At 72.5% G+C, this 114,694-nt stretch carries 100 protein-coding genes, 1 tRNA gene and 3 pseudogenes (1 of these 104 running past the window's edge); 65 read left to right on the forward strand and 39 right to left on the reverse strand.

Annotated elements, in window-relative coordinates:
* Nucleotides 1-34: 34 nt before the first annotated feature.
* The gene (locus C7M71_RS20345) at nt 35-949 is read right to left on the reverse strand and encodes an ABC transporter substrate-binding protein (RefSeq protein ID WP_111491565.1); all 915 of its coding nucleotides are present in this window, start codon (nt 947-949) and stop codon (nt 35-37) included.
* Nucleotides 950-1,543: 594 nt separating this feature from the next.
* Between C7M71_RS20345 and C7M71_RS20350 the strand changes: the two genes are divergently transcribed.
* Nucleotides 1,544-2,740 carry an NAD(P)-dependent malic enzyme gene (locus tag C7M71_RS20350; protein WP_111491563.1) on the forward strand — a complete coding sequence of 399 codons (1,197 nt, stop codon included), beginning with the start codon at nt 1,544-1,546 and terminating at the stop codon, nt 2,738-2,740.
* A 97-nt stretch (nt 2,741-2,837) separates the two neighbouring features.
* Nucleotides 2,838-3,800: a zinc-binding dehydrogenase gene (locus tag C7M71_RS20355; RefSeq protein WP_111491561.1), complete on the forward strand. Its 963-nt coding sequence runs from the start codon at nt 2,838-2,840 to the stop codon at nt 3,798-3,800.
* Nucleotides 3,801-3,861: 61 nt separating this feature from the next.
* On the opposite strand, the gene C7M71_RS20360 is transcribed toward C7M71_RS20355, so the two are convergent.
* The gene (locus C7M71_RS20360; protein WP_111491559.1) at nt 3,862-4,731 is read right to left on the reverse strand and encodes a GNAT family N-acetyltransferase; all 870 of its coding nucleotides are present in this window, start codon (nt 4,729-4,731) and stop codon (nt 3,862-3,864) included.
* Between the two features lie 174 nt (nt 4,732-4,905).
* Here C7M71_RS20360 and C7M71_RS20365 point away from each other — a divergent pair.
* Nucleotides 4,906-5,295 (forward strand): annotated as a pseudogene (locus tag C7M71_RS20365) (hypothetical protein); the annotation flags it as partial.
* 77 nt (nt 5,296-5,372) lie between these two features.
* Here C7M71_RS20365 and C7M71_RS20370 read toward each other — a convergent pair.
* From C7M71_RS20370 to C7M71_RS20400, 7 genes are all read right to left on the reverse strand, one after another.
* Nucleotides 5,373-6,296, reverse strand: a complete 924-nt coding sequence (locus tag C7M71_RS20370; RefSeq protein WP_229758819.1) for a PadR family transcriptional regulator — start codon at nt 6,294-6,296, stop codon at nt 5,373-5,375.
* On the reverse strand, nt 6,293-7,222 hold the full coding sequence (locus tag C7M71_RS20375) for a DUF4097 family beta strand repeat-containing protein (protein ID WP_111494533.1): 930 nt from the start codon (nt 7,220-7,222) through the stop codon (nt 6,293-6,295). Before C7M71_RS20375 ends, C7M71_RS20370 begins: the two co-directional genes overlap by 4 nt.
* A 107-nt stretch (nt 7,223-7,329) precedes the next feature.
* Nucleotides 7,330-7,509: a DUF6104 family protein gene (locus C7M71_RS20380; protein ID WP_111494531.1), complete on the reverse strand. Its 180-nt coding sequence runs from the start codon at nt 7,507-7,509 to the stop codon at nt 7,330-7,332.
* A gap of 129 nt (nt 7,510-7,638) precedes the next feature.
* A complete protein-coding gene (locus C7M71_RS20385; protein WP_114914458.1) occupies nt 7,639-11,442 on the reverse strand; it encodes a multifunctional oxoglutarate decarboxylase/oxoglutarate dehydrogenase thiamine pyrophosphate-binding subunit/dihydrolipoyllysine-residue succinyltransferase subunit in 3,804 nt (1,267 codons plus the stop codon).
* 283 nt (nt 11,443-11,725) lie between these two features.
* Complete coding sequence (locus C7M71_RS20390) at nt 11,726-12,889, reverse strand: HAMP domain-containing sensor histidine kinase (protein ID WP_111493343.1); 1,164 nt, start codon at nt 12,887-12,889, stop codon at nt 11,726-11,728.
* Nucleotides 12,890-12,949: 60 nt separating this feature from the next.
* Entirely contained in the window at nt 12,950-13,669 is a 720-nt protein-coding gene (locus C7M71_RS20395) for a response regulator transcription factor (RefSeq protein WP_111493345.1), read from the reverse strand.
* A 292-nt stretch (nt 13,670-13,961) separates the two neighbouring features.
* Entirely contained in the window at nt 13,962-14,681 is a 720-nt protein-coding gene (locus tag C7M71_RS20400; protein ID WP_111493347.1) for a spermine/spermidine synthase domain-containing protein, read from the reverse strand.
* A gap of 191 nt (nt 14,682-14,872) precedes the next feature.
* On the opposite strand from C7M71_RS20400, the gene C7M71_RS20405 reads away from it, so the two are divergent.
* A complete protein-coding gene (locus C7M71_RS20405) occupies nt 14,873-15,640 on the forward strand; it encodes a rhomboid-like protein (protein WP_111493349.1) in 768 nt (255 codons plus the stop codon).
* Nucleotides 15,641-15,846: 206 nt separating this feature from the next.
* Here C7M71_RS20405 and C7M71_RS20410 read toward each other — a convergent pair whose 3' ends face one another.
* The 6 genes from C7M71_RS20410 to C7M71_RS20430 form a co-directional block, all read right to left on the reverse strand.
* Nucleotides 15,847-16,056: a DUF397 domain-containing protein gene (locus C7M71_RS20410; RefSeq protein ID WP_111493351.1), complete on the reverse strand. Its 210-nt coding sequence runs from the start codon at nt 16,054-16,056 to the stop codon at nt 15,847-15,849.
* Nucleotides 16,057-16,153: 97 nt separating this feature from the next.
* Entirely contained in the window at nt 16,154-16,366 is a 213-nt protein-coding gene (locus tag C7M71_RS20415) for a DUF397 domain-containing protein (protein WP_111493353.1), read from the reverse strand.
* A gap of 139 nt (nt 16,367-16,505) precedes the next feature.
* Nucleotides 16,506-16,718 carry a DUF397 domain-containing protein gene (locus C7M71_RS31970; RefSeq protein WP_229758820.1) on the reverse strand — a complete coding sequence of 71 codons (213 nt, stop codon included), beginning with the start codon at nt 16,716-16,718 and terminating at the stop codon, nt 16,506-16,508.
* Entirely contained in the window at nt 16,684-17,553 is an 870-nt protein-coding gene (locus C7M71_RS20420; protein WP_229758821.1) for a helix-turn-helix domain-containing protein, read from the reverse strand. Before C7M71_RS20420 ends, C7M71_RS31970 begins: the two co-directional genes overlap by 35 nt.
* Nucleotides 17,554-17,749: 196 nt before the next feature.
* Entirely contained in the window at nt 17,750-18,925 is a 1,176-nt protein-coding gene (locus C7M71_RS20425; RefSeq protein WP_111493355.1) for a tyrosinase family protein, read from the reverse strand.
* 149 nt (nt 18,926-19,074) lie between these two features.
* Nucleotides 19,075-19,557, reverse strand: coding sequence for an NUDIX domain-containing protein (locus C7M71_RS20430; RefSeq protein WP_111493357.1), 483 nt, complete (start codon nt 19,555-19,557; stop codon nt 19,075-19,077).
* A gap of 205 nt (nt 19,558-19,762) precedes the next feature.
* On the opposite strand from C7M71_RS20430, the gene C7M71_RS20435 reads away from it, so the two are divergent.
* Both C7M71_RS20435 and C7M71_RS20440 read left to right on the forward strand, forming a co-directional pair.
* Nucleotides 19,763-20,575 (forward strand): enoyl-CoA hydratase/isomerase family protein, encoded by an 813-nt coding sequence (locus C7M71_RS20435; protein WP_407675926.1) that lies wholly within the window; start codon nt 19,763-19,765, stop codon nt 20,573-20,575.
* 115 nt (nt 20,576-20,690) lie between these two features.
* Nucleotides 20,691-21,953: a peptidoglycan recognition protein family protein gene (locus tag C7M71_RS20440; protein ID WP_162824315.1), complete on the forward strand. Its 1,263-nt coding sequence runs from the start codon at nt 20,691-20,693 to the stop codon at nt 21,951-21,953.
* Between the two features lie 98 nt (nt 21,954-22,051).
* On the opposite strand, the gene C7M71_RS20445 is transcribed toward C7M71_RS20440, so the two are convergent.
* The 3 genes from C7M71_RS20445 to xylA form a co-directional block, all read right to left on the reverse strand.
* The gene (locus C7M71_RS20445; protein ID WP_162824316.1) at nt 22,052-22,315 is read right to left on the reverse strand and encodes a dsRBD fold-containing protein; all 264 of its coding nucleotides are present in this window, start codon (nt 22,313-22,315) and stop codon (nt 22,052-22,054) included.
* Between the two features lie 103 nt (nt 22,316-22,418).
* Nucleotides 22,419-22,790 (reverse strand): hypothetical protein, encoded by a 372-nt coding sequence (locus tag C7M71_RS32955; RefSeq protein WP_322975182.1) that lies wholly within the window; start codon nt 22,788-22,790, stop codon nt 22,419-22,421.
* Between the two features lie 100 nt (nt 22,791-22,890).
* Entirely contained in the window at nt 22,891-24,060 is a 1,170-nt protein-coding gene (gene xylA, locus C7M71_RS20455; RefSeq protein ID WP_111492931.1) for a xylose isomerase, read from the reverse strand.
* Between the two features lie 107 nt (nt 24,061-24,167).
* Between xylA and xylB the strand changes: the two genes are divergently transcribed.
* The 3 genes from xylB (at nt 24,168) to C7M71_RS20470 (ending at nt 27,488) form a co-directional block, all read left to right on the forward strand.
* On the forward strand, nt 24,168-25,595 hold the full coding sequence (xylB, locus tag C7M71_RS20460) for a xylulokinase (RefSeq protein WP_111492932.1): 1,428 nt from the start codon (nt 24,168-24,170) through the stop codon (nt 25,593-25,595).
* Nucleotides 25,596-25,682: 87 nt separating this feature from the next.
* The gene (locus C7M71_RS20465) at nt 25,683-26,903 is read left to right on the forward strand and encodes an ROK family transcriptional regulator (protein WP_111492936.1); all 1,221 of its coding nucleotides are present in this window, start codon (nt 25,683-25,685) and stop codon (nt 26,901-26,903) included.
* A 129-nt stretch (nt 26,904-27,032) separates the two neighbouring features.
* Nucleotides 27,033-27,488 (forward strand): MarR family winged helix-turn-helix transcriptional regulator, encoded by a 456-nt coding sequence (locus tag C7M71_RS20470; RefSeq protein ID WP_229758822.1) that lies wholly within the window; start codon nt 27,033-27,035, stop codon nt 27,486-27,488.
* Nucleotides 27,489-27,546: 58 nt separating this feature from the next.
* Here C7M71_RS20470 and C7M71_RS20475 read toward each other — a convergent pair whose 3' ends face one another.
* Complete coding sequence (locus C7M71_RS20475) at nt 27,547-27,804, reverse strand: hypothetical protein (RefSeq protein WP_111492933.1); 258 nt, start codon at nt 27,802-27,804, stop codon at nt 27,547-27,549.
* Between the two features lie 35 nt (nt 27,805-27,839).
* On the reverse strand, nt 27,840-29,003 hold the full coding sequence (locus tag C7M71_RS20480) for an inorganic phosphate transporter (protein ID WP_111492934.1): 1,164 nt from the start codon (nt 29,001-29,003) through the stop codon (nt 27,840-27,842).
* Nucleotides 29,004-29,471: 468 nt separating this feature from the next.
* On the opposite strand from C7M71_RS20480, the gene C7M71_RS20485 reads away from it, so the two are divergent.
* The 6 genes from C7M71_RS20485 to C7M71_RS20510 all read left to right on the forward strand — a co-directional run bounded on the left by C7M71_RS20485 (nt 29,472) and on the right by C7M71_RS20510 (nt 36,084).
* Nucleotides 29,472-31,397 (forward strand): sensor histidine kinase, encoded by a 1,926-nt coding sequence (locus C7M71_RS20485; RefSeq protein ID WP_114914459.1) that lies wholly within the window; start codon nt 29,472-29,474, stop codon nt 31,395-31,397.
* Nucleotides 31,394-31,867, forward strand: coding sequence for a roadblock/LC7 domain-containing protein (locus C7M71_RS20490; protein WP_175607716.1), 474 nt, complete (start codon nt 31,394-31,396; stop codon nt 31,865-31,867). Before C7M71_RS20485 ends, C7M71_RS20490 begins: the two co-directional genes overlap by 4 nt.
* Nucleotides 31,868-31,887: 20 nt before the next feature.
* Complete coding sequence (locus tag C7M71_RS20495; RefSeq protein ID WP_162824317.1) at nt 31,888-32,319, forward strand: DUF742 domain-containing protein; 432 nt, start codon at nt 31,888-31,890, stop codon at nt 32,317-32,319.
* 109 nt (nt 32,320-32,428) lie between these two features.
* Nucleotides 32,429-33,001, forward strand: a complete 573-nt coding sequence (locus C7M71_RS20500) for a GTP-binding protein (RefSeq protein WP_229759178.1) — start codon at nt 32,429-32,431, stop codon at nt 32,999-33,001.
* 76 nt (nt 33,002-33,077) lie between these two features.
* The gene (locus tag C7M71_RS20505; RefSeq protein ID WP_111493116.1) at nt 33,078-34,316 is read left to right on the forward strand and encodes a styrene monooxygenase/indole monooxygenase family protein; all 1,239 of its coding nucleotides are present in this window, start codon (nt 33,078-33,080) and stop codon (nt 34,314-34,316) included.
* A 190-nt stretch (nt 34,317-34,506) separates the two neighbouring features.
* Nucleotides 34,507-36,084 (forward strand): C40 family peptidase, encoded by a 1,578-nt coding sequence (locus tag C7M71_RS20510; RefSeq protein WP_111493117.1) that lies wholly within the window; start codon nt 34,507-34,509, stop codon nt 36,082-36,084.
* A gap of 70 nt (nt 36,085-36,154) precedes the next feature.
* Here the strand turns inward: C7M71_RS20510 and C7M71_RS20515 are convergent, their stop codons facing one another.
* The 4 genes from C7M71_RS20515 to C7M71_RS20530 form a co-directional block, all read right to left on the reverse strand.
* Nucleotides 36,155-37,792 carry a chitinase gene (locus C7M71_RS20515; protein WP_111493118.1) on the reverse strand — a complete coding sequence of 546 codons (1,638 nt, stop codon included), beginning with the start codon at nt 37,790-37,792 and terminating at the stop codon, nt 36,155-36,157.
* A 168-nt stretch (nt 37,793-37,960) separates the two neighbouring features.
* Nucleotides 37,961-40,264, reverse strand: coding sequence for an FdhF/YdeP family oxidoreductase (locus C7M71_RS20520; protein ID WP_111493119.1), 2,304 nt, complete (start codon nt 40,262-40,264; stop codon nt 37,961-37,963).
* A 141-nt stretch (nt 40,265-40,405) separates the two neighbouring features.
* Complete coding sequence (locus C7M71_RS20525) at nt 40,406-42,355, reverse strand: FAD/NAD(P)-binding protein (protein ID WP_114914460.1); 1,950 nt, start codon at nt 42,353-42,355, stop codon at nt 40,406-40,408.
* Nucleotides 42,352-43,356: an amino acid ABC transporter permease gene (locus C7M71_RS20530; protein ID WP_111494259.1), complete on the reverse strand. Its 1,005-nt coding sequence runs from the start codon at nt 43,354-43,356 to the stop codon at nt 42,352-42,354. Before C7M71_RS20530 ends, C7M71_RS20525 begins: the two co-directional genes overlap by 4 nt.
* A gap of 590 nt (nt 43,357-43,946) precedes the next feature.
* Between C7M71_RS20530 and C7M71_RS20535 the strand changes: the two genes are divergently transcribed.
* From C7M71_RS20535 to C7M71_RS20575, 9 genes are all read left to right on the forward strand, one after another.
* Nucleotides 43,947-45,104, forward strand: a complete 1,158-nt coding sequence (locus tag C7M71_RS20535; protein WP_111494257.1) for an LLM class flavin-dependent oxidoreductase — start codon at nt 43,947-43,949, stop codon at nt 45,102-45,104.
* Entirely contained in the window at nt 45,101-45,631 is a 531-nt protein-coding gene (locus C7M71_RS20540; RefSeq protein ID WP_111494255.1) for a GNAT family N-acetyltransferase, read from the forward strand. The genes C7M71_RS20535 and C7M71_RS20540 overlap by 4 nt, the downstream gene beginning before the upstream one ends.
* Nucleotides 45,628-46,617 (forward strand): ABC transporter substrate-binding protein, encoded by a 990-nt coding sequence (locus C7M71_RS20545; protein ID WP_111494253.1) that lies wholly within the window; start codon nt 45,628-45,630, stop codon nt 46,615-46,617. The genes C7M71_RS20540 and C7M71_RS20545 overlap by 4 nt, the downstream gene beginning before the upstream one ends.
* Nucleotides 46,614-47,606, forward strand: a complete 993-nt coding sequence (locus C7M71_RS20550) for an amino acid ABC transporter permease (protein WP_111494251.1) — start codon at nt 46,614-46,616, stop codon at nt 47,604-47,606. Before C7M71_RS20545 ends, C7M71_RS20550 begins: the two co-directional genes overlap by 4 nt.
* An 8-nt stretch (nt 47,607-47,614) precedes the next feature.
* Nucleotides 47,615-48,367 carry an amino acid ABC transporter ATP-binding protein gene (locus tag C7M71_RS20555; RefSeq protein ID WP_175607808.1) on the forward strand — a complete coding sequence of 251 codons (753 nt, stop codon included), beginning with the start codon at nt 47,615-47,617 and terminating at the stop codon, nt 48,365-48,367.
* Nucleotides 48,368-48,445: 78 nt separating this feature from the next.
* Nucleotides 48,446-49,435 (forward strand): ABC transporter substrate-binding protein, encoded by a 990-nt coding sequence (locus tag C7M71_RS20560; protein ID WP_111494209.1) that lies wholly within the window; start codon nt 48,446-48,448, stop codon nt 49,433-49,435.
* An 8-nt stretch (nt 49,436-49,443) separates the two neighbouring features.
* Nucleotides 49,444-50,643 (forward strand): LLM class flavin-dependent oxidoreductase, encoded by a 1,200-nt coding sequence (locus C7M71_RS20565; protein ID WP_111494211.1) that lies wholly within the window; start codon nt 49,444-49,446, stop codon nt 50,641-50,643.
* Entirely contained in the window at nt 50,643-52,031 is a 1,389-nt protein-coding gene (locus tag C7M71_RS20570) for an NtaA/DmoA family FMN-dependent monooxygenase (protein ID WP_111494213.1), read from the forward strand. The genes C7M71_RS20565 and C7M71_RS20570 overlap by 1 nt, the downstream gene beginning before the upstream one ends.
* Before the next feature lie 135 nt (nt 52,032-52,166).
* Nucleotides 52,167-52,751: a GNAT family N-acetyltransferase gene (locus tag C7M71_RS20575; RefSeq protein WP_111494215.1), complete on the forward strand. Its 585-nt coding sequence runs from the start codon at nt 52,167-52,169 to the stop codon at nt 52,749-52,751.
* Between the two features lie 36 nt (nt 52,752-52,787).
* Here C7M71_RS20575 and C7M71_RS20580 read toward each other — a convergent pair whose 3' ends face one another.
* Nucleotides 52,788-53,522, reverse strand: a complete 735-nt coding sequence (locus tag C7M71_RS20580) for a TetR/AcrR family transcriptional regulator (RefSeq protein ID WP_111494217.1) — start codon at nt 53,520-53,522, stop codon at nt 52,788-52,790.
* 125 nt (nt 53,523-53,647) lie between these two features.
* Here C7M71_RS20580 and C7M71_RS20585 point away from each other — a divergent pair, with 125 nt between their 5' ends.
* Together C7M71_RS20585 and C7M71_RS20590 are read left to right on the forward strand one after the other, a co-directional pair.
* On the forward strand, nt 53,648-54,646 hold the full coding sequence (locus C7M71_RS20585) for a Gfo/Idh/MocA family protein (protein ID WP_111494219.1): 999 nt from the start codon (nt 53,648-53,650) through the stop codon (nt 54,644-54,646).
* A 511-nt stretch (nt 54,647-55,157) separates the two neighbouring features.
* Nucleotides 55,158-56,858, forward strand: coding sequence for a DUF885 domain-containing protein (locus C7M71_RS20590; RefSeq protein ID WP_111494473.1), 1,701 nt, complete (start codon nt 55,158-55,160; stop codon nt 56,856-56,858).
* A 96-nt stretch (nt 56,859-56,954) separates the two neighbouring features.
* Here the strand turns inward: C7M71_RS20590 and C7M71_RS20595 are convergent, their stop codons facing one another.
* Both C7M71_RS20595 and C7M71_RS20600 read right to left on the reverse strand, forming a co-directional pair.
* A complete protein-coding gene (locus C7M71_RS20595; RefSeq protein WP_111494475.1) occupies nt 56,955-57,248 on the reverse strand; it encodes a hypothetical protein in 294 nt (97 codons plus the stop codon).
* Between the two features lie 157 nt (nt 57,249-57,405).
* Nucleotides 57,406-57,762, reverse strand: a complete 357-nt coding sequence (locus C7M71_RS20600) for a helix-turn-helix domain-containing protein (RefSeq protein ID WP_111494477.1) — start codon at nt 57,760-57,762, stop codon at nt 57,406-57,408.
* Between the two features lie 298 nt (nt 57,763-58,060).
* On the opposite strand from C7M71_RS20600, the gene C7M71_RS20605 reads away from it, so the two are divergent.
* From C7M71_RS20605 to C7M71_RS20625, 5 genes are all read left to right on the forward strand, one after another.
* The gene (locus C7M71_RS20605) at nt 58,061-58,276 is read left to right on the forward strand and encodes a hypothetical protein (protein WP_111494479.1); all 216 of its coding nucleotides are present in this window, start codon (nt 58,061-58,063) and stop codon (nt 58,274-58,276) included.
* Between the two features lie 119 nt (nt 58,277-58,395).
* Nucleotides 58,396-58,614 carry a hypothetical protein gene (locus tag C7M71_RS20610; RefSeq protein ID WP_111494481.1) on the forward strand — a complete coding sequence of 73 codons (219 nt, stop codon included), beginning with the start codon at nt 58,396-58,398 and terminating at the stop codon, nt 58,612-58,614.
* A gap of 101 nt (nt 58,615-58,715) precedes the next feature.
* Nucleotides 58,716-60,992, forward strand: coding sequence for a zinc metalloprotease (locus C7M71_RS20615; RefSeq protein ID WP_114914461.1), 2,277 nt, complete (start codon nt 58,716-58,718; stop codon nt 60,990-60,992).
* The gene (locus C7M71_RS20620) at nt 60,989-61,723 is read left to right on the forward strand and encodes a hypothetical protein (RefSeq protein WP_111492557.1); all 735 of its coding nucleotides are present in this window, start codon (nt 60,989-60,991) and stop codon (nt 61,721-61,723) included. The genes C7M71_RS20615 and C7M71_RS20620 overlap by 4 nt, the downstream gene beginning before the upstream one ends.
* A 169-nt stretch (nt 61,724-61,892) precedes the next feature.
* Nucleotides 61,893-62,135 (forward strand): DUF397 domain-containing protein, encoded by a 243-nt coding sequence (locus C7M71_RS20625; RefSeq protein ID WP_111492556.1) that lies wholly within the window; start codon nt 61,893-61,895, stop codon nt 62,133-62,135.
* Between the two features lie 68 nt (nt 62,136-62,203).
* On the opposite strand, the gene C7M71_RS20630 is transcribed toward C7M71_RS20625, so the two are convergent.
* Complete coding sequence (locus C7M71_RS20630) at nt 62,204-63,397, reverse strand: aminotransferase-like domain-containing protein (protein ID WP_111492555.1); 1,194 nt, start codon at nt 63,395-63,397, stop codon at nt 62,204-62,206.
* A 161-nt stretch (nt 63,398-63,558) separates the two neighbouring features.
* On the opposite strand from C7M71_RS20630, the pseudogene C7M71_RS20635 reads away from it, so the two are divergent.
* Nucleotides 63,559-63,738, forward strand: a pseudogene (locus tag C7M71_RS20635) (YdeI/OmpD-associated family protein); the annotation flags it as partial.
* 408 nt (nt 63,739-64,146) lie between these two features.
* Here the strand turns inward: C7M71_RS20635 and C7M71_RS20645 are convergent.
* A tRNA-Arg gene (locus C7M71_RS20645) sits at nt 64,147-64,218 on the reverse strand.
* A 275-nt stretch (nt 64,219-64,493) separates the two neighbouring features.
* Here C7M71_RS20645 and C7M71_RS20650 point away from each other — a divergent pair.
* The 27 genes from C7M71_RS20650 (at nt 64,494) to C7M71_RS20785 (ending at nt 95,201) form a co-directional block, all read left to right on the forward strand.
* Complete coding sequence (locus C7M71_RS20650) at nt 64,494-64,928, forward strand: response regulator (protein WP_229758823.1); 435 nt, start codon at nt 64,494-64,496, stop codon at nt 64,926-64,928.
* Nucleotides 64,929-65,098: 170 nt separating this feature from the next.
* Nucleotides 65,099-66,760 (forward strand): arginine--tRNA ligase, encoded by a 1,662-nt coding sequence (gene argS / locus C7M71_RS20655; protein WP_111492552.1) that lies wholly within the window; start codon nt 65,099-65,101, stop codon nt 66,758-66,760.
* 149 nt (nt 66,761-66,909) lie between these two features.
* The gene (lysA, locus tag C7M71_RS20660) at nt 66,910-68,307 is read left to right on the forward strand and encodes a diaminopimelate decarboxylase (protein ID WP_111492551.1); all 1,398 of its coding nucleotides are present in this window, start codon (nt 66,910-66,912) and stop codon (nt 68,305-68,307) included.
* 114 nt (nt 68,308-68,421) lie between these two features.
* Nucleotides 68,422-69,714, forward strand: a complete 1,293-nt coding sequence (locus C7M71_RS20665) for a homoserine dehydrogenase (RefSeq protein ID WP_111492550.1) — start codon at nt 68,422-68,424, stop codon at nt 69,712-69,714.
* A gap of 9 nt (nt 69,715-69,723) precedes the next feature.
* Nucleotides 69,724-70,815, forward strand: coding sequence for a threonine synthase (gene thrC, locus C7M71_RS20670; RefSeq protein WP_111492549.1), 1,092 nt, complete (start codon nt 69,724-69,726; stop codon nt 70,813-70,815).
* Nucleotides 70,816-71,280: 465 nt separating this feature from the next.
* Complete coding sequence (gene thrB / locus C7M71_RS20675; RefSeq protein WP_111492548.1) at nt 71,281-72,198, forward strand: homoserine kinase; 918 nt, start codon at nt 71,281-71,283, stop codon at nt 72,196-72,198.
* Nucleotides 72,199-72,816: 618 nt separating this feature from the next.
* On the forward strand, nt 72,817-75,066 hold the full coding sequence (gene rho / locus C7M71_RS20680) for a transcription termination factor Rho (RefSeq protein WP_114914462.1): 2,250 nt from the start codon (nt 72,817-72,819) through the stop codon (nt 75,064-75,066).
* Between the two features lie 237 nt (nt 75,067-75,303).
* Complete coding sequence (locus C7M71_RS20685; protein ID WP_111490807.1) at nt 75,304-77,088, forward strand: trypsin-like serine protease; 1,785 nt, start codon at nt 75,304-75,306, stop codon at nt 77,086-77,088.
* A 276-nt stretch (nt 77,089-77,364) separates the two neighbouring features.
* Nucleotides 77,365-78,720 (forward strand): LCP family protein, encoded by a 1,356-nt coding sequence (locus tag C7M71_RS20690; RefSeq protein WP_162824318.1) that lies wholly within the window; start codon nt 77,365-77,367, stop codon nt 78,718-78,720.
* Nucleotides 78,721-78,871: 151 nt separating this feature from the next.
* Nucleotides 78,872-79,093, forward strand: a complete 222-nt coding sequence (rpmE, locus tag C7M71_RS20695) for a 50S ribosomal protein L31 (protein WP_111490808.1) — start codon at nt 78,872-78,874, stop codon at nt 79,091-79,093.
* 170 nt (nt 79,094-79,263) lie between these two features.
* A complete protein-coding gene (gene prfA, locus C7M71_RS20700; protein ID WP_111490809.1) occupies nt 79,264-80,340 on the forward strand; it encodes a peptide chain release factor 1 in 1,077 nt (358 codons plus the stop codon).
* 52 nt (nt 80,341-80,392) lie between these two features.
* A complete protein-coding gene (prmC, locus tag C7M71_RS20705; RefSeq protein ID WP_111490810.1) occupies nt 80,393-81,259 on the forward strand; it encodes a peptide chain release factor N(5)-glutamine methyltransferase in 867 nt (288 codons plus the stop codon).
* Nucleotides 81,260-81,371: 112 nt separating this feature from the next.
* Nucleotides 81,372-82,019 carry an L-threonylcarbamoyladenylate synthase gene (locus C7M71_RS20715; protein WP_111490811.1) on the forward strand — a complete coding sequence of 216 codons (648 nt, stop codon included), beginning with the start codon at nt 81,372-81,374 and terminating at the stop codon, nt 82,017-82,019.
* A gap of 74 nt (nt 82,020-82,093) precedes the next feature.
* Nucleotides 82,094-82,735 (forward strand): arsenate reductase/protein-tyrosine-phosphatase family protein, encoded by a 642-nt coding sequence (locus C7M71_RS20720; RefSeq protein ID WP_111490828.1) that lies wholly within the window; start codon nt 82,094-82,096, stop codon nt 82,733-82,735.
* A gap of 179 nt (nt 82,736-82,914) precedes the next feature.
* A complete protein-coding gene (locus C7M71_RS20725) occupies nt 82,915-84,198 on the forward strand; it encodes a serine hydroxymethyltransferase (RefSeq protein WP_111490812.1) in 1,284 nt (427 codons plus the stop codon).
* Between the two features lie 176 nt (nt 84,199-84,374).
* Nucleotides 84,375-85,709, forward strand: a complete 1,335-nt coding sequence (locus C7M71_RS20730; RefSeq protein WP_111490813.1) for an MraY family glycosyltransferase — start codon at nt 84,375-84,377, stop codon at nt 85,707-85,709.
* 247 nt (nt 85,710-85,956) lie between these two features.
* A complete protein-coding gene (locus C7M71_RS20735) occupies nt 85,957-86,397 on the forward strand; it encodes a hypothetical protein (RefSeq protein ID WP_111490814.1) in 441 nt (146 codons plus the stop codon).
* Between the two features lie 256 nt (nt 86,398-86,653).
* Nucleotides 86,654-87,466 carry a F0F1 ATP synthase subunit A gene (gene atpB, locus C7M71_RS20740; RefSeq protein ID WP_111490815.1) on the forward strand — a complete coding sequence of 271 codons (813 nt, stop codon included), beginning with the start codon at nt 86,654-86,656 and terminating at the stop codon, nt 87,464-87,466.
* An 81-nt stretch (nt 87,467-87,547) separates the two neighbouring features.
* Nucleotides 87,548-87,790, forward strand: coding sequence for an ATP synthase F0 subunit C (gene atpE / locus C7M71_RS20745; RefSeq protein ID WP_111490816.1), 243 nt, complete (start codon nt 87,548-87,550; stop codon nt 87,788-87,790).
* Nucleotides 87,791-87,830: 40 nt separating this feature from the next.
* Nucleotides 87,831-88,382, forward strand: a complete 552-nt coding sequence (locus tag C7M71_RS20750; RefSeq protein WP_111490817.1) for a F0F1 ATP synthase subunit B — start codon at nt 87,831-87,833, stop codon at nt 88,380-88,382.
* Nucleotides 88,379-89,194, forward strand: a complete 816-nt coding sequence (locus C7M71_RS20755) for a F0F1 ATP synthase subunit delta (protein ID WP_111490818.1) — start codon at nt 88,379-88,381, stop codon at nt 89,192-89,194. Before C7M71_RS20750 ends, C7M71_RS20755 begins: the two co-directional genes overlap by 4 nt.
* 144 nt (nt 89,195-89,338) lie before the next feature.
* Nucleotides 89,339-90,913 carry a F0F1 ATP synthase subunit alpha gene (gene atpA, locus C7M71_RS20760; protein WP_111490819.1) on the forward strand — a complete coding sequence of 525 codons (1,575 nt, stop codon included), beginning with the start codon at nt 89,339-89,341 and terminating at the stop codon, nt 90,911-90,913.
* A gap of 27 nt (nt 90,914-90,940) precedes the next feature.
* Entirely contained in the window at nt 90,941-91,861 is a 921-nt protein-coding gene (locus tag C7M71_RS20765; RefSeq protein ID WP_111490820.1) for a F0F1 ATP synthase subunit gamma, read from the forward strand.
* 5 nt (nt 91,862-91,866) lie between these two features.
* On the forward strand, nt 91,867-93,312 hold the full coding sequence (gene atpD, locus C7M71_RS20770) for a F0F1 ATP synthase subunit beta (RefSeq protein WP_111490821.1): 1,446 nt from the start codon (nt 91,867-91,869) through the stop codon (nt 93,310-93,312).
* Between the two features lie 201 nt (nt 93,313-93,513).
* Nucleotides 93,514-93,891, forward strand: a complete 378-nt coding sequence (locus tag C7M71_RS20775) for a F0F1 ATP synthase subunit epsilon (RefSeq protein ID WP_111490822.1) — start codon at nt 93,514-93,516, stop codon at nt 93,889-93,891.
* Between the two features lie 163 nt (nt 93,892-94,054).
* Nucleotides 94,055-94,552: a DUF2550 domain-containing protein gene (locus C7M71_RS20780; RefSeq protein ID WP_162824319.1), complete on the forward strand. Its 498-nt coding sequence runs from the start codon at nt 94,055-94,057 to the stop codon at nt 94,550-94,552.
* A gap of 76 nt (nt 94,553-94,628) precedes the next feature.
* A complete protein-coding gene (locus tag C7M71_RS20785) occupies nt 94,629-95,201 on the forward strand; it encodes a cob(I)yrinic acid a,c-diamide adenosyltransferase (protein WP_111490824.1) in 573 nt (190 codons plus the stop codon).
* Nucleotides 95,202-95,412: 211 nt separating this feature from the next.
* Here C7M71_RS20785 and C7M71_RS20790 read toward each other — a convergent pair whose 3' ends face one another.
* Nucleotides 95,413-95,733 (reverse strand): hypothetical protein, encoded by a 321-nt coding sequence (locus C7M71_RS20790; protein ID WP_111490825.1) that lies wholly within the window; start codon nt 95,731-95,733, stop codon nt 95,413-95,415.
* Nucleotides 95,734-95,912: 179 nt separating this feature from the next.
* Here C7M71_RS20790 and C7M71_RS20795 point away from each other — a divergent pair, with 179 nt between their 5' ends.
* From C7M71_RS20795 to C7M71_RS20805, 3 genes are all read left to right on the forward strand, one after another.
* Nucleotides 95,913-96,770 (forward strand): 3-hydroxyacyl-CoA dehydrogenase family protein, encoded by an 858-nt coding sequence (locus C7M71_RS20795; RefSeq protein ID WP_111490826.1) that lies wholly within the window; start codon nt 95,913-95,915, stop codon nt 96,768-96,770.
* Between the two features lie 260 nt (nt 96,771-97,030).
* Nucleotides 97,031-97,450 (forward strand): STAS domain-containing protein, encoded by a 420-nt coding sequence (locus C7M71_RS20800; protein ID WP_111490827.1) that lies wholly within the window; start codon nt 97,031-97,033, stop codon nt 97,448-97,450.
* Between the two features lie 192 nt (nt 97,451-97,642).
* Entirely contained in the window at nt 97,643-100,081 is a 2,439-nt protein-coding gene (locus tag C7M71_RS20805) for an ATP-binding protein (RefSeq protein ID WP_114914463.1), read from the forward strand.
* Here C7M71_RS20805 and nucS read toward each other — a convergent pair.
* Nucleotides 100,078-100,737: an endonuclease NucS gene (gene nucS / locus C7M71_RS20810; protein WP_111492793.1), complete on the reverse strand. Its 660-nt coding sequence runs from the start codon at nt 100,735-100,737 to the stop codon at nt 100,078-100,080. The genes C7M71_RS20805 and nucS overlap by 4 nt on opposite strands.
* A 374-nt stretch (nt 100,738-101,111) precedes the next feature.
* Here nucS and C7M71_RS20815 point away from each other — a divergent pair, with 374 nt between their 5' ends.
* Nucleotides 101,112-101,504, forward strand: coding sequence for an SCO5389 family protein (locus C7M71_RS20815; RefSeq protein ID WP_111492794.1), 393 nt, complete (start codon nt 101,112-101,114; stop codon nt 101,502-101,504).
* Between the two features lie 52 nt (nt 101,505-101,556).
* Here the strand turns inward: C7M71_RS20815 and C7M71_RS20820 are convergent, their stop codons facing one another.
* Nucleotides 101,557-102,735: an LLM class flavin-dependent oxidoreductase gene (locus tag C7M71_RS20820; protein WP_111492801.1), complete on the reverse strand. Its 1,179-nt coding sequence runs from the start codon at nt 102,733-102,735 to the stop codon at nt 101,557-101,559.
* A 316-nt stretch (nt 102,736-103,051) separates the two neighbouring features.
* On the opposite strand from C7M71_RS20820, the gene C7M71_RS20825 reads away from it, so the two are divergent.
* A complete protein-coding gene (locus C7M71_RS20825; RefSeq protein WP_111492795.1) occupies nt 103,052-103,375 on the forward strand; it encodes an ATP/GTP-binding protein in 324 nt (107 codons plus the stop codon).
* Between the two features lie 38 nt (nt 103,376-103,413).
* Here the strand turns inward: C7M71_RS20825 and C7M71_RS20830 are convergent, their stop codons facing one another.
* The 7 genes and pseudogenes from C7M71_RS20830 to mce form a co-directional block, all read right to left on the reverse strand.
* Nucleotides 103,414-104,196 (reverse strand): ABC transporter permease, encoded by a 783-nt coding sequence (locus tag C7M71_RS20830; protein ID WP_111492796.1) that lies wholly within the window; start codon nt 104,194-104,196, stop codon nt 103,414-103,416.
* Between the two features lie 21 nt (nt 104,197-104,217).
* A pseudogene (locus C7M71_RS20835) lies at nt 104,218-105,174 on the reverse strand (ABC transporter ATP-binding protein); the annotation flags it as partial.
* A gap of 135 nt (nt 105,175-105,309) precedes the next feature.
* Complete coding sequence (locus C7M71_RS20840) at nt 105,310-106,077, reverse strand: ABC transporter permease subunit (RefSeq protein ID WP_111492798.1); 768 nt, start codon at nt 106,075-106,077, stop codon at nt 105,310-105,312.
* Nucleotide 106,078: 1 nt separating this feature from the next.
* Nucleotides 106,079-107,098, reverse strand: coding sequence for an ABC transporter ATP-binding protein (locus C7M71_RS20845; protein WP_111492799.1), 1,020 nt, complete (start codon nt 107,096-107,098; stop codon nt 106,079-106,081).
* A gap of 192 nt (nt 107,099-107,290) precedes the next feature.
* Nucleotides 107,291-108,226, reverse strand: a complete 936-nt coding sequence (locus C7M71_RS20850; protein ID WP_111492800.1) for a coiled-coil domain-containing protein — start codon at nt 108,224-108,226, stop codon at nt 107,291-107,293.
* 105 nt (nt 108,227-108,331) lie between these two features.
* Entirely contained in the window at nt 108,332-112,390 is a 4,059-nt protein-coding gene (locus C7M71_RS20855; RefSeq protein WP_114914464.1) for a hypothetical protein, read from the reverse strand.
* 551 nt (nt 112,391-112,941) lie between these two features.
* Nucleotides 112,942-113,400, reverse strand: a complete 459-nt coding sequence (gene mce, locus C7M71_RS20860) for a methylmalonyl-CoA epimerase (RefSeq protein WP_111491523.1) — start codon at nt 113,398-113,400, stop codon at nt 112,942-112,944.
* Nucleotides 113,401-113,820: 420 nt separating this feature from the next.
* Here mce and C7M71_RS20865 point away from each other — a divergent pair, with 420 nt between their 5' ends.
* Nucleotides 113,821-114,694: the 5' portion of an acetyl-CoA C-acetyltransferase gene (locus tag C7M71_RS20865; RefSeq protein WP_111491522.1), read on the forward strand. The gene runs 329 nt beyond the window's last position; the window shows 874 of its 1,203 coding nt (coding positions 1-874); the start codon lies at nt 113,821-113,823; its stop codon lies off the right edge, out of view.

Raw genomic sequence — 114,694 nt, forward strand, 5'->3', positions numbered from 1 at the left:
CGAAGCCCGGCCGGTGGCGCCGGAGCGCGGCGGATCAGCCGCCGTTGACCACCGCGTTCTGGACGGCGCCGCCGCTGAGGTTCCAGTCGGCGAGGATCTTGTCGTACTCGCCGCTCATGATGACGGCGTCCACGGCCTTGGCCACCGCGTCACGCAGCGCCGTGTTGTCCTTGCGTACCGCGATGCCGTACGGGGCGGGCTGCATCTGCGGACCGGCCACCTCGAAGGCGTTGCCGTTCCCGACCGTCTTGGCGTTGTACGCCGCCACCGGGAAGTCATTCAGGTCGGCCACCACATTCCCGGCCTTGAGCTGGGCGAGCGCCTGGTCGTCGGTGCCGAACTTCATCACTGTGAGTGGTTTGCCCGCACTCTTGCAGGGCACCTGCTGACGGCTCGCGATGGTGTCCTGGGTGGTCTCCTTCTGCAGGGCGATGGTCTTCCCGCAGAGGTCGTTGAGGTCGGTGATGTTCTCCGGATTGCCCTTGGCCACCAGGATCGAGGTGCCCGCGATGAAGTAGTCGACGAAGTCGACGCCCTCGTCGCCCTCCTTCCGCACTCCCAGCGAGTCGGTGCCCTCGCGGCGCTCCCGGGTGTCCGACATCGCCGACATCACCAGGTCGATGTCTCCCGCCTGGAGCTCCGGGATCAGCTTCTCGAACGCCACGTTCTGGAACTCGACCCGCACCCCGAGCTGCCTGCCCACCGCCGCCGCGATGTCGGGGTCCAGGCCGACGGCCTTGCCGTCGCTGCCCTTGGACTCGACCGGGGCGTAGTTGATGTCCGAGCCGATCTTCAGCACACCGGCCTTGAGGACGGCTTCGGGCAGCTGGTCGTGGAGCGAGAGCTTCTCGCTGCGGCCGGAGGACGCGCATCCGGTCAGCAGCAGCGCGCCTGCCACGAAGGCGGCGCAGTTCGCGGCGGTCCGCCGGCGTATCGGGCGTGCGGTCATTCAGGGGCCTCCTGCGGTAGCGGGGTCGCCATGGTTGCCGCCCGGCCGGGGCGCGATGGCGCCTCCGACGTCGTGGGGAAGGACCGCCAGGCTGCACTTCGTCGTGCAGGCGGTGCGCAACCGGCGACAAAAGTGGATCCTCCCATCCCGCTCTGCCGACCTGTGACCCGGTATGTCAAAATCGGTGAACGGGTGACCCCCGTAGCAGCAAGCAGGCCGCCGGATCGGGACCGATCCGGGGTGTACGGGACCGGAAGTCAACGACGCCGACTCTGGATCCCAGGCACCACGCACCTCTCCGCGCCCGCTCGCTCGCCCTGTTCCGCGGCGCCCTTCGCGAGTGCACGTTCCGGCCGTCGCCGCGGTACCCGCTTCCCCGGTCCCGTCCGCTGTCCCCGGTGGACGGCCCGCCCGGTGTCGGCACCGCCCGAAGGCGAGGCCGCCGCAAGGGTGACGGCCGCGCCGCCCGGGCGAACAGGCGCAGGTGCAGCGCCTTTCGCCGCTCTAGGCTCGGCTGCGACGCCGACGACGACGCCGACCCGGAAGAACCCCAGCTCAGCAACCCTCACCCCGACCGAAGACGAAGAGGTCATCGTGGCAGCGGAGATCATCCATCCCCATACGGCGGACACCGACGACCCCATCGACCCGGCCTTCGCGCTTCACCGCGGCGGCAAGATGGAGGTGCGCGCGACGGTGCCGGTGCGCGACGCGGACGAGCTGTCCCTCGCCTACACCCCCGGCGTCGCCCGGGTCTGCACCGCCATCGCCGAGCAGCCCGACCTGGTGCACGACTACACCTGGAAGTCCTCCACGGTGGCCGTGGTCACCGACGGGACCGCCGTGCTGGGCCTCGGCGACATCGGCCCCGAGGCGTCGCTGCCCGTGATGGAGGGCAAGGCGATCCTGTTCAAGCAGTTCGGCGGCGTCGACGCGGTCCCGCTGGCGCTGGACTGCACCGATGTGGACGAGCTGGTGGAGACCGTCGTCAGGCTGGCTCCCTCGTTCGGCGGTATCAACCTGGAGGACATCTCCGCGCCGCGCTGCTTCGAGGTGGAGCGGCGGTTGCAGGACCGCCTGGACATCCCGGTCTTCCACGACGACCAGCACGGCACCGCCATCGTCACCCTGGCGGCCCTGTGGAACGCCGCCAAGGTCACCGGCCGGGAGATCGGCGAGCTGCGGGCGGTGATCAGCGGCGCGGGCGCGGCCGGTGTCGCCATCGCCAAGATCCTGCTGGAGGCCGGCATCGGCGATGTCGCGGTCTGCGACCGCAAGGGCGTCGTGCACGAGGGCCGCGACGACCTCACCCCGGTCAAGCGGATGGCCGCCGAACTCACCAACAAGGCGCGGCTCACCGGAACGCTGGCGGACGCGCTGGACGGCGCCGATGTCTTCGTCGGCGTCTCCGGCGGCACCGTGCCCGAGGAGGCGGTGGCGCGGATGGCCGAAAACTGCCTGATCTTCGCGATGGCCAACCCCACCCCGGAGATCCACCCCGAGGTCGCCCACCGGTACGCCGCGGTGGTGGCCACCGGCCGCTCCGACTTCCCCAACCAGATCAACAATGTGCTGGCCTTCCCCGGCATCTTCGCGGGCGCCCTCCAGGTGCGGGCCTCCCGGATCACCGAGGGCATGAAGCTGGCGGCGGCCCAGGCGCTGGCCGCCGTGGTCGAGGACGAGCTGTCGCCCACCCGGGTGATCCCCAGCCCGTTCGACGAGCGGGTGGCCCCGGCGGTCACCCGGGCGGTCGCCGAGGCCGCGCGGCGCGAGGGCGTCGCCCGGCGCTAAGCGGGGTGGCCCGGACGGCCGGGGCGGTGGACCAGGCGGTGGATCTCACACCGTGGCGTGGTTCCCCGCCCCGGCCGCCGCGGTTAGGGTCCCGACCATGTTCGCTGCCTACGCCGCACACATCGATCCTGACGACCCGTTGAGCGGGCTGGAACTGGGCGAGCGCCCGGAGCCGGAGGCACGGCCGGGCTGGAGCGTGGTCACGGTCAAGGCCGCCACGCTCAACCACCACGACCTCTGGTCGCTGCGCGGGGTCGGCCTGCCGCAGGAGCGGCTGCCGATGATCCTGGGGTGCGACGCCGCCGGGGTCGACGAGCACGGCAACGAGGTGGTCATCCACTCGGTGGTCGGCCAGTCCGGCCACGGCGTGGGACCGGACGAGCCCCGCTCCATCCTCACCGAGCGCTACCAGGGCACCTTGGCCGAGCGGGTCGCGGTGCCCACCTGGAACCTGCTGCCCAAGCCGAAGGAACTCACCTTCGAGCAGGCCGCCTGCCTGCCCACCGCCTGGCTGACGGCCTACCGCATGCTCTTCACCAACGCCGGGGTCAAGCCCGGCGACACCGTCCTGGTCCAGGGCGCCGGCGGCGGCGTGGCAACCGCCCTGATCGTCCTGGGCAAGGCCGCCGGCCTGCGGGTCTGGGCCACCAGCCGGGACGAGGCCAAGCGGGCCCGGGCGCTCGACCTGGGCGCCGACGCCGCCTTCCCCAGCGGCGCTCGGCTGCCGGAGCGGGTGGACGCGGTACTGGAGACGGTGGGCGCCGCCACCTGGTCCCACTCGGTCAAGTCCCTGCGTCCTGGCGGCACCATCGTCATCTCCGGCGCCACCTCCGGCCCCAACCCGCCCAGCGCCGAACTCACCCGGATCTTCTTCCTGGAACTGCGCGTCGTCGGCTCCACCATGGGCACCAAAGAGGAACTGTCCGGCCTCCTCGCCCTCTGCGCCCACTCCGCCGTCCGCCCCGTCATCGACTCCGTCCTCCCCCTCTCCGACGCCCGCGCCGCCTTCACCCGCCTGGCCGAAGGCGACGTCTTCGGCAAGGTCGTCCTGACCCCCTGAAACCCGGCGTCCCCCCTTCGCCAGGTGGCCCCTGGTCGGGTCGCGGGCCCGGATCCGGCGGCTACGCCCGGGTGGTGCGGCTGAAGCCGAGGCAGGTCAGCCCTTCGGACCGGCACAGCCTGTCGGAGGGGCCGCCGACCTCGGTCTGGAGGAGCTGGTAGGCGGCGCCGTGGGACTGGCCCCAGTGCATCGCGGCCCGCCACAGGACGCGGCCCAGGCCCTGCCCTCGGGCCTCCGGCAGGACGGCGAAGTACTGGGGCAGCAGCTGGGGGCAGCCGATCGCGTCAGGGCGTACCTCCATGGGGCCGATCGCACCCACGATGCGGTCCGCGACGACGGCGGCGAGGACCGGGCCGCACCGGTCGGCCTGCATCCGGGCGTGGAGGAAGGCCAGGCCATCGGCGGCCATGGCCTCGGCGAATGGAGCGAAGGTCCCCTGGACGACGGCCGGCCAGTCGGTGACGGGGCGGACCGGGCCCTTCGGGTCGGGGCAGAGGCGGGCGGTGAAGTCCTGGAGCTGGATGCGGGTACCGCGTGGGGAACCGGTCTCGGGGCCGAGCGGGCGCACGACCCTCGCGTTGCCCGCGTCGTGCACGGCTGCGAGTTTCGCGGCCAGTTCGGCGGCTTGGTCAACGACGCCGTCACGGTGCCCGTAGGCGAAGACCTTGACGGTGCCGCGTCCGCGCCGAGTCAGGGTGGGGATGAGGGTGTGGTCGGGTCGGTGAACCACGTCGCGGCGGAGGACCGTCTCGTCCTTCTCGCTGCTCCAGCGCCGGTCCTTGTCGTAGTGAAGGAAGGACCGGTCAGTGACGGCCGCTCGCAGGGTGTCCTCGAAGAGGTCGACGGTGAGGACGTGAGGGTGGACGGGGCCGAGAGTCGGCACGATCGGCGCGGTCAGCGCGGGCCGGAGCCAGTCCCACCGGAAGAACATGAGCGGCACCCTAGCGGTCGCCCGGTCAGGGGCCAGGCCCCGCCGCGAACACGCCAGGGCCTGACCGGAATCGACCGGATTGTGTGGCCCGGCCTGCCGTCCTGGCAGCAGGAGACCGACGCCGATATCTTCGAGGCCATCCAGAAAGCCGTGAGGCGCGGCGATTGCGGAGCGGCGCGGATCGCGACGCCGGACACGGTGACGATCACGCAGGAGTTGGTGACGCAGAGGCTCGGGGATGTCTTCCCCGGCGTGGCCGATACGCGGATCGAGCGGTGGGTGCCGGCTCACGCCGATCTGACCTGGGCCAATGTGATGGGACCGGAGTTCTGCATCATCGACTGGGAGGACTGGGGCATGGCGCCCCGGGGCCTGGACGCCGCGACGCTGTGGGGCAATGCGCTGGCCGTCCCGGCGCTCGCGGACCGCGTCCGCCAGGAGAGGCGTGCGGACTTGGCCAGCCGGGACGGCAAGCTGATGGCGCTGTTCTTCCTGTCGAAGATCGCCGGACCCCACGCGTACGAGGAGGAAGCCGAGCGCCTGGTGGCCGAGCTTCAGCTGTGACGGCGGGCTCGGGCAGGGGTGGGGTCAGGGGTGGAGGAGGTGGTGGGCGGCTTGGGCTAGGACGGTGGCGGAGCGGTTCAGTTGGGCGGGGGTGACGCCGGTGTCGCGGGCGGTGTCGCGGATGTGGTCGCGGAAGCGGTCGAGGAGGCGTTCCAGTTCGCGGGCCGGGTCGGCGGTCGGGTCGGTGCGGGCCCAGTCGGGGAGGGGGGCGGTGTCCTCGGTGGGTGGCGGCGGGGGGGTCGGGGTCGGGGGACGCCCCAGGTGGTGGGGTCGGCCAGGCCGGCGAGGCCCTTGGTGAGTTCGGCCAGGCCCTCGGCGAGCCCGGTCGGCCAGTCCCCGTGTGCGGTGTGCTCGCGGACCTGCTGCTCCACCCGCCGCTGGAGGCGGCGGGCCTCGGCCTGGGCGGCGGCGCGCATGGCGTGGGCGTTCTCGCGGGCCCGGCGGGTCTCCTCGTGGGCCTGCTTCAGCTGCTCCTTGGCCTGCTTGGCCTGCTCCTTGGCCTGCCGCGCCTGGTCCTTGGCCTGGGTGCGGTACTTGGCGTACTCCGTCTTGGCCCGCTGCCAGGAGTCCTTGTCCCCGAGGACGTCCTCCCAGGAGTCCGACGGGCCGCGCTGCTGGGACTCCCGGGCGGCCCGCCGCATCTCCTCGCGCAGGTCCTTGGCGGAGTCCCGGACGTCCTCCCGGATGGCCTCGGCCAGTTGGGAGACCGAGTCGCGGATCTCCACCTCCAGCTCGGCCAACTCGCCCTGCCGGGAGAGCAGTTCGGTGCGGCCCGCGTCGGTGATCCGGTAGACCTTCCGGCCGCCCTCGGTGCTGTGGGTGACCAGGCCCTCCTTCTCCAGTTTGGCGAGCCGGGGGTACACGGTGCCTGCGGAGGGCGCGTACAGGCCGTGGAAGCGCTCCTCCAGCAGCCGGATCACCTCGTAGCCGTGCCGGGGGGCCTCCTCCAGCAGCTTCAGCAGGTAGAGCCGCAGGCGGCCGTGGGCGAAGACCGGGCTCATGCCTCGTCACCGTCCTTGGTGAGGTCCAGCCGGGGAGCGGTGCCCTCCGGAGCGGTGCCTTCCGGGGCGGTGGCCTCCGGGGCGGTGCCTTCCGGGGCGGTGTCCTCGGCGATGGGCGGGCGGCGCAGCAGGGCGACGGAGCCGGAGACGGTGGTGACCTGGAGGGTGCCGGTACCGGCGCCGAGGCGGCCGGAGAGCCGCTTGGCGCCCCAGGTGGAGCCCATCCGCAGCTCGTCGAAGGCGCTGGAGACCCGGCCGCTGCTGGTGCCCGCCTCGACCTTGGTGTCGGCCGGGTCCGGGACCTGTACGGCGACCTCGCCGGAGACGGTCTTGAGGTGGACGTCGGCCGGTCCCTGGCCGTTGAGGTCGATGGTGATGGCGCCGCTCACCGAGTTGGCGTGCAGCCGGGGGGCGCTGCTCTCGACCACGGTCAGTTCGCCGGAGACGGTCTGCGCCCGGAGGTTTCCGGAGACCGACTGGGCGTCGATGCCGCCGGAGACCGAGTGGGCCTCCACCGGGCCGGAGACCCGGACCAGGGTGGTGTCGCCGCTGGCGCCCCGCACGGTGACCCGTCCGGCGATGCCGGAGACCACGGAGTCGGCGGAGACGGTGCCCAACTCCACCCGGGCGTCGGCGGGGACGGCCAGCGAGACCACCGCGTGGCGCTTGCGGCGCCAGGAGTCGATGTAGGAGGCGACGTTCTTCCAGGAGAAGTCCCGCCAGGCCAGGTCCTCGTAGGTGACGGTGAGGGTGCCGTCCTCCAGGGTCACCACCAGGGGCGGCCCGGCGATCTCGGAGACCTCCAGGCGGGCCGGGCCGTCGGTGGCGACGACATGGACGGCGCCGGCGACGGTACGCACCTGGAGGGCGCTCACCGGCTCATCGAAGGTGATCTTCTCGGGTCCGCTGACGGTCCACTGCGGCATGGCTGTCCCTCCCGTTGGACGTGCGACATATCGCGTCGCTCTGATAGACACGATATATCGCGTCACAGGGAAGTCAAGCGCCTTGTCCGCACCGTCGGCAGGTACCGTCAGTCCTCGTCCTCGTCGTCCAGCCGGGCCAGCCAGGTGGCCAGCCGCTCCACGGGGATCTCGAACTCGGGGTTGAGGTCGACGAACTCGCGCAGGCGCTCGGAGAGCCACTCGAAGGTGACCTCCTCGTCGCCGCGCCGGCTCTCCAGTTCCTCGATGCCTCGGTCGGTGAAGTACACGGTGCGCTCCGGCTGGACGGTGGGGGGTAGGGGCTGGGGGGTGGAAATCCACGCCAGGATAGTCCGCCCGGAGACGCCGCCGGGCCCGGCCGCCGCATCGCTGCGACGTCCGGGCCCGGGGCCTGCCGGTCAGAGGGAGAAGACGTCCTCCATCAGCTGCGCCTGCTCCTCGCGGTGCCGGTTGGCCGACCCCACCGCCGGGGCGGAGGAGGCCGGGCGGGCGACCCGGCGGAGCCGGGAGCCGCCCGCGTTCCGCCCGACGACCACGTCGAGGTGGTCGATCAGGTTGAGCGCGATGAACGGCCAGGCGCCCTGGTTGGCCGGCTCCTCCTGCGCCCAGACGAACTGGACGTTCTCGCCGTACTTGCCCAACTCCTCCTGGAGCTCGGCGACCGGCAGCGGGTAGAGCCGCTCGACCCGGATGATCGCGGTGTCGGTGATGCCGCGCTCGGTACGGGCCGCAGCCAGGTCGTAGTAGACCTTGCCGGCGGTGATGACGACCTTGCGGACATCGGCGGGGGCCACCGAGTCGTCGCCGATCACCGGGCGGAAGGAGCCGCTGAGGAACTCCTCCGTCCTGGACGCCGCCGCCTTGAGCCGGAGCATCGACTTCGGGGTGAAGACGACCAGCGGCTTGTGGTGCGGGTTGTGGACCTGCCAGCGCAGCAGGTGGAAGTAGTTCGACGGCAGCGTCGGCATGGCGACCGTCATGTTGTTCTGCGCGCAGAGCTGGAGGAACCGCTCCGGGCGGGCCGAGGAGTGGTCCGGTCCCTGGCCCTCGTAGCCGTGCGGCAGCAGCAGGGTGACGCCGGAGGTCTGGCCCCACTTCTGCTCGGCGGAGGAGATGAACTCGTCCACCACCGTGGCGGCGCCGTTGACGAAGTCGCCGAACTGGGCCTCCCACATCACCAGCGCGTTCGGCCGGGCCAGCGAGTAGCCGTACTCGAAGCCCATCGCCGCGTACTCACTGAGCAGCGAGTCGTAGACGGTGTAGCGGGCCTGGTCCTCGGTCAGGTAGAGCAGCGGGGTGTAGTCCTCGCCGGTCTTCCGGTCCACCAGCACCGCGTGGCGCTGGCCGAAGGTGCCACGGCGGCTGTCCTGGCCGGCCAGCCGGACCGGGTGGCCCTCCATCAGCAGCGAGCCGATGGCCAGGGTCTCGCCCAGCGCCCAGTCGATGGTGTTGTCCTCGACCATCGCGGCTCGGCGCTGGAGCTGCGGCAGCAGTCGGGGGTGGACGGTCAGCCAGTCCGGCAGGTTGACCTGGGACTGGGCGATCCGCTTGACGGTCTCCTCGGAGATGCCGGTGGAGACCGAGACCGGGAAGTCCGGCAGCGGGGAGGCGGCCGGGGCGGCCGGCGGCACCGCGTCGCGGACCTCGGCGAAGACCTTCTCCAGCTGGCCCTGGAAGTCCTGGAGCGCCTGCTCCGCCTCCTCCAGGGTGATGTCGCCGCGCCCGATCAGGCCCTCGGTGTAGAGCTTGCGCACCGAGCGCTTCTTGTCGATCAGGTCGTACATCAGCGGCTGGGTGAACGACGGGTTGTCGGCCTCGTTGTGACCGCGGCGGCGGTAGCAGATGAGGTCGATCACGACGTCCTTGGAGAACGCCTGGCGGAACTCGAAGGCCAGCCGCGCCACGCGGACCACGGCCTCCGGGTCGTCGCCGTTGACGTGGAAGATCGGCGCCTCGATCATGCGGGCCACGTCGGTGGAGTACATCGACGAGCGGGAGGCGGTGGGGGCGGCGGTGAAGCCGACCTGGTTGTTGACCACCACGTGCACGGTGCCGCCGGTGCGGTAGCCGCGCAGCTGCGACATGTTGAGGGTCTCCGCGACCACGCCCTGGCCGGCGAAGGCCGCGTCGCCGTGGATCTGGATCGGCAGCACGTCGAAGGCGGTGCCGGCCTTGTCCAGGATGTCCTGCTTGGCGCGGGCGATGCCCTCCACCACCGGGTCGACGGCCTCCAGGTGGGAGGGGTTGGCGACCAGCGAGACCTTGATGGTCTCGCCGTCCAGGCCGGTGAAGGTGCCCTCGGCGCCCAGGTGGTACTTGACGTCGCCGGAGCCGTGCATCGACTTGGGGTCGAGATTGCCCTCGAACTCGCCGAAGACCTTGCCGTACGGCTTGCCGACGATGTTGGTCAGCACATTGAGCCGGCCCCGGTGGGCCATGCCGATGACGGCCTCGTCCAGCCGGTGCACGGCGGCCTCGTCCAGCACCGCGTCCAGCAGCGGGATCAGCGACTCGCCGCCCTCCAGCGAGAACCGCTTCTGGCCGACGTACTTGGTCTGGAGGAAGGTCTCGAACGCCTCGGCCGAGTTCAGCCGGCGCAGGATGCGCAGCTGCTCCTCGCGCTCCGGCTTGACGTAGATGTTCTCGACCCGCTCCTGGATCCAGCGGCGCTGCTTGGGGTCCTGGATGTGCATGTACTCGATGCCGACGGTGCGGCAGTACGAGTCGCGCAGCACGCCCAGGATGTCGCGCAGCTTCATCATCTTCTTGCCGGCGAAGCCGCCGACCGCGAACTCGCGCTCCAGGTCCCACAGGGTGAGGCCGTGCTGCACCACGTCCAGGTCGGGGTGCTTGCGCTGCTTGTACTCCAGCGGGTCGGTGTCGGCCATCAGGTGGCCGCGGACCCGGTAGGAGTGGATCAGCTCCATGACGCGGGCGGTCTTGTTGACCTCGTCGTCATGGGTGGCGGCCACGTCGGTGGCCCAGCGCACCGGCTCGTAGGGGATGCGCAGCGACTCGAAGATCTCGTCGTAGAAGTCGCTGCCGCCCAGCAGCAGCTGGTGGATCTGGCGCAGGAACTCGCCGGAGGCGGCGCCCTGGATCACCCGGTGGTCATAGGTGGAGGTGAGCGTCATGACCTTGGAGACGCCCAGCCGGGCCAGCGTCTCCGGGGAGGAGCCCTGGAACTCGGCCGGGTAGTCCATGGCGCCGACGCCGAGGATGGTGCCCTGCCCGGGCATCAGGCGCGGCACGGAGTGCACGGTGCCGATGCCGCCGGGGTTGGTCAGCGAGACCGTGACGCCGGTGAAGTCGTCCATGGTGAGCTTGTTGGCGCGGGCGCGGCGGACGATGTCCTCGTACGCCTGCCAGAAGCCGAAGAAGTCGAGGGTCTCGGCGTTCTTGATCGCTGCCACCACGAGCTGCCGGTCGCCGTTCGGCTTCACCAGGTCGATCGCCAGGCCCAGGTTGACGTGGGGGGGCTTGACCAGGAAGGACTTGCCGTCCTTCACGGTGTAGCTGTGGTTCATGCCCGGCATCGCCTTGAGCGCCTGCACGGTGGCGTACCCGATGATGTGGGTGAAGGAGACCTTGCCGCCGCGTGCGCGCTTCAGGTGGTTGTTGATGACGATGCGGTTGTCGATCAGCAGCTTGGCCGGGACGGCGCGCACCGAGGTCGCGGTCGGCAGCTCCAGCGAGGCGTCCATGTTGGTCGCCACCGCCTTGGCCGGGCCGCGCAGCGGAACCAGCTCCGGACCGTCGGCCTTCGCGGCGGGCGCGGCGGCGACGGTCGGCTTGGCGGCGACCGGCGCGGCCGGAGCCGGAGCCGGAGCAGCGGGCGCGGCCGGAGCGGCAGGCGCAACCGGGGCGGGCGCGGGCGCGACCGGAGCCGGAGCGGCGGGCGCCGCAGCCGACGGGACCGGTTGAGCCGGCGGGGCCGGCGGAGCCGGTTGGGCCGGTGGGGTCGCGGCGGGCGCCGGAGCAGCGGGGGCGGGGGCTGCGGCGGTCGTGGTCGCGGCCTGGGGGGTCACAGAAGTCACCTCGGTACCGGGCTTGTAGTCGGCGAAGAAGTCCCACCAGGCGCGGTCGACGGAGCTCGGGTCCTGGAGGTACTGCTGGTAGATCTCGTCGACAAGCCATTCGTTGGGGCCGAAGCCCGCGGAGCTGGTCGAGCTGTTGGAGGTATTCGGGGACTGTGGCGACACGGCGCTAACCGCCCTCTTCCGCTTCCTTTTGGGATGGTGGACAGCGGAGAACAAGGCTACGCCCCTGACCAGTGATCGCGCAGTTCCCGAGGGCCGGTCGTCGCCCAGATCACAGCCCGCGCGGCAAGTTTGGCGGGAAAGATGCGTTAGAACCGGTCAGCCGATGGGAAGGGCCGCACCTCGCAGTCGTCGGGAACCATCCGCAAACCGGACAAAATGCCTGCTCAGAGCATGTTTGTGCGGCACACTGCCCGGTTCGGCATCCGAATGTCCCGGTTCTGTGTCAAACGTGCATCGGCTCGCCGCCCGGAAGGGTGACCACAATTCGGCAACCCTGCGCGGCCTCCGCCACCCGGATCTCCCCGCCGTGCAGGTCGACCGCCCAGCGGGCGATGGCCAGTCCCAGGCCGGTGCCGCCGTCGCTGCCCGGCCCGGAGGCGGTGGTGGCGGTGCCCCGGCCGAACCGCTCGAAGACCCGCGCCCGGTCCTCCTCCGGGATGCCCGGCCCCTCGTCCAGCACCTCCAGCAGCAGCCCCTGCGGCTGCGCCCCGGCCAGGGCGCGCACGGTGACGGTGCCGCCCGCCGGGCTGTGCTTGCAGGCGTTGTCGACCAGGTTGGCGACCACCTGGTGCAGCCGCTCCGCGTCCGCGACGGCGGTGAGGCCGGCGGGGGAGACCTGGAGGTCAAGGGTGACGTCGGTACGGCGCTTGGTGGCCCCGCCGGAGGTGGAGCCGTCCACCGTGACCCCGCGCAGCACCCCGGCCAGGAACGGCTGCACGGCGAACTCGCGGGCGTCCAGCGGCACCACCCCGTCGTCGATCTTCGACAGGTCCAGCAGGTGCGCCACCAACCGCCCCAGCCGCTCGGTCTGCTCCAGCGCGGCGGACATGGTGGCCGGATCGGGCCGTACGACGCCGTCCACCACGTTCTCCAGCACCGCGCGCAGCGCCGCGATCGGGGTGCGCAGCTCATGCGAGACATTGGCGACCAGCTCGCGCCGGTGGCGGTCGGCGGCCTCCAGGTCGGAGGCCATCCGGTTGAAGGTGTCGGCCAGCTCGCCGACCTCGTCGCGGGAGGTGGCCTGCACCCGGCGGCTGTAGTCGCCCGCCGCCATGGCCTTGGCGGCGGCCGTCATGTCGCGCAGCGGCGCGGTCATCCCGTGCGCCATCAGCTGCATGAAGAGCAGCGAGGCGATCATCGAGAAGATCATGATCACCCGGATCCGGGTGTCGGACTGCACCGCGATCACGACCATGCCGCTGGCCACCACCACCGAGACGATCACCAGCACGGCCAGCTTGGCCTTGATGGAGCGCATCGGGTCCAGCGGCCGGATGTCGCTCCAGACCCGCCGGGCGGCGCGGGAGGCCAGCCCCGGGGGGCGCCCGTCTCCCGGGGAGACCTGGGAGGACTGGGAGCCCTGCTGCAGCTGCTGGGTGTACGTCATCGCGGCCCCCTGGCCATGGTCGGCGGCAGTCCCGGTCGGTCGGCCGCCCCCGCCCCCGGATCAGGGGGTGGGGGCCTCCAGGGCATAGCCCACGCCGTGCACGGTGCGGATCCAGTTGGCGCCGATCTTCCGGCGGAGCGCCTTGACATGGCTGTCCACCGTGCGGGTGCCGGAGGCGTCGGTCCAGTCCCACACCTCCGCCAGCAGCTGCTCGCGGGTGAGCACCGCGCGCGGCTGCTGCGCCAGGCAGGCCAGCAGGTCGAACTCGGTGGGCGTGAGGTGCACATCGGAGCCGGACACCCGGACCCGCCGCTGCACATGGTCGATCTCCAGCTCGCCGAGCCGGATCGAGCCGCCGACCGGCGTCCGGGCCGCCAGCTGGGCCCGCTCCACGCGGCGCAGCAGCACATTGACCCGGGCTGCCAGCTCCCGCATGGAGAACGGCTTGGTCATGTAGTCGTCCGCGCCCACGCCGAGGCCGACCAGCATGTCGGTCTCGTCGTCGCGCGCGGTCAGCATCAGCACCGGGACCGGCCGCTGCGACTGGATGCGGCGGCAGACCTCCAGCCCGTCGAAGCCCGGCAGCATCACATCGAGGACCACTAGGTCCGGCTGCCAGGTCTGGAAGCAGTCCACGGCGTTCGGTCCGTCGTGGGAGACGGCGACCTTGAAGCCCTCCGCGCCCAGCCGGGCCGCGATGGACTCGGCGATGGTGGGTTCGTCCTCCACCACCAGCACCCGTCGCTGTGCACTCGGGTTGCCGCTCTCCTGCTGCTGCATTTCTGTCACGGTCACGCCACCGCCCCCAGGGCCTGCGGTCCCGGTGCCCCTGTGGGAGGCCACCGGCCCGCTCGTCGTTTCGTTACGTCAGCTCCAAGCCACGGTGCCGCGCGCGCCCTGCCGTGCGCGGCCGTGTGGCCCGGAGCGCGGTGCTCCGGCCTCGCGGGTGGGCCGCGAGTCCATCGCGGGCCGCCGTGCGCAGCGTACGTACAGGGCGTGTCTCCCGGCAGGGTCCGGGGCAACCCGGCCACCGGCCCGTCGGGACGGCACAGCCCGACACCTTACCCAGCGATCATTGCACCTGTGATGCCAGGTACACGACATCGGGTGCACCCCGCTTCACTTCGACATCGAGCCTGCGTACCCGCTGGAAGCGCGCCCGCAGCCGCTCCTCGAAGTCGGATGCGGGGGCGGCGCTCCACACCGCGAGCACCCCGGTGGGTGCCAGCGCGCGTTGCAGCACCGTCAGCCCGGCGAAGCCGTAGAGGCCGCCGTTGGCATCGGTGACCGTCCACTCGGGCCCGTTGTCGATGTCGAGGCAGACGACATCCCAGCGGTCCCTGGTTCCCCTCAGGTGGTCCAGCAGATCGGCGGTCACCACCTGGGTACGGGGGTCGTCCAGCGCCCCGGCCGAGAACCGCGCCAGGGGCCCGGAGTGCCACCGCACCACGGCCTCCTCCCGCTCCAGCACGGTGATCCGGGAGACCGCCGGGTCGGCCGCCGCCTCCGCCAGCGAGAACCCCGCGCCCAGCCCGCCGACCAGCACCGACGGACGCGGCACGGCCGCCGCGTCCAGCGCCGCCCGGATCAGCAGCCGCTCCGAGCGGCCGTCCGAGGTGTCCATCAGAAAGCAGCCGTTGGCGATGATCTCGAACACCGCCTCGGGGTCCGCCCCGCGCTGCCGCAGCACGATCTCCCCGTACGGGCCGTCCCTGCGGTCCAGCACCCGGGGGGCGCGCTCCGCCGTCCGGGTGAAGAAGTCTGCGGCGGTCGGCGGGGTGGCGGAAGTCACAGGTCAAACCCTCCGTGGACGCACTGGTCGGTCGCGACACGCCCATCCTGAGGGGTGGTGCAGGTACCGGTCCACTCATTCCGTCCTCATCAAGCCGCCCTACCGTTGGAACCGGATGCGCGGGACCGCGCCGGGCGCCCCGAGGGGTGCGCCGGCGCCCCGTCCCGCGGCCCAGCAGCGACGGAGGCGCCATGGCGGAGACCGGGCAGTGCACGCTGCGCCCGCTCGGCGGCGCAGGACGCGCCCGACGCCTCTGCCGCGCCCTGCGGCGGGTGGGCGGCCGGCTGCTGCCCGGACCCCGGCGGACCCCGTTCACCCTCGGCTACCTGGTCATCCTGCTCGGCACCTCGCTCTATGCCCGGCTGGGCGACCCGGTGAGCGTGCGGGAGGCCGTGGACGCCTCCAGCAGCGACGTCTGGCACCTGGTGCACGACCCGCTGCGGGTGCTGGCGCTGAGCGGGCTCTGGGCCGCCGGGCCGCTCTGGTCCCCGTACCTGCTGGCCTTCGCCGTCACCCTGGCCCCGCTGGAGCGGCGGATCGGCGCCCTGCGCACCCTCCAGGTCTTCGCCACCGGGCATGTGCTGGCCACCGTCGCCTCCGAGCTGCCGATCGGGCTCCAGGTGCTCTCCGGGCGCCTCGGGCCGTCCGCCCTGCACCGGGTGGACGTCGGCGTCAGCTACGGCGTCCTGACCTGCCTGGGGGCCCTCTCCGGGCTGCTTCCCCGGCGACTGCGAGTCGCCGTCCCGGTGGGTGCGGCGGCCGTCCTGCTCTACCGCTCGCTCACCGGCGACGACCCCGTCACCGCCGTGGGGCACCCCACGGCGCTGCTGGCCGGCCTGCTCTGCTGGTTCCCGGTGCGGCGCTGGGCCGCGCTGCGCACCGCCCGCCGCGAGGCCCGCTGGGCCGCCGCCCTGGCGTCCCCGGCCGAGCCTGCGGGCGAGCCTGTTCGCCCAGAGTGAACGCGGCAGCACAAGACCTCAGTCGAGGCGGCTCAACTTCACTGACTGGCCAGGAGTTCATGCCATCGGTCGGTTTGCGCCCCAGGCTGCGCGAACTGGGGGGTGCGAATGCCGGACTGCTCGCCCGCCGGTCGGGGAGCGGAAGCGTGGTGAGCGTCGAGATCGACCCGGCGGTGGCCGAGTGGACCCGGGGCTCGGCTGACGGATCAGGCTGGGAACTCGCCTGCCCGGACGGCGGTGATGAAGGCGCTGAAGGCGTCGGCGGTGAAGAGCAGCGCGGGGCCCTCGGGGTCCTTGCTGTCGCGGACCGGGACGATGCCGGGGAGGTGACCGGGGGCCGCCTCGACGCAGTTGCCGCCGTTGCCGCCGCTGTGGCTGCTCTTACGCCACGGTGCCGTGCTCAGGTCATGGGTCATGGGTGTCCTAGCCTCCTCGGGTCTGACGGAGCGGGCGCGGCGGAGCCCCGTGCCCTCGGGGGGTGGGAACGGGGCTCCAGGCGGTTGACGGGCGGGTTCAGCCGATCGGGAACTCGCCTGCCTGGACGGCGGTGATGAAGGCGCTGAAGGCGTCGTTGCTGAAGAGCAGTGCGGGGCCCTCGGGGTCCTTGCTGTCGCGGACCGGGACGATGCCGGGGAGGAAGCCGGGGGCCGCCTCGACGCAGTCGCCGCCGTTGTCACCGCTGTAGCTGCTCTTACGCCACGGTGCCGTGCTGAGGTCGTGGGTCATGGTTCGTAGCCTCCCATTGGCTCGCTGATCCGGGCGGCAGCGTGGGGCTGAGAATGCGTCCGCCCGCAGCGGATCATAGCTGCGACGGTACCGCCCGCTGACGGATCGTACGAGGCCAACGATGTGGCGTACGAAGGATTTAGGCTGTCGGGAACTCGCCCGCCCGGACGGCGGCGATGAAGGCGGCGAAGGCGTCGGCGGTGAAGAAGAGCGCCGGTCCCTCGGGGTCCTTGCTGTCGCGGACCGGGACGATGCCGGGGAGGTAGCCGGGGGCCGCCTCGACGCAGTCGCCGCCGTTGCCGCCGCTGTGGCTGCTCTTACGCCAGGGTGTCGCGCTCGGTGTCGGAGTCATGGGTGCCGTACTCCCCTCGGGCTTTGCTGATCCAGATGGCGGAGTCACGGGCGGACAGCGCGTCAGCCCGCAACAGGTCGTGGGTGCGGCGGTGCCGCGCGATCACCGCCGGGTCGTCGTTGAGGTGGCCCCGGTCCAGCGACTCCGAGTAGACCCACTCGCTCCCGTCCGGCAGCGCCAGCAGCGACATGGAGGTGTTCGGGGGCACCAGATTGGCGAAGTTGAAAGGCGCGATCTGGATGCGGATGTTGGGCAGCATCCCCACGGTCAGCAGATGGTCGAGCTGGTTCCGCATCACCTCGGGACTGCCCACGACCCGCCGGATGCAGCTCTCATCCAGCACCACGACCAGCAGTGGGCCGTCGGGGGCCAGGAAACGCTGCTGACGGCTGAGCCGAGCCGTCACCTGCTCCTCGACCTTGTCCATCTCGGACTCCGGTGCCACCCGAGCGAAGAGCGTCCGTGCGTACTCCTCGGTCTGCAACAGACCGGGGATCACCTGGGTCTGGTAGACCCGGACAGCCACCGCCACGGCATCCATCGCCGCCCGCTGCTTGAACCAGTCCGGGTGATCGACATTGGCGTACCAGTTGATCTCCCCCCACAGCTTGCCGAACAGCTTCCCGGTGCCGAGCTGCTTATCGCTCGCCACCGCGAAGATCTCCCCGGGCACCCGCGTACCCGCCTCGATCCGTGAGACCAGCGACCGGTCGCACGGGATCAGTTTTGCCAGGTCACCCTGGGAGAGCCCGGCTTCCTCGCGGAAATGCTTCAGCACTTTTCCGAAGACGGCACGCGAGGTCTCGGCGGCCGTCACTGACGGTTCGTTACTCATGACCAACCCTTGTAGCGCAAGGATTCCTCGCCGTCCACCCACCCCGTGACAGTGCACCATTGGCACCAGGGCAATGCGTTTCGGATTTTCCTGCGGAATTATCCCGGAAACGCAATATTGCCCGTCCCACCAGCACCACCCGGCGGCGCACACCCCCACCCCCTGCGCCACCCCGCACCCCCGACCGCCCCCGCTGTCAGGCCATCACCGCCTGCGGCGAGTGCCACACGACGTTCCCGGCCAGGTTGACGAGCTGCACCGTCCCGCTGTTGGTCACATAGAGGCGGTTTCCGCGTCCGGTGAACCCCAGGTTCCACACCTGGTGCCCGCCGGAGTCGTAGACGACCAGGTCGCCGTTCATCTGCATGACGCACATGCCGGGCGTGTGCATCTTTCCGGACGCCCACACCGGGGTAAAGGGGCTCACCCGGTACAGCACCAGGTTTCCGTCTCCCTGGTAGATGAGGCGGTACTGGCTGTTCGGTGAGTAGATGGCGTCGTTGGTCCGCAGGGTGTCGCCGGGGAGCATGCGGTCGCCCTGGGCGGTGGGGTTCTCGGTGTCGTAGACGTACCCGAGCTGCCGGTGGTCGAGCCCCGCGCCCACTCTGACGTTGTCGAACGGGGGCATCAGGTCGCCCGGGTTCTGTCCGGGTGGGCCGTCGCCGTTCGGGCGGTACCCCTGGGTGGAGTGCTGCTGCTGCCACTGGGCCCAGATGCGGTCGATGTTGCAGTGGTGCAGGAAGAAGAGCGGGTCGTTGGGCGCGCTGGGGCGGTCCATGCTCCCGCCGACCCACCTGTGGACGATGTTGTGGATGAACGGTGCTATCTGGCCCTCAAGGGAGTTCCGGAAACTCGGGTCGCTGTCGCCGTTCCACGGCGGACTGTCATACGGCGTGTGCCGGAGGCACTCGTCCACGTCCGCAGCCGTGGGCAGTGCGCGTGCGTTCGGGTTGAGGCCGAACTGCCGCCTGAGGTAGGGCGGGACGGACGGGTCGGGGTCGATGCAGCGCCACCGGTCGGCGCCGGCGAACGGCCCGCTCGTCACCATGCCGTCTCCGGTCCTGCCGTTGCCACCCATGAAGATGTCGCTCCAGATCGACGCCGACGGGTCGCGGTCGACCGTCCAGTCCCAGTACGGAAGCGTGATCGCAGCCCCGGCGACCTGTCTCAGCCCGGCTTCCAGCCGCGCGATGAATATCCGGTGCCAGGGCAGGAACCTGGGCATCTGGTGGTAGTTCTCCGGGGCCTGTGCGTGCACCGAGGTGTACTGGTCGTAGAGACCCCGGCGCTTGAGCTCCAGAACCGCCTGGATGAACTGCTGCTTCTCCGCCGGAAGCAGCATCGCCTGGTTTCTGCGGACAATGTCGGCCATGGTGGTCTCCCCTTCTGCCGGTAATCCGAACGGGTGACCCCCTCAACCAACGTCGGACCGTCCCGAAGCGCCCGCCACCCGGGTTACGCCTTTCGGGTGAACGGTCTCTCCCGCCCCGGGCTACGACCTAGGCGCACGCGGGCGATCGGTCAGCCGATCTGCTCCGCCAACTCGACGACGTGCGGTGACCGGCCGAGGATCAGTGCCCTGTGTGACTCCTGTACGCCCTCCGGCAGGTCGTCCGGGGAGCACCAGCGTGCCTCCAGGATCTCGAACGGGTCGATTGTGAGATCACCGCCGACCAAAGCCGCTTCGTACGCCACTTCGACCCGCAGCTTGTATCCGCTCTTGAGGCGGACGAGCCGGCCCGCCTTCACCTCCAGGCCGGTTTCCTCGCGCACCTCTCGGACGACGGTCGCGCCGAACTCCTCGCCCTTGATGGCGTAGCCGGTCGGCAGTCCCCATTGACGGCCCTCCGGCCACATGCGGTGGCGCAGCAGCAGGACGCGTCCCGCGTCGTCCCGGACGACGCCGGTCACGCCGACCATGAACTTCGCGTGCGCGATCCAGAGCACCCGCCATTGCAAGGGGCCTCGGATGATGCGCCACATCCACGCGACAAGTCGATTCATGCCGTGCCTCTTTCAGGGTCGGGCCACGGGTGCGGTCCGGGGCGGCCACTCTTTCCGGCCGGTCCGGGGACTGTCCAACGCTGCTGGTCGTGCCCGCGACACGGCTGCGGGAGACCACTGACCGGGTGCGGGCGGCGAGCAGTTCGTGCGGAAGCGGCTGGCAGACTGCGAGGTGGCCGGTGGGGGCGAGTGGAGGAGGAGCAGGGTGGAGCGGGCGCTGGTGGAGGGGCGGGCGGGGTTGCCGACCGGGGTGGAGGGGCTGCGGGCGTACTGCGGGGAGGACGGGGTGGCGGTGCTGCTGATCGACCGTCCGGCCAAGCGCAACGCCCTGACGCTGGCCATGTGGCGCGGCCTGCCCGGGGTGCTGGAGCGGCTGGCGGCCGAACCCGGGGTGCGGGTGCTGCTGCTGAGTGGTGCGGGCTCCACGTTCAGTGCCGGGGCCGATATCGCCGAGCTGCTGGAGATGTACGCGGACCCGGCCCACGCCGATGCGTACCACCGCGACAATGCGGCGGCCGAGGAGGCGTTGGCGGCGTTCCCGCACCCCACGGTGGCGGTGATCCGGGGGGCGGGGGTGGGCGGCGGGTGCCAACTGGCCGTCGCCTGCGACCTGCGGTTCGCCGCCGAGGACGCCCGACTGGGCATCACCCCGGCCAAGCTGGGCGTGGTCTACCCGGCGGGGGCCACCGCCCGGCTGGCCCGGCTGGTCGGCCCGGCGCGCGCCAAGTACCTGCTCTTCTCCGCCGACCTGGTGACCGGCCGCCGGGCCGAAGTACTGGGCCTGGTGGACGAGGCGGTGCCCGGCGACGCCCTGGAGGCGCGGGCGCTGGAGTACGCCCGTACCGTGGCCGGCCGGTCGCCGCAGACCCTGGGGGCGGTCAAGGACGTGGTCGCCGCCGTCGCCGAGGGCCGCGACCCGCAGGCCGCCGTGGAACCGTGGGAGCGCAAGTCCCGGCACGCCCCCGATGTACGGGAGGGGCTGGCCGCCTTCCTGGAGCGGCGCCCGCCCCGCTTCTGAGACCACCGGCCGCACACCGCTGCCGCTGCGCCGACCGTGGCGAGCGGGTGAGGCGGTGCCACGCTCGGCGCAGCAGCCGGGCGCAGCGGGTCCGGGCGGCCCTAGTATCCGGCGTATGTGTGCACTTCGGGCGGTACCGGTCACAGCGGCCGGTGCCGCGCTCATGGGCCTGGCGGCCCTCGCAGCCTGCGCCGCCCCGCTGCCCGCACGACCGGTACGCCAGCACCCGTCGGCCGCCCCCGCTGCCCCCGCCGCCCCCACCGCGACCGCCTCGGCGGAGGGCACCCCCGCACCCGGCTCCACCAGCACCCTGCCGCTGACCTCCCCGACGCCCGGCGGCGCCCCGGCCGCCTCCGGCCGCAGGCGCTCCACCGCCCCGTTCTCGCTGCTCGGCGCGGTCTGGGACGACGCCCGCAGCCCGCTCAACGCCGTCCTGCGGGTCCGCACCCGCGACCGCGCCAAGCGGATCTGGACCCCATGGCAGACGCTGCGCCCCGAGGACCACGGCAAGTCCGGCCCCGGTACGGGCAAGAAGCAGGTGCGCGGCTACACCAGCCCGCTCTGGGTGGGCCCCTCGGACGGCGTGCAGGTCTCGGTGGGCGAGCCCCCCGGCGGCGGCACCCTGCCCAGCGGGCTGCACCTCGCCCTGATCGACCCCGGCAACCCCGCCCAGCAGCCCGCCATCGCGGGCGGCCCGCCCAGCTGGCTGCTGCTGCTCCCCACCGCCGCCGCCTCGCCCAGCGGCCGGCCGTACACCGTGCCCCGGCCCGAGATCGTCACCCGGGCGGGCTGGAAGGCCGATGAGTCGCTGCGCCGCAAGGCCCCGATCTACGCGCCCTCGGTGAAGATGGTCTTCGTCCACCACACCGACAACCCCAACGGCTACGACTGCTCGCAGGTGCCGGAGATGATCCGGGCCATGTACCAGTACCACGTCACCGAACTGGCCTGGGACGACATCGGCTACAACTTCCTGGTGGACCGCTGCGGCACCATCTACGAGGGCCGGGCCGGCGGGGTGGACCGGCCGGTGGTGGGCGGCCACACCATGGGGTTCAACATCGGCTCCATGGGCATCGCCGCGATCGGCGACTTCCGCGCCGGGCACAAGGTGCCCAAGGCGATGACCGACTCCATCGCCCGGCTGGCCGCCTGGAAGCTCTCGCTGGTCGGGGTGTCGCCCACCGGCAAGGCGGCCATGGTGTCCCAGGACAGCGCCACCCGCTACCCGAGGGGGACCAGGGTGGTGCTCAACGCCGTCTCCGGGCACCGCGACGCGGTCCAGACCGAGTGCCCCGGCGACGCCCTCTACGCGGCCCTGCCGGGCATCCGGGCCGCCGCCGCCCGGCTGATCCGCGCCGGGGCGCACCCGCACTGACCGGTCGGCCCGAGGACGCCGACAGCAGGTCCGGCGCATAGACGGCGGCGGCGATCCGGTGCGGGATCACCCTGACGTGCCGTCAGGGCGCGACCGGCTCAGTACATGAGGTGGATCGGGCGGCGCACCTCGTCCTCGATGTCCCCGGACGCCTGCGAGAACACCTTGCGGGCCAGTGCGCTCAGCGCCCGCGCCGCCGCCAGCTCCTCGCCGATCCTGGCCTCCGGCCGGTCGGTGTCGCTACAGGTGGAGGCGCCACGGGCGGTCACCCCGGGTGCCCGCTCACCCACCAGCCTGGCCTCGCACTCGGTGTGCCTGCCGTCCTCGTCGAAGAACAGCCGGACGTCCCATTCGTGGCGCATGGTGTCCACTTCCCTCGGGTCTCCCACGCTCGGCCCCCGAGTCTTCAGGGTGCGCCCGGCCTGCCGGGCCGGGCAAGCGGCCGGGCAAGCGGCCGGGCAAGCGTCAGACCCGGTGGCCCTGGCCGCGCAGCCAGCGGTGTACCGCCTCCTTGTCGGCGACGGTGATCCGGGGGCCGGGGCGGGTGGGGCCCTCGTCCTGGTTGAAGCCGGTGTCGGTGACCCGGGCGGTGACCCAGTCGGCCAGCTCCTGCGCGGTCTCGGGCGGCAGCCGGCCGGTGTCCTGCCAGGCCCGCCGGGCGGCCTCGGCGGCCTGCGGATCGTCCTCGGCGGCCTCCGCCAGCCAGAGCGGCACCAGGCGGGCGGCCGTCCCGGCGTCCGAGGCGTGGTCGGCGCTGAGGTGGTCGGCGCTGAGGTGGTCGGCGCGGAGGCGGTCGGCGCTGGGGTGGTCGGCGCGGAGGGGTGCGGAGTCGTCCATGGACGGGAGCGTGACCGATATGGGCCGCTTTATTCCGGGCTCCGAGCGAGAAGAGGGGCGCGGTGCCGCAGGCCGCCGCCTGCGGCACCGCGCGGTCCGGTCAGCGCACGCCGAGCAGGTGGTCCATCGCGAGCTGGTCCAGCTGCTCGAAGGCCATGCCCCGGGCGGCGGCACGGTCCACGTCGAAGTCCTCGAACGCGGTCCGGTCGGCCAGCAGGTCGGCGGCGGTCTCGCCCTCGTTGAGGGTGGGCTGCGCCAGCTCGTCCAGGCGCGCGGCGCGCAGCGCCTCCTGCACGGCCGGGTCGGCGCGGAAGGCCAGCGCCTTCTCCTTGAGGATCAGGTAGTTGCGCATGCAGCCTGCGGCGGACGCCCAGACGCCGTCGAAGTCCTCGGTGCGCGGCGGCTTGAAGTCGAAGTGGCGCGGGCCCTCGTACCCGGCCGACTCCAGCAGGTCCACCAGCCAGAACGCCTGGCGCAGGTCACCGGCGCCGAACCGCAGGTCCTGGTCGTACTTGATGCCGGACTGGCCGTTGAGGTCGATGTGGAAGAGCTTGCCGTGCCAGAGCGCCTGGGCGATGCCGTGCGGGAAGTTGAGCCCGGCCATCTGCTCGTGGCCGACCTCGGGGTTGAGGCCCACCCGGTCGGCGTGCTCCAGCTCGTTGATGAACGCCAGGGCGTGGCCCACGGTCGGCAGCAGGATGTCGCCGCGCGGCTCGTTGGGCTTGGGCTCGATGGCGAAGCGCAGGTCGTAGCCCTGCGAGACCACATAGTCGCCCAGCAGGTCGAACGCCTCCTTGAGGCGGTCGAGCGCCACCCGGACGTCCTTGGCGGCGCCGGACTCGGCACCCTCGCGGCCACCCCAGGCGACATAGGTGGTGGCGCCAAGCTCCACCGCCAGGTCGATGTTGCGGATGGTCTTGCGCAGCGCGTAGCGGCGCACGTCGCGGTCGTTGGCGGTGAACGCGCCGTCCTTGAAGACCGGGTGGGTGAAGAGGTTGGTGGTGGCCATCGGCACCTTCATGCCGGTGGCGTCCAGCGCCTGGCGGAACCGCTTGACGACCCCCTCACGCTCGGTGTCGGAGGAGCCGAAGGGGATCAGGTCGTCGTCGTGGAAGGTGACGCCGTGCGCGCCCAACTCGGCGAGGCGGGTGACCGTCTCCACCGGGTCCAGTGCCGGGCGGGTCGCCTCGCCGAACGGGTCGCGGCCCTGCCAGCCGACCGTCCAGAGGCCGAAGGTGAACTTGTCTGCGGGGGTCGGGGTGATGCTCATGGTGCGGCTCCTCTAGCGCCTTCTATTTCGTCAGGCCAAAAAACAAATTAGTATGCGGCGGCGCCGTACGGAAGCCCCGCGGCGCCGAAGTCGCCAAAGGAGTGGCCATGAACACAGGTCAGCGGGTCGTGATCGGGGTGGACAGCTCCACCCAGGCCACCAAGGCGGTGGCCGTCGACGTGGAGAGCGGCGAGGTGCTGGCCGAGGGCCGCGCCGCGCACACCGTCAACGGCACCGGAGGCGCCCGCGAGAGCGACCCCGAGCAGTGGTGGTCGGCCTTCACCGAGGCAGTCGCCGCCACCGGGTACGCCGACCGGGCCGCCGCCGTCGCGGTCGGCGGCCAGCAGCACGGACTGGTCGCGCTGGACGCCGACGGCCGACCGGTGCACCCCGCCCTGCTCTGGAACGACACCCGCTCCGCACCGCAGGCCGCCGCCCTCACCGAACGGCTCGGCCGCGACGCCTGGGCGGAGCGCACCGGCTCCGTCCCCACCGCCGCCTTCACCGTCGCCAAGTGGGCCTGGCTGCGCGAGCACCACCCCGAGGCCGCCGCCCGCACCGCCGCCGTCCGGCTGCCCCACGACTACCTCACCGGCCGCCTCACCGGCTCCGGCACCACCGACCGGGGCGACGCCTCCGGCACCGGCTGGTGGGGCGAGCACGGCTACGACAAGGAGATCCTGGACCTGGTCGGGCTCGACCGGGCGCTGCTCCCCGAGGTGGTCGAGCCGGGCCGCGCCGCAGGCGCCGTACGGGCCGGATCACCGCTGCCCGAGGGCATCCCGGTCGCCGCCGGGACCGGCGACAACATGGCCGCCGCCCTCGGCCTCGGCCTGGAACCCGGACTGCCCGTGGTCTCCCTCGGCACCTCCGGCACCGCCTACGCCGTCACCCGGGGCCGCCCCGCCGACCGCAGCGGCACCGTGGCCGGCTTCGCCGACGCCTCCGGCCGCTGGCTGCCGCTGGCCTGCACCCTCAACTGCACCCTCGCCGTGGACCGGATCGCCGCCCTGCTCGGCCGCGACCGCGCCGACGTCGAACCCGGCGGCACCGCTGTGGTGCTGCCCTTCCTCGACGGCGAACGCACCCCCGACCTGCCCTACGCCTCCGGGCTGCTGCACGGGCTGCGCCATGACACCACCCCCGGCCAGCTGCTCCAGGCCGCCTACGACGGCGCCGCCCACGCGCTGCTCACCGCCCTGGACGACGTGCTGCGCCACGGCGGCGAGGCCGCCGACGACGCGCCGATCCTGCTCATCGGCGGCGGCGCCCGGGGCACCGCCTGGCAGGACACCGTGCGCCGCCTCTCCGGAAGGGCCGTACGCATCCCCCGGGCGGCGGAGCTGGTCGCGCTGGGCGCCGCCGCCCAAGCCGCCGGACTGCTCACCGGGGAGGAGCCCGCCGCCGTCGCCCGCCGCTGGGGCACCACCGACGGCCCGCTGCTCGACCCGCTGCCCCGGGACGACGAAGCGCTCGCCCGCATCGCCGATACCCTGCTCAGGGCTGGGCGGCTGTTCGAGGGGCCGGGCCGCTGACCGACCGGAGAGGGTGAAGCAGACGTGCGCCAGCCGACCGCCAACGGCGGGGTCCCTAACCGGCCCGCCCCCGCCTCGCAGCAGACCATGCGGCGGCAGAACCTCGCCCTGGTCCTCCAGGAGGTCGCCGCCGGCGCACCGCTCTCCCGCGCCGAGGTCGCGGCGGCCAGCGGGCTGACCCGCGCCGCCGTCTCCTCCCTGGTCGAGGAGTTGATCGGTGCCGGGCTGCTGGCCGAGCTGGGGCCCGCCCCCAGCGGCCGGGTCGGCCGCCCCGGCACCGCCCTCACCCTCAACCCGCAGGGCCCCGCCGGACTCGGCGCCGAGATCGGCGTGGAGCACCTGGCCGCCTGCGTGGTCGACCTGCGCGGCGAGGCCCGGGTCTGGACCCGGATCGCCGCCGACAACCGGGGGCGGCCCGCCGCCGAGGTCCTGGCCGACCTCGCCGCCCTGCTGCGCACCGTCGCCGCCGAGGCCGCTCCGGCGCTGCGCCCGGCCGGGCTGGGGATCGCCGTCCCCGGCCTGGTCGGCGCCGAACCCGGGCTGGTCCGGCGGGCCGCCAACCTCGGCTGGTCCGACGTACCGGTGATCGCCCTGCTCCGCTCGGAGCTGCGCCTGGCCGGGGCCCCGGACCTGGCCGCGCTCCCGGCCGAGGTGGACAACGAGGCCAACCTGGGCGGCCTCGCCGAACTGTGGCTGGGCGACCACGCGGGTACCGGGGACTTCGTGCACATCTCGGCCGAGGCCGGGATCGGCGCGGCGCTGATCGTGGCCGGCCGCCTCTTCCGGGGGGCCCGCGGCTTCGCCGGGGAGCTGGGGCATGTCCCGGTGGAGCCGGACGGCCCGCCGTGCGCCTGCGGGTCGCGCGGCTGCCTGGAGCAGTACGCGGGCGAGCGGGCGGTGCTGAGGGCCGCCGGGCCGGGGAGCGCCAGGGCCGATACCGGCCATTCTTCGGGCGAGGCGGGTTCCGGTCGTGACTGGATCGCGCTGCTCGCCGACCGCGCGGCCGACGGCGACCCGGCCGTCCTCGCCGCCCTGGACCGGGCCGGTACCGCGCTGGGTACGGCGGTCGCCGGAGCGGTCAACCTGATCGACCCGGCCTCGGTCATCCTCGGCGGCGGCTACGCCGAGCTGGGGGAGTGGCTGCTGCCCGGGATGCGCCGCGAACTCACCGCCCGGGTCACCGTGCGGCCCTGGTCCGACGACTGGCTGGCGGTCTCCGTACTGGGCCGCCGGGGCCCGCTGCTGGGTGCGGCGGCCGGTGTCGTACGGGCCATCGTGGAGGACCCGGGCCGGTTCGCCGCGCAGTGACGCCTCCGGGGCCGGGCGGGCGGCCCCTGGGCAGCGGGGACGTCCGTCGCACCGGGAATCCGCACAGGGAATGCACAGGGAATACTGAGGGCCGACATCGGCCGGGGGACGACCGGAGGGCGAGACGGAGTGGAGAAGGGCTACGGGGCGGCGGATGACGCCTTCGGCTCGGTGGAACGCGAGTTGGCACTGCTCTTCCGGCGGGCCGGGGCCCGCGCGGCGGAGATGGCCCGCGAGGTCCACCCGGAGCTGGAGGGCAGTGCGTATCCGCTGCTGGCCTACATCGGGATCGAGGGCAAGGTCCGGGTCACCGACATCGGCCTGCACTTCGGCGTCGGCAAGGGCACGGTGAGCCGGCAGATCAAGGCGCTGGAGGAACTGGGCCTGATCCGCCGGGAGTCCGACCCGCTGGACGGCCGGGTCTCCCTGGTCTCGCTCACCGAGGAGGGGGACCGCCGCTACACCAGCGCGCGGAACGCCCGGATGGGCTCCATCCGGGCGCTGCTCGGCACCTGGCAGCCGACCGATGTGGCCACCTTCGCCGACCTGCTGCACCGCTTCAACGAGGTGATCGAGAACAGCTGACCGCCGCCGGGCCCGGCGGCGGTCAGCTTGGTGGTCAGCTCGGTGGTCAGCTCGGTGGTCAGCTTGCGGCGATCAGCCAGATCCCGTAGCCGACCGCCGTCGCGCAGGCGGCGAAGCAGGTGACGGCTGCCCCCAGCGCCACGCGTCCGCCGACCACGCCGCTGCTGCCCGTGTCACCGCCGCCCGCGGCTGCCTCGCGGGCGGCCTCATGGCGGGAGAGGGCCAGGGTGCCCAGGGCGAAGGCCGCGACCACCGCGACGGTGATGCCGAAGCTGACCCCGGCGGTGCCGGCGAGCGCGCCCCACTTGATGTGCATGGCGTCGGTTCCCTTTCGTCTTCCGTCAGGTGCCGTCAGGCCGCGATGCCGGTCTGCGGCAGCGGTGCCGGAGCGGTGGGCAGCGGCGCGGGACCGTCGTCGGTGACCACATTGCCGGAGTGCACCGGGCGGCGGCGCGAGGTCAGCCAGACCGTGGTGGAACCGGAGACCAGCAGGACGCCCACCACGGCGACGCCCGCGTCGCCCAGCCCGGCGATCCAGGCGGCGCCCGCGGCCACCGTGCCGGCGGCGGGGAGCGTCATCAGCCAGGCGTAGACCATGCGGCGGGCGACGCTCCAGCGCACCCTGCCGTCGGGAGCGCCGAGGCCCGCGCCCAGGACGCCGCCGGTACAGACATGGGTGGTGGAGAGGCCGAAGCCCATGTGCGAGGAGGCCAGGATCACCGAGGTGGCCGCCGTCTCCGAGGCGAACCCCTGGCGGGGCTCGATGTCGGTGAGTCCCTTGCCCATGGTGCGGATGATCCGCCAGCCGCCCATGTAGGTGCCCGCCGCGATGGCCAGACCGGCGCTGAGGACCACCCAGACCGGCGGGTTGGCCCCGGCGCCCAGGGACCCGGCGGAGATCAGGGTGAGGGTGATGACGCCCATGGTCTTCTGGGCGTCATTGGTGCCGTGGGCCAGCGAGACCAGCGAGGCGGAGGCGACCTGGCCGAGCCGGAAGCCCCGGCCGGTGGTCCCGGCGGAGGCGCCCCGGGTGATCCGGTACGCGAGCCTGGTGGCCCCCCAGGAGGCGAGCCCGGCCACCACCGGGGAGGCCAGCGCCGGGATGAGGATCTTGGTGACGACCGTCTCGAAGTGCACCCCGTGCACCCCGACGCCGACCAGGGTGGCGCCGATCAGTCCGCCGTAGAGCGCATGGGAGGAACTGGAGGGCAGACCCAGCAGCCAGGTCAGCAGGTTCCAGAGGATCGCTCCGGCCAGCGCGGCGAAGATGATCTCCGGATGGACACCGGCGCTCTCGTCGATGATGCCGCCGGAGATGGTCTTGGCGACTTCGACGGAGAGGAACGCGCCCGCGAGATTGAGGACCGCCGAGATGGCGACCGCGACCTTCGGCCGCAGCGCTCCCGTGGCAATGGACGTCGCCATGGCGTTGGCCGTGTCGTGGAAGCCGTTGGTGAAGTCGAAGGCGAGGGCCGTGATGATCACGACGGCCACCAGGAACGTGATGTGTTCCATAACCAAACAATCGTCTTAGGCGTTGTCGTCGCGGTGACCGTACGGACAACGAGTGAACGGAAGGTTAACTGGCGACGACTTCGCGGTGCGAGGGCGAGGTTGCCTGACATGGTCATGGGGGAAAGGGGATCGTTGGGCAAGTCGTCTACCGTCCACATGATCTGCACACGGCCTAAGTGGTTGGATCTTGTTCCGGCGACCCGTTGTGCGATTCACTCTTTCGGGTGTCTGTGCCGGTATCGGGCGGTAGATGGCTCCTGTGCCGGTTGAGATGTCTGATGCCGCATGACACCCGAGTTCACCGAGACGAGATTGCGAGATCCGGTGCGGACGAGGCGAGTGGAACCGCGGCGCCAGGCCGCGGAGCCGACCACGGAACGCAAGCGAGAACGCAAGAGAGAACGCAGCGGGGAAGAGCAGACGGCCCGGCAGCGCCCACGGGGCCAGGCGACCTGGGCCGCTGTCGGCGTGCCCGCCGCCCTGCTGGCCACCGGGTGCGACGCGGCGTCCAACGGCGGCACCACCCCCGTACTGAGCACGACCGCCGCAGCGGCGGCCGTGGCGGCGGCCTGGGGACTGGTGGTGGCCGTACGGCGCACCATGGTCCGCCCGCTCCAGCGGGAGCGCGACCGGACGGCGGCCGAGCGCGACCGGCTCGCCGGGGAGCGGGACGCGCTGCTCGCCGAGCGTGAGCAGCTGCTCCAGGAGCGGGAGGCCCGGCTGGCGCAGCTCCAGGCGTTCGGCGGGCAGGTGCACGCGCTCACCGCCGGGCATGCCGCACTGGCCGCCGAACGGGACGCGCTGCTCGCCGAGCGGGAGGAACTGGCCGCCGAGCGGGACGAGTTGCAGGGCAGCGTCGACGCCACCTTCGTCAACCTGGCGATGCGCACCCTCACCCTGGTCGAGCGCCAACTGGTCCTGATCGAGACCCTGGAGGGCCGCGAGGGCGAGCCGGAGCAGTTGGAGAACCTCTACCGGCTGGACCACCTGGCCACCCGGATGCGCCGCAACAGCGAGAACATGCTGCTGCTGGCCGGTCTGGAGAACAGCCGCCGGGGCAACCGCAATGTGGCGCTGCTGGATGTGCTGCGCGCCGCCGTCTCCGAGATCGAGCGCTATGAGCGGGTGCGCATCCAGTTCCTGCCCCGGGTGCGGCTGGTCGGCGGCGCGGCCGACGACACCAGCCACCTGGTGGCCGAACTGCTGGAGAACGCCACCGCGTTCTCCCCGCCGCAGGACGTGGTCGAGATCGGCGGCTGGCTGCTGGACAACGGCGAGCTGATGATCTCCGTGGTGGACCGGGGCATCGGCATCCCGCCCGAGCGGCTGCGGGACCTCAATGCGCAGTTGGACAACCCGGAGACGGGCGGCGAGGTCGAACCGCTCTCCGGCAAGGCCCCCTGGCGGGAGCAGACCGCCTCGGCCCGCAGCATGGGCCTCTTTGTGGTCTCCCGGCTCGCCCGCAGGCACGGCATCCGGGTGCAGCTGCGGGAGACCGTCGCGGGCGGCGGCACCACCGCCATCGTGGTGGTGCCGCGCGAGGCGGTGGTGGAGGCCGAGCTGACGGCGGTCGAGGTGGACGAGCAGCGCGCGGCCGAGCGTACGGCCCGGGTGGCCGCCGCGCCCGAGCCCACCCCGGCGGTGCCGCCGCTGCCGGTGCGTACGGCCGAGCAGAACCCGCCGCTGCCCCGGCGCGGCGCGGCCGAACCGCCGGTGCCGCCCGCCCGTACGCCCACCGACGACAACCAGCACGGCGGCCGCTCCGACGAGGCGCCGGAGGCGCCCGCCAGGGAGAGCCGGCCGCGCCACGCGGCTCCGGCGCAGGCCCAGGCGGAGAGCCAGGCCGATACCGAGACTCAGGCGCTGCGGGTGCTTCGGCCCAGGTCGGAGCCCCGATCCGGGTCGCAGCCCGAGGCGCAGCCGGAGACCCGGACCGAGACCCACCCCGAGTCGCAGCCCGAGGCGCAGCCCGAGCCGCCGTCCGAGTCGCAGCCCGAGGCGCCGTCCGAGACTGGCCCCGAACGGCCACAGCCCGTGGTGACAGCCCGTGTTGACACCCCATCGGACGGGTCACCGGTGACCCGGCTCGGACTTCCCCGTAGGGTGCCCCGTGGAGGCGGCTTGCCCGGCACCGGCGAAGGTCCGGGCTCCGGGCTGCGCAGGGAGGCCGAGCAGGGGGGCGTCACCGGCGACCGCACGGGGGCCACCTCCGCCGAGGAACTCAGGCGCCGGCTCGGGGGTTTCCAGAGCGGGCTCCGCCAGGCAGCGCGTGAGACCGGTACGGCAGGGGAGACCGGGGAGACAGGGGAGGCAGCGTCCGGGTCGCAGACAGCACGCACGGGGGAGACGAAGCGGGGGGTCGGCGGTTCCTCAAGCGAGGAGGCAAGCAGATGACGGTACGCGGAGCGGCTGGAGCGCCCGCGATGGCACTGGGCGGCGCTGACGGAGGGGGGGTCAGCCAGGATGCCCACAAGGTGAGATGGCTGCTCTCCGACTTCGCCTCGGGGGTACGCGGCCTCCAGGACGTCGTGGTGGTCTCCTCCGACGGGCTGCTGCTCGCCGCCTCCGAGGGGGCACGCCGGGCGGAGGATCTGGCGGCGGTGGTCTCCGGGCTGGTCAGCCTGGGTGCCGGGGCGGCCCGGGTGCTCGGCAACGGCTCGGTGAAGCAGACCATCGTGACCATGGACGGCGGGCACCTGTTCCTCATGGCGATCAGCGACGGGTCGTGCCTCGGAGTGCACGCCTCGCTCGACTGCGACCTCAGCGTGGTGGCGTACCAGATGGCGCTGCTCGTGGAGCGGGCCGGGCATGCGCTCACCCCCGAGGTCCGCAGTGAACTGCACCGGGCGATGGCCGCCCGGTGACCTCCGCGAAAGGTGGGTCTGTGCGCGGCAGCGAGCACAGCACAGGGCCCGTGCGGCGCCCGGGCGCCGGGCGGGCGTCCCGGGTCCGCCCGTATGCGATCACCGGTGGCCGGACCCGCTTCGGGCACGTACTGCTGGTGGAGACGCTGGTCTCCGCGCTCAACCGACCTGCGGCCGGGGAGGGCGGCGGGCTGCCGGAGTTGGAGGCCATCTGCGAGCTCTGCCGGGGCCATATGCGCTCCATCGCGGAGATCGCCGCGCTGCTGCGCATCCCGCTGGGCGTGGTGCGCGTCCTGGTCAGCGACCTCGCGGACCAGGGGCGGATCCGGGTGCACGGAGCACCCGGTGGGGACGGCCGGGGGGACGGGCCGGACGAGGGGGACGGAACCGCCGGTTCGATGGCGAACCGGGCTCTGCTGGAAAGGGTGCTGGGTGGACTTCGCAAGCTCTGAGACCGTGGCGGCGGACCCGGCCGGAGGCCACCCGCCCGACCCGGTCTCGGCCGACCCGGCCCCGGCGGACCCGGTCTCGGCGGACTCGTCCTCGGCGGACCCCCGAGGGGTGCCGGGCATTCCGCTGGGCCCGACCGGCAGTGCCACCTCGACCAAGATCGTGGTGGCCGGTGGCTTCGGTGTCGGCAAGACCACCTTTGTCTCCTCGGTCTCCGAGATCATGCCGCTCACCACCGAAGCGGTGATGACCCAGGCCGGCGAGGGGGTGGACGACGCCTCCCTGACGCCGGGCAAGTCCACCACCACGGTCGCCATGGACTTCGGGCGGATCAGCCTGGAGCACGACCTGGTCCTCTACCTCTTCGGCACCCCGGGCCAGCAGCGGTTCTGGTTCATGTGGGACGACCTGGTGCGCGGGGCGATAGGCGCGGTGGTGCTGGCGGACACCCGGCGGCTGGCGGACAGCTTCCCGGCGCTGGACTACTTCGAGGGGTGCGGGCTGCCCTTCATCGTCGCGGTGAACCAGTTCGACGACGCGCCCCGCTACTCGCCGGACGACGTCCGGGACTCGCTCGCCGTGCCGCCGGAGATCCCGGTGATGCTCTGCGACGCCCGGATGCGTGACTCGGTGGCGGACGTGTTGACCGCCCTGGTGGTACACGCACTGACGGTGCAAGGATGATCGACTACGCCTGGCAGGGCAGGAGTTGATCGGGCGTCAGCAGTGGATCGGGACGAGTCGAGGAGTCGAACATCCCATGCGCAAGATACTGATCGTCGGTGCCGGGCAGTCCGGCCTCCAGCTGGCCCTGGGCCTCCAGTCGCACGGCTACGACGTGACGGTGATGACCAACCGCACCGCCGACGAGATCCGCGGCGGCCGGGTGATGTCCACCCAGTGCATGTTCCACACCGCGCTCCAGCATGAGCGCGACCTCGGGCTCAACCTCTGGGAGGACCAGGCCCCCCGCATCGAGGGCCTGGGCGTCTCGGTGGCCGGACCGGACGGCGGTCGCGCCGTCAACTGGGTGGGCCACCTGGACGGGTATGCGCAGTCCGTCGACCAGCGGGTGAAGATGGCCGGCTGGCTGGAGACCTTCGCCAAGCGCGGCGGCCAGGTGGTGGTGCACGGGGTCACCGTCTCCGACCTGGACTACTTCTCCCGCACCTTCGACCTGGTGCTGGTCGCGGCAGGCAAGGGCGAGCTGGTGTCGATGTTCGGCCGGGACGCCTCCCGCTCCCCGTACGACGCACCGCAGCGCGCCCTCGCCGTCGCCTATGTGCACGGCCTCGGGCCGCGCCCCGAGTACGACTTCGAGGCCGTCCGCTGCAATCTGGTGCCCGGCGTCGGCGAACTCTTCGTGATGCCCTGCCTGACCACCTCAGGCCGATGCGACATCCTCTTCTGGGAGGGCATACCCGGCGGTCCGCTGGACGTCTTCGCCGGGGTCAAGGACCCGGGTGAGCACCTGCGGCTCACCCTGGAGCTGATGAAGACCTTCACCCCGTGGGAGTTCGAGCGCACCCGCGGCGGCGTGGAGCTGACCGACGCGGGCGGCGTGCTGGCCGGCCGGTACGCCCCCGTGGTGCGCAACCCGGTCGCCCAACTGCCCAGCGGCGGCCTGGTGCTGGGCGTCGCCGACGTGGTGGTGGCCAATGACCCGATCACCGGCCAGGGCTCCAACAACGCCGCCAAGTGCGCCGCCGCCTACCTGGAGGCGATCACCGCCCATGGCGACAAGCCCTTCGACGCCGACTTCATGCAGGGCGCTTTCGACCTCTACTGGAACCACGCACGGCATGTCACCAAGTGGACCAACGCCATGCTGGCGCCGCCGCCGGAGCATGTGCTCCAGCTGATCGGCGCCGGTGGGCAGGTGCAGTCCGTCGCCGACCGCTTCGCCAACGGCTTCGACAACCCCGCCGACTTCGAGCAGTGGTTCTTCGAGCCGGAGAAGGCAGGTGCCTACCTGGACTCGGTCGCCCCGCAGGGCTGATCGGCGGTCACCGCCCCCGGCCGGACGTACAACCATCGGCCGGGGGCGTACGTCTTCTGTTCGATGAGAATTCACCGGGAGCACGGGCACACCCCTGCCACCGGTGGAGCACTGCGTGGCAGGATCGTCCGCGACCGGCGGAGATCCAGCTGAACGACGGTCGGTCGATCGCACTCGGGAGGGCTTGTCCATGACGGTGGCGCACCACGAGGCCGGCGGTACCGGAACAGGCCCGGCGAGGCCCTGGCTGCGCGCGGCGCTGCGGTGCGGAGCGGTGCTCGCCGCCGCCGCACTCGCCGTGCCGGCCGCCACCCAGGCTGCCTACGCCGCGAAGCCCGACCCCTCCGCCCGGGCCGCCGCCGTCGCCGCCGCGGCCGATCGGCTGGCCCAGGCCAAGGCCACCCTGGGCCCGCTGCTGGACCAGCTGCATGAGCTGTACCAGAAGGCGGAGGAGGCCACCGAGAAGTACAACGACACCTCCGACCAGCTGAAGCAGCGCCAGACCGAGGCCGCCGACCTGGACCGCCGGGTCACCCGCAAGCAGGCCCAGGTGGACGCCGGCGTCGAACTCGCCGCCGAGCTGGCCCGCGCCCAGTACCGCAATGGCTCGCTCTCCGGCTACGCCCAACTGCTGCTCGCCCAGAGCCCGTACGAGGCGCTGGACCGAGGCCAGGCCCTCCAGCGGGCCGGTGACGCACAGGTCCTGCTGCTGGATGCGCTCAAGGCCGACCAGGCGGTGCTCACCGAGCTCAAGGCGCAGGCCGACGCCTCGCTGCGCACCGTGCAGCAGCTGATCCTGAAGCAGCTGGACGCCCGGGACGCCGTAAAGAAGCAGCTGGACGCGGTGGAGCAGACGGTCACCTCGCTCACCGGCGCCCAGCGCTCCCAGCTGGAGAAGCTGGAGAAGCAGGAGGCCGACGAGGCCCAGCTGACCTTCCTGGCCTCCGGGGTGCTCGGCAAGGGCGAGCGCGCCCCCTCCAAGGCCGGGCGCAAGGCGGTCGAGTACGCCTTCGGGCAGCTCGGCAAGCCGTATGTGTGGGGCGGCTCCGGCCCCGACGTCTTCGACTGCTCCGGGCTGACCTCGCAGGCATGGCTGCACGCCGGGCTACCCATCCCGCGCACCAGCCAGCAGCAGTGGGCCCAGCTGAAGCACCTTCCGCTGAGCCAGCTGCGCCCCGGCGACCTGGTGATCTACTTCAGCGGTGCCACCCATGTGGCGATGTACATAGGCAGCGGGCTGATCATCCAGTCGCCCCGGCCCGGAGCGTTCGTCAAGGTCTCGCCGATCGCCTCGATGCCGATCCTCGGCGCGGTGCGCCCGGACCCCTCGGCGGCGGGCGACGGCAACGACTGGAAGATGCCAGACGTCTCCGGCGAACTGGACACCGTCACGCCGATCCTGGGCTCGGACATCCACGACGGCGGCAAGCCCAAGCCGCACAAGCCCACGGTGCCGCCGAAGCCGCTCCCGACGGTGCGGCCGACGCGGCAGCCCGGGCCCTCGTCCCCGTCCGGCCCCTCCGGCTCGCCCTCCCCGTCGGCGACCTCGCCGGCCAATCCCTCGGCCGGGCCGACGGCTGGGCCCTCGGCGGGTCCCTCGGCCGGGCCGTCGGAGAGCGGAGGCGCCTCGCCGTCCGGCTCGCCGTCGTCGGAGCCCTCCGCCTCCTCTCCGGAGTCGGAGTGGGCCGCCCCGGTCGAGTCCGCCTCGGTGTCGGCCGGTCCGTCGGACTTCACCCTGCTGCCCGGCCTGCCCTCGCTGCTGGGCTGACCCCGCACAGCGCCGCCCCGGCCCGCCGTATGCGGGGGCCGGGGCGCCGTCGTGCTGTCCGAAGTAGCTGTTATCCGAAGTAGCTGTGGAAGTTCTTGGAGAACTCCCAGCCGGAGAAGCGGTCCCAGTTCACCGACCAGGTCATCAGGCCGCGCAGGTCCTGGTGGGTGCCGCCGCGCAGGGTGTACGAGCCGCAGCTGGCGCCCTTGGTGAGGCAGCTCAGCGCCTTGTTCACCTCGGCGGGGGCGACATAGCCGTTGCCGGCGTTCTGGTTGGCCGGCATGCCGATCGCCACCTGGGAGGGGGCGAGGGCCGGGAAGCGGTTGGCGGTGTTCCCGGCGACCGGGAAGCCGGAGAGCAGCATGTCGGTCATGGCGATGTGGAAGTCGGCGCCGCCCATGGAGTGGTACTGGTTGTCCAGGCCCATGATCGAGCCGGAGTTGTAGTCCTGGACGTGCAGCAGGGTCAGGTCGCCGCGCAGTGCGTAGATCACCGGCAGATAGGCACCGGCCCTCGGGTCCTGGCCGCCCCAGGGGCCCGAGCCGTAGTACTGGTAGCCGAGTTGGACGAAGAAGGTCTCCGGGGCCATGGTCAGCACAAAGCCGGAGCCGTACTTGGCCTTGAGGGTCTTCAGCGCCGAGATCAGATTGACGATCACCGGCGTGGTCGGGTTCTTGAAGTCGGTGTCACCGGTGTTGAGGGAGAGCGAGTGGCCCTCGAAGTCGATGTCGACCCCGTCCAGGCCCCACTTGTCGATGATCGCCGAGACCGAGGAGACAAAGGCGTCCCGGGCGGCGGTGGTGGTGAGCTGCACCTGGCCGTTGGCGCCGCCGATCGAGATCAGCACCTTCTTGCCCTTGGCCCGCTTGGCCTGGATGGCCGCCTTGAAGTCGGCGTCGGACTCCACGGAGGGGCACTCGGAGGCCGAGCAGCGGTTGAACCGGATGTCCCCGGAGGTGGCCGAGGTCGGCTCGCCGAAGGCCAGGTCGATGACGTCCCAGCTGTCGGGGACGTCGGCCATGCGGGTGTAGCCGGAGCCGTTGGCGAAGCTGGCGTGCAGATAGCCGACCAGGGCGTGGGTGGGCAGCCCGTTGGCGGGCGGCGGGGTGGTCGGCGGCTGGCTGGTGGGCGGCGGCGTGGTCGGCGGCGGCGTGGTGGGGGGCTGGCTGGTGGGCGGACGGCTGGTCGGGGGCTGGGTGGGCGCCCCGGGTCCGTCCAGGGAGACGTCGTCGGCGTAGTAGGTGCCCTGCCCGTACCAGCCGTGCAGATAGACCGTGGCGCTGGTCTGGCTCGCGCCGGTGGTGAAGGAGACCGAGAGCCTGCTGTACGACCCGCCGGTGGACGGCGTCCAGGTGCTGGTCCCGCCGTCCACCCCCAGGTAGACATAGGCCCCGTTGACATATGACGACAGCGTGTAGGTGGTGTTCGGCGCCACCGTCACCGTCTGGCTGCACTGGGCGGTGTCGCTCACCGTGGCCGCGCCGGCCAGCGCGTAAGTGCCGCTGTGGGCATGCCCGGTGACGACACTGCCGCCGGAGCAGTTCCAGCCGGAGAGGGTGCCGCTCTCGAAGCCGCCGTTGGTCAGGAACTCGCCCGCGTGGGCGGCGGGTGCGAGGCCGATGGTGGCGGCGACCGCCGCCGCGGCGGCGGTGGCCAGCGCGGTAGCGGCTGCGACGAGCGGGCGGGGTCGGGGGCGTGGTCTGCGCATCAGGCGGTGCTCCTGGATCGACACGGGCGTGAGGGGGGTGTCGGGGAGTGTCCCGGAAAGGACTAGACCACTGAACTAGGTAGGGACCAGCACTGTCAATGGAATGCGCAGCGATCTTCCGCCGGGGCCGCGCCATGGCCCCGGCGGCTCAAGGGAACTGAGTGACCGTCAGGCAGTGCCGCTGTCCGGCTCGAAGCGGATGACGACCGACTTGGAGGTGGGCGTGTTGCTGGTGTCGGCGGTGGAGTCCAGCGGCACCAGGACGTTGGTCTCCGGGTAGTACGCTGCCGCGCAGCCGCGCGCCGTGGGGTAGTGGACGACGCGGAAGTGCGGGGCGCGGCGCGGCACGCCGTCGCTCCACTCGCCGACCAGGTCGGTGTAGGCGCCGTCGGCCAGGCCCAGTTCGCGGGCGTCGTCGGGGTTGACCAGCACCACCCGGCGGCCGTCCTTGATCCCCCGGTAGCGGTCGTCCAGGCCGTAGACGGTGGTGTTGTACTGGTCGTGCGAGCGCAGGGTCTGGAGCAGCAGCCGACCCGGCGGGACCTCGGGGGCGGTGTGCGGGTTGACCGTGAAGTTGGCCTTCCCGGTGGCGGTGGGGAAGCTGCGGCTGTCACGCGGGGCGTGCGGCAGGGCGAACCCGCCGGGGGCGCGCACCCGGGTGTTGAAGTCCTCGAAGCCGGGCACCACCCGGGCTATCCGGTCGCGAATCAGGTCATACGACTCGGCGAAGTCCTCCCAGGGCACCGGGTTCTCCGGGCCCAGCACCCGCCGGGCCAGCCGGCAGACGATCGCCACCTCGGAGAGCAGCTGCGGGGACGGTGGCCGCAGTCCGCCGCGCGAGGCGTGCACCATGCCCATGGAGTCCTCCACGGTGACGAACTGCTTCCCCTTGGAGGTGCGGTCCAGGTCGGTGCGGCCCAGGGTGGGCAGGATCAGGGCGCGGGCGCCGGTGACCGCGTGCGAGCGGTTGAGCTTGGTGGAGACATGCACGGTGAGCCGGCAGCGGCGCATCGCCGCCTCGGTGGCGAGGGTGTCCGGGCTGGCCGCCACGAAGTTGCCGCCCATGGCGAAGAAGACCTTCACCCGGCCGTCCCGCATGGCGCGGATGGTGTCCACCGTGTCGTACCCGTGGTGGCGCGGCGGCGCAAAGCGGAACTCCCTGCCCAGCGCATCCAGAAACGTTTCGGCGGGCCGCTCGAAGATGCCCATGGTGCGGTCGCCCTGGACGTTGCTGTGCCCGCGCACCGGGCAGACCCCGGCGCCGGGGCGGCCCACATTGCCGCGCAGCAGCAGGAAGTTCACCACCTCGCGGATGGTGGGCACCGAGTGCTTGTGCTGGGTGAGGCCCATCGCCCAGCAGACGATCACCTTGCGGGAGCCCAGCACCAGCTCCGCCAGCTCGCGGATCTGCTGCTCCGGCAGGCCGGTCGCGGCCAGCACCGCGTCCCAGGAGGTGGCGGTGCGGGCGTCGGCCGCCCAGTCGTCGAAGCCGTGGCAGTGCCGGTCGATGAAGTCGCGGTCCAGTACGGCGCCCGGCTCCTTCTCCTCCGCCTCCAGCAGCAGCAGGTTGAGCGCTCGGAAGAGTGCCAGGTCGCCGCCGAGCCTGATCTGGAGGAAGAGGTCGGTCAGCCGGGTGCCGCCGCCGACCAGCCCGCGCGGGGTCTGCGGGTTCTTGAACCGCTCCAGCCCGGCCTCCGGCAGCGGGTTGACGCTGACGATCCGCGCCCCGGCCCGCTTGGCCCGCTCCAGGGCGGAGAGCATCCGGGGGTGGTTGGTGCCCGGGTTCTGCCCGGCGACGATGATCAGGTCGGCCTGGTGGAGGTCCTTGAGGCTGACGCTCCCCTTGCCCACGCCCAGCGTCTCCACCAGCGCCGAGCCGGACGACTCATGGCACATGTTGGAGCAGTCGGGCAGGTTGTTGGTGCCCAGTTGGCGGGCGAAGAGCTGGTAGAGGAAGGCTGCCTCGTTGCCGGTCCGGCCGGAGGTGTAGAAGGCGGCCTCATCGGGCGACCCGAGGGCGGCGAGCTCCTCCGCGACGATGTCGAAGGCCCGCTCCCAGCTCACCGGTACATACCGGTCGGTCTCCTGGTCCAGCAGCATCGGCTCGGTCAGGCGGCCCTGCTGGCCCAGCCAGTAGCCGGACCGCTCGGCCAGGTCCGCCACCGGGTGCGCGGCGAAGAACTCCCGGCCGATCCGGCGCTCGGTCGCCTCCTCGGCCACCGCCTTGGCGCCGTTCTCGCAGAACTCGGCGGTGTGCGGGTGGTCCGGGTCCGGCCAGGCGCAGCCGGGGCAGTCGAAGCCGTTCTGCTGGTTGACCTTGAGCAGGGTGGACAGCGTGCGGCGGGGGCCCATCTGGGCACCGGCCATCCGCAGCGAGTGCAGGACGGCTGGGACTCCGGCTGCCGCGTGGTGCGGGGGGTGCACCTCCGGTGCGTCCTGCGCCGGGTCGTCCTCGGGAGCCCGCCTGGCCATCCTCGCCCACCTCCGCTCGCCCGCCGGCGCGAACCACCTCGCCGCACCTGGCCCGCCCATCCTCGCACCCACCCCGCCCGGGGTCAGTGCCCGGCCGCGACCCGGCCGCCGCCCGGCGGGGGTTGGCCCGATGGGCGGGGGTCAGTGGTGGGTGGCCAGGGCGGGTGGGGGTGGGGTGGTGGGGTGGGGTTCGGCGAGGGCGCGGAGCAGGGCGCGGGCGGCGGAGTCGTTCTGCCGGAAGCCCGGGGAGTTGGTGCGGGGCCGGGCGAAGGCCGCGACGGCGCGGCCGTTGGTGTGGGCACCCAGCGCGATGCGGCGCGGGTGCGGACCCCCGGTGGTGGGGTCGTGGATGCGGCCGTCGGCCGGGGTGATGGTGAGCAGCCCGGAGCGGTGGGTGCGGGTGGCGTCCGCGATCACCTCCTCGACCAGCGCGCCGGACCGGTACAGCCCGTGCAGCAGCGGGTCGCGCGTTCGCTCCAGGGCGTGCCGGGGCAGATATGCCTCGATCAGCGCGGTGGCGGAAACCACGTGCCCGGGCAGGGAGCGGCTGGTGACCCGGAACACCCCGGCGGCCTCGTCGGCCGCCACCCTGATCCCGGCCCCGAGGAAGCGGACCACACCCGCCCGGGAGAGGGCGAGCAGTTCCCGCAGCCGGAAGCCGGGCGGCCCGGAGGCCAGGAAGCTGAAGAAGCCGAACCACCAGCCGTCCAGGTCCTCGGCGATCGAGCGGGCGGTGAGCCGGCCGGAGGCCAGGACCCGGGGCAGTTGCTGGAAGAGGGAGAGCAGGGCATGGAAGGCGCCCAGGTCGGCGCTGTACGCGGGGTCGGCGCGGCGGTCGGCATCGGCGGCGATGTAGGTGCGCAGCTGCTGCTGGAGGGCGTCGGGGGTGGTGAAGGCCAGGCCGTCCAGGGGGTGGTCCAGCGCCTCGAAGTCCAGCCGGTCGGCCGGGTCGGGTACGGCCGCCGCCAGCAGCGCCGCCAACTCGGGGGAGTACCAGCCGAGCCGGTCGTAGGCGGCGAGGAAGTCCGCCCAGGGCAGCGCGGTGCGCTCGGGGTGGGCGTGGAACAGCTCGTGGTAGTGGCCGAAGCCGATCTCCTTGGCCATCAGCGGCCACAGGTCGCGCCGCAGGTCCAGCGGTCCGTCGCCGGTCAGCAGGGTGTCCACGGCGGTGGCGTCGAAGTAGCGGGGGAGCGGGGCGGGCGGCCCCTGGAGGCGGTAGCCGGTCTTGGAGTGGTACGGGACGCCCCGCCGCGAGCCGACATGGATCACCGGCTCCCGGCCGGAGGGCAGATAGGCGAGGGTGCCGTCGGGGCCGGTGCGGTAGCGTCCGCCGCGCCCCTCGGTGAGCAGCACCATCAGGTCGATGAAGGCCAGTCCGAAGCCGCGCAGCACCAGGTGCTCGCCGGGCCGTACGGGGGTGAGGTCGGCGTCGGCGGAGAACTCCGGGGGCAGGTAGAAGCCGCCGTGCCGTTCGGCGAAGTCGGCCAGCTCCCGGTGCGGCCGGTCGGGGGCGGAGCCCAGGTGGCCGAGGGTGAGCGCCACCTGGTCGGCGGTGAGTTCGGCGCCGGAGGCGAGGCGGACCCGCTGCGGGCCGTCGGCCGGGCCGGTGACGGCGGTCGCGGTGTGGCGGTGCACGGTGACCGTGACGTTCGGCGGCAGGTCGGCGACCGCGCGGCGGAAGGCCCAGTCCAGGTAGGCGCTCTGGGCCCGGCGGGTGGGGAAGTCGGTCGGTGCCAGGTTGCGCAGTTCGGCGGCGACGGCCGGGTCGGCCGGCGGCGCGTACGGGGGGTGCGCGGCCGGGTCGGCGGCCCACTCGGCCAGCGACGGGCCGGGCCGCACCGGGCCGGTCAGCGTGGAGCGCTCGTCGGTGAACATGGTGACGTCCTCGGCCATGGAGTTCATCCGCAGCAGCGGCGACTGGTCGTGGCGCCAGATCCGGCCGCCGCCGGGCGGGTGCGGGTCCACCAGGTGGATGCGGAGCGGCCGGTCGGGCAGCAGCTCGGGGGCGTTGGCGGCGATCCGCTCCAGCAGCCCGGTGCCGCGCGGCCCGGCGCCGACCACCACCAGGGTCGCCTCCGGCAGCGGGCTCACCGCGCACCGCCGAGCGTCCGCAGCCGGTCGCGGAGCCGCTGCCAGGGGGTGGGCGGCAGGCCGTGGCCGGAGCCTCGGGCGTAGCGGCGCTCCAGGTGGTACTGGCCCACGGAGAGCACGGTGGTGACGGCGATGTACCAGAGGGTGGCCACCATCAGCAGGGGGATCACCTGATAGGTGCGGTTGTAGACCAGCTGCACCGAGTAGAGCAGGTCCTGCACGGCCAGCACGCTGACGATGCTGGTCCCCTTGAGGGTGCCGATCAGCATGTTGCCCGCTGTCGGCACGATGGACCGCATGGCCTGCGGGACGACGATCCGGCGCAGCACCCGTGAGCGGGAGAGGCCCAGCGCCTGCGCCGCCTCCACCTGGCCGTGCTCCACCGAGAGGATGCCGCCGCGGACCACCTCGGCTGCGTAGGCGGCCTCGTGCAGGGTGAGGCCGATGACGGCGGTGGCGGTGGCGCCCAGCAGATTGACGGTCCGGAAGGAGACCAGCTCCGGGCCGAAGGGGATGCCGAAGCCCAGCGTCGGGTAGAGCGCCCCGATGTTGAACCAGAAGAGCAGCTGCACCAGGATCGGCGTGGAGCGGAAGATCCACACATAGCCCCAGCCGAGCGTGCGCAGCACCGGGTTGGCGGAGAGCCGGGCCACCGCGAGCAGGGTGCCCAGCAGAAAGCCCAGCACCATCACGGCGGCGGTCAGCCAGAGGGTGAGCAGCAGGCCGTCGAGTACGGCGGTGGTGGTGAAGTAGCGGCCCACCACGTCCCACTGGAACGCCTGGTTGCGCACCACCGAGTGCAGCACCATGGCGAGCACCAGCAGCGCGGCGGCTGCGGCGAGCAGCCGGCCGGGGTGGCGGCGGGGGACGATGCGGGGTTCGGGCTCCGGCGGCTGCTTGGGTGCCGTCAGAGCCGTGGCGGCGGTGGTGGCGGTGGGGGCGGTGGGGGCCGTGGGGGCTGCCGCTGGAGCGGCGGATACGACTTCGGGCGACGTGGCCATCGAGGGCTCTCCGGGGAGGGATGCGCGGGCGGATGAGCGCGCCCCTGCCACGGGGCGGTGGTGCCATCACGCGCGCCGCGTCCCTCAACGCGGCCGGACCGGTCGCCACCGGTCCGCGTCGATCGTACGCACGGTGGTCGCACGGGTGTCAAGGGAAGGCCACCGGGCGGACGGCGGTTGACGAACCGAAGGGTCCACTGCTCAACTGATGGGGTGAATTCCGAGCAGCGCCTGGTCACCCGCGACCACATCGACTTCGGTCGAGTGTGGTCCGCCGCGTGTCGCGCCTGACTCGGCAGCGGGCCGTCTGACCGGCCCCTTCTCCCTCCCTCGGTGACCCCGTCGCGGGCCGAGTCCCCCGCCGTACCCCCCGCCTGCTGACGTTGGCCCGGTACGGCTCCGAGGCGCACGCTGCCGTCGCACCCCCCGCCTGTACCTGACGTGCCATCACCTCAGCGCCCACGCATCCCTGCACGCCCCCGTACGCCCCCGTACCGCCACGCCTGCCGCCATGCCTGCCGCCATGCCCCGCGCCGAGGCCCGCTTCGGCGTACCCGCAGCCGGCCCGCACCCCATCCGAGAGGCCCCCCATGCCCGTGGAGTTCCTGGGTATCGCCGCCACCAACGACGGATCGGAGACCAGCCCCCGCTCCGGCGCCGCCTTCGACAAGGAGTACACGCTCAGACTCGCCCGCGCCCACGAGGACCACGGCTGGGACCGCGTGCTCTTCGCCTACGGCTCCGGCTCACCCGACCCGGCGCCCGCCGCCGCCTTTGTCGCCGCCCGGCTGGACCGGCTGCACCTGCTGCTGGCCCACCGGCCCAATGTCTCCGCCCCGACCTACGCCGCCAAGACCTTCGCCACCCTGGACCGGATCTCCGACGGGCGGCTCACCGTCCACTTCATCACCGGCGGCAACGACCACGAGCAGGGCCGCGAGGGCGACTTCCTCACCAAGGACGAGCGCTACGCCCGCACCCGCGAGTACATCGGCATCGTCAAGCGGATCTGGACCAGCCATGAGCCCTTCGACCACGAGGGCGAGCACTACCGGTTCAAGGACTTCGTCAGCGAGGTCTTCCCGGTGCAGCAACCGCGCCCGGGCGTCTCCTTCGGCGGCTCCTCCCCGGCGGCGTACGCGGCAGGCGGAGCCGAGGCCGACATCTACTGCCTCTGGGGCGAGCCGCTGGCCGAGACCGCCGAGCAGATCGAGCGGGTGAAGGCCGCCGCGGCGGCGGCCGGCCGCGCAGAACCGCCGCGCATCCAGGTCGCCTTCCGGCCGATCATCGCGCCCACCGAGGAGCTGGCCTGGGAGAAGGCCCATCGCACGGTGGACGCCATCCACGCCCGCAGGGCCGGGGGCGACCTGGTCCGCCCCCGCCGCAACCCGGGCACCCCGCCCGAGAACACCGGGTCCCAGCGGCTGATCGCCATCGCCGAGCGCGGCGAACGCTACGACCGGGCCCTGTGGACCTCCACCGCCGCCGCCACCGGCGGCTCGGGCAACTCCAACGCCCTGGTCGGCACCCCCGAGACGGTCGCCCAGGCGCTGCTGGACTACTACGACCTCGGTGTGGAGATCATCTCCGCCCGTGGCTACGACCTGCTGGGCGACGCGATCGACTTCGGCCGCCAGGTCATCCCGATCGTCCGCGAGGAGGTCGCCAAGCGCGACGCCGCCAAGGTCGACGCCGCCAAGCGTGACGCCGCCGAGGCCCGCGCGCAGCGCGCGGCGGTCTCCGCATGACCTCCGTCGCCCGGCCCGGCGGGCTGCTGGTCGTCCGGGTCGGCGTGGACGACCCCCGGGTCGAACCGCTGCTCACCGAGCTGGCACACGAGTACCAGTCCCGCTACGGCGCCGGTGCCCGGGGCGAGCTGACGCGCTATCCGGCGGCCGAGTTCGCCCCGCCGTACGGCGCGCTGCTGCTGCTCCTGGAGGACGGTGCGGCGGTCGCGGGCGGGGCCTTCCGCCGCTACCACGAGCCCGGTACCGCCGAACTGAAGCGGATCTGGACGCACTCCGCCCACCGGCGGCGCGGTCTGGCCCGGCGGGTCGTCGCCGAACTGGAGCGGGAGGCCGCCCGGCGCGGCTACCGCCGGGTCTTCCTGACCACCGGGCCGCGCCAGCCCGAGGCGCGCGGCCTCTACCTGGCCACCGGCTACACGCCCCTGTTCGACCTGGCGGCCGACCCGGAGACCATCGGCCCGCTCCCCTTCGAGAAGCACCTCGGCCACAGCCACCCCGACCAGCCCGGAAAGGCCCCGACCGGATGAACGCGCCGCCTGCCCGCAGACCCCGACCCCGGCCCCGGCCCCGACCTCGACTCCGCCTCCGGCTGGCGGCCTTGGCCACGCTGGTCCCGCTGCTGGTCCCGCTGCTGGCGCTCACCGCGTGCGGCTCCGACGGGCCCACCGCCGCCGCCCCGGCCGCGCCGAGCGCCTCCGAGGACCTGGTCTCCGGGATACCCAAGGTCGACGCCATCGCCGCGCTGCTCCCGGCCGAGGTACGGAAGTCCGGCGTCCTGCGGGTCGGCAGCTCGGTCGGCAGCAGCCCGCCGAGCGCCTACTACGCGGACGCCGCGCAGAAGAAGGTGGTCGGCCAGGACATCGACTTCACCGATGCCGTCGCCAAGGTCCTCGGCCTGCGGATCGAGCGGCAGGAGGCGGCCTTCGAGGCGATCCTCCCCGCCCTCGGCTCCGGCAAGTACGACCTGGGCACCGGCAACTTCGGGGTCACCGACGAGCGGCTGCGGAGCATCGACTTCGTCACCTATATCGACGACGGCCAGGGGTTCGCGGTGCGGACCGGCAACACCTCGGTCGGCAAGGTCACCGACCTGGTGCAGCTCTGCGGGCTGACGGTGGGCACCGGCGCCGGCACCACCTTCGAAGCCACCCTCGACGCCAAGAAGGACGTCTGCGCCAAGGCCGGTCGCAAGCCCTACCAGGTCAAGGTCTTCTCCGACCAGGCGGCCATCCTCACCGGCCTCCAGCAGGGCCGCTTCGACGTGCTGATGTCGACCATCAACGGGCTGCGCTACCAGGCGGCGCAGCCTGAGGCCGAGGTGACCTTCCTGGGCGAGTTCCACCGGCTCGACGTGGGGTTCGCCTTTGCCAAGGGGTCGCCGCTGACCAGGGCTTTCCAGGGTGCCGTCAACCAGTTGATCAAGGACGGGACGTACACCCGCATCCTGCGCAAGTGGGGCACCACCGACTCCGCGATCACCGAGTCCCGGATCAACCCGCCGGAGCACCCATGACCAGCCAAGGCGTCTCCACCGCACCGGCCTTGCCCGACCAGGCCGAACGCGCTTCGGACCACGCGGACCTCGCCGGGCTGACCGTGGTGCCCGCCCGCCACCCCTGGCGCTGGGTGGCCGCCGCAGCCGTACTGGTGGTGGTCGCCCAGTTCCTGCACGGCCTGGCCACCAACCCCGGCTGGGACTGGGGCACCTTCAGCCGCTTCGCCACCGCCGACACCGTGCTCAGGGCGGTCGGGGTGACCCTCCAACTCACCGTCTACGGCACGGTGCTGGGCTTCGCCCTCGGCGTGCTGCTGGCCTTTATGCGCCTGTCGCGCAACCCCGTGCTCCAGACGGTCGCCTGGGTCTACATCTGGGCGTTCCGCTCCATCCCGCTGATTGTGCAACTGCTCTTCTGGTTCAACCTGTCGTATCTCTACCGGAGGCTCGGCCTCGGCATCCCCTTCGGGCCGGTGCTGTGGTCCTTCGACACCATGGGCCTGGTCGGCGCGCTGGGCGCGGCCGTCATCGGGCTGGCGCTGCACCAGGCCGCGTACGCCGCCGAGATCGTCCGGGCCGGGGCCCTCTCCGTCGACCACGGGCAGCTGGAGGCCGCCGCCGCCCTCGGCATCCCCCGGCTGCGGCAGATCCGCCGGATCGTGCTGCCGCAGGCGATGCGGGCCATCCTGCCCAACGCCGCCAACGAGGTGATCTCGCTCTTCAAGGGGACCTCGATCGTCTCGGTGATGGCGATCGGCGAACTCTTCTACCAGGTCCAGGTGGTCTACGGCCGCAATGGGCGGGTGGTGCCGCTGCTGATGGTCGCCACCGTCTGGTACATCCTGCTCACCACGCTGCTCTCGATCGCCCAGTACTACGTGGAGCGGTACTACGCCCGGGGCGCCGACCGCACCCCGCCGCCCACCCCGCTGGAGCGCGCCCGGCGCACCCTCCGCGCCCTGCGTACTGCCGCCACCAGCACCTCCACCCCTGGAGCGACCCCATGACCGACGTGATGGTGGACGTACGCGGCGTCCACAAGAGCTACGGCCAGCTGGAGGTGCTGCGCGGGGTGGACCTCCAGGTCCGCACCGGCGAGGTCACCGTGATCCTCGGCCCCTCCGGCTCCGGGAAGTCGACCCTGCTGCGCAGCATCAACCACCTGGAGAAGGTCAACCGAGGCTGGATCAGCATCGACGGCGAACTGATCGGCTACCGCCGGTCGGGGAACCGGCTCCATGAGCTGAAGGAGCGGGAGGTCCTGCGGCAGCGCACCCACATCGGGTACGTCTTCCAGAACTTCAACCTCTTTCCGCACCTCACCGTGCTGGAGAACCTGATCGAGGCCCCGGTCCACGCCCTGCGCCGCCCCCGCCGGGAGGCGGTCGCCGCCGCCGAGCGGCTGCTCGCCCGGGTGGGCCTCGCCGACCGGGCGGCGTCGTACCCCCGGCAGCTCTCCGGCGGCCAGCAGCAGCGGGTGGCCATCGCCCGCGCCCTCGCCCTGGAACCCAAGGTGCTGCTCTTCGACGAACCCACCTCCGCGCTCGACCCCGAACTGGTCGGCGAGGTACTGGACGTGATCAAGGACCTGGCCCGCTCCGGCACCACCATGATCGTCGTCACCCATGAGATCGGCTTCGCCCGCGAGGTCGCCGACACCGTGGTCTTCATGGACGACGGCGTCGTGGTGGAGCAGGGCCCGCCCTCCGCCGTACTGGACGAACCCCGGCACGAGCGGACCCGCGCCTTCCTCTCCAAAGTCCTCTGAAGTCCTCCGGCCCCCGCCGATCCCTCCGGCCCCCGCAGCCCCCGTAGCCCCCGCCGACCGCCGATCAGGAGTACAGCCATGCCCGCACCGCTCGCCCGCCCCACCGCCGCCGCCTCGCTCGGCCTCGCCGCCGCCCTGCTGACGGCCGCCTGCGGCAGCTCCGCCGGCGGCGCCTCGGCCGATGTCGCGCCCAAGGCCCGCAAGGTGGCCGGCACCACCATCAACCTCGGCCCGGAGCAGCACCGCGTCTCCACCCCCGAGGTGGCCTCCATCGCCGCCCTCGTCCCGGAGCCGATCCGCCGCAGAGGCACCCTGGAGGTGGTCGACTCGGCCGGTTCCGCGCCGCCGCTCAACTTCTACGCCACCGACGACCGGACCGTCATCGGCGTCGAGACCGACATCGCCCACCTGGTCGCCGACGTCCTCGGCCTGAAGGTGCACGAGAACACCGGCACCTGGGAGCAGATCTTCGTCGGCCTGGACAGCGGCCGGTACGACATCGGCTTCAGCAACATCACCGTCACCGAGGAGCGCAAGGAGAAGTACGACTTCGCCACCTACCGGCTGGACAACATCGCCTTCGAGACCCGGAAGGGCAGTGGGCTGAAGTTCAGCGGGCCCAAGGATGTCGCGGGCCGGACCATCGGCGTCTCCTCCGGCACCAACCAGGAGAAGCTGCTGGTCGAGTGGAGCGAGCAGGACGTACACAACGGCCTCAAGCCGGTGGACATCACCTACTACCCGAAGGCCACCGACTACTACCTGCCGCTGAACTCCGGCCGCATCGACGCCTGGCTCGGCCCCAACCCGAGCATCGCCTACCACGTGGCCGCCGCCGGCGAGACCGAGATCGCCGGCACCTTCTCGGGTGGCGGCGCCTCCGTACAGGGCAAGATCGCCGCCACCGTGCGGAAGGACAACGGGCTGGTCGAGCCGGTCCACGCGGCACTCCAGACGGTGATCGACAACGGCAGCTACGCCCAGGTGCTCAAGCGCTGGGGCCTCTCCGGCGAAGCCGTCACCACCTCCGAGATCAACCCGCCCGGCCTGCCCAAGACCAACCAGTAGAGGACGCCATGCCGCACCGACTGCACCTCTCCGCCGCCCTGGACGGCGCCGGAAGGCACCCCGCCGCCTGGCGGGCCGCCGGGCTCCGCCCCGCCGACCTCTTCACCGCCGGGTACTGGACCGACCTCGCCCGGCTCGCCGAGAGCGCCACCCTGGACTTCGTCACCCTCGGCGACTCCCTCGCCCCGCCCGCCGACCGGGACGACCGGATCCGCGGGCGGCTGGACGCCCTGGCCACCCTCACCCGGACCGCCCCCGCCACCCGCCGACTCGGCCTGGTGCCCACCGTCACCACCACCCACACCGAGCCCTTCCACACCGCGATCTCCTTGCAGACCCTCGACTGGGTCAGCGAGGGCCGGGCCGGCTGGCTGGTCGAGGTCTCCGACACCGCCGCCGAGGCCCGTGCCGTCGGCCGCCGCCCGGTGGCGTCCGGACGCGACCTGTGGGCGGAGGCTGCCGACGCCGCCGAGGTCGCCGCCCGGCTCTGGGACAGCTGGGAGGACGACGCGGAGATCCGCGACGCCACCACCGGCCGCTTCATCGACCGGGAGAAGCTGCACCCGATCGACTTCGAGGGACCGCACTTCGCGGTGCGCGGCCCGTCCATCGTCCCCCGGTCGCCGCAGGGCCAGGTGGTCGTCGCCGTCGCACTGGACCCCGCCGACGTGGACCAGCGCTGGGCACTCGCCGCCGAACACGCCGAGGTGGTGCTGCTCAGCGCCCGCCACCCGGCCACCGCGCACGCCGCCCGGGAGGTGCTGCGCCGCCGCGTCGCCGACGCCGGGCGCGACCCGGACACCGTCACCGTGCAGGTACGGATCGCCGTCACCCTGGCCGGCAGCCCGGCCGCCGCCCGCGACCGGGCCGCCCGGCTGGACGCCCTGGCGCCGGACGACGAGCCCGGCACCGTCTCCTACACCGGCACCCCGGACGGCCTCGCCGACCTCTTCGCCGAGTGGCTCCGGGCGGGCGCCGCCGACGGCTTCCACCTGCTCCCGGCCGTGCTGCCGACCGACCTCGCGGCCGTGGCCGACGAGTTGGTCCCGCTGCTGCGCGCCCGTGGCCTCTTCCGCACCGGGTACAGCGGGCGGACCCTGCGCGACCACCTCGGCCTCACCCGGCCCGCCAGCCGCTACGCCGGTCCGCAGGCCGGTCCGCAGGCCGGTCCCCACGCCAGTGCCCATGCCGCGTCGGAGGTGGCCTGATGACCTCGCGTCCGCCCAAGCAGATCCATCTGGCCGCGCACTTCCCCGGCGTCAACAACACCACCGTGTGGACCGACCCGGCCTCCCGCAGCCAGATCGACTTCGCCTCCTTCCGGCATCTGGCGCAGACCGCCGAACGCGGAAAGTTCGACTTCATCTTCCTGGCCGAGGGGCTGCGGCTGCGGGAGCACAAGGGCCGCATCCACGACCTGGACGTGGTCGGCCGACCCGAGTCGATCACCGTGCTCAATGCGCTGGCGGCGGTCACCGACCGGCTGGGGCTGGCCGCCACCGTCAACGCCACCTTCAATGAGCCCTATGAACTGGCCCGCCGGTTCGCCTCCCTGGACCACCTCTCCGGCGGCCGGGCCGCCTGGAACATCGTCACCTCCTCCGACGCCTTCACCGGGGAGAACTTCCGCCGGGGCGGCTTTCTCGACCGGGCCGACCGCTACCGCCGGGCCGGGGAGTTCGTGACGGCGGCCCGCGCCCTCTGGGAGTCCTGGCAGCCGGACGCGCTGGACTCCGGCGACCCGGGCCGCTTCGTCCGGCCGGGCGCGGTACGGGAGGTGCGCCACAGCGGACCGCAGTTCGACTTCACCGCCGAGGCCACCCTGCCGCGGTCGCCGCAGGTGCATCCGGTGCTGATCCAGGCGGGCGACTCCGACGACGGCCGGGAGTTCGCCGCGGCCACCGCCGATGTGATCTTCAGCAGGCACAGCACCCTGGAGGCCGGGCGGGCCTTCCACGCCGACGTCAAGCGGCGGCTGGCGGCATACGGGCGCAAACCCGACGAGCTGAAGATCATGCCGGGGGTGACCTTTGTCCTCGGCGACACCGAGGCGGAGGCCGCCGAGCGCGCCGCCGAGATCCGCCGCGCCCAGGTCGGGCCGCAGACCGCCCTCGCCTTCCTGGAGCAGGTCTGGGGCGTGGACCTCTCCGGGTACGACCCCGACGGGCCGCTGCCCGCGATCGACCCCGACCCGGAGTCCACCCTGGTCCAGGGGCGGGTCCGGATCGGCGACCCGTCGGCGGTGGCGGCCAGGTGGCGGGCGGTCGCCGAGGAGAAGAACCTCTCCATCAGGGAGTTGGTCATCGAGGTCACCGGCCGCCAGTCGTTCATCGGCACCCCGGCCACCGTGGCGGCGCAGCTCGACGAGTACGTCCAGACCGACGCCGCCGACGGCTTCATCCTGGTGCCCCATCTGACCCCCGGCGGGCTGGACGACTTCGTGGACCGGGTGGTGCCGCTGCTCCAGGAACGCGGCGTCTTCCGCACCGAGTACACCGGCCGTACCCTCCGCGACCACCTCGGCCTGGCCACCCCGCGTGAACCGGCGCAGCAGCACCGGCACTCAGACCGCACCCGGGAGGACCGCCCGACGTGAGGACGGGACGGAGCCGCTTCCCCGGCTCCGTCCCCTTCTTCACGTTCTTCACGTTCTTCACGTTCTTCACGCGCGGACACGCGGGCGGCAGCGAATACGGTGGCGCGGCGGCGGCAGGCTCCGCAGAATGTGCGGATGGCCGACCGACCGGAACCCGACTTCCTCACCAAGCCCACCCTCATGGGGGAGAAGGTGGTGCTGCGGCCGGTGGCGGCGGGCGATGTGGCCGCGCTGCTCCCGATGATGACCGACCCGGAGGTCAGACGGCTGACCGGCAGTCATGCGGAGGTCAGCGAGTCGCGGGCCGTGCAGTGGTACGCCAGCCGGCCCCACCAGGACGACCGGCTCGACCTCGCGGTGGTGGACCGGGAGTCCGGCGCCTGTGTGGGCGAGGCCGTACTCAACGAGTGGAGCCCGGAGGACGAGTCCTGCAACTTCCGCATCCTGGTCGGCCCGCCCGGCCAGAACCGGGGCCTCGGCACCGAGGCCGTCCGGCTCACCGTCGGCTATGGCTTCGAGAAGCTCGGCCTGCACCGCATCTCCCTGGAGGTCTACTCCTTCAACCCCAGGGCCCGCCGCGCCTACGAGAAGGTCGGCTTTGTCGCCGAGGGCGTACTGCGCGACGCCCTGCGCTGGGACGGGGAGTGGGTGGACGCCACGGTGATGTCCATCCTCGCGCCCGAGTGGGAACGCCACCACGGGCGGCCCCGCACGCCGTGACCGGGTGGGCCCGGCCTTGGTGAGCTGGCCGGCTGGTCAGCTGGTCAGCTCCGGGCCCAGCCGGGCCGCCAGCCGGGCCGCCGGGCTGCCCTCCACCTCCCGGTCGAGCATCGCCGACAGCACCTCCGCCGCCTGGCGGTCATGCAGCGCCGTGACCGCGAACATGGCGGTGAACTGGTCCACCAGCCAGTCCCGCAGCTCGTCCTGCGGGATCTGCCGCCCCTCGTCCAGCCAGCTCAGCGCGGACCCCTCCACCACCGAGATCCACGACCGCACCAGCAGCGCCAGTCGCGGCCCCGGCTCGCGCACCCCCAGATGCTTCATCACATGCCGGAAGGCCGCCCGCCGCACATCGTCCACGATCGCGGACGTCCGCTCCGTCTCCACCACCGAACCGCCCCGCAGCAGCGCCCCGTACCCGGCGTCATGCTCGGCCACAAAGCCGAAGTAGCGGTCCAGCACCTGCGCCAGCCGCTCGGTCGGCGACCCCGAGGCGGGCTCCACGAACCGGCGGGTCAGCTCCACGGCCGCGCTGCGCAGCGCCGCCTCGTACAACTGCTGCTTGCCACCGGCGAAGTACCGGTAGACCAGCGGACGCGACGCCCCCGCCGCCACCGCCACGTCGTCCAGCGAGACCTCCTCCGGCGGCCGGGTGCCGAACAGCTCCAGCGCGACCGCTATCAACTGCTCGCGTCGCTGCTCCACCGGGAGCCTGCGGTAGGGGCCGCGTCGCGGGCGTTCAGGAGCGGGTCCGGCGTCGTCGGCGTGCATGGCGGCCAGCCTAACCGCCGCCCCGCGCCCCCCGGACGGGCCGTTCGGCCCCCGATCCCGTACGGGAGTGACCACCCGAGGCAGCCCGTATCGCCGGACCCACCGCAACACGTACGCTGCCACAGGTGACCACCGCCCACCGCCCCGTCCGCTGGGGCATCCTCGCCACCGGCGGCATCGCCGCCTCCTTCGCCGACGACCTGAGCCTCCTCCCCGGCGAGGCCGAACTCGCCGCCGTGGGCTCCCGCTCCGCCGACGCCGCCCGCCGCTTCGCCGACCGCCACGGCATACCCCGGGCGCACGGCACCTGGCAGGACCTCGCGGACGACCCCGACCTCGACGTCATCTACGTCGCCACCCCGCACTCCGCCCACCACGCGGCCGCCTCCCTCTGCCTGGAGGCCGGAAAGCCCGTGCTCTGCGAGAAGCCCTTCACCCTCAACCTCGCCCAGGCCCAAGACCTCGTCACACTCGCCCGCAAGCGCGAGCTGTTCCTGATGGAGGCCATGTGGATGTACGTCAATCCGACCGTGCGCCGCATCCAGCAGGTGATCGCCGACGGCGCCATCGGTGAAGTCCGCTCGGTCCACGCCGACTTCGGCATCGCGGTGCCGTACGAGGCCGACCACCGGCTGCACGACCCCGCCCAGGGCGGCGGCGCCCTGCTGGACCTCGGCGTCTACCCGGTGGCCTTCGCCCAGCTGATCCTCGGCGCCCCCGCCGCCGTCTCCGCCCTGGCCCACCTCGGCCCGGGGGGCGTCGACGACAACACCGGCATCCTGCTCGGCTACGACAGCGGCGCCGTGGCCACCCTCTCCTGCTCCCTGACCGCCGCCACCTCGCACTACGCCGCCATCAACGGCACCCGGGGCCGGATCGTCATCCCCCATGGCTTCTTCCGCCCCAGCGGCTTTGTGCTGCACCGCGACGGCCACGACGCCGAGCAGGTCACCCTGGAGCAGGACCCCGGCAACGGCTACACCCACGAGGCCCGCGAGGTGATGCGCTGCCTGCGGGCGGGCGCCACCGAGTCCGACCTCGTCCCCCTGGACGGCACCCTCTCCCTGATGGCCACCCTGGACACCGTCCGCGACCGCATCGGCGTCCGCTACCCCGACGAATAACCCCACCCCCACCCGCCGCCCGGCAAGCCACCCCACCGGCTCGCCGGGCGCACACCACCCCAGCCACCCACCAACACCCCGGCCCTGCCCCTGCCGCCCACCAACACCCCGGCCCTGCCCCAGCCACCCACCAACACCCCGGCCCTGCCCCTGACACCGTCCCCCTCCCCACTCCCGCCCCTGGCACCGGCCCCTTCCCTGGCCCGGGTTCCTGTCCCCGGCTTCCCTTCCCGTCCCCGACATTGGCCCCCTGCCCCCGTCTCTGACATTCCGCCACCGCCCCGGTCCCGGTCCCCGTCCCCGGCCCTGCCCCCGCTCTCCGTCCCGGTTCCTGTTCCCGTTCCGGTCCTGGTCCCCTGACACGGTTCCCGGCACCTTCCCTTACATCGCCCCCCTCCCCGTCCCACCGGCCACCGTCCCCCATTTCCCTCCCCGTCCCCGCCACCGCCACCGTCCCCTGCCACGCACGAAATGGGCGCACAAACGCACCGTTCTGCGTGAGGATGGCGCAATGGCCGAAGAACCGATCATCACCGCCGACCAGGCGACCCCTCGGCGCATCGCCGACGCCTACGTCCACGCCTATGTCGCCCTTGACCCGCTGACCGCCACCTACCTGGGCCTCGCCCCGGGCGACGACCGGCTTCCCGACCTTTCCCCAAGCGGCCAGGCAGCCCTCGCCGACCTTGGCCGCCGCACCCTCGCCGAACTCGACGCCGCCGAGCGGGCCGGAGCCGGCGACGACCCGGCAGAGCGGCGCTGTGCCCGCCTGCTGCGCGAACGGCTGACCGCCGAACTGGCCGTGTACGACGCCGGCGAGGAGTTCCGAGCCGTACGCAACCTGGGCTCCCCGCTGCACGGCGTACGCGACATCTTCACCCTGATGCCGACCGCCACCGACGACGACTGGGCCGTGATCGCCCGCCGCCTGGCCCGCGTCCCGCAGGCCCTGGACGGCTACCGCGCCACCCTCACCGAGGGCATCCGGCGCGGACTGCTCTCCGGCCCACGCCAGATCACCACCGTGGTCGGGCAACTCGCGGAGTGGATCGACTCCGGCTCCGGCAGCAGCTGGTTCGCCGACTTCACCGCCGACGGCCCGCACACCCTGCGGGACGAGCTGGACCGGGCCGCCGCCTCCGCCACCGCCGCCCTGGCCGAACTCCGCGACTGGCTCCGCGACGTCTACGCCCCGGCCGCCGAGCACGCCCCCGACACCGTGGGCCGGGAGCGCTACGCCCGCATGGTCCGCTACTGGAACGGCGCCGACCTCGACCTGGACGAGGCATACCGCTGGGCCTGGGGCGAGTTCCACCAGCTGGCGGCGGAGATGCGCGCCGAGGCCGGCAAGGTGCTCCCGGACGCCACCCCGCTGGAGGCCATGCGCAATCTGGAGGAGGACGGACCGGCCATCGAGGGCGCCGAGGCGGCCCGCGACTGGCTCCAGGGCCTGATGGACCAGGCCATCCAGGACCTCCAGGGCACCCACTTCGACCTGGCGGAGCCGGTCCGCCGGGTGGAGTCGATGATCGCCCCGCCGGGCAGCGCCGCCGCGCCGTACTACACCGCGCCGTCGCTGGACTTCTCCCGCCCGGGCCGCACCTGGCTGCCCACCCGGGGCCAGGACCGCTTCCCCATCTGGGACCTGGTCTCCACCTGGTACCACGAGGGCGTCCCCGGCCACCACCTCCAGCTCGCCCAGTGGAACCACGTCGCGGGCAGCCTCTCCACCTACCAGGTGAGCTTCGGGCAGGTCAGCGCCAACTCCGAGGGCTGGGCGCTCTACGCCGAGCGGCTGATGGACGAACTGGGCTACCTCACCGACCCGGGCGCCCGCCTCGGCTACCTCAACGCCCAGATGATGCGGGTGCTGCGGGTGATCGTCGACATCGGCATGCACGTCGGCCTGGACTTCCCGGCCGACTCCCCGTACCGGCCCGGGGAGCCGATGACCCCGGAGAACGCCCGCGAGTTCTTCGGGCAGTACTGCGGCCTGGCAGCGGACTTCCTGGACAGCGAGCTGGTCCGGTATCTGGGCATGCCCGGCCAGGCCATCGGCTACAAGCTCGGCGAACGGGCCTGGTTGCAGGGCCGGGCCGCCGCCAGGGCCGCCCATGGCGACGCCTTCGACCTCAAGGCATGGCACATGGCGGCGCTCTCCCAGGGCTCGCTGGGCCTGGATGACCTGGTGGCGGAGCTGTCCCGGCTCTGACCGCCCCCGCCCCGCCCGCCACCGCCGCTCGCGGTCCCGTACGGCCCCCGCCACCCGGGACCGCGAGCGGCCCCGCCCCTGTTCCCACCCCAGTCCCTAGCTCACCAGACCGTCCCCGCAGATCAGCACCGAGGCGCCGTCGAGCAGTTCACGGCGCCCCTCGCCCCGGCGCAGCGCCCCCAGGAACTCCCTCAGCCGCCGCATCTCCTGACGCGTCAGCAGCGCCGCCGCCAGGTCCAGCACCTCGCCCCGGTCGGCGACCGGCTCGTCCGGCAGCAGGACCAGCACCGAGTCGCCGTCCGGCCTGCGGGCCACTGCGGCGGCATGGCAGCCCCGCACCCCGTGCACCACCGTCAGCCGAGGTCGGGCCGGAAGCCGTTCGGACTGCATGCGTCCCCCCGCGCCCGGCAGGTCCGCGACTCTCGCGACCCCGGGGCACCAGACGACGATAGGCACCGCCCGGCGGCCAAGTCCCGGGTGAACCGGCCTTTTCCACAGCCGGCAGCGCGTACTTCCTCAATTCTGAGGACCGCCCGGCCGCCGCCGATCAGTCGTTGCGCCGCAGCAGCGACTCCACCAGCGCCGCCACATGGAGCCGGTCCTCCGGCGAGAGCTGCTTCAGGCTGGCGATCAGCACATCCACCTCGGGATCGCGCACCGCGTCGGCGTACAGGTGGATGCCGCACGCCTCGGCCGCCGCACCGCGCACCGCCTCCAACGGCAGCTCCAGCCCCCGGGCCAGGCCCTCCAGGGTGGCCGGCTGCGGCATCCGGCGGATCCCCTCGACCGTGGCCAGGTGGTGCACGGTGGAGCGCGGGATGCCACCGCGCCGCGCCACGTCGCCGTACGACCAGCCGTGCCGGTCCAGTCGTTCCCGGATCAGCTCCTGCAACGCATTGGCCACTGGTGGTCGCTTCCTGCTCGGGCGTACGGCCTGCTCGGGCGTATGGCGGCCCAGTCTAGGACGCGGCCCGTCCGGCGCCCGGTGCCCGCCCCTGCGGCGACCGCCTCCGGCTCCCGGGTCGTAGCACGCTGTTACAGGTCTGTTGCACACCGCTCCGGAAAATCGGTTGCGGCGGGCGCGACGCCGCGACTACTGTCCAATCTCGTCGGACAGGCCGTCCGATCGGATCGGACAAGGCTCGGGGGGGTTCCTGAGCACTTCCGACCGACACCTGCCTATCCCTGAGGGGGAAAAGACCATGCTCGACCCGCGTGAGCTCGACGCCGAGTCCGCTGACCTGCTGCCCGGCCGCGAGGCCCTCGCCAAGTTCAGCCTGAACATCACCAAGGCGGTGAACGTCACCAAGCACGTCGCCAACGTCGGTGCGGAGAACAGCTCCCAGGCCGTGAACCAGTGGTCGCCCGCCGCCGTGGCCCAGTCCTCCGCCGGGCAGTCGATCAGCATCAGGCAGTGACGCCGGGTCAGGCCGCCGCCTGACCGCGCACCGCCCGACCGCGTCCAGCCACCCGTAGGGAACCACCCGTCGGCGGCGCACACCCCGCCGGCGGGGTACGCAAGGAGAAGAGCACCACCATGAGCATGAACATCGACGAGCTGTCCGCCGAGTCCGCCGACCTGCTGCCCGGCCGTGAGGCGCTGACCAAGTTCAGCCTCAACATCGCCAAGACGGTGAACGTCACCAAGCACGTGGCCAACGTCAGCGCCGCCAACGACTCGCTGGCGCTCAACGACCACTCGCCGTTCGCGGTCGCCCAGTCCTCGGCGAACCAGTCCATCTCCATCCACCAGTAGCACGCACCACCCGCGGCGGCGGGGGCGAGGCATCAATCGCCCCCGCCGCCGCGGCGCACACCGGCCCGCGGGGGAGCGGGCCGTCCAGGGGGAGGACAGCCATGACCGCGCTCGGAGAACAGGGCGACGGCCCGGGGCCGTACGGCCCGAACCAGGGCACCGGCCCGCCGCAGTACACCTGGGACGCCTACTACGCGCAGTACCTCCAGGAGCAGCAGGCCGAATCCGGCGGCCCGCAGTACGCGCCGTACGACCCGTACGACCCGTATGGAACCGGGGGTTACGCCGACCGGACCGCCCAGGCGCCCACCATGGTGCAGCCGCTGGCGTCCCACCCGGCACCCGAGCAGCAGCCCGAGCCGCAGCCACAGCCACAGCCGCAACCCGAGCGCGAGCCCGAGCCCGAACCCGTCGACGAGCAGGACGCCCTGCCGCCCCGCCTCAGCGCCGGGCTGAAGCTGCACGGCGAGTACCGGGGCTCCGGCTTCGCCGAGCCCCGCTATATCGCCCGGCGTGGTGACGGCCAGGTCGTCCAGCTCACCCGGCTGCTCTACCTGGTCGCCTGCGCGGTCGACGGCACCCGCGACCGCGAGCACATCGCCCACCGGGTGAGCGCTGAGTTCGGCCGCGAGGTCAGCCCGGACAACATCGCCTATCTGCTGGAGAACAAGCTCCAGCCGCTCGGCATCACCGTCCCGCCCGGCCAGGACGACGACCAGGTCGACGCCCCCCGCACCGACCTGCTGCTCAGCCTCAAGGGCCACCGGGTCCTCTTCAACGAGCGCCGGGTGGCCAGGATCTCCCGCTCGCTTTCCTGGCTGCACCGGGCGCCCGCCGTGGCCACCGTGCTGCTGGCCGCCGTCGGCCTGGACGTCTGGTTCTTCGGCTGGTTCGGCGCCATGACGCCGGTGCTGCACACCCTGGAGCAGCCGGTGATGCTGCTGGTGGTGCTCGGGCTGACGGTCGCCTCCATGGTCTTCCACGAGTTCGGCCACGCCTCCGCCTGCCGCTACGGGGGAGCCCACCCGGGCTGCATCGGCTGCGGGCTCTACCTCATCTGGCCGGCCATGTACACCGACGTCACCGATGTCTACCGGCTCGGCCGTGGCGGTCGCATCCGCACCGACCTCGGCGGTATCTACTTCAACGTCGTCTTTATCCTCGGCCTCTTCGGCTGCTACTTCCTGACCGGCCAGCAGGTCTTCCTGGCCGCCGCCTACCTGGCCCACTTCGAGGTGCTGGAACAGCTGATGCCGGCCCTGCGGCTGGACGGCTACTACATCCTGGGCGACCTGGCCGGCGTCCCCGACCTCTTCGGGAAGATCAAGCCGATCCTGCTGGGCATGGTGCCCGGCCGCCCGGTGCCCCGCGAGGTCGCCGACCTCAAGCGGTCCGCCCGGGTCATCGTCACCGTCTGGGTGCTGATGATGGTCCCGCTGGCCGTCGGCGAGCTCTCCTACGCGCTGTGGAACCTGCCGCGCATCCTCTCCACCGCGCAGCGCTCCCTCACCGACCAGATCACCGGCACCGCCGAGGCGTTCCGCGAGGGCGCCATCGCCGAGTCGGTGCTCGGCGTGGTCGGCTCCGTGCTGCTGATCCTCCCCATGGGCGGCATCGCCTACCTGGTGGTACGCGTCGGCCACCGGCTGATCCGGGCCGCCGGGAAGGCCACCGCCGGCCGCCCGGCCGCCCGGATCGGACTGCTGGTCGGAATCGGCTGCGTCGGCGCGGTCCTGGTCGGCGCCTGGACCCATGGCCTCACCCCGAAGCCGCTGCCGCCCAGCCCGCCGATCGTCCCGGCCCTCCAGCCCAACCAGCCCGACCGCCCGGCACCGACCACCGGCCCCGCCACGCCCGTGCCCGGCTCCAGCCCCGGCCAGGGCACCCCCGGGCAGCGCACCGCCACCACGGTCCCGCGCCCGTCCATGAGCACCGCCGGCCCCACCGGCTCCGCCGTACCCGGGCCCACGCCCAGCACCTCGGCCGGCACCCCGCCGCCTGCGGCCTCCGCCACCGGCACCGCCTCGGCACCGCCGCCGCACGGCACCCCGCCGCCCGTGGAGACCACCCCGCCGCCGGACGCCACCACACCCCGGAGACCACCCCGCCGCCCGAGACCAGCCCACCCCCGGCCAGCAGCGCACCCGCCGAGTCCCCGCCGCCCCCATCCCCCACCACCCCGCCGCCCACCACCCCCGCCGCCTCCTGACCCGCCGCCCCCGCCCCCACACCGGTCCACCCACCACCGCCACCACCGCCCTGCCGCCGACCACACCCACACCCACACCCACACCCACACCCACACCCACACCCACCCCACAACCACACCGGCACCGCCGGCCGAACCACCGCCCACCGCCATCGGAGAGAGACCGTGAAGCACAGCAACCACCGCAAGCCGCGCCAGCAACGCGCCCAGCAGGCCCTGCGCATCGGACTGATCGCCACCGCCGGCCTGGCCGCCGTCGCGTCGGCCGCCCCCGCCCAGGCCGCGAGCGGCCCGGCCCCGGCCGCCCCCTTCGGGCTCACCATGCCCGAGGTGCACATCCAGGCCGACAGCGCTATCAGCAACGCCCACCGGGCCCACACCCGTGACTTCAAGGCGTCGTTCGCCATCCACGAGTACGGCGACACCATCGGCGCCGGGATCGCCAACCAGGCCCTCGCCTCCTCCAGCGGCTGCACCGGCTCCGAGCACTGCCGCTCGGTGGCACTCTCCTTCCAGATCGTCACCATGGGCGGCAGCCACCTGAACCTCAACGCCAAGAACGTCAGCCGAGCCGCCAACAACCAGTGCACCGGCTGCGAAACCATGGCCGGCGCCTACCAGTTCATCGTGGACACCCCGCAGGCCATGCACCTGAACAGCGCCGACCGGGCCAAGCTCACCGAGATCCAGCGCGAGCTCTACGCGCTGCGCGGCACCACCGACTCGCCCGCCGCGCTCCAGCAGAAGGCCGACGCGCTGGCCGCCCGCGTCGTCACCGTCCTCAAGTCCGCCGCCGCGCAGGCCCCCGCCAAGGCCGCGCCCACCCGCTCCGGCTTCTTCGCCTCACCCACCTCGCCCAAGGTCACCGTGCACTCCCTGATGGACGGCTGGCCGTCCTAGACACTCCTGGTCGGCCAGCCCCCGGCCGTCCGGCAGCCCGCCGACCCGGGCCCGCCGGACGGCCGGCGGCGATGACTCCGAGTAACTGTTCGAGTCGCGAACGTGTGCATACGGAGGCAGGCTGATTCCGGGCCCGGCGAAGGACGCCGGCCCCGCAAGGAGACGACAGATGTCTGCTAAGACCCCCCGGGACAAGACCACCCGCCAGGAGAAGGCCACCCGCCAGGAGTGGCACAAGAGCAGCCACAGCAACGGCGACTCCACCTGTGTCGAGGTCGCGCCCACCCCGGACGGCGGCGCCTCGATCCGCGACTCCAAGAACCCCCACGGCGCGGTCCTGACCTTCACGGCCCGCGAGTGGAAGGCATTCCTCGACGGCGCCCGCGACGGCGAGTTCAGCCGCCTCTCCTGAACCGCCGCCCCGCAGTCGGCCCCGCCGCGTCCCAGGCGGGGCCGACCCGCATCCGCCGGCCCCGTGCCCTACCGCTGCCCGAACACCGCCGCCAACCGCTTCAGCCCCACCCCGATCTCCTCCGGAGTGTGCGTGGTGAACGACATCCGCAGCGCCCCCCGGTCCGGCGGCCCCGCGTAGAAGGGCGCCCCGGGCACATACGCCACATCGTGGGCGACCGCCTCCCGCAGCAGGGCCGTCGCATCCTGACCGTCCGGCAGCCGCACCCAGACGAACATCCCGCCCTCCGGACGGTTCCACGCACTCCCCTGCGGCAGCGCCTCCGGAAGCCCCCCGAGCAGCGCGTCCCGGCGCTCGCGGTATGCGCCCCGCACCCGCGCCAGATGCCCATCCAGATCCGCATCCGCCAGATACCGGGCCGCCGCCGCCTGGTCCACCGTGGAGGAGTGCAGATCGGCGGCCTGCTTGGCGATCACGCAGGCACGGCGCAGCGCGGCCGGCGCCCGCAGCCAGCCCAGCCGCATCCCCGGCGCCATGACCTTGGAGAAGCTGCCCAGCAGCACCGTGCGGTCCGCCGCGCCGTCCAGTGACGCGATCCACGGCACCGGCTCGCCACTGAACCGCAGTTCGCCGTACGGGTCGTCCTCCACGATCCACAGCCCGTGCCGCGCCGCCACCTCCGCCACCGCCCGCCGCCGCTCGGCGGGCAGCGTACGACCGGTCGGGTTCTGGAAGTTCGGGACGAGGTACAGCAGCTTGGGCCGCTCCCGGACCACCAGCTCCGCCAGCGCCCCCGGGTCCACCCCGTCCCCGTCCGACGGCACCGGCACCACCCGCGCACCCGCGAAGCCGAAGCACTGCAACGCCGCCAGATACGTCGGATCCTCGACCAGCACCACATCCCCCGGCTCCAGCAGCGCCGTGGCGATCAGCGTCAGCGCCTGCTGCGAACCGGCCGTCACCACCAGCTCCTCCGGCCCGGTCGGCAGCCCCCGCGCCGCCAGCCGCCCCGCCACCGCCGCCCGCAGCGCCGGATCCCCCTCCGTGGTCGAGTACTGGAGCACCCGCCGAGGCTGCTCCGCCAGCACCCGGTCATACGCCGCCCGGATCCCCTCGGCATCGAACAGCTCCGGCGCCGGCAGCCCGCCCGCAAACGAGATCACCTCGGGCCGCTCGGTGAGCGCCAGGATCTCCCGTACCGGAGAGGCCCCGACCGAGGCAGCACGGGCAGCAAGGGCAGGCACATCAGCTCGGCTCGTCATGGCCGCACCCTACGGACCCCCGCCGCCACCCCGACACCCCTTCCACCATCCGGTCGTGGTCAAGCTCAAGGCAGCAGCCATGACCGTGCTCATCGACCCGGAGGACACAGCGCTGCGGGAGCTGCTCGGTGAAGGACCGGCGAGGGCAGCCGGCCTCGCACGACCTCACGGCGGCCCTGACCGCCGACCCGGCCGCGGCGGAGTTCTTCGAGACACTGGACCGGCAGAACCGCTACGCGATCCTGTACCGGATCCAAGACGCCAAGAAGCCCGAGACCCGGGCGCGCCGGATCGAAAAGTACGTAGTGATGCTGGCGAAGGGCGAGAAGCTGCACCCGTAGTCACGGAGAGGGTGTCTGCGGCCGTTGCTGTCAGTCGTTGCTGTCGGCACGACGCCTCGCGAACACTCCGGCCCGAACCTGGAGCACCGCAGCGAGCAGGATGAGTCCAAGAGCCACGGTGGACAGTGCCGACCCGATTCCGGAAGGCAATCCGAGGAGTATCGGGCCCCCGTCCAGGACGAAACCACCGCCCATGGCTATCCACAGCACCCCCATAGCCACGAGAAAGCATCCTGAACCCAACATGATCCACGCCGACATGGCACCCTCCTGCGCGGAGGTTACCTGTCGACTGTTCCGCGAAGGCCGTCCCACGGCGTCATCGGCCGACTCTCGGTGGCACATGCAACAAGACCCCGCAGTCAGCATCTCTGCTGCTTGCGGGGTCTGTCGGCACTTCTCGCGAAGTGCCCCCGGCAGGATTCGAACCTGCGCACACGGCTCCGGAGGCCGTTGCTCTATCCCCTGAGCTACGGGGGCTTGTTCTTGCGACGGGAAGAACACTACCAGCTCGGAGACGGTGGACGTGCACAGGGTTTTGGGGTGGTGGGGGGTGTCGGGCGGTGGGTGTTCGGGGGTCGGTCTGGTGTCGGGGGATGGCGTCCACCGGAGGGGGTGGTGGTCACCGGACGTGGTGAATCCGGGCCGGGGCGGCGTCGAAGTCGGTAAAACGCGGACGGGCCGCAGGGGGCACGCCTACCCTCGGTGATGTGCCTGGCGTGTCCGGTCGGGTCCTCGTGGTCGATGACAGCGAGGTGATCCGACAGCTGATCAGGGTCAATCTCGAACTTGAGGGGTTCGAGGTGGTGACCGCCGCCGACGGTGCCGAGTGCCTGGAGATCGTGGAGCGAGTCCAGCCCGACGTCGTCACCCTCGATGTGGTCATGCCCCGGTTGGACGGGTTGCGGACGGCGGCGCGGCTGCGCTGCGATCCGGGGACCAGCCATCTGCGCATCGCCATAGTCAGCGCCTGCACCCCGGCGGATCTGGAGCGCGGGGAGTCGGTCGGGGTGGACGGCTACCTCGGCAAGCCGTTCGAGCCGGTCGATCTGGTGGAGCTGGTGCGCCGGCTGATGGCGCTGCCCCCGGGCCGGGCGACCCGCGAGGGCGGTGGCGGCGGGGGAGCCGGGGTGGGTCTGGGGTCGGCGGCGCGACCCGACCGAAGGTTCCGCTCTCCGCGAACGGATTAGGGCAGAACGGGGACGCCCGGTGTGCGGGGGAGGCGGGTTCCAAGGGGGCGGAATCGGCCGGATGGTGGGAAATGGGGATGGATGCCATGGCCCCCGTCGGGGCGGCGCGCGGTGTCTCACGCCTTAAACCCGATGGCGGTACCCACCTCCCTCTCGCCTACGCTTGCACCGTGACACCCGCAGAGCTTTCCCAGGCAGTGCTGTCCGCGGTTCGCGCCGCCGTCGAGGCGGGCGAGCTGACCGTCGCCGTGCCCGAGCAGGTGACCGTCGAGCGGCCCAAGAACAAGGACCACGGCGACTACGCCACCAATGTGGCCCTCCAGCTCGCCAAGTCGGCCGGGAAGCCGCCGCGACAGGTGGCGGAGCTGGTCTCCGCGCGTCTGGCCAAGGTGCCGGGTGTCGCCGGGGTGGACATCGCCGGCCCCGGCTTCCTCAACATCACCCTGGACGCCGCCACCCAGGGCGGGCTGGCCCGCACCGTGGTGGAGGCGGGCGAGGCGTACGGGCGCAATGACGCCTTCCAGGGTCTGAAGATCAACCTGGAGTTCGTCTCCGCCAACCCCACCGGCCCGATCCACATCGGCGGTGTCCGCTGGGCGGCGGTCGGCGACTCGCTCGGCCGGATCCTCCGGGCGGGCGGCGCCGAGGTGACCACCGAGTACTACATCAACGACGCCGGGGTGCAGATCTCCAAGTTCGGCGCCTCCCTGCACGCCTCGGCCAACGGCTGGCCGGTGCCCGAGGACGGCTATGTCGGCGAGTACATCGGCGACATCGCCAAGCAGATCGTGGACGCGCACCCGGGCGTGCTGGACCTGCCCGACGCCGAGCAGCTGGAGGTGTTCCGCGCCGAGGGCCTGAAGCTGATGGTGGCCGAGATCCAGCGCTCCATGGAGGAGTTCGGCGTCCACTTCGACGTCTGGTTCTCCGAGAAGTCGCTGCATGACTCGGGCGCCGTGGAGAAGGCGATCGAGCGGCTGCGCGCCCAGGGCCATGTCTTCGACCAGGACGGCGCCATCTGGCTGCGCACCACCGACTTCGGCGACGACAAGGACCGGGTCCTGGTCAAGGCGGACGGGGACACCACCTACTTCGCCTCCGACGCCGCCTACTACCTCTCCAAGCGGGACCGTGGCAACGAGGTCAACGTCTACATGCTGGGCGCCGACCACCACGGCTACGTGGGCCGCCTCAAGGCGATCGTGGCCTGCGCCGGAGACGACCCCGAGCGCAATATCGAGGTCCTCATCGGCCAGTTTGTGAAGATGCTCAAGGACGGCGAAGAGGTCCGCATGTCCAAGCGGGCCGGCAACATCATCACCATCGACGACGTGGTCGACTGGATCGGGGTGGACGCGGCCCGCTACTCGCTGGCGCGCTCCTCCACCGACTCCACGCTCACCCTCGACATCGACGTGCTCACCAGCCAGTCGAACGAGAACCCGGTCTACTACGTGCAGTATGCGCACGCCCGGATGAGCTCCGTCGCCCGCAACGCCGCCCAGCTGGGCATCGACAAGGGCGCCGCCGCCGACTTCAAGCCGGAGCTGCTGGCCACCGAGTGGGAGTCGGAGCTGCTGGGCATGGTCGGCGAGTTCCCGCGCGTGGTCGCCGCCGCAGGCGAGCTGCGCGAGCCGCACCGGGTGGCCCGCTACCTGGAGCAGCTGGCCGGCACGTACCACCGCTTCTACGACAACTGCCGGATCCTGCCGCGCGGCGACGAGGAGGCCACCGACCTCACCCGCGCCCGGCTCTGGCTGGCCGAGGCGACCCGTACGGTGATCGCCAACGGCCTCGGTCTGCTCGGCGTCTCGGCCCCCGAGCGCATGTGACGGCCGTACCCGAACGCCTGGGGTGACGGCGGAGGGGCGGCGGCGGTGACCTCACCCCGCCGCCCCTCTCCGCAACCAGGGCCGGCAGACGAGCACAGGCAGAGCAGCAGCACACGCACCAGGGCACACGCACAGGGAGAGATCAGCACATGAGCCGCTCCGCGCACCCCGCGGGCCCGCGCCACGGCGACGTCCTGCCCGAGGGCCACTACAGCGCCCCGCCCGCCGACCTCAACGCCCTTGACCCCAAGGTCTGGTCGCGCACCGTCGCCCGGGGCCCGCTGGGCGGCGCCGCCACCGTCGGCGGGGTCGATGTGCGGACCCTGGCCGAGGAGTTCGGCACCCCCGCGTACATCCTGGACGAGGACGACTTCCGCGCCCGGGCGCGCGGCTGGCGGGAGGCGTTCGGCGAGGACGCCGACGTCTTCTACGCGGGCAAGGCGTTCCTCTGCCGGGCGGTGGTGCGCTGGTTGCACGAGGAGGGCCTCAACCTCGATGTGTGCAGCGGTGGCGAGTTGGCCGTGGCCCTCTCTGCCGGGATGCCGGCCGAGCGGATCGCCTTCCACGGCAACAACAAGTCGGCGCATGAGCTGGAGCAGGCGGTGGCGGCGGGCGTCGGCCGGATCGTGGTCGACTCCTTCGAGGAGATCGCCCGGCTGGCCTTCATCGCCGACGAGCAGGGCGTACGGCAGAAGGTGCTGGTCCGGGTGACCGTCGGGGTGGAGGCGCACACCCACGAGTTCATCGCCACCGCCCACGAGGACCAGAAGTTCGGCCTCTCGCTCAGCGGCGGCGGCGCCGCCGAGGCGGTGCGGCGGGTACTGAAGCTGGAGAGCCTGGAACTGGTCGGCATCCACTCGCACATCGGCTCGCAGATCTTCGACACCGCCGGGTTCGAGGTGGCCGCGCGCCGGGTGGTCGGCCTGCTGAGCGAGATCCGCGACGAGCATGGGATCCAGCTGCCGGAGATCGACCTCGGCGGCGGCCTCGGCATCGCGTACACCAGCGAGGACGACCCCAGCGAGCCGACGCTGATCGCCAAGGCGCTCTTCGAGATCGTGCGCCGGGAGTGCGCTGCGGCCGGGCTGCGGGTGCCCCGGCTGTCGGTGGAGCCGGGCCGGGCCATCGCCGGTCCGACCACCTTCACGCTGTACGAGGTCGGCACCGTCAAGCACCTGGACGGCCTGCGCACCTATGTCAGCGTGGACGGCGGCATGTCGGACAACATCCGCACCGCCCTGTACGACGCCGAGTACTCGGTGGCGCTGGTCTCCCGCTCCTCGGACGCGGAGCCGATGCTGACCCGGGTGGTCGGCAAGCACTGCGAGTCGGGTGACATCGTGGTGCGGGACGCCTTCCTCCCCGCCGACCTGGCGCCGGGCGACCTGATCGCGGTCCCGGCCACGGGTGCCTACTGCCGCTCCATGGCCAGCAACTACAACCATGTGCTGCGTCCGCCGGTGGTGGCGGTCCGCGAGGGCCGGGCCAGGGTGGTCGTACGGCGGGAGACGGAAGAGGATCTTCTGCGCCTCGATATCGATTGCTGAAATTGTGGTCTCAGATCGTGGAACGGGCGGAGATCCGGCCCGGAACTCCATGAAACTGGGGCGGAGAGTCCTCCTGTGGACTCCTCGACGACGGATGACGAAGAGCGGAGTCGGATGATGCGTACGCGGCCGCTGAAGGTGGCGCTGCTGGGCTGTGGAGTGGTGGGCTCCGAGGTGGCGCGCATCATGACGACGCACGCCGCCGACCTCGCCGCGCGCATCGGTGCGCCGGTGGAGCTCGCGGGGGTGGCGGTGCGCAGGGCCGGTCGGCCGCGCCCCGGCGTACCCGAGCACCTGGTCACCACCGACGCCACCGAGCTGGTCAAACGCGGCGACATCGACGTCGTGGTGGAGGTGATCGGCGGGATCGAGCCGGCCCGGGGGCTGATCCTCTCGGCCTTCGAGCACGGCGCCTCGGTGGTCTCCGCCAACAAGGCGCTGCTGGCCCAGGACGGCGCGGCGCTGCACGCCGCGGCGGTCGGTGCCGGGGTGGACCTGTACTACGAGGCCGCCGTGGCCGGAGCCATCCCGCTGATCCGCCCGCTGCGCGAGTCGCTGGCCGGTGACAAGGTCAACCGGGTGCTGGGCATCGTCAACGGCACCACCAACTTCATCCTGGACAAGATGGACTCCTCCGGCGCCGGGTACTCCGAGGCGCTGGAGGAGGCCACCGCGCTGGGCTATGCCGAGGCCGACCCCACCGCCGACGTGGAGGGGTTCGACGCGGCGGCGAAGGCGGCGATCCTGGCCGGGATCGCCTTCCACACCCGGGTCACCGCGGCCGAGGTCTACCGCGAGGGCATCACCGAGGTCACTGCGGCCGACATCCGCAGCGCCAAGGAGATGGGCTGCGTGGTGAAGCTGCTCGCCATCTGCGAGCGAGCCCGGGACGGCCGCAGTGTCACCGCCCGCGTCCACCCCGCGATGATCCCGCTCAGCCATCCGCTGGCGTCGGTCCGCGAGGCGTACAACGCGGTCTTCGTGGAGGCCGAGGCGGCCGGCCGGCTGATGTTCTACGGCCCGGGCGCCGGCGGCTCGCCGACCGCCAGCGCCGTCCTCGGCGACCTGGTCGCGGTCTGCCGCAACAAGATCGCCGAGGCCACCGGGCCCGGCGAGTCGGCCTACACCGAGCTGCCGGCCCGCCCGATGGGCGATGTCGTCACCCGCTACCACGTCAGCCTGGACGTGGCCGACCGCGCGGGCGTGCTCGCCCAGGTCGCGACCGTCTTCGCCGAGCACGGTGTCTCCATCGACACCGTGCGCCAGCAGGGCCGCGACGGCGATGCCTCGCTTGTGGTGGTCACCCACCGCGCCACCGACGCCGCCCTGTCGGCGACGGTCGACAAGCTCCGCGCGCTGGACAGCGTGCGAGACGTGGCCAGCATCATGCGGGTCGAAGGGGAGTAGGAGAGCAGTATGAACGCCGTCGTCGACAGCCCCCGGCGCCACACCCACCAGTGGCGGGGCCTCATCGAGGAGTACCGCGACCGGCTGCCGGTCACGGACACCACCCCGGTGGTCACCCTCCTTGAGGGCGGTACGCCGCTCGTCCCGGCACAGCTGCTCTCCGAGCGCACCGGATGCGACGTCTACCTCAAGGTCGAGGGCGCCAATCCGACCGGCTCCTTCAAGGACCGGGGCATGACCATGGCCATCTCGCAGGCCAAGGAGCAGGGCGCGCAGGCCGTCATCTGCGCCTCCACCGGCAACACCTCCGCCTCCGCCGCCGCGTATGCGGTGCGGGCCGGGATGGTCTGCGCGGTGCTGGTGCCGCAGGGCAAGATCGCGCTGGGCAAGATGGGCCAGGCGCTGGTGCACGGCGCCTCCATCCTCCAGGTGGACGGCAACTTCGACGACTGCCTCACCCTCGCCCGTGGGCTCTCCGAGAAGTACCCGGTGGCCCTGGTGAACTCGGTGAACCCGGCCCGGATCGAGGGCCAGAAGACGGCCTCCTTCGAGATCGTGGACGCGCTCGGCGACGCGCCGGACATCCATGTCCTGCCGGTCGGCAACGCGGGCAACATCACCGCCTACTGGAAGGGCTACCGGGAGTACGCGGCGGACGGCATGGCCACCCGCACGCCCCGGATGTGGGGCTTCCAGGCGTCCGGCTCGGCGCCGATCGTCGATGGCGCCCCGGTGCTCCAGCCGCAGACCATCGCCACCGCCATCCGGATCGGCAACCCGGCCTCCTGGGACTTCGCGCTGGCCGCCCGGGACGAATCCGGCGGCCTGATCGACAAGGTGACCGACCGTCAGATCCTCTCCGCGTACCGGCTGCTGGCCTCCCGCGAGGGCGTCTTCGTGGAGCCGGCCTCGGCCGCGTCGGTGGCCGGGCTGCTGTACGCCGCCGAGCAGGGCCTGGTCGACCCCGGCCAGCGGATCGTCTGCACCGTCACCGGCAACGGCCTCAAGGACCCCGACTGGGCGGTGATGGGCGCTCCCCAGCCCGTGGTGGTCCCGGTGGACGCCGACGCGGCCGCGGAGCGGCTCGGCCTGACCGGCTGACCCACGCCGCAAGGACGTCGCACGCCGCAAGGACATCGGCTCACGCCGCAAGGACATCGGCTGAGGAGGGGCGGGCCCGCGCGCCCGCCCCTCCGGAACCGGCCCCGCCGGGCAACACGGCAGCCAGGAGTACGCGGGGTGTACCGCCGGAGAACCTCTCTTCGATACCCTGGAGCCACGGGCGGCACAGGCCGCCGGTATATCCGCTGCCCGCACACCCTTCGGCAAGCGCCGCCCCCGCCCGGGCGGGCGCCGGGGGAAGCCGCCGCCCACCCGTACCCCGCCGACGTGCGGCCGGGTCGCGGGCCCGCATCGGGCCCGCCGCCGAGGCCCCGCCGACACCGCTCCACCCAACCGCCGCCCCACCCAGACCACCGCCCCACGCCGTGCGGCCCCCACCCGGAGCCCGGGCCCAGCGCCCGGGCACGACAGAGTCCACGACAGAGTCACAGGAGAGTTCACCGCATGGCCGGTCCCGCGTTCCGCGCCGCAGCCGTCCGGGTGCGGGTCCCCGCGACCAGCGCCAACCTCGGCCCCGGCTTCGACGCCTTCGGACTCGCGCTGGGCCTCTACGACGACGTCGTGGTCCGGGTCGCCGACTCCGGGCTGCATGTGGACATAGCGGGCGAGGGCGCCGACACCCTGGCCCGCGACGAGCGCCACCTGGTGGTGCGGTCGCTGCGCGCGGCCTTCGAGGTGCTCGGCGGCCAGCCGCGCGGCCTGGAGGTGGTCTGCGCCAACCGCATACCCCACGGCCGTGGCCTCGGCTCCTCCTCCGCCGCGATCTGCGCCGGTATCGTCGCCGCCCGCGCGGTGACCATCGGCGGCCCGTCCGCGCTGGACGACGCCGGGCTGCTGGCGCTCGCATCCGAGCTGGAGGGCCATCCGGACAATGTCGCGGCCTGCCTCTACGGCGGCTTCACGGTGGCCTGGACCGAGGACGACACGGCCCGCGCCATCCGGCTCGACCCGTCGCCCGAGGTCGTCCCGGTGGTCTTCGTCCCGGCCACGCCGCTGCTCACCGAGACCGCTCGCGGCCTGCTGCCGCGCACCGTTCCGCACGCCGACGCCGCTGTGAACGCCGGCCGCGCCGCACTGCTGGTGGAGGCGCTCACCCGGCGCCCCGAACTGCTGCTGCCGGCCACCGAGGACCGCATCCACCAGGACTACCGGTCCGCCGCCATGCCGGAGAGCACCGCGCTGGTCGCCGCCCTGCGGGCGGAGGGCGTCGCTGCGGTCGTCTCCGGCGCCGGACCGACCGTGCTGGCCCTGGCGCACGACGGTACGGCCGACAAGCTCACCCACTTCGCAGGCCCGGAGTGGGCGGCGCACCGCCTGGAGCTCGACCACCGCGGTGCGTCGGTCCTGCCGCTCGACGTCTGAGGCCGGGCCTGCCGGAGCGGGGCAGGTCGGCGGGGCAGGAACGCAGGGCAGGAACGCAGGGCAGGTACGCAGGGTAGGGAGGGGAGACGAGGAAGTCGCAGGACACGATTGGCGCACTCAGGGTGGGGGAATGTTTGTTGGGTCCAGTAGTGTTAATCTCATGCGAGCACCAGGAGCCCTCCGGGGCGCGGTGCTCGGTGTCCCGATCCCGGCTCCTCATCTCGACGGGGTATACCGGAAGTACGGGACCGCGAATCTCCGGGAGCCTGCCTCACCGCGTACGCAGCCTGCCTGCGCGAGTACGGCCGCGTCCCGAAGCCGTGACGGTGCCCGGCCCCAACCGCTCTAGGGGGCGCCCGCAGCCGCCGGCCTCCACCTGAGGCCGCGCCCGGGGGTATCAGGGCCACCATCTCGCGACGGGGGCCCGGAATCCAGAGCGGTACGGCGGCGCGAGGCCGACGCGTACGACGTCGCCGCGCTGGACACCGCACACACCACACCAACCTTCAACCGCCATCCGGCGGAACACCGCCCCGGACCTGCACACCACGCAGGACGGACAGCACAACCGGTCGCCGAGCCAGACAGGCCGACGTCCGCTCCAGGGAAGGACCCTTCGTGAGCGACACCACCGATCTGATGGGCGCGCGCCCGGACGCCGATGCTCCGGACGCAGCGGCTGCGGCCCCCGCGCCCAAGCGTCGCCGGAACACGGGCTCCGGCCTCAACGGCCTGGTTCTCGCCGAGCTTCAGCAGCTCGCCTCCGGTCTTGGTATCAGTGGCACCGGGCGCATGCGCAAGAGCCAGCTGATCGACGCCATCAAGGAGAAGAACGGCGGCGACCCGCTGCTGGCCGGCGGTGAGGCCCCGGCCGCCCCGGCCGCCAAGCGGACCACCAAGGCCAAGGCCGCTGCGGCCAAGGACGAGGAGGGCGCTGCCGCCGAGGAGAAGCCGGTCCGGCGCACCCGGGCCCGCGCCGCCGCGGCCGAGCCCGCGCCGCAGATCGAGATCCCCGGCCAGGTGGCGGGCGACAACGCCGCCGCCGAGACCGCGCCGCCGGCCCGCGCCGAGCGGCCGCGCCGCCGGGCGACGTCGGCTGCGGGCACCCCGGCGGCCGGTACCGCCTCGGCTGCTGCCGAGCCCGTGCAGGAGGCCGTCGCCGAGCGCGCCGAGCCGACCGCCGCGCTGGCCACCGAGACCCGTGAGAAGGCCGCCGAGGACGCCCGCCAGGTCGGCGACGGCCGCCGTGAGCGCCGGGACCGCCGCGACCGTACCGACCGTGGTGACCGGGTCGAGCGCACCGACCGTGGCGACCGGGCCGACCGCCAGGAGGCCGGCGACGGCCAGGGCGGTGTCGACGGCGGCCAGGGCGGCGACCGCGAGACCCGCCGCGACCGGCGCAACCGCCGCGACCGGGACCGTGACCGCCAGGGCGGCGACCGCCAGCTGGGCGACCGCCAGGAGAGCCGTCAGGAGACCCGCCAGGACGGCGGCCAGGGCCGCGACCAGGGTCGTGACCAGGGTCGTGACCAGGCCCGCGACCAGGGCCGTGACCAGGCCCGCGACCAACAGGGCGGCCAAGGCCGCGACCAGCGCCGCGACCAGCAGCAGCAGGACGAGGACGACTTCGACGGTGGCCGCCGCGGTCGCCGTGGCCGCTACCGCGACCGCAACCGCCGGGGTGGCCGCCGCGAGGGCTTCGAGGGCACCAGCGAGCCGCAGATCGGCGAGGACGACGTCCTGATCCCGGTCGCCGGCATCCTGGACATCCTGGACAACTACGCGTTTGTGCGGACCTCCGGCTACCTGCCCGGCCCCAACGACGTGTATGTCTCGCTGGCCCAGGTCCGCAAGAACGGCCTGCGCAAGGGTGACGCGATCACCGGTGCGGTGCGCCAGCCGCGCGAGGGCGAGCGCCGCGAGAAGTTCAATGCGCTGGTGCGCCTGGACTCGGTGAACGGCATGGACCCGGAGGCCGGCCGCAACCGCCCCGAGTTCGGCAAGCTCACCCCGCTGTACCCGCAGGAGCGGCTCCGCCTGGAGACCGACCCGAGCGTGCTGACCACCCGGATCATCGACCTGGTCGCCCCGATCGGCAAGGGCCAGCGCGGTCTGATCGTCGCCCCGCCGAAGACCGGCAAGACGATGATCATGCAGGCCATCGCCAATGCGATCACCCATAACAACCCCGAGTGCCACCTGATGGTCGTCCTGGTCGACGAGCGTCCGGAAGAGGTCACCGACATGCAGCGGTCGGTCAAGGGCGAGGTCATCTCCTCGACCTTCGACCGACCGGCCGAGGACCACACGGTCGTCGCCGAGCTGGCCATCGAGCGCGCCAAGCGCCTGGTGGAGCTGGGCCATGACGTGGTCATCCTGCTGGACTCGATCACCCGTCTGGGCCGTGCCTACAACCTGGCGGCGCCGGCCTCCGGCCGCATCCTGTCCGGTGGTGTCGACTCGACCGCGCTCTACCCGCCGAAGAAGTTCTTCGGTGCCGCGCGCAACATCGAGAACGGCGGCTCGCTGACCATCCTCGCCACCGCCCTGGTGGAGACCGGCTCCCGGGCCGACGAGGTGGTCTTCGAGGAGTTCAAGGGCACCGGCAACATGGAGCTCAGGCTCGACCGCAAGCTCTCCGACAAGCGGATCTTCCCGGCGGTGGACGTGGACGCCTCGTCCACCCGCAAGGAGGAGATCCTGCTGGGCAGCGAGGAGCTGGCCATCGTCTGGAAGCTGCGCCGGGTGCTGCACGCGCTGGACCAGCAGCAGGCCATCGAGCTGCTGCTGGACCGGATGAAGAAGACCAGCAGCAACGGCGAGTTCCTGATGCAGATCGCCAAGACGACGCCGGGCAACATGGACTGACGTACCATCACCAGGGAGCCCCGGACCGTGACCCACGGTCCGGGGCTCCCTGTGTTGAACCGGTCGTCAAAAGTACGGGTTCTGTCACAACCGCGCCCCCCACCGACCATCGGATGTTTACGTCGCACTAACATTCAGTGGGTCGGAAGTGTGCGCCTGTTTCGTACGGCTGCCCGCCGACACTGTTTGAAGGCGCCCTCTGGGGGAGGGTGTCTCTCTTCTGCCACAGGAGAACAAGTGAATCCTGCTCAGCGCGAATCCGGGAAGCTCCGGATACGCCGGCACAAACTCTCTGCCGCCGCCCTTGCCACCGTTCTGGTCGGGAGCGGCACCTTCGCCGCTTCCTCCGAGGCGTGGGCCGGCACCGCAGCGCCGACCGGTACGCCGGTCAAGGCCGAACTCGCCGGGTCCGCTTCCAAGGGCGGTGGCACGGTCGACCAGTCGCTGGTGGCGCGCATCCGCAAGGCCGCCCAGCGGCAGGGCCTGGTGGGCAGCAGCCCCGAGGCGCAGAACGGCAAGGGCGCGGGGGCTGCCCGGATCATCGGCGGTACGCCGGTACCGATCACCAGCGCGCCGTCCATGGTGCAGCTCTGGTACCTCAACTGGGACGGTTCGGCGCAGTTCTGCGGCGGCACCCTGGTCGCTCCGGACAAGGTGCTCACCGCCGCGCACTGCGTGGCGGGCCTCAGCTGGAAGAACAACGGCATCGTGGTCTCCGGCACCGCTGGCCTGTGGACCGGCGAGAACGGCAAGCTCGCCGGCGTGTGGCGGCAGTGGAGCCACCCGGACTACCACGGCGACACCCGGGACGACATCCGCAACGACATCGCCGTCCTGACGCTGGACCGCGGCCTCACGGCCAAGACCACCAAGCTGGCGGTGCCGGGGGACAACACCCCGTACAAGCCCGGCACGGTGGGCACCGTCTACGGCTGGGGTCTCACCAAGGACGCCGACGACCCCGAGGCCGACCTCTCGCCGAGGCTCCTCAAGGCGAGCCTGCCGATCGTGGCCGACTCGACCTGCAACACGGCGTTGAACGCGCTGCCGGAGACGGCCGGCTACTTCAAGGCGGGCGGCATGTTCTGCGCCGGCAAGCCCGGCACCGGCAGCGACGCCACCACCGTGGCCAGCTGCCACGGTGACTCCGGCGGCCCTCTGGTGGTGGGCGGCCGGGTCGTGGGCATCGTCTCCTGGGGCGCTCCCAACTGCGTGGAGGAAGGCGGCTACGACGTCTTCACCAAGGTCTCCACCTTCGCCGTCGCGGCCCTGGCGCGGATCACCGACACCGACTGGAACAGCGACGGCAAGGCCGACCTGCTGGCGCGCGACGCCAAGGGCAACGGCTACGCCTACTCGGGCCCCACCCTGCGCAGCCGGTCCTCGATCGGCTCCGGCTGGAAGTCCTACAACAAGGTGCTGCAGACCGACCTCGACCGGGACGGCATCGTCGACCTGGTCATGCGCGGCACCAACGGGTCGCTGTACTGGCGGCACTACAACGGCCGGTCCTGGGTCAACACCCGCGTGTCCACCGGCTGGGGCAGCATCCGGCAGATCGTCGCCCCCGGCGACCTCACCGGCGACGACCTGCCCGACCTGCTGAGCGTGGACAAGGCCGGTACGGTCTGGGTCTACCCCGGCAAGGGCAACGGCAAGTTCGGCGCCCGGATCAAGGCGGGCTCCGGCTTCAAGAGCTACACCCACCTGGTGGGCCACGGCGACTTCACCGGTGACGGCAAGGTCGACCTGGTGGGCCGCACCGCCGCCGGCGGGCTGTACCTGTGGCCGGGCAAGGGCAACGGCAAGTTCGGCGCCCGCAAGACCCTGTCCGCCACGGGCTTCAAGTCGGCCAACGCGCTCGCCGCGACCGGTGACGTGAACGGCGACGGCAAGGCCGACCTGCTGGTCCGCTTCACCAACGGGACGCTCTACCTGTACCCGGGCAAGGGCAACGGCTCCTTCGGGGCCAGGGTGAAGATGGGCACGGGCAGCTGGAAGGCGTACACCATCCTCGGCTGACCTCCCCTCGGCCGGCATTCCCCGGCTGACTCCCCGGTCGACGCCTCAGTGCCGACACCGACGACTGCGCCCCGCCGGGCCGACCCGGCGGGGCGCAGTCATGCCCGGCTTCGTCCGCCCTGTCCGTCATGTCCCGTATGCTCGAAGTGATCCATCGCCCGCTCGTCAGCGGCGGGCGCACGGAGCAGCAGGAACCGCAGAGGAGCCGCAGCACGTCCTATCCGGGAGCCGGCCCGCGCGGGTGCGCGGAAGCAGACGAGGGACGGACCCAGCAGCATGGCCGAGCAGCAGAAGGACCAGCAGCCGCCCTCCTCGGGGCGATCCGGTCGGCGCGGCCTGCGGGTGGCGGGGCTGTCGCTGGCGGGGGTGGTGCTGGTGGCCGCCGGGTTCGGCGGCTTCGCGTACTGGAAGCTCAACCACAACCTCACCAGCGTCGACATGGACTCGCTGCTGGGCCGGGCCCGCCCGCCGGCGTCCACCAACGGCGACTTCAACCTGCTGCTGCTGGGCTCCGACTCGCGGGCCGGTGCCAACCACCAGAAGGCCGGTGGCGCCAATGACGGCACCGCCCGTTCGGACACCGCGATGGTGGTGCACATCGAGCGCGACCACCGGCGCGGGTCCGTGGTCTCCATCCCTCGCGACACCCTGGTGGACCGGCCGGAGTGCACCAAGCCGGACGGCAGCGCGGTACCGGCCGTCTCCGGCGCCATGTTCAACAGCGCCTTCGAGGTGGGCGGCGCGGCCTGCGCGGTGAAGACCGTGGAGTCCATCACCGGGCTGCGGATGGACCACTTCATGGAGATGGACTTCGCGGGCTTCGCCGGCTTCATCGACGCCATCGGCGGGGTCGACGTCACCACCGCGGTCGACATCCGGGACAAGCAGAGCAGGCTCACCCTGGCCCATGGCACCCACCACCTCAGCGGCGACCAGGCGCTGGCCTTCGTCCGCACCCGGCACGGCGTCGGCGACGGCAGCGACCTGGGGCGGATAGAGCTCCAGCACCAGATGGTGACGTCGATCCTCAGGCAGGCGCAGAGCGCCGGGCTGCTGGCCAACCCGGTGAAGCTCTTCAAGGTGGCCGACACGCTCACCAGGAGCATCACCGCCGACACCGACCTGGCGTCGGTCAACGCCCTGGTGGGGCTCTCCCAGCGGCTCAAGGGCATCGGTCCGGGCGACCTCGCCATGGCCACCCTGCCGGTCCACTACGCGCCCTCCAACCCCAACCGGGTGGTGGCCACCGAGCCGCAGGCGTCCCGGCTCTGGGAGGCGCTGAAGGACGACCGGCCGATCCCGGCGGACATCCTCAAGCTCCAGCCCGCCAATCCGGCCACCACGCCCAAGTCGGCCAAGCCGGCCACATCGGCCAAGCCGACCGGGAAGCCGGCCCCCTCCCGGCCCGCCGCCCCGCACCGCCCCGTACACGGCCCCGGACATGACACCGGACGCGGCGCCGGACGCGGCGCCGGACACGACACTGGCCGACACGCGCCGCACAGCGCCGGGCAGGCCGCCGCACCGACCGCTGCCCCGGCCACGCGGCCGGACCCGGCGCAGGACGCGCGGCAGGACCCGGCGCGTGACCCCACGCAGGACACGGGTCTGGACGCGCTGCTCGGCGAGTAGCCGGACACGCGGCGCTGACCTGCGGAATAGTGCGGTCGCTGCCCCGGTTTGGGAAGATGCGGCCGGTCCTGGCAGACTGGTACGTCGGTCCCGGTTCACGCGCGGCAGCAGCCGTACGACCCGGTGCCCTCCCGATCCCTAGGAGAACCCCTTGAAGCGCGACATTCACCCCGAGTACGTCGTCACCCAGGTGACCTGCACCTGCGGCGCCGAGTTCAGCACTCGCAGCACCGCCAAGGACGGCGTCATCCGTGCCGACGTCTGCTCGCAGTGCCACCCCTTCTACACCGGCAAGCAGAAGATCCTCGACACCGGCGGCCGCGTCGCCCGCTTCGAGGCCCGCTTCGGCAAGCAGCACGCCGCCAAGAAGTAGCGACCTCTCGGCGCCGGCCGGGCGTCCTCGCAGCCGCGCTGCGGGGGCATGCCCGACCGGCGCCGTTCGCGTCTGCCATCGCAGCGCGCACCGCGCGACAGCAGGCGCCCCGCCAGGCACCGCCAGCACCGCTCCGCACCCCGCAGACCCCGGGAAGAAGGCTTCCACCCATGTTCGAGGCAGTCGAAGAGCTCCTCACCGAGCACGCCGACCTCGAAAAGAGGCTGGCCGACCCGTCGGTCCACGCCGACCAGGCCAACGCCCGGAAGCTGTCCAAGCGCTACGCCGAGCTGACCCCCATCACCGCGGCCTACCGCAGCTGGCGGCAGACCGGCGAGGACATCGACACCGCCCGCGAGCTGGGGGCCGACGACCCGGAGTTCGCCGCCGAGGTCAAGGAGCTGGAGGCGCGGCGCGAGGAGCTCACCGAGCGGCTGCGGCTGCTGCTGGTCCCGCGCGACCCCAGCGACGACAAGGACGTCATCCTGGAGGTCAAGGCCGGCGAGGGCGGCGAGGAGTCGGCCCTGTTCGCCGGAGACCTGCTGCGGATGTATCTGCGGTACGCCGAGCGGGTCGGCTGGAAGACCGAGATCCTGGACGCCAACGCCTCCGACCTCGGCGGCTACAAGGACGTCCAGGTCGCCGTGAAGACCCGGGGTGCCATGGAGCCCGGCCAGGGCGTCTGGGCGCGGCTGAAGTACGAGGGCGGTGTGCACCGCGTACAGCGCGTCCCCGCCACCGAGTCGCAGGGCCGCATCCACACCTCCGCCGCCGGTGTGCTGGTCACCCCGGAGGCCGAGGAGGTCGAGGTCGAGATCGGCCCCAACGACCTGCGGATCGACGTGTACCGCTCCTCCGGCCCCGGCGGCCAGTCGGTGAACACCACCGACTCGGCGGTGCGGATCACCCACCTGCCCACCGGGATCGTGGTCTCCTGTCAGAACGAGAAGAGCCAGCTCCAGAACAAGGAGCAGGCGATGCGCATCCTGCGCTCCCGGCTGCTGGCCGCCGCCCAGGAGGAGGCCGAGCGGGAGGCGTCCGACGCCCGCCGCAGCCAGGTCCGCACCGTGGACCGGTCCGAGCGCATCCGCACCTACAACTTCCCGGAGAACCGCATCTCCGACCACCGGGTGGGCTACAAGGCGTACAACTTGGACCAGGTGCTCGACGGGGACCTGGACACGGTCATCCAGTCCTGCGTGGACGCCGACGCCGCAGCCAAGCTCGCCGCGGCCCAGGAGAGCTGAACCACCGCCGCTCGGGGGCCGGAAGCCGCCCGTACACCAGGAAGGGGGCCGGATGAACCTGCTGCTCGCCGAGGTGGCCCAGGCCACCCAGCGGTTGGCTGCGGCCGGAGTGCCGTCGCCTCGGTTCGACGCCGAGGAGCTCGCCGCGCACATCCACGGGGTCAAGCGCGGGCAGCTGCACACCGTCCCCGACGCCGACTTCGACGCCCGCTACTGGGAGGCCATCGCCCGCCGCGAGGCCCGCGAACCGCTCCAGCACATCACCGGCCGGGCCTTCTTCCGCTATCTGGAGCTGCGGGTCGGCCCCGGGGTCTTCGTCCCCCGGCCGGAGACCGAGTCGGTGGTCGACTGGGCGATAGACGCGGTCCGCGACATGGATGTCGCCGAACCCCTGGTCGCCGACCTGTGCAGCGGCTCCGGCGCCATCGCGCTGGCCATCGCCCAGGAGGTGCCGCGCTCCACCGTGCACGCCTTCGAGCTGGACGAGGACGCCCTCACCTGGACCCGCCGCAACATCGACGCCAGCCCCGACCGGGCCAGGGTCACCCTGCACGCCGGCGACGCCACCCGCGCCTTCGAGGGCGACCGGTCCTGGAACGGCCGCTTCGACCTGGTGATCAGCAACCCCCCGTACATCCCGCTCACCGAGTGGGAGTACGTCGCCCCCGAGGCCCGCGACCACGACCCGCAGCTGGCGCTCTTCTCCGGCGAGGACGGCCTGACCACCATCCGGGGCATCGAGCGGGTCGCCGCCCGGCTGCTGCGCCCCGGCGGCGTCGTGGTGGTGGAGCACGCCGACACCCAGGGCGGCCAGGTGCCGTGGATCTTCAACGAGGACCACGGCTGGACCGACGCGGCCGACCACCGCGACCTCAACAACCGCCCCCGCTTCACCACCGCCCGCCGGGCCGTGCCGTGACCGGGGTCCGGCACACCACCACCGGCAGCACCATCACCGGCAGCACCATCACCACCAGCACCATCACCACCAGCGCCAACGCCATCAGCCCGTACGGAAGGGGCCTGCACCGATGAGCCGTCGCTACGACTGCGCCGACCCGAGCGACCGAGCGACGGGCCTGCGCGAGGCCGCCTCCGCCGTCCGCCGAGGCGAACTGGTGGTGCTCCCGACGGACACGGTCTACGGCCTCGGCGCTGACGCCTTCTCCCCGGAGGCGGTCCGCGACCTGCTGACCGCCAAGGGGCGCGGCCGGGCCATGCCCTCCCCGGTGCTGGTCGGCTCCCCGACCACGCTGCACGGCCTGGTCACCGACTTCTCCGAGTCCGCCTGGGAGCTGGTGGACGCCTTCTGGCCCGGCGGCCTCACCCTGGTCGCCCGCCACCAGCCCTCGCTCCGCTGGGACCTCGGCGACACCCGGGGCACCGTCGCGGTACGGATGCCGCTGCACCCGGTCGCCATCGAGCTGCTCAACACCACCGGCCCGATGGCGGTCAGCAGCGCCAACCTCACCGGCGGCCCGTCCCCGGCCACCTGCGACGAGGCGGAGAGCCAGCTCGGCGACTCGGTCTCGGTCTACCTGGACGGCGGACGCGCCGAGCACGCCGTGCCGTCCTCCATCGTGGACGTCACCGGCAAGATCCCGGTGCTGCTGCGCGCGGGCGCGGTCAGCGAGGCCCAGCTGCGGGAGGTCGTACCCGACCTGGAGGCGGGCAGTTGACACCCGCCGACACCCAGGCGCCGGGCCGCCTCGTGCTGCCGGGCCAGGGCCGTGCACCCGCCGCCCCGTACGGCATATCCGGACCCAAACCGGTGCCCGGCCCGACCCCGCACGACCGCTTCCGGATCCTCTTCGTCTGCACCGGCAACATCTGCCGCTCCCCGATCGCCGAGCGGCTGACCCGGCACGAGCTGGGAGCCCGCCTGAGCACGCGCGGAGCCGAGCAGATCGTGGTGGAGAGCGCCGGCACCTGGGGCCATGAGGGCGCCCCGATGGAGGCGCACGCCGCCACCGTGCTGGGCGAGTACGGCGCCGACCCGGACGGCTTCGCCGGCCGGGAGCTGCTGGACGAGCACGTCATCGACGCCGACCTGGTGCTCACCGCCACCCTGGACCACCGCGCCCAGGTGATCTCCATGGGCCATGCGGCGGGCCTGCGCACCTTCACCCTCAAAGAGTTCACCCGGCTGGTGCGGACCATAGACCCGGTGACCCTCCCCGACCCGCTCCAGGGCGCCGCCGTGGCCGCCCGGGCCCGCGCCCTGGTCCGGGCCGCGGCGGCGCTGCGCGGCTGGCTGCTGGCCTCCTCCCCGGAGGCGGACGAGGTGGACGATCCGTACGGGGCGCCGATCAGCATGTTCCGCAACTGCGGCGAGGAGATCTACCACGCCCTGGACCCGGTGGTCACCGCGCTGACCGGCATCCCCCGCCGCTGACCCTCCCCGCCGCTGACCGTCCCCCGCCGTCGGCCGCTCCCGCCGTCGGCCGCCCCCCCGCCGTCGGCCGCTCCCGCTGTCGGCCGCCCGGTGGCGACGACGCGCCGTGCGGCGCCGCCCGTCCTACCCTGGGGAGGAACCACCTCCGCACGCGGCCCAGCCGCCCGAGGAGCCCCGCCATGACGGTCACCGAGCCCCCCACCGCCACCTCCGACCGCACGCCGCCCTGGGAGGCCCCGGAGGCCCTGCGGCGCACCGACCCGCAGATCGCCGATGTGCTGGCCCTGGAGGCTGCCCGGCGGCGCGACTCGCTCCAGCTGCTGGCGGGGGAGAACATCGCCTCCCCGGCCGTGCTGGCGGCCCTCTCCGGCCCGCTCGCCGACAAGTACGCCGAGGGCTACCCGGGGCGCCGCCACCACACCGGCTGCGCCGCAGCGGACGCCGCGGAGCTGCTGGCCGTCACCCGCGCGGAGGAGCTGTTCGGCGCCGACCACGCCAATGTGCAGCCGTACACCGGGACCACCGCGATGTTCGCCGCCTATGCCGCGCTGCTCCGGCCCGGCGACCGGGTGCTGGCGATGTCGCTCCAGCACGGCGGCCACCTCACCGTCGGCTCACGGGCCAACTTCTCCGGCCGCTGGTTCCAGTTCACCGGCTACGGGGTGCGCCGCGAGGACGGCCTGATCGACCTGGAGCAGGTCCGCGACCTGGCGAAGCGGCAGCGGCCCAAGGCCATCGTCGCGGGCTCCATCTCCTACCCCCGCCAGGTGGACTGGAAGGCGTTCCGGGCCATCGCCGACGAGGTCGGCGCCTATCTGATCGCCGGCGCGGCGCAGACCCTGGGCCTGGTGGCCGGGGGAGCGGCGCCCTCCCCGGTGCCGTACGCGGACGTGGTGGTCGGCGTCACCCACAAGATGCTGCGCGGCCCGCGCGGCGGCCTGCTGCTCTGCACCGCCGAGCTGGCCGAGCGGGTGGACCGGGCGGTCTACCCGTTCATCCAGGGCGGTCCCTCCATGCACGAGGTCGCGGCCAAGGCGGTGGCGCTGGCGGAGGCCGCCACCCCGGAGTTCGCCGCCTATACGCGGGCGGCCGTCGCCAACGCCCGGGCGCTGGCCGAGGGACTCGCCGGGCAGGGCCTGACCCCGCTCACCGGCGGCACCGACACCCATCTGGTCACGGCGGACGTCTCCGGGCTCGGCATCAGCGGCCGGGAGGCGGAGCGGCGCTGCGCGGCCGTCTCGGTACTGCTCGGCAAGTGCGCCCTGCCCTATGACACCGCGCCGCCCGCCGAGGCGTCCGGGGTGCGGCTGGGCACCGGCTGCGTGACCACGCAGGGGATGCGGACCGCCGGGATGGCCGAGGTGGCGCGGCTCACCGGGCAGGCGCTGCGCAGCTCGGAGCCGGACCGGGAACTGGCCGAGCGGGTCCGCGAACTGGCCCGTGGGTCGGTACCGAAGTGGTGACATTGCCCCCAGGGCAGAACCGCGATGCGCGCGAAGGGCGTCGACCTGAATAAGGTGTGGTGCCGTGGCGACGCACCCTGGATCACAGACATCTCCGGCGGCACCTCCCGCCCCTGCCGTCCGTTCAGCGGTCCGGGAGAGTGGAGCCGCCGTCGACGCGAGGTTGGAGGGCCCCGGTGCGTGAGTACCTGCTGACGCTGTTCACCACCGCAGCGGTCACCTACCTGCTGACCGCGCCGGTCCGGAAGTTCGCCATCGTGGCGGGCGCGATGCCGCCGGTGCGCGCCCGTGACGTGCACCGCGAGCCCACGCCCCGGCTGGGCGGCATCGCCCTGTTCGGCGGGCTCTGCGCCGGGCTGCTGATGGCCTCCCACCTCACCCATCTGACGACCGTCTTCGACAACGGGAGCGACGTCAAGGCGCTGCTCTCGGGCGCCGGCATCATGTGGGTGCTGGGCGTGCTCGACGACAAGTGGGGCGTGGACGCGCTGGTCAAGATGGGCGGCCAGATGGTCGCCGCGGGCGTGATGGTCTGGCAGGGACTCACCGTGATCTCCATCCCGGTGCCCGGCGTCGGATCGGTCTCGGTGACGCCGATGCAGGGCACCCTGATCTCGGTGCTGCTGGTCGTCATCATGGTCAACGCGGTGAACTTCATCGACGGCCTGGACGGCCTGGCCGCCGGCATGGTCTGCATCGCCGCGATGGCCTTCTTCCTGTACTCGTACCGGCTGCTGTTCGGCTACAGCATCGAGGACGCGGCTCCGGCGACGCTCTTCACCGCGGTGCTGATCGGGATGTGCCTGGGGTTCCTGCCGCACAATCTGCACCCGGCGCGGATCTTCATGGGCGACTCCGGCTCGATGCTGCTGGGCCTGATGCTCGCGGTGGCGGCCATCTCGATCACCGGCCGGGTCAACCCCGACCTGATCATCGAGCAGACCGGTTCGCAGCGTGAGGCCGTGCACACCCTGGTGCCGATCTACATCCCGCTGCTGCTGCCGCTGACCGTGATCGCGCTGCCGCTGGCCGACCTGCTGCTGGCCGTGGTGCGGCGCACCTGGGCGGGCAAGTCGCCCTTCGCGGCGGACAAGCAGCACCTGCACCACCGGCTGCTGGAGATCGGCCACTCGCACAGCCGGGCCGTGCTGATCATGTACTTCTGGGCGGCGCTCTTCGCCTTCTCCACGGTGGCCTTCTCGGTGACCGACATCGGCCGGGTGGTGGTGCTGATCGGCGCCGGGCTCTGCCTGCTGGGCATCGTGGTGCTGCTGCTGCCGCGCTTCCGGCCGAGGACGCCGAAGGCGCTCCAGCCGCTGGTCCCGCCGCGCTACCGGGACAGCGACGACGGCGAGGGCGCCGCCGAGGGTGTCGCCGAGGGTGCGGCCGAGGGCCCGGTCGGCGGGGTCGGCCGGCTGTCGCCGGAGGACGAGGACCTGCTCCAGCGGCTGGGTTCCGGGGCGAGCGCGGCGGGCCACCGGTCCGGCACCCGGGGTGGCACGGACGGGTGAGCGCGGTTGGCCCGTACGGGGTCAACCGATCGGCGGCACCGCTGCGCCACCGGTGTGACAGGTAGCACACCAACATGGTAAAGCTCGCATCAAATAGTTTGTGATACCGTTCACGAGTACCGGGAGCACGCCGAAAGTCCATGTTGGGGCATTTCGGCACCGAGTGGCACCTTCCCCCCGGTCTTGGATCATGCCTTCAGCACAGCCCGTCCCCCCGTACGTCAGACATGCCGCCGGAGCTGCCGACATGCCGTCCCCCGACGCCCGGATCCTCCGCGGCGCCGCAATCCCCACTGCGGTCGCCGGAGCCATCGCTGTTGCGATTGCGACCGCCGTCGTGGGGACCAAGGGTCTGCTGGGCGCGCTCTTCGCCGTGCTGCTGGTGGTCGCCTTCTTCAGCTTCGGCCAGATCACCCTGGACCGCCTGACGCGGAACAACCCGCAGCTCTTCATGGCGGCCGGCCTGATGGTCTACACCACGCAGATCCTGCTGGTCGGGATCGTGCTGGCGGTCTTCAAGGGCACGACCCTCTTCGAGACCCGGGTCTTCGCCTTCACCCTGCTCGGCTGCGCGCTCATCTGGACCGCCGGCCAGGTGCGCGGCGCCCTCAAGGCCAAGCTGCTCTACGTGGTCCCGGACGCGCCTTCCGAACGTTCCCGAGAGCCCGAGCCGGAACGCCGGTCATGACCCCTGACGTCCCTCTCCCGAGGGAGGGGGGCGGTGTTCATGCCTCCCTGTCGGGCTGCTATCGTCCGGAACGACACCGGGTGCGGGATGCGGCCAGGTCCCTCCGCTCAGCGGACGGATCGCCCCCCGAGCCCCATTCCGGGCTCTCGCTCGACCCCGCGAAATCACCATCCAGTCCCAGTGCCGCCCCGTGGCCGCAGGTCACGCCGACACACCGAGGTTGCCGTTTCCATGCGTCACGACGAAGGAGTCCGTGGTGAGTAGTGCACTCACGCAGCTCGCCTCTGAGGCCGACTGCCACCTGAACTCTGGTTGCGGCTTCCCGGCCCCCGGCCTTCACACCTTCAACTTCGAGCCGCTCTTCACGGTGGGCGGCGTCGAGGTCATCAAGCCGATGCTGCTGTCGGTCATCGCCATGCTCGCGGTGATCGGCTTCTTCTGGGCCGCCTTCGCCAGGCCGAAGCTGGTCCCGGGCAAGCTCCAGCTGGTGGGCGAGATCGGCTATGACTTCGTCAAGCGGTCCATCGTGCTGGACTCCATCGGCAAGAAGGGGCAGAAGTATGTCCCGATGATGGTGTCGCTCTTCTTCTTCGTCTGGATCATGAACGTGATGTCGATCATCCCGTTCGCCCAGTTCCCGGTGACGTCGAAGATCGCCTTCCCGGCCGGTCTCGCCGCCGTGGTCTGGATCACCTATATGACGCTGACCTTCAAGAAGCACGGCTTCGTCGGCGGACTGAAGAACCTCTGCTGGCCGTCGGGCATCCCCGGCTGGGTCATGTTCCTGCTGGTCCCGATCGAGTTCTTCTCGAACATCTTTGTGCGGCCCTTCACGCTGGCGGTCCGGCTCTTCGCCAACATGTTCGCGGGCCACCTGCTGATCGTGATGTTCTCGGTCGCGTCCTGGTACCTGCTCACCCCGAGCATCGGCGCGCTCTACGCCGGTGCCTCTTTCGTGGTCACCCTCGGTCTGACCGCGTTCGAGCTCCTGATCCAGTTCCTCCAGGCGTACATCTTCGTGATGCTGGCCAGCAGCTACATCTCGGGCGCGCTCGAAGAAGCGCACTGAGACCCCAGACCTTCCTTCCCACCCCCGCAGTCGTCCGGTGGCCAACCACCACCGGCTCGCTATCCGCAAAGGACAGTTGAAATGAGCATGCTCGCCGCCGTTGGCGTCTACGGCTCCGTCGCCTCCATCGGTTACGGTCTCGCGGCCATCGGCCCCGGCATCGGCGTTGGTCTGATCTTCGGCAACGGCGTCCAGGCGATGGCCCGTCAGCCCGAGGCCGCCGGCCTCATCCGCACCAACATGTTCATCGGCTTCGCGCTCACCGAGGCGCTGGCCCTGATCGGCATCGTCATGCCGTTCGTCTTCGGCCAGGGCCCCAAGTAACCAGGCGCCCGGCAGCCCCCTTCAGACGAAAGGTCCAGATATGAACTTCCTGGCTGAAGCCGCGGAGGCGGAGAACCCTCTCCTTCCCGCGTGGCCGGAGCTCATCATCGGCCTGATCTGCTTCTTCATCGTCTTCGGACTGCTCGGCAAGAAGCTCCTCCCCAGCATCGAGAAGGTGTTGGCGGAGCGCCGGGACGCGATCGAGGGCGGGCTCGAACGGGCCGAGGAGGCGCAGGCCGAGGCCCAGCGCACCCTGGAGCAGTACCGCGCCGAGCTCGCCGAGGCACGCCACGAGGCGGCCCGGATCACCGAGCACGCCCGTGAGCAGGGCGCCGCGCTGATCACCGAGATGCGCGAGGAGGGCCAGCGCCAGCGGGACGCCATCGTCACCGCCGGCCACGCCCAGATCGAGGCCGACCGCAAGCAGGCCACCGCCGTGCTCCGGCACGACGTGGGCGCGCTCGCCACCGAGCTGGCCTCCCGCATCGTCGGCGAGTCCCTTCAGGACCACGCCCGGCAGAGCGGGATCATCGACCGCTTCCTGGACGACCTTGAGACCAAGGCCGCCGTCTCGGAAGGTGCGTCCCAGTGATCGGCGCCAGCCGCGAGGCGCTCGCCGCCGCCCGGGAGAACCTCGAAAGCCTGACCGACTCCACCTCGGTGGATGTCGTCAGGCTCGGCGAGGAGCTCTCGGCCGTCACCACCCTGCTCGACCGTGAGGTGTCGCTGCGCCGGGTCCTCACCGACCCGGCGCGGTCCGGGCAGGACAAGGCCCAGCTGGTCGGCTCGCTGCTGACCGGCCAGGTCTCCGGCGAGACGGTGGACCTGGTCTCCGGCCTGGTCCGGTCCCGCTGGTCCAGCCCGCGCGACCTGGTGGACGCCACCGAGCAGCTGTCGGCGTACGCCGAGGTCATCGCGGCGGACCGGGCCGGTGCCCTGGACGACGTCGAGGACGAGCTGTTCCGGTTCGGCCGCGTCGTCGCCGGCTCCCCCGAGCTGCGCGCCGCGCTGTCCGAGCCCAAGGCCGGCCCCGCCGCCAAGGCGGACCTGGTGCGCTCGCTCCTCGGCGGTCGTGCCAACCCGGCCACCGTGCGGCTGGTCGTCTCTCTGGTCTCCCACCCGCGTGGACGTAGCCTGGAGCAGGGCCTGGAGTCGTACTCCAAGCTCGCCGCCTCCCGGCGCGGCCGCGTGGTGGCCCTGGTGACCACCGCCGTGCCGATGTCCGACGGGCAGCGTGAGCGGCTCGCCGGAGCCCTGGGCAGGATCTACGGCCGCCAGGTGCACCTCAACATCGACATCGACCCCGAGGTCCTCGGCGGTGTCAAGGTGCAGATCGGCGACGAGATCATCGACGGCACCGTCGCCAGCCGCCTGGAAGGCGCCCGGCAGGGCCTGGAGGGCTGACCGCCCCCCGGGCCCGGAGCAGCATCCGACCCTCGGTCGGGGACAACGTACGGTCGGTCGTTTCGACATCCGGCCGAGGATCGAATACTTGCGGCCCTCCAAGGGCGGGCCGAGGATCGCAACCTAGGAGAACAGGGAACCCAGATGGCGGAGCTCACTATCCGGCCGGAGGAGATCCGGGACGCGCTGGCGAACTTCGTCCAGTCGTACCAGCCGGACGCCGCCTCGCGTGAAGAGGTCGGCACGGTCAGCGAGGCGATGGACGGCATCGCCAAGGTCCAGGGCCTCCCCTCGGCCATGGCCAACGAGCTGCTGAAGTTCGAGGACGGCACCCTCGGCCTCGCGCTGAACCTTGAGGAGCGCGAGATCGGCGTCGTCGTCCTCGGCGACTTCAGCGGTATCGAGGAGGGCCAGACGGTCCGCCGCACCGGCGAGGTGCTGTCCGTGCCGGTCGGCGAGGGCTACCTCGGCCGCGTGGTCGACCCGCTGGGCAACCCGATCGACGGCCTCGGCGCGATCGAGTCCACCGGCCGCCGCGCCCTGGAGCTCCAGGCTCCCGGCGTGATGGTCCGCAAGTCGGTCCACGAGCCGCTGCAGACCGGCATCAAGGCCATCGACGCGATGACCCCGATCGGCCGCGGCCAGCGCCAGCTGATCATCGGCGACCGCCAGACCGGCAAGACCGCGGTGGCGATCGACACGATCATCAACCAGCGCGACAACTGGCGCTCCGGCGACCCCAAGAAGCAGGTCCGCTGCATCTACGTCGCCATCGGCCAGAAGGGCTCCACCATCGCGTCCGTGCGCGGTGCCCTGGAGGAGGCCGGCGCGCTGGAGTACACCACCATCGTCGCCGCCCCGGCGTCGGACCCGGCGGGCTTCAAGTACCTGGCCCCCTACACCGGCTCCGCCATCGGCCAGGAGTGGATGTACGACGGCAAGCACGTCCTGATCATCTTCGACGACCTGTCGAAGCAGGCCGAGGCCTACCGCTCCGTCTCCCTGCTGCTGCGCCGCCCGCCGGGCCGCGAGGCCTACCCCGGTGACGTCTTCTACCTGCACTCCCGCCTGCTGGAGCGCTGCGCCAAGCTCTCCGACGAGCTGGGTGCCGGCTCGATGACCGGCCTGCCGATCATCGAGACCAAGGCCAACGACGTCTCGGCGTACATCCCGACCAACGTCATCTCCATCACCGACGGCCAGTGCTTCCTGGAGTCCGACCTGTTCAACGCCGGCATCCGCCCGGCCGTGAACGTCGGTATCTCGGTCTCCCGCGTCGGCGGCTCCGCCCAGATCAAGGCCATGAAGTCGGTCGCCGGCCGCCTGCGGCTGGACCTCGCCCAGTTCCGCGAGCTGGAGGCGTTCGCCGCCTTCGGCTCCGACCTGGACGCGGCCTCCAAGGCGCAGCTGGAGCGCGGTGCCCGCATGGTCGAGCTGCTGAAGCAGGGCCAGTACGCACCGTTCCCGGTCGAGGAGCAGGTCGTCTCCATCTGGGCCGGTACCACCGGCAAGCTGGACGACGTCCCGGTCGCCGACATCCGCCGCTTCGAGCGCGAGTTCCTCGACAACCTGCGGGTGGAGCACAAGGCGCTCCTCTCCGGCATCGTCGAGACCGGCAAGCTGGAGGACGGCACCATCGACGCGCTGACCGCCGCGATCGCTTCCTTCAAGCAGGGCTTCGAGACCTCCGAGGGCAAGCTGCTCGGCGAGTCGGCCTGAAGCCGGACGGAAAGGACGTAACGACCCATGGGAGCCCAGCTTCGGGTCTACAAGCGCCGGATCCGCTCCGTCTCCGCGACCAAGAAGATCACCAGGGCGATGGAGATGATCTCCGCGTCGCGCATCGTCAAGGCGCAGCGCGCGGTGGCCGCCTCCACCCCGTACGCGAGTGAACTCACCCGCGCGGTGACCGCGGTCGCGACCCGGTCCAACGCCCAGCACCCGCTGACCACGGAGAACCCCGCCGCCACGCGCGCCGCGGTGCTCCTGGTCACGGCGGACCGGGGCCTGGCCGGCGGCTACTCCTCCAACGCCATCAAGCGGGCGATGCAGCTCACCGAGCGGCTCGAAGCGCAGGGCAAGGAGGTGGTGACGTACATCGTCGGCCGCAAGGGCGTCGGGTTCTACAACTTCCGCAACCGCTCGGTCGCGGAGTCGTGGACCGGCTTCTCCGACAAGCCGACGTACGCGGACGCCAAGACGGTCGCGAGCACCCTGATCAAGGCGTTTGTGGCCGACACGGCGGACGGCGGCGTGGATGAGCTCCACATCGTCTCGACCGAGTTCGTCTCCATGCTGACGCAGAACGCGGTGGACGCCCGGCTGCTGCCGCTGCACCTCGACGAGGTGGCGAACGGCGACGAGGGTCCCGCCAAGGCGGAGATCTTCCCGCTGTACGACTTCGAGCCGTCGGCGGAGGGCGTGCTGGACGCGCTGCTGCCGAGGTACGTCGAGAGCCGGATCTACAACGCGCTGCTCCAGTCGGCAGCTTCGGAGCACGCCGCCCGGCGGCGTGCGATGAAGTCGGCGACGGACAACGCCGAGGAGCTCATCAAGTCGCTCACGCGGCTTGCCAACTCGGCCCGCCAGGCCGAGATCACCCAGGAAATCAGCGAGATCGTCGGTGGCGCGAACGCCCTGGCCGACGCTAGCGCGGGGAGTGACTGACAACTATGACTGCCACTGTTGAGACGGCCACGGCGACGGGCCGCGTCGCGCGGGTCATCGGCCCGGTCGTCGACGTGGAGTTCCCCGTCGACGCGATGCCGGAGATGTTCAACGCCCTGCACGTCGAGGTGGACTCGCCCGACGGCACCGGCAAGAAGACGCTGACCCTTGAGGTCGCCCAGCACCTGGGCGACGGTGTGGTCCGCACCATCTCGATGCAGCCCACCGACGGCCTGGTCCGTGGCGCCGGGGTCACCGACACCGGCGCGGCGATCTCGGTGCCGGTCGGCGACATCACCAAGGGCAAGGTCTTCAACGCCCTCGGCGAGGTGCTCAACACCGACGCCGCGGAGTTCAACGCCCAGGTCGAGACCCGCTGGCCGATCCACCGCAAGGCGCCCAACTTCGACCAGCTCGAGTCCAAGACCGAGATGTTCGAGACCGGCATCAAGGTCATCGACCTGCTCACCCCGTATGTCACGGGTGGCAAGATCGGCCTGTTCGGCGGCGCCGGCGTCGGCAAGACCGTGCTCATCCAGGAGATGATCTACCGCGTCGCCGAGAACTTCGGTGGTGTGTCGGTCTTCGCCGGTGTGGGCGAGCGCACCCGTGAGGGCAACGACCTCATCCACGAGATGGTGGACTCGGGCGTTCTGGACAAGACCGCCCTGGTCTTCGGCCAGATGGACGAGCCGCCGGGCACCCGGCTGCGCGTCGCGCTCTCGGCGCTCACCATGGCCGAGTACTTCCGTGATGTGCAGCAGCAGGACGTGCTGCTCTTCATCGACAACATCTTCCGGTTCACCCAGGCCGGTTCCGAGGTGTCGACCCTGCTCGGCCGTATGCCCTCCGCCGTGGGCTACCAGCCGAACCTGGCCGACGAGATGGGCCTCCTCCAGGAGCGCATCACCTCGACCCGCGGTCACTCGATCACCTCCATGCAGGCGATCTACGTCCCCGCGGACGACCTGACCGACCCGGCCCCGGCCACCACCTTCGCCCACCTCGACGCGACGACGGTGCTCTCCCGTCCGATCTCGGAGAAGGGCATCTACCCCGCGGTGGACCCGCTGGACTCCACGTCCCGCATCCTGGACCCGCGTTACATCGCGCAGGACCACTACGACACCGCGCTGCGGGTCAAGGGCATCCTGCAGAAGTACAAGGACCTCCAGGACATCATCGCCATCCTCGGCATGGACGAGCTGGGCGAGGAGGACAAGCTCACCGTCCAGCGTGCCCGCCGGATCGAGCGCTTCCTCTCGCAGAACACCTACGTGGCGAAGCAGTTCACCGGTGTCGACGGTTCGACCGTGCCGCTGTCGGAGTCCATCGAGGCCTTCAACGCGATTGCGGACGGCAAGTACGACCACGTCCCGGAGCAGGCGTTCTTCATGTGCGGCGGCATCGACGACCTGGAGCGCAACGCCGCCGAGCTGCTGAAGAAGTAGGCAGCCGGCAGGTCTAGGCAGTGGCAGTGGAGAGGGGCGGGCCCTGGGGGACCGGGGACCGCCCCTCTCCGCGCACCACCGCCGCAGCAGGCCGGGTTCCGGCCATCCCCACCCCTCCGGTTTCAGCCGGGGAGGGAGGGGCCGTTATTCTTACCGGGACCACCCGTCCACCGGGCGATCCCACGATCCGAGGAGCCAACGTTGGCTGAGCTGCACGTCGAGCTGGTCGCGGCCGACCGCAAGGTGTGGTCCGGTGCGGCCACCATCGTCGTCGCCCGGACCGCGTCCGGTGACATCGGCATCCAGCCGGGCCACACCCCGGTGCTGAGCGTGCTGGAGTCCGGCCCGGTCACCATCCGCCAGGCGGACGGCGGCACCATCGTCGCCGCCGTGCACGGCGGCTTCATCTCGTTCGCGGACAACAAGCTGTCGCTGCTGGCCGAGATCGCCGAGCTGGCGGACGAGATCGATGTCGCCCGTGCCGAGCGCGCGCTGGACCGCGCCCGGACCGAGATCGACGACCACGCCGAGCGCCGCGCGGAGGTCCGGCTGGTGGCCGCGTCCCGCAAGGCCGCCTGAGGCCGCGACGGTACATGACGAGAAACAGAGCTTGACCGGCGGTCCCGGGGGCGCTTCGACAGTGACCCCGGGACCGTCGCATCGGTTGATACGGGTAGCGGGTGCGCAGGACCTTTGCACCGGCGGCACCCTGGGGAAGCGCTAGGCGAGGAGGTCGGTGGGCATGGTCCTCGCCCTTGTGGTGTGTGCGGTGGTCGTCGCGGTAGGTGTGGCGGGCCTGGTGGTCTTCGCGCTGCGGCGGCGGCTGATCCAGCGGGTCGGCGGCACGTTCGACTGCAGCCTGCGACTCAAAATGCCGGCCCCTGCGGCCGTCGCGCCGCCTCCCACCGACGACGAGCCCGCCCCGGCCCCGGCCCACCCGGCCGATGGCAAGGGGTGGGTTTTCGGTATCGCCCGCTACAGCGGCGACGCCATCGAGTGGTTCCGGGTCTTCTCCTATGCGCCGCGACCCCGCCGGGTACTGCTCCGCTCCGACATCGAGGTCCTGGGCCGCCGCTACCCCGCCGGGCAGGAGGAACTGGCCCTGCTCTCCGGCTCCGTGGTGCTGCGGTGCCTGCACCGGACCGCCCCGCTGGAGCTGGCCATGAGCGAGGACGCCCTGACCGGCTTCCTGGCCTGGCTGGAGGCCGCCCCGCCCGGTCAGCGGGTCAACGTCGCCTGACCGCCCGCCCGGGCCCGGGTGTGGCCCCGGGTGCGGCCTGCTTTCTGCGCCGTGGGGGCGTGGGTAGGCTGCGGCCATGGTCAACCTCACCCGGATCTACACCCGTACCGGCGACGACGGCACCACGGCACTCGGCGACATGAGCCGCACCACCAAGACCGACCCCCGGCTGGTGGCCTACGCCGACGCCAACGAGGCCAACGCCGCGATCGGCGTGGCCCTGGCGGCGGGCTCGCTCCCCGACGACGTCTCCGCCGTCCTCACCCGGGTCCAGAACGACCTCTTCGACGTGGGCGCGGATCTGGCCACGCCGGTCGTGGAGGACCCCAAGTACCCGCCGCTGCGGGTTCTCCAGACCTATATCGACCGGCTGGAGGAGGACTGCGACACCTACCTGGAGCAGCTGGAGAAGCTTCGCAGCTTCATCCTGCCCGGCGGCACCCCCGGCGCCGCCTACCTCCACCTGGCCTGCACCGTCGTCCGCCGGGCCGAGCGCGCCACCTGGGCCGCCATCGAGGTCCACGGCGACACCGTCAACCCGCTGACGGCCAAGTACCTCAACCGCCTCTCCGACCTGCTCTTCATCCTGGCCCGGGTCGCCAACAAGGAGCGCGGCGACGTGCTCTGGGTGCCGGGGGAGAACCGCTGAGGGTTGCGGCGTGGCCGGGGGAGTGGGGGTCGGGGTGGCCCGGGTCGCCGACAAGGAGCGCGGCGACGTGCTCTGGGTGCCGGGGGAGAACCGCTGAGGGTTGTGGCGTGGCCGGGGGAGTGGGGGTCGGGGTGGCCCGGGTCGCCAACAAGGAGCGTGGCGACGTGCTGTGGGTGCCGGGGGAGAACCGCTGAGGGCCTTTGCACGCCGGCTAGCCGTTGGGCCCGGCCAGCATGCCCCGGGCCCGCGCCGCGTCATCGGGCCAGACCATCACCCGGGCGCCCTGGGTGGTGTGCACCACCGTGTTGCGGATGCCCGCCTCGTCCAGCAGCCGGGTCAGCCGCAGCGCCTCCTCCGCGTCGCGCGGCGCGGCCACGCTGACCAGCAGCCCGTACTCGCCCGGCGCACCCGAGCGCGGGGCCCGCGACACCAGCGACTTGCCGCCGCTGAACGTCCAGCGCAGCAGCAGTACCAGAAACCCCACCACGGCCATCGACACCAGCAGCCCGAGCAAGGGGTCGAGCCTGTTCATGGACGCCCCACCTCCCGTACCCGGCGGCCGTCCGCCCGGCGGGGGGAACCGGACGGAGATCACACCTTCCATTCTCACCACAGCGCCGTACCCGGCGTTAGAGTCCGGACCGAAGCGGCGCGGCTCGGGCGGTGACCCCTGCCCCGGCCGGACGGCCGCAGGGCCTTGGGAGGAGCAGCGTGAGCAAGAGGATCGCCGTCGTCGGAGCCGGTCTGATGGGATCGGGCATCGCCCAGGTGTCGGCTCAGGCCGGGTACGAGGTCGTGCTGCGGGACGTCACCGAGGAGGCGCTGCGGCGCGGACTGGGCGGCATCCGGGCCTCCTATGACCGGTTCGTCGCCAAGGGGAAGCTCTCCGCCGAGGAGGCAGAGGCGGCCCTGGGCCGGATCACCACCACCACCGACCTGGAGGCCGCCGCCGACGCCGACCTGATCGTCGAGGCCGTCTTCGAGAAGCTGGAGGTCAAGCAGGAGGTCTTCCGCGATCTCGACCGCATCGCCGGTGACGGCGCGGTCCTGGCCACCAACACCTCCGCCATCCCGATCACCCGCATCGCCGCCGTCACCGAGCGGCCGGAGAGCGTGGTCGGCACCCACTTCTTCTCGCCGGTGCCGATGATGCAGCTCTGTGAGCTGGTGCGCGGCTACAAGACCAGCGACGAGACCCTGGCCGCCGCCCGCGCCTTCGCCGAGGGTGTCGGCAAGACGGTGGTGGTGGTCAACCGCGATGTGGCCGGCTTTGTGACCACCCGGCTGATCACCGCCCTGGTGGTGGAGGCGGTCAAGCTCTATGAGTCCGGGGTGGCCTCCGCCGAGGACATCGACGTCGCCTGCCGGCTCGGCTTCGGCCACGCCATGGGCCCGCTGGCCACCGCCGACCTCACCGGCGTCGACATCCTGCTGAACGCCGCCCGGAACATCTACACCGAGACCCAGGACGAGAAATTCTCGCCGCCGGAGATCATGGCCCGAATGGTGACCGCAGGCGACCTCGGCCGCAAGAGCGGGCGCGGTTTCTACCCGTACGAAGAGAAGTGAGCCAGGACGGCGGGCGCCCCGTGGCACACCGGGCGCCCGCCGTCGCGCACCCCGGGGTGAACTTGCTCACCTCTGCGGCAAGACAGGGTTATTCCGGCGCCGGATGGGCTGTAATCGAGCGAGGGCCGGAGAGGGAACCGCCCGTATTCCCCCGGACGAGTGAATTCGTTTCAGATGTGGTCAGGACCAGCAACCTGCACACCTGGTCCTGCGTCAGATGAGAGAAGTACCGGAACGGGCACCTGCGGAGGAGAAGGGGCATGCGCATCACGGGCGACCACGCCCAGCTGGCTGTCGAAGGGCGTCTCGACGTGCGCACCGCCGCGGATGCCCGGGCCGTGCTGCATGAAGCGGTGGACGGCGGCGGAGGCGATCTGGTCCTGGACCTCGCCCGGCTGGACTCCTGGGACGCCACCGGTCTCGGCGTGATCATGGGCACCCACCGCCGGGCCGGCCGGCTCGGACGGCGGCTGGTGCTGCGGGCCGTCCCCGGGCAGTTGCAGCGGCTGCTGGTCGCCACCCGGCTGCACCGCATCCTGGCCATCGAGGGAGCCGTACGCGACCCCGGCGGCGCCACCCTTCCCGCCGCCACCCTGCCTGCCGCCGCCGGCCTCCCCGCCGCAGGCAGCCCCGCCCACCACCCCGCCCCGGCCACCGCCGGTGCCACCGCCGGCGCCTGACTCCCCGCCGCCGCCGGGCCTTCGGCCGCCGCGCGCACCGCTCCGGGAAGGCCATCGAACGGCCGTGCCCATGCCCGGGGTTGGTCAGGAGTGGGCGAGGGTCTAGGGTTCGCCATCGAGAGGCCCGGATCAGGAGCCGGGTTCGGGCGGCCGACCGGTCCGGTCACGGTCTACAGGGGCGGAGCGACGACGATGAACCCATCACCCGGGGACTCCCTGCCGGGCAAATCCGGCGGCACCCCCGCCAACCGGCCCGCACTTCCGGCCCTTCGCACACCCCCCGCGCTGCCCGAGCGGCCCGCCGCGTCCACCCCCGACCGGCTGCTGCCCGCCCTCCCGGCCCCCCGACCGCCGGACGGCGCCCTCGTGCTCGCCTCCGCCGCCGCTGCCGAGGGCGAAAGCCCCAGGCTGCGCACCGGCGAGGTCGTGGCAGGCACCTTCCTGGTCACCCTGGGCCTCCCGGAAGGCTCCGAGGCCCGCCCCTGCCCCGCCGACCGGCTCCCCGACCCCCGGCCCGTCACCCGGGCCGGCGGCGCCCGCCGTACCCCGTCCGGGCCCGCCGCCCCCACCGGCCCGGTGGCGCTGGGCACCGGCCCCGGCGGCACCGCCCTGCTGGAGCGCGAGGCCGAGGTCGAGCGGCTGCGCGGCCTGCTCTCCCAGGGCCGCTCCATCCGGGTCGCCGGGCCGTCCGGCTCCGGCCGCAGCGCGCTGCTGGCCGCCGTCGCAGACTCCTGCGCCGGCCTCGCCCCGGACGGCGTCGTCCGGCTCACCGGCTACCGGCGGACCCTCGCCGACCTGCTCCAGGACCTCTTCACGGCCACCCACCGGGCCTCCGGCTACCGCCCCGCACCCGACCGGCTGGCGCAACTGCTGGCCGGAGTGGGCGCCATCGTGGTCGTGGACGATGTGGAGTTCGGCGGCGCCGCCCTGGAGGAACTTCTCGACAGCGCACCCGAATGCGCCTTCCTGATCTCCACCACCCCGGACACCGCGCCCCCGCCCGCCGACTCACGGCTGGCCGAGGCCACCCTCGAAGGGCTCTCCCGCGACGCCTGCCTGGAGCTCCTTACCGGGCTCGCCGGGCGGCCGCTGGACGAGTTCGAGCGGGCCTGGGCGGTGGACCTCTGGTTCGAGTCCGAGGGGCTGCCGCTGCGCTTCGTCCAGGCCGGCGCCCTGCTGCGGCACCGGGACGTCGCGGCGGACGCGCTGGCCGTCGCCCGGGAGGAGCGGGCGTCCCTCTTCGGCATCTCCACCGGGGACGACCACGAGCCCGACGACGACCCGGCCGTCCACGAGGAGGCCCTGCGGCAGTCCGTGCCGCTGCCCTCGGTAGCCGAGAGCGCCGCCCCCGCCGTACGCCTCGCCGAGGGGCTAGGCGGGCCCGCCCGGGCCGTGCTGCGGCTTGCCGTCGCCCTCGGCGGCCAGTGCCCCACCGCCCCGCACCTGCCCGCCCTGATCGACGTCGGCCAGGGCGAGAGCGCGCTGCACGAACTGGTCGACTGCGGCCTCGCCGTCTCCACGGGCGAGCACCACCGGCTCAGCGAGGGCGTCCACCGGCTGCTCGCCCAGGAGTGGCAGACCGGGGACATCGCCCATGGGGCGGCGCAGCACTTCGCCTGGTGGGTGGGTCACTCCTCGGTCAGCCCCGAGCAGGTGGCGGCCGAGGCCGAGGTGCTGATCGCGGCCATGTACGCGGACCGGGACACCGGACGGCACGGCTCGGTGGTGCTGCTGGCGCGGGCCGCCGCACCCGCCTTCGCCGTGGCGCTGCGCTGGGGGGCCTGGGAGCAGACCCTCCGGCTGGGACTGGAGTCCGCCCGGGCCGCCGGTGCGGTCGCCGACGAGGCGTGGTTCCACCATGAGCTCGGGGTGCTGGCGCTGGCGACGGGCGCGGAGAACCGGGCCCGGACCGAGTTCGACGCCTCGATCGCGCTGCGCGGGGCCCTCGGCGACACCCGCAGCGACGCCGCGGTGCGGCGGATGCTGGGCCTGCTGGCGGGCGCCGAGAACGCGACGGCCGCCCTCGGCGGACCGGCCACCAAGCAGCTCCCGACGCGCACCATGGGCCAGATACCCTGGCGGCGCAGCGGCGCCGTGGCCAGGGACGCGCGCACCGCACGGCGGCGGAACCTGATGGCCGCCGGCGCGGGCGTGGTGCTGCTGGCGGGGCTGGGTACGGTCGTGGGACTCACCACCGCCGACGGCGATCCGGCCTCCCCGGCGCCGTCGAGCACCGTCCCGGAGGTCTCGGACGATGTGGTCCCGACGGATCTGGGGAACGTCACCCTGCCGCCGTCCTCCGCCGCGCCGTCCACCTCGCCCAGCGGCACGGCCGCGACCACCTCTCCCCCGCCCAGCGGTACCGCTCAGCCGACGCCCACTGCCACGGCCACCGTCTCGGCCACTGCCACGGCCACGGCCACGGCTTCACAGAGCAAGGAGGGCGTCCCGGCTCCGCCGAGCCTCACGCCCACACCGCATCAGAGCAGCAAGAATTCGACGGCCCGCCCGAAGCCGTCCGGGTCCGCTTCGAAGACCACGGCTCCAGCGGAGCCGACTCCACCCACTGATCCGCCTGCGACGGAGCCCACGGTCTCCGACCCGCCTACGGATGAAGCGACCGGCAGTTAGAACAGCTTCAGCTTGTCGTCCTCGATGCCGCGCAGCCCGTCGTAGTCCAGCACCACGCAGCCGATGCCCCGGTCGGTGGCGAGCACCCGGGCCTGCGGCTTGATCTCCTGCGCGGCGAAGACGCCCTTGACGGGTGCCAGCAGCGGGTCGCGGTTGAGCAGCTCCAGATAGCGGGTGAGCTGTTCCACGCCGTCGATCTCGCCGCGCCGCTTGATTTCCACGGCGACGGTCGCCCCGGTGGAGTCCCGGCAGAGGATGTCCACCGGGCCGATGGCGGTGGGGTACTCGCGGCGGATCAGCGTCCACCCCTCGCCGAGCACCTCCATGCGGTCGGCCAGCAGCTCCTGGAGGTGGGCCTCCACCCCGTCCTTGATCAGTCCGGGGTCGACGCCCAGCTCGTGCGAGGAGTCATGGAGTACCTCGTCCAGGGTGATGATCAGCTTCTCACCGCCCTTGTTGACGACCGTCCACACACCGTCGGCCTCCTTGAGGCTGCACGGCGGCGACATCCAGTTGAGCGGTTTGTAGGCGCGGTCGTCCGCATGGATGGAGACCGAGCCGTCGGCCTTCACCAGGATCAGCCGGGTCGCGGTGGGCAGGTGGGCGGAGAGCCGTCCGGCGTAGTCGACGGAGCAGCGGGCAATGACGAGACGCACGGTCGACCACGCTAGCCCACCGGGGCCATTCGGTGCGATTCGCGGGGAGCGCGGACCCCGGCAGTCTCCGGCGGCGCCCGGCGCCGGACCCCGGAGGAGACCCCTCCGCCGTTCGTGCCCGAGCGGGTTGGCCGGATGTGACCGTCGATCCCTGGTGGGTTGCGTACCCGGTGGCTTACGGTGTGTCACGACCGAGGTGAGGGGGACGGTGTCTGACGAAACATCATATGATTTCGCGCCATCTCCTTCCCATGGCACCAGGTTTCGGCGAGAGTCTCCGGAGAGGGTTACTCCGCCTGCTGAGCACGGCACGGCACCATCCGCACACCGCACCGCTCCCCGGGTCGGCCCGGGGGGTGGCGAGAGGAGAACCCATGTCGCTCGACGTCTCACCGGCCCTGCTCGAAAAGGCCGAGCGAGGCGAGGTCGACGAGAGGGAATTCGTCGACTGCGTCCGTACCTCCCTGCCCTACGCCTGGAACCTGATCAGCTCGCTGGTCGCCCAGCTCCAGGTGGACGGCACCAGCTTCGCCGACAACCAGGTGCCGCCGCCGGACGAGCAGGCCCGTGGCCAGCTGCTGCGCGCGCTGGCGAGCGACGCCATCCGGGGCGCCCTCCAGCGGCACTTCGGTGTCCGCCTCGCCTTCCAGAACTGCCACCGGGTTGCGGTGTTCGCCCCTGTCGAGGAGACCGAGGGCCGGTTCGAGCGGTTCACCTCCGTGCGGGCGCAGCTGCTCAACCAGTCGCCGGAGCTGCGTGACTGCTGACCCCGGCCCGTCCCTGCGGTGAGGCGTCCCCGACGGCGCTCCGCGCATCGCCTCATCGCAGGAGCGGTAGGACGTCCGAGCCGAGCCGGGTGACGTTCCCCAGGGTCGCCGCGCGGTCCCCTGAGCCCTCCACCAGCAGCGCGAAGCGGCGCACGCCGGTGCGCTCGGCGGTGGCCAGCATCCGGTCGGCGCAGAGCTTCGGAGTACCGACCGCGTGCAGGTCGCAAAGCAGCTCGGTGTAGTCGCGGGGGTCGCGCATCCGCCGCTCCCGGCCGTCCACCGTGCGGTGGGCGCCGAGCCCGTACCGGAACCACTCCGGCATCGCGGCGAGCAGGGTGGTACGCGCCTCCGCCGTGCTGTCGGCCACCTGGGCCACCCCCGCCGCCACATGGCCGCGCTCGGCGCGCGCGATCTGCTCCGGGGTACGGCCGGCCGCACGGGCCATGGCCCGGTAGGCGGCCACCATCTCCTGCTTGTCCTCGTCGCCCGAGTGCATGCCCAGCAGCATCGGCAGCCCGCGCTCGGCGGCCAGCCGCAGCGAGCTGCGCGAGGTGCAGGCGACCACCACGGGCGGTCCGCCGGCGGCGGGTGTGATCCGGGCAGCGCCGGGGGCGGCGGGCGGGCGGGTGGAGTCCGAGCGCTGCCGGGGGAAGGCCGGCCGGGTGTGCGGTTCCGGCCGGTGTCGAGGGCTGTGGACCGGCCCGCCGTGGACCGGCCCGCCGGAGGCGGGTACGGGCGGCTCGGTGGCCCGGGGCACCACCGGGACCTCGGGGAAGGCGAACGCCGGGCCGTCCGCGCCGACCCGGGAGCCGCGCAGCCAGCGCAGCAGCAGGTCGAGCCGCTCCGCGAAGCCGGTCTCATAGGCGGCGACCCCGGTGCCGAAGACCGCCAGGTCCACCCAGGGCCCGCCCCGGCCGACCCCGAGGGTGAAGCGCCCGCCCGAGGTGAGGTGCAGCAGCGCCGCCTGCTCGCCCAGCGCCACCGGGTGCGCCGTGGAGAGTACGCTCACGGCGGTGCCGACCGTGATCCGGCGGGTGCGGCCGAGCAGCAGCGCGGCCAGCGTGGCGGCGTCGGGGCAGACCCCGTACGGCACGAAGTGGTGCTCGGCGAGCCAGACGCTGTCCAGCCCGGCGCGCTCGGCGGCCACCGCCGCGCTCACCGTGCGCTCCAGTGCCTCCGCGTGCCGCTGCCCGGGGAACTGCGCGGAGAGCAGGAAGGCCCCGGCGTGGATGGCGTCGACCGGTGCGTCGGCCGTGGCCCCAGCGCCGACGCCGGTCGCGGCTCTCGTGTCGGTCATCGGGTCTCCCTCGGTCGTGCGGGGTCCGCAGCCCCGCCTCTTCACCCCCGTGAGTAACCCATGTCATGTGCCATTGGCACGCCGATCGGGGGATCTGGCAGAAGATCGGGTGTAAATCGCGTGATCGGCTGACGCCTTCCTGGGATGCGTGCTATGCCGCCGCTGCGGACCCCCTACCCTGGACGGGGGAGGGCGCCGTCGCGATCAGGGGTCCGCACCCCCTTGTGCCGCCGCCAGGAAGGGAACCGCCGTGTCGCCGCGCCGCAACCGCCCCCGAGGGGCCGACAACGGGCCCGACCAGCCGAACGCCCCCGCCGGGAGTTCCCTGCTCCAGCGCACCGAGGTCTACCGGGGCGAGGACTGGGTGGTGCGGACCGTCGCCGGCACCGCCGGCCGCCACTACCGCTGCCCGGGCTGCGACCAGGAGATCCCGCCGGGCGTCGGCCATGTGGTGGCCTGGCCGATGGACGGCGCCGGGGTCGAGGACCGGCGGCACTGGCACCGGGCCTGCTGGAACGCCCGGGAGCGCCGCACCTCCAACCTGCTGCGCGGGCGCGGGGCGCCGCGCTACTGACGGCCGTGGCCGGCGGCGCCGGTCAGACGTCCCGCCGGTCAGACGTCCCGCCGGGAGACCACCCGGTACGCCACCGCCAGCAGCACGGCGGTGAGCACGGCCAGGACGCCCAGCAGCTGCCACCCGCTGGTCCGCGGATCCAGCCCCTCGCCGAAGATCGCGGCGGAGATGGAGACCGGCGAGTACCTGATCAGATAGCGGCCGAGCGTCTCCCCGGCGAAGAGGCCCAGGATGATCGGCAGCAGCACAAAGCCGATCATCGCGGCGATTGCGCCCGCGCTGTGCCGCAGCAGCGCGCCCACCGCCAGCGACATCAGGCCGATCACCGCCAGGTAGAGGCCGCCGCCGACCACGGTGCGCAGGATCTGCTCCGGCGGCGGACTGCCCGCCTGGCCGCCCAGCACCACCAGCGCGAACAGGGTGAAGAGCCCGACCGTGACGGTGCCCAGCGTGAAGACCAGGCCGAAGAAGACCAGGGCCTTGGCGGTGAGCATCCGGGCGCGCTGCGGGCAGGCGGTCAGCGTGGTGCGGATCATGCCGGTGCCGTACTCGGAGGAGATGGTGAGCACGCCCAGCGCGATGACCGCGAGCTGGCCGATCAGAAAGCCGCCGAAGCCCAGGCCCAGGAGGTCGTCGCCCTGGCGGGTCCTGCCGTTGGCGAAGAGCACCGCGAGACCGCCGATGCCCACGATGAAGCAGGTCATCAGCGCCAGCGTCCAGACCGTGGACCGGACGCTGCGGATCTTGATCCACTCCGAGGCCAGCGCATGGCTCAGCCGGGCCTGCTGGACCGGGATCGGGGAGGTGTACGGATGCGCCATCGCTCAGCCCTCGCTCTCGCCGCCGCGACCGGGGGCCATGTCATACGGGTCCGCCGACGGCATCCCCGACCGGTACTCCACCGCGCCCTGGGTGAGGCGCATATACGCCTCCTCCAGCGACGCCTGGTGCGGCGACAGCTCATACAGCCGGATGGAGTGCTCATGCGCCAGGTTGCTGATCCGGGCCGGCGTCACCCCGGTGACCTTGAGCGCGCCGTCCTGCTCGGCCTCGGTCCCGGCACCGGCGTCGGCGAGCACCTTGGCCAGCCGGTCCCGCTGCTCCCCGGCGCCGTCGGGGGTCCGCACCCGGACGAAGCCGGCGGAGTGGCGGTCGATGAACTCCCGGACGCTCATGTCGGCCAGCAGCCGCCCCTGGCCGATGACGACCAGATGGTCGGCGGTGAGCGCCATCTCGCTCATCAGATGGGAGGAGACAAAGACCGTACGGCCCTCCGAGGCGAGCCGCCGCATCAGGGTGCGCACCCAGTGGATGCCCTCCGGGTCCAGGCCGTTCACCGGCTCGTCGAAGAGCAGCACCTCCGGGTCGCCCAGCAGCGCCGTCGCGATGCCCAGCCGCTGCCCCATGCCGAGCGAGAACCCGCCGGAGCGGCGGTCGGCCACCTCGGACAGCCCGACGATCTCCAGTACCTCGTCCACCCGCTGCCGGGGCAGGCCCGCCAACCGGGCCATCGACAGCAGGTGGTTGCGGGCGCTGCGCCCGCCGTGCACGGCCTTGGCGTCCAGCAGGGCACCGACCTTGCGGGCGGCGTTGGGCAGCTCCCGGTAGGGGTACCCGCCGATGGTGACCGTGCCGGAGGTGGGCGCGTCCAGGCCGAGGACCATCCGCATGGTGGTCGACTTGCCGGAGCCGTTGGGGCCCAGGAAGCCGGTGACGACGCCGGGGCGCACCTGGAAGGAGAGCTGCTCCACGGCGGTCTTGGGACCGTAGCGCTTGGTGAGGCCGTCTGCCTCGATCATGCGGGGAGTCCTTAGGAAGGGGCTGGGGGAGGGGCCGACGGGGCTCACCCCATCACGTCTGCTCCCTCCCCCGCAGCCCCGGCAGCCTCAACCGCCCCCGCTGTGACAGGATCCGTACACGCCGAGCCGTCGGCCCTAGGCGTCCCGGCGGCTCAGCATCAGCCAGCCGCCCAGCAGCGCCGCAGCCGCCCAGAGCGCGCAGATGCCCAGCCCCGTCCACGGCCCGTACGGGGAGCCCGGCGCCAGATAGACCGAGGTGACCTCGGACCCGGCCCGGTCGGGGAAGTACCGCGCCACCGTCTTCACCTTGGGGACGCTGGAGAGGATCGGCGACACCAGGAAGAAGAACGGCATCAGGACGCCCAGCGACAGCGTCTGGTTGCGCAGCATCGCCGCGACACCGACCGAGAAGAGGCAGATCAGCGTCATATAGAGGGCGGCGCCGATCACCACCCGCAGCACATGCGGAGCGCCCAGCGTGGTGCCGTGCGAGCCCAGCAGCGCCTGGCCCAGCAGGAACGAGACAAAGCTGGTCAGCAGCGCCACCACCAGCACCAGGGCCAGCACCACCGATGCCTTCCCGGTCAGCAGCTGGCCGCGACGCGGCACCGCCGCCAGCGAGGCCCGGATCATGCCGGTGCTGTACTCGTTGCCGACCACCAGCACACCGAAGACGATCACCGCCAGCTGCCCCAGGAACATGCCCGCGAAGCTGGTGGAGGCGGCGTCGAAGGGGGTAGTGGCGTCCCGGGTGGCCTCGGTGAAGTTGCTGTTGATGACGGCGCAGATCACTGCGGACAGGCCGACGGTCACCACAAAGGCGGCGGCCAGGGTGACGATGGTGGACCGCACCGTACGGATCTTGGTCCACTCGGAGAGCAGGACCGCTGCGGGTGCCGCCATGTCAGGACTCCTTCTTCTTCCGCTTGCCGCCGGACGGCTGCTGCCAGCCCGCCCCCCACGCCGCGATCGGCCCGTCCGCCTGCCCGTCAGCGGCGGCTCCGTCACCGGCCGCGCCGTCACCGGCCGCGTGGTACTCCACCGACTCTGCGGTCATCCGCATGAACGCCTCCTCCAGCGAGGCACGCTGCGGGCTCAGCTCATGCAGCACCACGCCGCCCGCCGCCGCCAGCTCGCCGATCCTCGCCGCGTCGCCGCCCACCACCTCGTAGGCGCCGTCGGCCGCCGGCTCGGGCACGATGCCCTCGGCGGAGAGCGCATCCAGCAGCTGCTCCGGCTGCGGAGTGCGGACCCGGACGGTGGAGCGCGAGTTCCGGTCGATGAACTCCGTCATCGGCAGATCGGCCAGCAGCCGCCCACGGCCGATCACCACCAGATGGTCGGCGGTGACCGCCATCTCGCTCATCAGATGGGAGGAGACAAAGACCGTACGGCCCTCGGAGGCCAGCCGCTTCATCAGATTGCGGACCCAGAGGATGCCCTCCGGGTCCAGACCGTTCACCGGCTCGTCGAACATCAGGATCTGCGGGTCGCCCAGCAGCGCCGCCGCGATACCCAGCCGCTGGCCCATGCCCAGCGAGAAACCGCCGGACCGCCGGTTCGCCACCTCCTGGAGGCCCACCAGCGCCAGCACCTCATCGACCCGCCGGGCCGGAATGCTGTTGCTCTGGGCCAGCCACAGCAGATGGCTGCGGGCGCTGCGGCCCGGGTGGACGGCCTTGGCCTCCAGCAGCGCGCCTATGTACTTGACCGGCTCGCGCAACTGCGCGTACTTCCTGCCGTCGATCGTGACCCGGCCGGAGGTCGGCCGGTCCAGGTCCAGGATCATCCGCATGGTGGTGGACTTGCCCGCCCCATTCGGGCCCAGGAAACCGGTCACCACGCCGGGTGGGATGGTGAAGCTCAAGCGGTCCACGGCGAGCTTCGTCCCGTAGCGCTTGGTCAGCTCGTGCAACTCGATCATCGGTGCTCGCTCCCAGACGGGCGTCGGCGGGCCTTGGCGCATCGTGCGCTCCCACAGGCTACGCCGTTCCGGTGACCACCATGCCTGGGCATCCTGCCGCCCGCGCAGCCGGCCCCGCCGGACCCACGCGAGGCGGGACTTCCCAGCCGCACCCGCCGCGGCCGGGAAGTCCCGCAGGAACCGGTTCCCCGGTCAGCGGCTCTGCTGAGCCGGCAGGCTGCGACCGAGGTCGTCGTCGCTGCTGCCACCGGCGGCGGCCACTGCCGCACCGGTGAGCGTGGCCAGCATCTCGCGGACGTTGGTCAGCTGCGCGTTGATCGAGTCGCGGCGGTTGGTCAGCGCCGCCAGCTCGCGCTCGGACTCGCTGCGGACCCGGTCGGCCTTGGCGTTGGCGTCCGCCACGATGTCCTCGGCCTGGCGCTGTGCGGTCTCCACCGTCTGGCGGGCCCGGCGCTCGGCGTCGGTACGCAGCTTCTCGGCCTCCAGGCGCAGCTGCTCCGCCCGGTGCTCGATCTCCGCCAGCCGCTTCTCCGCCTTGGCCTGACGCGCGGCCAGGTCACGCTCGGACTGCTCGCGGCGCTTGGCCAGGTTGGTCTCGAAGTCGGCGGCGGCCTGCGCGGCCTTGGCGCGGGTCTCCTCGAAGAGGGCGTCCGCCTCCTCGCGCTTGTTCTGCGCGTCCTTGGTGGCCTCGGCGCGCAGCTGGGCGGCGTCGCTGTTCGCCTTGTCGACGATGCGCTGGCCCTCGTCCTCGGACTTGGCCTTGCGGTCCTTGGCGTAGGTCTCGGCCTCGGAACGCACCTGCTGCGCCGCTGCCTCGGCCAGCTCGCGGTGCTGCTCGGCGGCGCGCTGCGCCTCCTCGCGCAGGTCCTTGGCCTCTTCCTCGGCCAGCCGCAGGATCTTCTCCACCCGGGCGCCGAGGCCCGCGTAGGAAGGCTCGGCGTCGGTGACGGCGGCCTGCGCGTTCTGGGTCTCGAGGTGCAGCTCCTCGATGCGCTTCTCCAGCGCCGAGATACGGGAGAGGGCACTGTCCCGGTCACTGACCAGCTTGGTGATGCGCTCGTCGACCTGGGCGCGCTCGTACCCGCGGCGCACGACGTCGAAGCCGTGCGGAGAGTGAGTGTCGCTCATGGGGATGGGGTTCCTGTCGTAAGACCGGTGAGGTGATAGGGGGAATCCTGGCACGAAACCGGAGTGTCATCGAGCAGAAGCCGAGGGTTGATGGAGAATGTCCGCTCAATCGGGTGGTGAGCTGTCAGCACGCTTTCCACCCGACCGTGCGGAGCCCACTCCGGCCCCTGCCCTGGCGCCCCCGTCGCGGCCTCCGGCACTGCCGCCCGCCTTGCCTGAACTGCCTCCCCCGTTGCGCTGACCGGCCGCCGAGGGGGCTTCGAAAGCCTCCAGCGCCGACAGCACGTCCTGGACTCGTGCGATCTCGGTGTTGATGTCCTTCCGGCGGCGTACCAGCTCGTCCAGCTCCCGCCGTCCCGAGTCGGTGGCGCGCTGGGCCTCCTCGCGGGCCTCCGCGACGATCCGCTCGGCCTCCTCGCGGGCGAGGCGCAGCTTCTCCTCGGCCTCCTCGGCGGCCTCCCGCAGCCGCTTCTCCACCTCGGTCGACGCCTTCTCCAGCCGCTCCTCGGACTCCTCCTGAGCGGACGCCAGATGCCCCTCGGCCTCGGTACGGCGGCGCTTGGCCTCCGCCTCGGAGTCGGCGAGCTTCTGCTCGGCCTCCTTGAGCAGCGCCTCGGCCTTCTTCACGGCGGCGATCCGCACCTTGCTGGCCTCGGAGGACGCCTCGGAGCCCAGCGTGGACGCCCGCTCCTCGGCGGCGGCGACCAGCGCGGCGGCCCGCTCCTCGGCCTCCGCCACCGTCTCCACCGCCAGCTCCTCGGCCTCGGTCAGCTGCTCCTGGGCGGCGGCCACCAGCTTGTCCACCCGCTCGCCGGCCGACTTCAGCGCCTCTGCGGCCTCCTTGCGGGCCCGCTCGTGCAGCGCCTCCACCTCGGCGTCGGTGCGGTCGCGCAGCTCCTCGGCGCGCTCCCGGATCGCGGTGGAGTCCCGGCGGGCCTCCGCCAGCAGCGCGTCCGCGTCGGCCCGAGCCCGCTCCACCGCCGCCTGGCCCTCCGCGGTGCCCTCGGCGACCAGCCGGTCGGCGCCCTTGCGGGCGGCGGCCACCATGGCGTCCGCCTGCTCCTCGGCGGCGGCGGTGGTGGCCAGCGCGGCGGTCTGCGCCTCGGTGGCCAGCGCCTCCGCGTCGGCCTGCGCCTGCCGGACCAGCGCTGCGGCCCGGTCCTCCGCCTCGGCGAGGGTACGGGCGGCTGCGGCCCGGGTGGCGGCGGCGTACTCCTCCGCCTCCGCCCGGGCGGCGGCGGCCAGTTCGTCGGCCTCGGTGAGCACCCGGGTGGCGTCCGCGTCGGCGGCGGCCCGCCGGTCGCGGCCGTATGCCTCGGCGGACTCCCGCTCGGCCTCGGCCTCCGCCCGGATCCGTGCCGCGTACCCGTCGGCCTCGGCGTGCAGCCGGGAGGCGTCGTCGGCGGCCTCCTGGCGCAGCCGGGCGGTCTCGGCGTCGACCCGGGCCCGCAGCTCGGCGGTCTCCCGGTCGGCGGTCTCGCGCAGTTCGGCGGTCTCCCGGGCGGCGGCCGTCCGCACCTCGGCGGCCTCCCGCTCGGCGTCCGCGCGCAGCTGGGCGGTCTGCCGCTCCGCCGCCTCGTACAGGCCCGCCACCGACTGGCGGACCTCGGCGGCCTCGTCCTCGGCGGTGGCGACCAGCCGGGCGGCCCGGCGCTCCGCCTCGGCGAGGGTGCGGTCGGACTCGGCGCGGGCGTGCTCCAGCTGCTCGGCGGCCTCGGCGGTGAGCCGCGCCGCCTCCTCGCTGGCCGCGGTGCGGTCCTGCTCGGCCTCGGCGGCCAGCGCCGCCGCCCGGGACTCCGCGTCGGCCATCAGCTCGGCGCCCAGCTGCTCGGCGGCCTCCTGCGACTGGCGGGCCTCCTCGCGCATCCGGGCGGTCTCCGTCTCGGCGTCCGCCCGCAGCCGCTCGGCCTCGGCCTGTGCCTCGGCGCGCAGCCGGACCGCCTCGGCCTCGGCCTCGGCCCGCTTGGCGGCCACCTCGGCGGCGACCCTGGTCCGGGCCTCCTCCACCTCGGCGGCGGCCTCGGCACGCACCTGCTCGGCCTCCCGCGCGGACCGCTCGGCGAGCTCCGCCGCCTGCTGCGCCGCCTCCTGGGATGCCTGCTCGGCGGCGGTCAGCAGCCGGGTGGTCTCGGTGCGGTCGCGCAGCAGGCCCTCGGCGGCCTCCTCCCGCTCCCGCGCCGCCTCCTCGCGCAGCGCGAGCGCGTATGCCTCGGCATCGGCCCGGTGGGCCTGGGCGGCGGCCTCCGTCTCGGCGCGCAGCGCCTGTGCGGCGGTGTCGGCCTCCGCGCGCACCCGGGCCGAGAACTCCTCGGCCTCCCGGCGCACCGCCTCGGTCTGCTCGGCGGCCTGCCGTGCCAGCTCGGCGGCCTCCTGCTCGGCGGTCTCCACCGTACGGTCGCGCAGCTGCTCGGCCTCGGCGGTGATCTTCTCGGACTCGGTACGGGCCCGGTCCAGCACCTGCTCGGCGCGGCTCTGGATCTCCGCCGCCCGCTCCTTGGCCTGCTCGCGCAGCCGCTCCACCTCGCCGGCGGCGCCCGCCCGCAGGTCGTCGGCGTCCGCCTTGGCCCGGGTCAGCAGCTCCTCGGCGCTGTGCGCGGCCTCCTCGATCCGCACCACGGCCTGGCGGCGGGCCTCGCTGCGGGCGCGCTCGGCCTCGGCTGCGGCGTCGGCGCGCAGCTGCTCGGCCTCGGCCCGCAGCCGGGCCGCCTCGTCGTGCATCTCCTGGATCCGGGCGCGGATGTCCGCCGTCTCGTCCAGCGCGGCGCTCTGCGTCTGCTCGGCGGCGGCCTGCGCCTCGGCCCGCAGCCGGTCCACCTCGGCCTTGGCCTCGGCGCGGATCCGCTCGGCCTCGGCGGCGGCCTCCGCGCGGGTGGACCCGGCCTCGGCGGTGGCCCGCGCCACCACGTCCTCGGCGGTCCGCGCCGCCTTGGCCAGGTGCACGGTGGCGTCCTTGGCGCCCTCGCTGCGGCCCTGCTCCAGGGCCTCGGAGCGGAGCGCCTCGGCGGTGGCCTCGGCCTCGGCCCTGATCCGCTCGGCCTCCTCGGCGGCGGCCGCCCGGACGGCGTCCGCCTCGGACTTGATCCGCTCGGCGTCCTTGGTGGCGTTGGCCACCATGCGGGCGATCTCCGCCTTGGCGGTCGAGGTGCGCTGCTCGCTGGCGGCCTCGGTGTCGGAGACCCGCCGCTCGGCGGCGGCCTCGGCGTCGGCCTGCAACTGCTCGGCGGCCCGCTCGGCCTCGGCGCGCAGCTCGGCGGCCTCCCGGCGGGCGCGCTCGGCCTCGGCTGCGGCGTCGGCGCGCAACTGCTCGGCCTCCGCCCGCAGCCGCTCCACCTCGGCCTGGGACTGCGCCAGGGACTGCTCGGCCAGGGCCTTGGCCTCGGCCGTCTCCTGCTTGAGCCGTTCGATCTCGGCCTGGGCGGCGGCGAGCCTGCTCTCCGCCTCGCTGGCGGCGCTGCCGCGCAGCCGCTCGGCCTGGGAGGCGGCCTCCTGGGCCTGCTCGGCGGCGGCCTTCAGCAGCCGCTCGGCCTGCTGCTGGGCGCGTTGCAGGGCCCGCTCGGCGTCGGCGCGGGTGGACTCGACGTCGGCTGCGGTCTGCGCGCGGGCCTGGTCGGCGACGGCGGCGGCCTCGGCGCGGGCGGCGGCCAGCATCCGCTCCGCCTCCAGCCGGGACTCCTGGAGCAGCCGCTGGGACTCCTGCTCGGTGCCGGCCCGGGCCTGCTCGGCCCAGTTGACGTTCTCGCTGACGTGCCGCTCGGCGTTGCGCCGCAGCTCGGCCAGCTCCTCCTCCAGCCGCTGCCGGCGGGCCTGGGCCTCGGCCTGCATCTCGGCCTCGATGCGGGCGGACCGCTCGGCGGCCTCCGCCATCAGCCGCTGGGTGGCCGCCTGGGACTCGCGCAGCTGCCGCTCGGCGTCCGCCCGCAGCTGCTGTGCCTGCATCTCGGCGTTGCGCAGCAACTGCTCGGCCTGCCCGGCCACGGAGTCGAAGGCGCGCGGCTGGGCCAGCTGCCGACGGGATTCGTGCAGCTTGGCCCGGAGGACCTCCACCTGGTAGCCGAGGTCCTCGGCATGCTCGACGGCCTTGTCCCGCTCCGTCCGAAGCCGGTCCATCTCGGCCTCGAACTTGGAGAGGTGATCGTCAACCTCGTAGCGGTCGTAGCCCCGCACTCCGCGGTCCCATCCATCTCCTGGTCGCGTCCTCGACCCGCGCGGGATTCCGATTCCCCTGCCCTGACTGGGATCGGCCCCGGCGGACCCTTGCACCTGCGGCCGGTGGACTCCACCCCGGGTGACGAGGGGTCCTCCGGCACGGTCGGAGCGCGCCCGACCGGGTGAGCTCCTCGACGAACTGTTGCCTTACCCGAGAATGGTGACAGATTCCCACACGGCCTTCAGCCTCCGGCTGCGGCTGTCGCCCTCCCCGGTGCGGCTCCCTCCGGCAATCCTGCCGTCGGACACCGTCCGCCGCCCGCACGCTGCTGCCCTGCTCGTCCCCTTACGTCCGCGCGCCTGCCGGCCTGCGCCCCAGCGACCCGTTTCCGCACGGGTTTCGGCGCACCCGGGCATTGTAGTCGTGCGACGGCGGCCCGCACCGGCCGCCTCCGGCTTTTCCTTGGTTTACCGGCGGGTTCGACCCTCTCTGCGGGGTTCTGCCCGCACGGTGCGCCCCGGGATGTGGAAAAGTCGCGGAGGAACCGTGCGGGCTCGGCGCTCGGCGGTCAGTGCTCGGTCTGCTCGGCGTGCTCGGCGTGTGCCCCGGTGGCGGCGGTCACCAACTCGGTGAGGACACCGCCGCAGTCCTTGGGGTGCAGAAAGGTGATGCGCGACCCCATCGAGCCCTTCCGGGGCTCGTCGTACAGCACCCGGACGCCCTTGCCCCGGATCTCGGCGGCGTCCGCGTCCACGTCCGCGGTGCCGAAGGCGATGTGGTGCACGCCCTCCCCGTTCTTCGCCAGCCACTTGGCGACGGTGGAGTCCTCCCGGACCGGCTCCAGGAGCTGGAGGTACGAGGCGCCCCCGTCGTCGGTGCCGTTGATGCGCAGCATGGCCTCGCGCACCCCCTGCTCCTCGTTGACCTCACTGTGGAAGACCTCGAAGCCGTAGGTGGAGCGGTAGAACTCCACCGTTCGGTCCAAGTCGAAGCAGGCGATGCCGATGTGGTCGATGCGGGTCAGCAAGGGGACCTCCGTCAGGATCGGGCATTCCCGGGACCCACAGTCCAGCGCATCCGGCGGTCGGCGACCAGTGGAGCGTCTTGCGAGCCTGCTCACACAGGGTGTGACCGGTGCGTCCGATCCGTCCGATCCGCCCCGGGCACGCCCATACTGGGATCGACGGGTGCGGTCGGCGGCCGGTGGGTGCGGCAGCGCGAAACCGGTCGGCGACGTGCCCGTGATCACACTCCGGCTGCGGTGACGGCGGGATTACGGCTCAGTACATTGGGCGAAAACCCTCACCTGGGCCCTGCCCACCGGCCCGTACGGCCGCCCGACCCTCCTCCGGCCCCTGGCCGGGGGGACCCCCATGGCGACGGGGTCGAGGCCGACGACCCACCGTGCCGGGGCCCGTAGCATGACGCGCAAAGGGGCTCGTTCCATATGACCGGATCCGCCGGCACCACCTCTGTCATCGTCGCGGGTGCGCGCACCCCGATGGGCCGCCTGCTCGGTTCGCTGAAGGGCTTCTCGGGCGCCGACCTCGGTGCCTTCGCCATCAGGGCGGCCCTGGAGCGGGCCGGGATCAGCGGCGACCAGGTGCAGTACGTGATCATGGGCCAGGTGCTCCAGGCCGGCGCCGGCCAGATGCCCGCCCGGCAGGCCGCAGTCAAGGCCGGCATCCCGATGAGCGTCCCCTCGCTCACCGTCAACAAGGTCTGCCTCTCCGGTCTGGACGCCATCGCCCTGGCCGACCAGCTGATCCGGGCGGGTGAGTTCGACATCGTGGTGGCCGGCGGCCAGGAGTCCATGACCAACGCCCCGCACCTGCTCCCCAAGTCGCGCGAGGGCTACAAGTACGGCTCCATCCAGCTGCTGGACGCCATGGCGCACGACGGCCTCACCGACGCCTTCGAGAACGTCGCCATGGGCGAGTCCACCGAGAAGCACAACACCCGGCTGGGCATCGGCCGGGAGGTCCAGGACGAGGTCGCCGCCCTCTCCCACCAGCGGGCCGCCGCCGCCCAGAAGAACGGCCTCTTCGAGGCGGAGATCGTCCCCGTCGAGATCCCGCAGCGCAAGGGCGACCCGGTGCTCTTCAGCCAGGACGAGGGCATCCGTCCGGAGACCACCGCCGAGTCGCTGGGCCGGCTGCGCCCCGCCTTCAGCAAGGACGGCACCATCACCGCCGGGACCTCCTCGCAGATCTCCGACGGCGCCGCCGCGGTGGTCGTGATGAGCCGGGCCAAGGCCGAGGAGCTGGGCCTGGAGTGGATCGCCGAGATCGGCGCCCACGGCAATGTGGCCGGGCCGGACA

The organism is Peterkaempfera bronchialis, assembly GCF_003258605.2.
Lineage (GTDB): Bacteria > Actinomycetota > Actinomycetes > Streptomycetales > Streptomycetaceae > Peterkaempfera > Peterkaempfera bronchialis.

Excerpts from the sequence above, each read along its gene's own strand:
- C7M71_RS20550 (WP_111494251.1), top strand. The coding sequence starts at position 46,614 with ATGACCAGCCAAGGCGTCTCCACCGCACCGGCCTTGCCCGACCAGGCC.
- C7M71_RS20570 (WP_111494213.1), top strand. The coding sequence starts at position 50,643 with ATGACCTCGCGTCCGCCCAAGCAGATCCATCTGGCCGCGCACTTCCCC.
- C7M71_RS20815 (WP_111492794.1), top strand. The coding sequence starts at position 101,112 with ATGTCGCTCGACGTCTCACCGGCCCTGCTCGAAAAGGCCGAGCGAGGC.
- C7M71_RS20505 (WP_111493116.1), top strand. The coding sequence starts at position 33,078 with ATGCGCAAGATACTGATCGTCGGTGCCGGGCAGTCCGGCCTCCAGCTG.
- C7M71_RS20805 (WP_114914463.1), top strand. The coding sequence starts at position 97,643 with ATGAACCCATCACCCGGGGACTCCCTGCCGGGCAAATCCGGCGGCACC.
- C7M71_RS20395 (WP_111493345.1), bottom strand. The coding sequence starts at position 13,669 with ATGCAGCAGCAGGAGAGCGGCAACCCGAGTGCACAGCGACGGGTGCTG.
- C7M71_RS20475 (WP_111492933.1), bottom strand. The coding sequence starts at position 27,804 with ATGCACATCAAGTGGGGCGCGCTCGCCGGCACCGCCGGGGTCAGCTTC.
- C7M71_RS20780 (WP_162824319.1), top strand. The coding sequence starts at position 94,055 with ATGGTCCTCGCCCTTGTGGTGTGTGCGGTGGTCGTCGCGGTAGGTGTG.
- C7M71_RS20480 (WP_111492934.1), bottom strand. The coding sequence starts at position 29,003 with ATGGAACACATCACGTTCCTGGTGGCCGTCGTGATCATCACGGCCCTC.
- C7M71_RS20545 (WP_111494253.1), top strand. The coding sequence starts at position 45,628 with ATGAACGCGCCGCCTGCCCGCAGACCCCGACCCCGGCCCCGGCCCCGA.
- C7M71_RS20690 (WP_162824318.1), top strand. The coding sequence starts at position 77,365 with ATGGCCGAGCAGCAGAAGGACCAGCAGCCGCCCTCCTCGGGGCGATCC.
- C7M71_RS20465 (WP_111492936.1), top strand. The coding sequence starts at position 25,683 with ATGCGGCGGCAGAACCTCGCCCTGGTCCTCCAGGAGGTCGCCGCCGGC.
- C7M71_RS20345 (WP_111491565.1), bottom strand. The coding sequence starts at position 949 with ATGACCGCACGCCCGATACGCCGGCGGACCGCCGCGAACTGCGCCGCC.
- C7M71_RS20445 (WP_162824316.1), bottom strand. The coding sequence starts at position 22,315 with ATGCGCCACGAATGGGACGTCCGGCTGTTCTTCGACGAGGACGGCAGG.
- atpD (WP_111490821.1), top strand. The coding sequence starts at position 91,867 with ATGACTGCCACTGTTGAGACGGCCACGGCGACGGGCCGCGTCGCGCGG.
- C7M71_RS20520 (WP_111493119.1), bottom strand. The coding sequence starts at position 40,264 with ATGGCCAGGCGGGCTCCCGAGGACGACCCGGCGCAGGACGCACCGGAG.
- C7M71_RS20390 (WP_111493343.1), bottom strand. The coding sequence starts at position 12,889 with ATGACGTACACCCAGCAGCTGCAGCAGGGCTCCCAGTCCTCCCAGGTC.
- C7M71_RS20370 (WP_229758819.1), bottom strand. The coding sequence starts at position 6,296 with ATGAGCCCGGTCTTCGCCCACGGCCGCCTGCGGCTCTACCTGCTGAAG.
- C7M71_RS20725 (WP_111490812.1), top strand. The coding sequence starts at position 82,915 with ATGACGGTCACCGAGCCCCCCACCGCCACCTCCGACCGCACGCCGCCC.
- C7M71_RS20515 (WP_111493118.1), bottom strand. The coding sequence starts at position 37,792 with ATGCGCAGACCACGCCCCCGACCCCGCCCGCTCGTCGCAGCCGCTACC.
- C7M71_RS20440 (WP_162824315.1), top strand. The coding sequence starts at position 20,691 with ATGTGTGCACTTCGGGCGGTACCGGTCACAGCGGCCGGTGCCGCGCTC.
- thrC (WP_111492549.1), top strand. The coding sequence starts at position 69,724 with ATGAACGCCGTCGTCGACAGCCCCCGGCGCCACACCCACCAGTGGCGG.
- C7M71_RS20610 (WP_111494481.1), top strand. The coding sequence starts at position 58,396 with ATGAGCATGAACATCGACGAGCTGTCCGCCGAGTCCGCCGACCTGCTG.
- C7M71_RS20735 (WP_111490814.1), top strand. The coding sequence starts at position 85,957 with ATGCCGTCCCCCGACGCCCGGATCCTCCGCGGCGCCGCAATCCCCACT.
- C7M71_RS20405 (WP_111493349.1), top strand. The coding sequence starts at position 14,873 with ATGGCGGAGACCGGGCAGTGCACGCTGCGCCCGCTCGGCGGCGCAGGA.
- C7M71_RS20580 (WP_111494217.1), bottom strand. The coding sequence starts at position 53,522 with ATGCACGCCGACGACGCCGGACCCGCTCCTGAACGCCCGCGACGCGGC.
- C7M71_RS31970 (WP_229758820.1), bottom strand. The coding sequence starts at position 16,718 with ATGACTCCGACACCGAGCGCGACACCCTGGCGTAAGAGCAGCCACAGC.
- C7M71_RS20540 (WP_111494255.1), top strand. The coding sequence starts at position 45,101 with ATGACCTCCGTCGCCCGGCCCGGCGGGCTGCTGGTCGTCCGGGTCGGC.
- C7M71_RS20765 (WP_111490820.1), top strand. The coding sequence starts at position 90,941 with ATGGGAGCCCAGCTTCGGGTCTACAAGCGCCGGATCCGCTCCGTCTCC.
- C7M71_RS20850 (WP_111492800.1), bottom strand. The coding sequence starts at position 108,226 with ATGAGCGACACTCACTCTCCGCACGGCTTCGACGTCGTGCGCCGCGGG.
- C7M71_RS20790 (WP_111490825.1), bottom strand. The coding sequence starts at position 95,733 with ATGAACAGGCTCGACCCCTTGCTCGGGCTGCTGGTGTCGATGGCCGTG.
- thrB (WP_111492548.1), top strand. The coding sequence starts at position 71,281 with ATGGCCGGTCCCGCGTTCCGCGCCGCAGCCGTCCGGGTGCGGGTCCCC.
- C7M71_RS20630 (WP_111492555.1), bottom strand. The coding sequence starts at position 63,397 with ATGACGAGCCGAGCTGATGTGCCTGCCCTTGCTGCCCGTGCTGCCTCG.
- C7M71_RS20430 (WP_111493357.1), bottom strand. The coding sequence starts at position 19,557 with ATGAATCGACTTGTCGCGTGGATGTGGCGCATCATCCGAGGCCCCTTG.
- C7M71_RS20490 (WP_175607716.1), top strand. The coding sequence starts at position 31,394 with ATGACGGTACGCGGAGCGGCTGGAGCGCCCGCGATGGCACTGGGCGGC.
- xylA (WP_111492931.1), bottom strand. The coding sequence starts at position 24,060 with ATGAGCATCACCCCGACCCCCGCAGACAAGTTCACCTTCGGCCTCTGG.
- C7M71_RS20565 (WP_111494211.1), top strand. The coding sequence starts at position 49,444 with ATGCCGCACCGACTGCACCTCTCCGCCGCCCTGGACGGCGCCGGAAGG.
- C7M71_RS20665 (WP_111492550.1), top strand. The coding sequence starts at position 68,422 with ATGATGCGTACGCGGCCGCTGAAGGTGGCGCTGCTGGGCTGTGGAGTG.
- C7M71_RS20425 (WP_111493355.1), bottom strand. The coding sequence starts at position 18,925 with ATGGCCGACATTGTCCGCAGAAACCAGGCGATGCTGCTTCCGGCGGAG.
- C7M71_RS20375 (WP_111494533.1), bottom strand. The coding sequence starts at position 7,222 with ATGCCGCAGTGGACCGTCAGCGGACCCGAGAAGATCACCTTCGATGAG.
- lysA (WP_111492551.1), top strand. The coding sequence starts at position 66,910 with ATGAGCCGCTCCGCGCACCCCGCGGGCCCGCGCCACGGCGACGTCCTG.
- C7M71_RS20800 (WP_111490827.1), top strand. The coding sequence starts at position 97,031 with ATGCGCATCACGGGCGACCACGCCCAGCTGGCTGTCGAAGGGCGTCTC.
- C7M71_RS20510 (WP_111493117.1), top strand. The coding sequence starts at position 34,507 with ATGACGGTGGCGCACCACGAGGCCGGCGGTACCGGAACAGGCCCGGCG.
- C7M71_RS20595 (WP_111494475.1), bottom strand. The coding sequence starts at position 57,248 with ATGCAGTCCGAACGGCTTCCGGCCCGACCTCGGCTGACGGTGGTGCAC.
- C7M71_RS20560 (WP_111494209.1), top strand. The coding sequence starts at position 48,446 with ATGCCCGCACCGCTCGCCCGCCCCACCGCCGCCGCCTCGCTCGGCCTC.
- C7M71_RS20840 (WP_111492798.1), bottom strand. The coding sequence starts at position 106,077 with ATGGCGGCACCCGCAGCGGTCCTGCTCTCCGAGTGGACCAAGATCCGT.
- C7M71_RS32955 (WP_322975182.1), bottom strand. The coding sequence starts at position 22,790 with ATGGACGACTCCGCACCCCTCCGCGCCGACCACCCCAGCGCCGACCGC.
- C7M71_RS20615 (WP_114914461.1), top strand. The coding sequence starts at position 58,716 with ATGACCGCGCTCGGAGAACAGGGCGACGGCCCGGGGCCGTACGGCCCG.
- C7M71_RS20530 (WP_111494259.1), bottom strand. The coding sequence starts at position 43,356 with ATGGCCACGTCGCCCGAAGTCGTATCCGCCGCTCCAGCGGCAGCCCCC.
- C7M71_RS20590 (WP_111494473.1), top strand. The coding sequence starts at position 55,158 with ATGGCCGAAGAACCGATCATCACCGCCGACCAGGCGACCCCTCGGCGC.
- atpE (WP_111490816.1), top strand. The coding sequence starts at position 87,548 with ATGAGCATGCTCGCCGCCGTTGGCGTCTACGGCTCCGTCGCCTCCATC.
- C7M71_RS20355 (WP_111491561.1), top strand. The coding sequence starts at position 2,838 with ATGTTCGCTGCCTACGCCGCACACATCGATCCTGACGACCCGTTGAGC.
- C7M71_RS20715 (WP_111490811.1), top strand. The coding sequence starts at position 81,372 with ATGAGCCGTCGCTACGACTGCGCCGACCCGAGCGACCGAGCGACGGGC.
- prmC (WP_111490810.1), top strand. The coding sequence starts at position 80,393 with ATGAACCTGCTGCTCGCCGAGGTGGCCCAGGCCACCCAGCGGTTGGCT.
- prfA (WP_111490809.1), top strand. The coding sequence starts at position 79,264 with ATGTTCGAGGCAGTCGAAGAGCTCCTCACCGAGCACGCCGACCTCGAA.
- C7M71_RS20575 (WP_111494215.1), top strand. The coding sequence starts at position 52,167 with ATGGCCGACCGACCGGAACCCGACTTCCTCACCAAGCCCACCCTCATG.
- C7M71_RS20605 (WP_111494479.1), top strand. The coding sequence starts at position 58,061 with ATGCTCGACCCGCGTGAGCTCGACGCCGAGTCCGCTGACCTGCTGCCC.
- C7M71_RS20420 (WP_229758821.1), bottom strand. The coding sequence starts at position 17,553 with ATGAGTAACGAACCGTCAGTGACGGCCGCCGAGACCTCGCGTGCCGTC.
- C7M71_RS20555 (WP_175607808.1), top strand. The coding sequence starts at position 47,615 with ATGGTGGACGTACGCGGCGTCCACAAGAGCTACGGCCAGCTGGAGGTG.
- C7M71_RS20830 (WP_111492796.1), bottom strand. The coding sequence starts at position 104,196 with ATGGCGCATCCGTACACCTCCCCGATCCCGGTCCAGCAGGCCCGGCTG.
- C7M71_RS20750 (WP_111490817.1), top strand. The coding sequence starts at position 87,831 with ATGAACTTCCTGGCTGAAGCCGCGGAGGCGGAGAACCCTCTCCTTCCC.
- C7M71_RS20360 (WP_111491559.1), bottom strand. The coding sequence starts at position 4,731 with ATGTTCTTCCGGTGGGACTGGCTCCGGCCCGCGCTGACCGCGCCGATC.
- C7M71_RS20410 (WP_111493351.1), bottom strand. The coding sequence starts at position 16,056 with ATGACCCATGACCTGAGCACGGCACCGTGGCGTAAGAGCAGCCACAGC.
- C7M71_RS20415 (WP_111493353.1), bottom strand. The coding sequence starts at position 16,366 with ATGACCCACGACCTCAGCACGGCACCGTGGCGTAAGAGCAGCTACAGC.
- C7M71_RS20535 (WP_111494257.1), top strand. The coding sequence starts at position 43,947 with ATGCCCGTGGAGTTCCTGGGTATCGCCGCCACCAACGACGGATCGGAG.
- xylB (WP_111492932.1), top strand. The coding sequence starts at position 24,168 with ATGAACACAGGTCAGCGGGTCGTGATCGGGGTGGACAGCTCCACCCAG.
- C7M71_RS20785 (WP_111490824.1), top strand. The coding sequence starts at position 94,629 with ATGGTCAACCTCACCCGGATCTACACCCGTACCGGCGACGACGGCACC.
- C7M71_RS20625 (WP_111492556.1), top strand. The coding sequence starts at position 61,893 with ATGTCTGCTAAGACCCCCCGGGACAAGACCACCCGCCAGGAGAAGGCC.
- C7M71_RS20845 (WP_111492799.1), bottom strand. The coding sequence starts at position 107,098 with ATGATCGAGTTGCACGAGCTGACCAAGCGCTACGGGACGAAGCTCGCC.
- atpA (WP_111490819.1), top strand. The coding sequence starts at position 89,339 with ATGGCGGAGCTCACTATCCGGCCGGAGGAGATCCGGGACGCGCTGGCG.